Annotated in this window: 102 protein-coding genes, 1 other RNA gene and 3 riboswitches (1 of these 106 running past the window's edge); of the genes, 34 read left to right on the top strand and 69 right to left on the bottom strand. The window is 36.0% G+C overall.

Annotated features, from left to right (window positions below; translation table 11 throughout):
* Positions 1-393, bottom strand: the start of a protein-coding gene (locus NSU17_RS08970) for a GNAT family N-acetyltransferase (protein WP_340704817.1). The gene continues 486 nt to the left of window position 1, outside the view; only the first 393 of its 879 coding nucleotides appear in the window; its start codon is at positions 391-393; its stop codon lies off the left edge, out of view.
* A 389-nt stretch (positions 394-782) separates the two neighbouring features.
* On the opposite strand from NSU17_RS08970, the gene NSU17_RS08965 reads away from it, so the two are divergent.
* Genes NSU17_RS08965 through NSU17_RS08955 form a run of 3 tightly spaced genes read left to right on the top strand, consistent with a single transcriptional unit; the run spans position 783 to position 2627 of the window.
* Positions 783-1160, top strand: coding sequence for a GntR family transcriptional regulator (locus NSU17_RS08965; protein WP_340704816.1), 378 nt, complete (start codon positions 783-785; stop codon positions 1158-1160).
* Entirely contained in the window at positions 1160-2041 is an 882-nt protein-coding gene (locus NSU17_RS08960; RefSeq protein WP_168411901.1) for an ABC transporter ATP-binding protein, read from the top strand. The genes NSU17_RS08965 and NSU17_RS08960 overlap by 1 nt, the downstream gene beginning before the upstream one ends.
* Positions 2022-2627, top strand: a complete 606-nt coding sequence (locus NSU17_RS08955; RefSeq protein WP_340704815.1) for an ABC-2 transporter permease — start codon at positions 2022-2024, stop codon at positions 2625-2627. Before NSU17_RS08960 ends, NSU17_RS08955 begins: the two co-directional genes overlap by 20 nt.
* 189 nt (positions 2628-2816) lie before the next feature.
* On the opposite strand, the gene NSU17_RS08950 is transcribed toward NSU17_RS08955, so the two are convergent.
* From NSU17_RS08950 to NSU17_RS08940, 3 genes are all read right to left on the bottom strand, one after another.
* Positions 2817-4649 carry an ABC transporter ATP-binding protein gene (locus NSU17_RS08950; RefSeq protein ID WP_340704814.1) on the bottom strand — a complete coding sequence of 611 codons (1833 nt, stop codon included), beginning with the start codon at positions 4647-4649 and terminating at the stop codon, positions 2817-2819.
* Positions 4649-6373: an ABC transporter ATP-binding protein gene (locus NSU17_RS08945; protein WP_340704813.1), complete on the bottom strand. Its 1725-nt coding sequence runs from the start codon at positions 6371-6373 to the stop codon at positions 4649-4651. The genes NSU17_RS08950 and NSU17_RS08945 overlap by 1 nt, the downstream gene beginning before the upstream one ends.
* A gap of 110 nt (positions 6374-6483) precedes the next feature.
* Positions 6484-7395 carry a DMT family transporter gene (locus tag NSU17_RS08940; RefSeq protein ID WP_340704812.1) on the bottom strand — a complete coding sequence of 304 codons (912 nt, stop codon included), beginning with the start codon at positions 7393-7395 and terminating at the stop codon, positions 6484-6486.
* 184 nt (positions 7396-7579) lie between these two features.
* On the opposite strand from NSU17_RS08940, the gene NSU17_RS08935 reads away from it, so the two are divergent.
* Positions 7580-9592, top strand: a complete 2013-nt coding sequence (locus NSU17_RS08935; RefSeq protein WP_340704811.1) for an EAL domain-containing protein — start codon at positions 7580-7582, stop codon at positions 9590-9592.
* A gap of 51 nt (positions 9593-9643) precedes the next feature.
* On the opposite strand, the gene NSU17_RS08930 is transcribed toward NSU17_RS08935, so the two are convergent.
* The gene (locus NSU17_RS08930; RefSeq protein ID WP_016837675.1) at positions 9644-10123 is read right to left on the bottom strand and encodes a threonine/serine exporter family protein; all 480 of its coding nucleotides are present in this window, start codon (positions 10121-10123) and stop codon (positions 9644-9646) included.
* Positions 10124-10135: 12 nt separating this feature from the next.
* Positions 10136-10885, bottom strand: a complete 750-nt coding sequence (locus tag NSU17_RS08925; RefSeq protein ID WP_340704810.1) for a threonine/serine exporter family protein — start codon at positions 10883-10885, stop codon at positions 10136-10138.
* Between the two features lie 118 nt (positions 10886-11003).
* On the opposite strand from NSU17_RS08925, the gene NSU17_RS08920 reads away from it, so the two are divergent.
* Positions 11004-12404: a polysaccharide deacetylase family protein gene (locus tag NSU17_RS08920; protein ID WP_340704809.1), complete on the top strand. Its 1401-nt coding sequence runs from the start codon at positions 11004-11006 to the stop codon at positions 12402-12404.
* Between the two features lie 436 nt (positions 12405-12840).
* Here the strand turns inward: NSU17_RS08920 and NSU17_RS08915 are convergent, their stop codons facing one another.
* From NSU17_RS08915 to NSU17_RS08905, 3 genes are all read right to left on the bottom strand, one after another.
* Complete coding sequence (locus NSU17_RS08915; protein ID WP_340704808.1) at positions 12841-15003, bottom strand: beta-propeller domain-containing protein; 2163 nt, start codon at positions 15001-15003, stop codon at positions 12841-12843.
* 265 nt (positions 15004-15268) lie between these two features.
* Positions 15269-16438 (bottom strand): saccharopine dehydrogenase C-terminal domain-containing protein, encoded by a 1170-nt coding sequence (locus NSU17_RS08910; protein ID WP_340704807.1) that lies wholly within the window; start codon positions 16436-16438, stop codon positions 15269-15271.
* A gap of 21 nt (positions 16439-16459) precedes the next feature.
* Positions 16460-17938 carry an aldehyde dehydrogenase family protein gene (locus tag NSU17_RS08905; protein ID WP_340704806.1) on the bottom strand — a complete coding sequence of 493 codons (1479 nt, stop codon included), beginning with the start codon at positions 17936-17938 and terminating at the stop codon, positions 16460-16462.
* A 173-nt stretch (positions 17939-18111) separates the two neighbouring features.
* Here NSU17_RS08905 and NSU17_RS08900 point away from each other — a divergent pair, with 173 nt between their 5' ends.
* The gene (locus tag NSU17_RS08900) at positions 18112-18909 is read left to right on the top strand and encodes a TIGR00266 family protein (protein ID WP_016837669.1); all 798 of its coding nucleotides are present in this window, start codon (positions 18112-18114) and stop codon (positions 18907-18909) included.
* A 44-nt stretch (positions 18910-18953) separates the two neighbouring features.
* On the opposite strand, the gene NSU17_RS08895 is transcribed toward NSU17_RS08900, so the two are convergent.
* The 6 genes from NSU17_RS08895 to NSU17_RS08870 form a co-directional block, all read right to left on the bottom strand.
* Positions 18954-19751, bottom strand: a complete 798-nt coding sequence (locus NSU17_RS08895) for a hypothetical protein (protein WP_340704805.1) — start codon at positions 19749-19751, stop codon at positions 18954-18956.
* 111 nt (positions 19752-19862) lie between these two features.
* Positions 19863-20693, bottom strand: a complete 831-nt coding sequence (locus tag NSU17_RS08890) for an undecaprenyl-diphosphate phosphatase (protein WP_016837667.1) — start codon at positions 20691-20693, stop codon at positions 19863-19865.
* 215 nt (positions 20694-20908) lie between these two features.
* Positions 20909-23104 carry a sensor histidine kinase gene (locus NSU17_RS08885; protein ID WP_340704804.1) on the bottom strand — a complete coding sequence of 732 codons (2196 nt, stop codon included), beginning with the start codon at positions 23102-23104 and terminating at the stop codon, positions 20909-20911.
* A gap of 12 nt (positions 23105-23116) precedes the next feature.
* The gene (locus tag NSU17_RS08880; RefSeq protein WP_340704803.1) at positions 23117-23260 is read right to left on the bottom strand and encodes a hypothetical protein; all 144 of its coding nucleotides are present in this window, start codon (positions 23258-23260) and stop codon (positions 23117-23119) included.
* Positions 23250-23942 carry a response regulator transcription factor gene (locus NSU17_RS08875; protein WP_096549848.1) on the bottom strand — a complete coding sequence of 231 codons (693 nt, stop codon included), beginning with the start codon at positions 23940-23942 and terminating at the stop codon, positions 23250-23252. The genes NSU17_RS08880 and NSU17_RS08875 overlap by 11 nt, the downstream gene beginning before the upstream one ends.
* A 127-nt stretch (positions 23943-24069) precedes the next feature.
* Entirely contained in the window at positions 24070-24990 is a 921-nt protein-coding gene (locus tag NSU17_RS08870; RefSeq protein WP_340704802.1) for a DMT family transporter, read from the bottom strand.
* A 176-nt stretch (positions 24991-25166) separates the two neighbouring features.
* Here NSU17_RS08870 and NSU17_RS08865 point away from each other — a divergent pair, with 176 nt between their 5' ends.
* On the top strand, positions 25167-25397 hold the full coding sequence (locus NSU17_RS08865) for a DNA-binding protein (protein WP_340436618.1): 231 nt from the start codon (positions 25167-25169) through the stop codon (positions 25395-25397).
* A gap of 282 nt (positions 25398-25679) precedes the next feature.
* On the opposite strand, the gene NSU17_RS08860 is transcribed toward NSU17_RS08865, so the two are convergent.
* The 3 genes from NSU17_RS08860 to NSU17_RS08850 form a co-directional block, all read right to left on the bottom strand.
* Positions 25680-26666 (bottom strand): homoserine dehydrogenase, encoded by a 987-nt coding sequence (locus tag NSU17_RS08860; protein ID WP_340436620.1) that lies wholly within the window; start codon positions 26664-26666, stop codon positions 25680-25682.
* Between the two features lie 289 nt (positions 26667-26955).
* A complete protein-coding gene (locus tag NSU17_RS08855; RefSeq protein ID WP_096549851.1) occupies positions 26956-27345 on the bottom strand; it encodes a hypothetical protein in 390 nt (129 codons plus the stop codon).
* A gap of 623 nt (positions 27346-27968) precedes the next feature.
* Positions 27969-29270, bottom strand: coding sequence for an O-acetylhomoserine aminocarboxypropyltransferase/cysteine synthase family protein (locus tag NSU17_RS08850; protein ID WP_340436624.1), 1302 nt, complete (start codon positions 29268-29270; stop codon positions 27969-27971).
* Positions 29271-29382: 112 nt separating this feature from the next.
* A riboswitch (SAM riboswitch) is annotated at positions 29383-29490 on the bottom strand.
* Positions 29491-29634: 144 nt separating this feature from the next.
* On the opposite strand from NSU17_RS08850, the gene NSU17_RS08845 reads away from it, so the two are divergent.
* The gene (locus NSU17_RS08845) at positions 29635-30279 is read left to right on the top strand and encodes a glycerol-3-phosphate acyltransferase (protein ID WP_340704801.1); all 645 of its coding nucleotides are present in this window, start codon (positions 29635-29637) and stop codon (positions 30277-30279) included.
* Positions 30280-30333: 54 nt separating this feature from the next.
* Here the strand turns inward: NSU17_RS08845 and NSU17_RS08840 are convergent, their stop codons facing one another.
* Positions 30334-32001, bottom strand: a complete 1668-nt coding sequence (locus NSU17_RS08840; protein ID WP_340704800.1) for an amidohydrolase — start codon at positions 31999-32001, stop codon at positions 30334-30336.
* A gap of 404 nt (positions 32002-32405) precedes the next feature.
* Between NSU17_RS08840 and nfsA the strand changes: the two genes are divergently transcribed.
* Both nfsA and NSU17_RS08830 read left to right on the top strand, forming a co-directional pair.
* Complete coding sequence (gene nfsA / locus NSU17_RS08835) at positions 32406-33140, top strand: oxygen-insensitive NADPH nitroreductase (protein WP_340704799.1); 735 nt, start codon at positions 32406-32408, stop codon at positions 33138-33140.
* A gap of 78 nt (positions 33141-33218) precedes the next feature.
* Positions 33219-33671, top strand: a complete 453-nt coding sequence (locus NSU17_RS08830; protein ID WP_340704798.1) for a hypothetical protein — start codon at positions 33219-33221, stop codon at positions 33669-33671.
* A gap of 32 nt (positions 33672-33703) precedes the next feature.
* Here the strand turns inward: NSU17_RS08830 and NSU17_RS08825 are convergent, their stop codons facing one another.
* On the bottom strand, positions 33704-35398 hold the full coding sequence (locus tag NSU17_RS08825) for a hypothetical protein (RefSeq protein ID WP_096549855.1): 1695 nt from the start codon (positions 35396-35398) through the stop codon (positions 33704-33706).
* 162 nt (positions 35399-35560) lie between these two features.
* Between NSU17_RS08825 and pepT the strand changes: the two genes are divergently transcribed.
* The 4 genes from pepT (at position 35561) to NSU17_RS08805 (ending at position 39692) form a co-directional block, all read left to right on the top strand.
* Entirely contained in the window at positions 35561-36790 is a 1230-nt protein-coding gene (gene pepT / locus NSU17_RS08820) for a peptidase T (RefSeq protein WP_340704797.1), read from the top strand.
* A 78-nt stretch (positions 36791-36868) separates the two neighbouring features.
* Positions 36869-37837 carry a DMT family transporter gene (locus NSU17_RS08815; protein ID WP_340704796.1) on the top strand — a complete coding sequence of 323 codons (969 nt, stop codon included), beginning with the start codon at positions 36869-36871 and terminating at the stop codon, positions 37835-37837.
* Between the two features lie 92 nt (positions 37838-37929).
* Positions 37930-38637, top strand: a complete 708-nt coding sequence (locus NSU17_RS08810; protein WP_340704795.1) for a Fe-S oxidoreductase — start codon at positions 37930-37932, stop codon at positions 38635-38637.
* A 185-nt stretch (positions 38638-38822) separates the two neighbouring features.
* Positions 38823-39692, top strand: a complete 870-nt coding sequence (locus NSU17_RS08805) for a YitT family protein (protein ID WP_340705497.1) — start codon at positions 38823-38825, stop codon at positions 39690-39692.
* A gap of 72 nt (positions 39693-39764) precedes the next feature.
* On the opposite strand, the gene NSU17_RS08800 is transcribed toward NSU17_RS08805, so the two are convergent.
* The 9 genes from NSU17_RS08800 to NSU17_RS08760 form a co-directional block, all read right to left on the bottom strand.
* On the bottom strand, positions 39765-40505 hold the full coding sequence (locus NSU17_RS08800; protein WP_168412690.1) for an alpha/beta fold hydrolase: 741 nt from the start codon (positions 40503-40505) through the stop codon (positions 39765-39767).
* 80 nt (positions 40506-40585) lie between these two features.
* Positions 40586-41293 (bottom strand): GNAT family N-acetyltransferase, encoded by a 708-nt coding sequence (locus NSU17_RS08795; protein ID WP_184656249.1) that lies wholly within the window; start codon positions 41291-41293, stop codon positions 40586-40588.
* Between the two features lie 11 nt (positions 41294-41304).
* A complete protein-coding gene (locus NSU17_RS08790) occupies positions 41305-42420 on the bottom strand; it encodes a mandelate racemase/muconate lactonizing enzyme family protein (protein WP_340704794.1) in 1116 nt (371 codons plus the stop codon).
* Positions 42421-42446: 26 nt separating this feature from the next.
* Positions 42447-43562, bottom strand: coding sequence for an amidohydrolase (locus NSU17_RS08785; protein ID WP_096549862.1), 1116 nt, complete (start codon positions 43560-43562; stop codon positions 42447-42449).
* A 250-nt stretch (positions 43563-43812) separates the two neighbouring features.
* Positions 43813-45813 carry a TRAP transporter permease gene (locus NSU17_RS08780; RefSeq protein ID WP_340435737.1) on the bottom strand — a complete coding sequence of 667 codons (2001 nt, stop codon included), beginning with the start codon at positions 45811-45813 and terminating at the stop codon, positions 43813-43815.
* The gene (locus NSU17_RS08775; protein ID WP_016837644.1) at positions 45803-46306 is read right to left on the bottom strand and encodes a DUF1850 domain-containing protein; all 504 of its coding nucleotides are present in this window, start codon (positions 46304-46306) and stop codon (positions 45803-45805) included. Before NSU17_RS08775 ends, NSU17_RS08780 begins: the two co-directional genes overlap by 11 nt.
* A gap of 72 nt (positions 46307-46378) precedes the next feature.
* Positions 46379-47374 (bottom strand): TAXI family TRAP transporter solute-binding subunit, encoded by a 996-nt coding sequence (locus tag NSU17_RS08770; protein ID WP_339289431.1) that lies wholly within the window; start codon positions 47372-47374, stop codon positions 46379-46381.
* Between the two features lie 297 nt (positions 47375-47671).
* Positions 47672-48244, bottom strand: coding sequence for a superoxide dismutase family protein (locus NSU17_RS08765; protein WP_340704793.1), 573 nt, complete (start codon positions 48242-48244; stop codon positions 47672-47674).
* A gap of 577 nt (positions 48245-48821) precedes the next feature.
* A complete protein-coding gene (locus NSU17_RS08760; RefSeq protein ID WP_339289434.1) occupies positions 48822-49256 on the bottom strand; it encodes a hypothetical protein in 435 nt (144 codons plus the stop codon).
* Positions 49257-49466: 210 nt separating this feature from the next.
* Here NSU17_RS08760 and NSU17_RS08755 point away from each other — a divergent pair, with 210 nt between their 5' ends.
* Entirely contained in the window at positions 49467-50108 is a 642-nt protein-coding gene (locus tag NSU17_RS08755; RefSeq protein ID WP_096552362.1) for a YfbR-like 5'-deoxynucleotidase, read from the top strand.
* 136 nt (positions 50109-50244) lie between these two features.
* Positions 50245-50435: non-coding RNA, 6S RNA (ssrS, locus tag NSU17_RS08750), on the top strand.
* 139 nt (positions 50436-50574) lie between these two features.
* Here ssrS and NSU17_RS08745 read toward each other — a convergent pair.
* The 14 genes from NSU17_RS08745 to NSU17_RS08680 form a co-directional block, all read right to left on the bottom strand.
* Positions 50575-51051 (bottom strand): YrvL family regulatory protein, encoded by a 477-nt coding sequence (locus tag NSU17_RS08745; protein WP_340436695.1) that lies wholly within the window; start codon positions 51049-51051, stop codon positions 50575-50577.
* A gap of 87 nt (positions 51052-51138) precedes the next feature.
* Complete coding sequence (locus NSU17_RS08740) at positions 51139-52179, bottom strand: IS1595 family transposase (protein ID WP_340705496.1); 1041 nt, start codon at positions 52177-52179, stop codon at positions 51139-51141.
* Positions 52180-52407: 228 nt separating this feature from the next.
* On the bottom strand, positions 52408-53421 hold the full coding sequence (locus tag NSU17_RS08735) for a ThiF family adenylyltransferase (protein ID WP_340705495.1): 1014 nt from the start codon (positions 53419-53421) through the stop codon (positions 52408-52410).
* Entirely contained in the window at positions 53418-54182 is a 765-nt protein-coding gene (locus NSU17_RS08730) for a thiazole synthase (protein ID WP_016837637.1), read from the bottom strand. Before NSU17_RS08730 ends, NSU17_RS08735 begins: the two co-directional genes overlap by 4 nt.
* 2 nt (positions 54183-54184) lie before the next feature.
* Complete coding sequence (gene thiS / locus NSU17_RS08725) at positions 54185-54394, bottom strand: sulfur carrier protein ThiS (protein WP_238536181.1); 210 nt, start codon at positions 54392-54394, stop codon at positions 54185-54187.
* Positions 54391-54993 (bottom strand): thiazole tautomerase TenI, encoded by a 603-nt coding sequence (tenI, locus tag NSU17_RS08720; RefSeq protein WP_016837630.1) that lies wholly within the window; start codon positions 54991-54993, stop codon positions 54391-54393. Before tenI ends, thiS begins: the two co-directional genes overlap by 4 nt.
* Before the next feature lie 15 nt (positions 54994-55008).
* A complete protein-coding gene (tenA, locus tag NSU17_RS08715) occupies positions 55009-55695 on the bottom strand; it encodes a thiaminase II (protein ID WP_096549872.1) in 687 nt (228 codons plus the stop codon).
* Between the two features lie 99 nt (positions 55696-55794).
* Positions 55795-55900: riboswitch (TPP riboswitch) on the bottom strand.
* 275 nt (positions 55901-56175) lie between these two features.
* Positions 56176-57168, bottom strand: coding sequence for a M23 family metallopeptidase (locus NSU17_RS08710; RefSeq protein ID WP_096549874.1), 993 nt, complete (start codon positions 57166-57168; stop codon positions 56176-56178).
* 162 nt (positions 57169-57330) lie between these two features.
* Positions 57331-57525 carry a hypothetical protein gene (locus NSU17_RS08705; protein ID WP_016837626.1) on the bottom strand — a complete coding sequence of 65 codons (195 nt, stop codon included), beginning with the start codon at positions 57523-57525 and terminating at the stop codon, positions 57331-57333.
* Between the two features lie 9 nt (positions 57526-57534).
* A complete protein-coding gene (locus NSU17_RS08700) occupies positions 57535-59043 on the bottom strand; it encodes an NCS1 family transporter (protein WP_340704792.1) in 1509 nt (502 codons plus the stop codon).
* Between the two features lie 28 nt (positions 59044-59071).
* A complete protein-coding gene (gene preA / locus NSU17_RS08695) occupies positions 59072-60355 on the bottom strand; it encodes an NAD-dependent dihydropyrimidine dehydrogenase subunit PreA (RefSeq protein ID WP_016837624.1) in 1284 nt (427 codons plus the stop codon).
* Between the two features lie 17 nt (positions 60356-60372).
* Positions 60373-61734 carry an NAD(P)-dependent oxidoreductase gene (locus NSU17_RS08690; protein WP_016837623.1) on the bottom strand — a complete coding sequence of 454 codons (1362 nt, stop codon included), beginning with the start codon at positions 61732-61734 and terminating at the stop codon, positions 60373-60375.
* A 19-nt stretch (positions 61735-61753) separates the two neighbouring features.
* A complete protein-coding gene (gene hydA / locus NSU17_RS08685; protein WP_096549877.1) occupies positions 61754-63166 on the bottom strand; it encodes a dihydropyrimidinase in 1413 nt (470 codons plus the stop codon).
* 18 nt (positions 63167-63184) lie between these two features.
* The gene (locus tag NSU17_RS08680; protein ID WP_016837621.1) at positions 63185-64432 is read right to left on the bottom strand and encodes a Zn-dependent hydrolase; all 1248 of its coding nucleotides are present in this window, start codon (positions 64430-64432) and stop codon (positions 63185-63187) included.
* Positions 64433-64616: 184 nt separating this feature from the next.
* On the opposite strand from NSU17_RS08680, the gene NSU17_RS08675 reads away from it, so the two are divergent.
* From NSU17_RS08675 to NSU17_RS08660, 4 genes are all read left to right on the top strand, one after another.
* Positions 64617-65795 carry a PucR family transcriptional regulator gene (locus tag NSU17_RS08675; protein ID WP_016837620.1) on the top strand — a complete coding sequence of 393 codons (1179 nt, stop codon included), beginning with the start codon at positions 64617-64619 and terminating at the stop codon, positions 65793-65795.
* Between the two features lie 77 nt (positions 65796-65872).
* The gene (locus tag NSU17_RS08670; RefSeq protein ID WP_016837619.1) at positions 65873-66190 is read left to right on the top strand and encodes a thioredoxin family protein; all 318 of its coding nucleotides are present in this window, start codon (positions 65873-65875) and stop codon (positions 66188-66190) included.
* A gap of 458 nt (positions 66191-66648) precedes the next feature.
* Positions 66649-68244 carry a multicopper oxidase family protein gene (locus tag NSU17_RS08665; RefSeq protein WP_168412696.1) on the top strand — a complete coding sequence of 532 codons (1596 nt, stop codon included), beginning with the start codon at positions 66649-66651 and terminating at the stop codon, positions 68242-68244.
* Positions 68245-68524: 280 nt separating this feature from the next.
* On the top strand, positions 68525-69304 hold the full coding sequence (locus tag NSU17_RS08660) for a DUF4097 family beta strand repeat-containing protein (protein ID WP_168412466.1): 780 nt from the start codon (positions 68525-68527) through the stop codon (positions 69302-69304).
* A gap of 62 nt (positions 69305-69366) precedes the next feature.
* Here the strand turns inward: NSU17_RS08660 and NSU17_RS08655 are convergent, their stop codons facing one another.
* The 5 genes from NSU17_RS08655 to NSU17_RS08635 all read right to left on the bottom strand — a co-directional run bounded on the left by NSU17_RS08655 (position 69367) and on the right by NSU17_RS08635 (position 75304).
* Positions 69367-70722 carry an IS1096 element passenger TnpR family protein gene (locus tag NSU17_RS08655; RefSeq protein WP_340704791.1) on the bottom strand — a complete coding sequence of 452 codons (1356 nt, stop codon included), beginning with the start codon at positions 70720-70722 and terminating at the stop codon, positions 69367-69369.
* A 142-nt stretch (positions 70723-70864) separates the two neighbouring features.
* Entirely contained in the window at positions 70865-71614 is a 750-nt protein-coding gene (locus tag NSU17_RS08650) for a hypothetical protein (RefSeq protein ID WP_096549880.1), read from the bottom strand.
* Between the two features lie 344 nt (positions 71615-71958).
* Positions 71959-72456, bottom strand: a complete 498-nt coding sequence (locus NSU17_RS08645) for a DinB family protein (RefSeq protein WP_340704790.1) — start codon at positions 72454-72456, stop codon at positions 71959-71961.
* 190 nt (positions 72457-72646) lie between these two features.
* Entirely contained in the window at positions 72647-73342 is a 696-nt protein-coding gene (locus NSU17_RS08640; protein ID WP_340704789.1) for a hypothetical protein, read from the bottom strand.
* A gap of 369 nt (positions 73343-73711) precedes the next feature.
* Positions 73712-75304: an S-layer homology domain-containing protein gene (locus NSU17_RS08635; protein ID WP_340704788.1), complete on the bottom strand. Its 1593-nt coding sequence runs from the start codon at positions 75302-75304 to the stop codon at positions 73712-73714.
* Between the two features lie 466 nt (positions 75305-75770).
* Between NSU17_RS08635 and NSU17_RS08630 the strand changes: the two genes are divergently transcribed.
* On the top strand, positions 75771-76541 hold the full coding sequence (locus NSU17_RS08630; protein ID WP_096549882.1) for a serine/threonine protein kinase: 771 nt from the start codon (positions 75771-75773) through the stop codon (positions 76539-76541).
* A 145-nt stretch (positions 76542-76686) separates the two neighbouring features.
* Here the strand turns inward: NSU17_RS08630 and NSU17_RS08625 are convergent, their stop codons facing one another.
* The 3 genes from NSU17_RS08625 to menC form a co-directional block, all read right to left on the bottom strand.
* Positions 76687-77451, bottom strand: a complete 765-nt coding sequence (locus NSU17_RS08625) for a VCBS repeat-containing protein (protein ID WP_340704787.1) — start codon at positions 77449-77451, stop codon at positions 76687-76689.
* 96 nt (positions 77452-77547) lie between these two features.
* Positions 77548-78597: a YkvI family membrane protein gene (locus NSU17_RS08620; protein ID WP_340705494.1), complete on the bottom strand. Its 1050-nt coding sequence runs from the start codon at positions 78595-78597 to the stop codon at positions 77548-77550.
* Between the two features lie 44 nt (positions 78598-78641).
* Positions 78642-79748 (bottom strand): o-succinylbenzoate synthase, encoded by a 1107-nt coding sequence (gene menC, locus NSU17_RS08615; RefSeq protein WP_096549885.1) that lies wholly within the window; start codon positions 79746-79748, stop codon positions 78642-78644.
* Between the two features lie 998 nt (positions 79749-80746).
* Between menC and NSU17_RS08610 the strand changes: the two genes are divergently transcribed.
* The 4 genes from NSU17_RS08610 to fumC all read left to right on the top strand — a co-directional run bounded on the left by NSU17_RS08610 (position 80747) and on the right by fumC (position 85740).
* Positions 80747-81916, top strand: a complete 1170-nt coding sequence (locus tag NSU17_RS08610) for an MFS transporter (protein WP_340704786.1) — start codon at positions 80747-80749, stop codon at positions 81914-81916.
* Positions 81917-82155: 239 nt separating this feature from the next.
* Complete coding sequence (locus NSU17_RS08605) at positions 82156-83367, top strand: ornithine--oxo-acid transaminase (protein WP_340704785.1); 1212 nt, start codon at positions 82156-82158, stop codon at positions 83365-83367.
* Between the two features lie 167 nt (positions 83368-83534).
* Positions 83535-84089: a DUF1273 domain-containing protein gene (locus NSU17_RS08600; RefSeq protein ID WP_340436310.1), complete on the top strand. Its 555-nt coding sequence runs from the start codon at positions 83535-83537 to the stop codon at positions 84087-84089.
* A 262-nt stretch (positions 84090-84351) separates the two neighbouring features.
* The gene (fumC, locus tag NSU17_RS08595; RefSeq protein ID WP_340704784.1) at positions 84352-85740 is read left to right on the top strand and encodes a class II fumarate hydratase; all 1389 of its coding nucleotides are present in this window, start codon (positions 84352-84354) and stop codon (positions 85738-85740) included.
* A 90-nt stretch (positions 85741-85830) separates the two neighbouring features.
* Here the strand turns inward: fumC and NSU17_RS08590 are convergent, their stop codons facing one another.
* From NSU17_RS08590 to NSU17_RS08575, 4 genes are all read right to left on the bottom strand, one after another.
* Positions 85831-87129 carry a nucleobase:cation symporter-2 family protein gene (locus tag NSU17_RS08590; protein ID WP_096549891.1) on the bottom strand — a complete coding sequence of 433 codons (1299 nt, stop codon included), beginning with the start codon at positions 87127-87129 and terminating at the stop codon, positions 85831-85833.
* A 37-nt stretch (positions 87130-87166) separates the two neighbouring features.
* The gene (locus tag NSU17_RS08585) at positions 87167-87739 is read right to left on the bottom strand and encodes a xanthine phosphoribosyltransferase (protein ID WP_096549892.1); all 573 of its coding nucleotides are present in this window, start codon (positions 87737-87739) and stop codon (positions 87167-87169) included.
* Positions 87740-87860: 121 nt separating this feature from the next.
* Positions 87861-87962, bottom strand: a riboswitch (purine riboswitch).
* Between the two features lie 149 nt (positions 87963-88111).
* Positions 88112-88804: a hypothetical protein gene (locus NSU17_RS08580; protein ID WP_340432313.1), complete on the bottom strand. Its 693-nt coding sequence runs from the start codon at positions 88802-88804 to the stop codon at positions 88112-88114.
* 124 nt (positions 88805-88928) lie between these two features.
* Positions 88929-90374 carry an amino acid permease gene (locus tag NSU17_RS08575; protein WP_340432314.1) on the bottom strand — a complete coding sequence of 482 codons (1446 nt, stop codon included), beginning with the start codon at positions 90372-90374 and terminating at the stop codon, positions 88929-88931.
* Positions 90375-90572: 198 nt separating this feature from the next.
* Between NSU17_RS08575 and NSU17_RS08570 the strand changes: the two genes are divergently transcribed.
* Together NSU17_RS08570 and NSU17_RS08565 are read left to right on the top strand one after the other, a co-directional pair.
* Positions 90573-91772 (top strand): CynX/NimT family MFS transporter, encoded by a 1200-nt coding sequence (locus NSU17_RS08570; RefSeq protein ID WP_340704783.1) that lies wholly within the window; start codon positions 90573-90575, stop codon positions 91770-91772.
* A gap of 71 nt (positions 91773-91843) precedes the next feature.
* Positions 91844-92398: a restriction endonuclease gene (locus NSU17_RS08565; protein ID WP_340704782.1), complete on the top strand. Its 555-nt coding sequence runs from the start codon at positions 91844-91846 to the stop codon at positions 92396-92398.
* A 39-nt stretch (positions 92399-92437) separates the two neighbouring features.
* Here the strand turns inward: NSU17_RS08565 and NSU17_RS08560 are convergent, their stop codons facing one another.
* The gene (locus tag NSU17_RS08560) at positions 92438-94282 is read right to left on the bottom strand and encodes an SLC13 family permease (RefSeq protein ID WP_340704781.1); all 1845 of its coding nucleotides are present in this window, start codon (positions 94280-94282) and stop codon (positions 92438-92440) included.
* A gap of 362 nt (positions 94283-94644) precedes the next feature.
* On the opposite strand from NSU17_RS08560, the gene NSU17_RS08555 reads away from it, so the two are divergent.
* The gene (locus tag NSU17_RS08555; RefSeq protein ID WP_016837596.1) at positions 94645-96147 is read left to right on the top strand and encodes a catalase; all 1503 of its coding nucleotides are present in this window, start codon (positions 94645-94647) and stop codon (positions 96145-96147) included.
* Between the two features lie 190 nt (positions 96148-96337).
* Here the strand turns inward: NSU17_RS08555 and NSU17_RS08550 are convergent, their stop codons facing one another.
* Positions 96338-97267: an AEC family transporter gene (locus NSU17_RS08550; protein ID WP_340704780.1), complete on the bottom strand. Its 930-nt coding sequence runs from the start codon at positions 97265-97267 to the stop codon at positions 96338-96340.
* 254 nt (positions 97268-97521) lie between these two features.
* On the opposite strand from NSU17_RS08550, the gene NSU17_RS08545 reads away from it, so the two are divergent.
* Positions 97522-98973: a hypothetical protein gene (locus NSU17_RS08545; protein WP_340704779.1), complete on the top strand. Its 1452-nt coding sequence runs from the start codon at positions 97522-97524 to the stop codon at positions 98971-98973.
* Positions 98974-99012: 39 nt separating this feature from the next.
* Here the strand turns inward: NSU17_RS08545 and NSU17_RS08540 are convergent, their stop codons facing one another.
* From NSU17_RS08540 to NSU17_RS08495, 10 genes are all read right to left on the bottom strand, one after another.
* On the bottom strand, positions 99013-100197 hold the full coding sequence (locus NSU17_RS08540) for a CaiB/BaiF CoA transferase family protein (RefSeq protein WP_168412480.1): 1185 nt from the start codon (positions 100195-100197) through the stop codon (positions 99013-99015).
* Positions 100198-100602: 405 nt separating this feature from the next.
* Complete coding sequence (locus NSU17_RS08535; protein ID WP_340432323.1) at positions 100603-100896, bottom strand: DUF6509 family protein; 294 nt, start codon at positions 100894-100896, stop codon at positions 100603-100605.
* Between the two features lie 150 nt (positions 100897-101046).
* Positions 101047-101862 carry a metallophosphoesterase gene (locus NSU17_RS08530; protein ID WP_340432324.1) on the bottom strand — a complete coding sequence of 272 codons (816 nt, stop codon included), beginning with the start codon at positions 101860-101862 and terminating at the stop codon, positions 101047-101049.
* A gap of 84 nt (positions 101863-101946) precedes the next feature.
* Positions 101947-102330, bottom strand: coding sequence for a Na+/H+ antiporter subunit G (locus NSU17_RS08525; RefSeq protein WP_340704778.1), 384 nt, complete (start codon positions 102328-102330; stop codon positions 101947-101949).
* Entirely contained in the window at positions 102308-102592 is a 285-nt protein-coding gene (locus NSU17_RS08520; protein WP_096549901.1) for a Na(+)/H(+) antiporter subunit F1, read from the bottom strand. Before NSU17_RS08520 ends, NSU17_RS08525 begins: the two co-directional genes overlap by 23 nt.
* Positions 102592-103074, bottom strand: a complete 483-nt coding sequence (locus NSU17_RS08515) for a Na+/H+ antiporter subunit E (protein ID WP_340432327.1) — start codon at positions 103072-103074, stop codon at positions 102592-102594. Before NSU17_RS08515 ends, NSU17_RS08520 begins: the two co-directional genes overlap by 1 nt.
* Before the next feature lie 11 nt (positions 103075-103085).
* Positions 103086-104567, bottom strand: coding sequence for a Na+/H+ antiporter subunit D (locus NSU17_RS08510; protein ID WP_340704777.1), 1482 nt, complete (start codon positions 104565-104567; stop codon positions 103086-103088).
* Positions 104560-104898 (bottom strand): Na(+)/H(+) antiporter subunit C, encoded by a 339-nt coding sequence (locus tag NSU17_RS08505; RefSeq protein WP_016837586.1) that lies wholly within the window; start codon positions 104896-104898, stop codon positions 104560-104562. The genes NSU17_RS08510 and NSU17_RS08505 overlap by 8 nt, the downstream gene beginning before the upstream one ends.
* A 3-nt stretch (positions 104899-104901) precedes the next feature.
* On the bottom strand, positions 104902-105324 hold the full coding sequence (locus tag NSU17_RS08500; RefSeq protein ID WP_016837585.1) for a Na(+)/H(+) antiporter subunit B: 423 nt from the start codon (positions 105322-105324) through the stop codon (positions 104902-104904).
* Entirely contained in the window at positions 105314-107722 is a 2409-nt protein-coding gene (locus tag NSU17_RS08495; RefSeq protein ID WP_340704776.1) for a Na+/H+ antiporter subunit A, read from the bottom strand. The genes NSU17_RS08500 and NSU17_RS08495 overlap by 11 nt, the downstream gene beginning before the upstream one ends.
* A gap of 229 nt (positions 107723-107951) precedes the next feature.
* Here NSU17_RS08495 and NSU17_RS08490 point away from each other — a divergent pair, with 229 nt between their 5' ends.
* Together NSU17_RS08490 and NSU17_RS08485 are read left to right on the top strand one after the other, a co-directional pair.
* Positions 107952-108635: a histidine kinase gene (locus NSU17_RS08490; RefSeq protein ID WP_026019010.1), complete on the top strand. Its 684-nt coding sequence runs from the start codon at positions 107952-107954 to the stop codon at positions 108633-108635.
* Positions 108636-108741: 106 nt separating this feature from the next.
* Positions 108742-109470 (top strand): DUF421 domain-containing protein, encoded by a 729-nt coding sequence (locus tag NSU17_RS08485; RefSeq protein ID WP_016837581.1) that lies wholly within the window; start codon positions 108742-108744, stop codon positions 109468-109470.
* A 45-nt stretch (positions 109471-109515) separates the two neighbouring features.
* On the opposite strand, the gene NSU17_RS08480 is transcribed toward NSU17_RS08485, so the two are convergent.
* Positions 109516-110214, bottom strand: a complete 699-nt coding sequence (locus tag NSU17_RS08480; RefSeq protein ID WP_340704775.1) for a CBS domain-containing protein — start codon at positions 110212-110214, stop codon at positions 109516-109518.
* A gap of 240 nt (positions 110215-110454) precedes the next feature.
* On the opposite strand from NSU17_RS08480, the gene NSU17_RS08475 reads away from it, so the two are divergent.
* The 3 genes from NSU17_RS08475 (at position 110455) to NSU17_RS08465 (ending at position 113898) form a co-directional block, all read left to right on the top strand.
* Positions 110455-111375 carry an EamA family transporter gene (locus NSU17_RS08475; RefSeq protein WP_340704774.1) on the top strand — a complete coding sequence of 307 codons (921 nt, stop codon included), beginning with the start codon at positions 110455-110457 and terminating at the stop codon, positions 111373-111375.
* Positions 111376-111442: 67 nt separating this feature from the next.
* A complete protein-coding gene (gene argH / locus NSU17_RS08470; protein ID WP_026019009.1) occupies positions 111443-112966 on the top strand; it encodes an argininosuccinate lyase in 1524 nt (507 codons plus the stop codon).
* Positions 112963-113898, top strand: coding sequence for an N-acetylglucosamine kinase (locus NSU17_RS08465; RefSeq protein ID WP_340704773.1), 936 nt, complete (start codon positions 112963-112965; stop codon positions 113896-113898). The genes argH and NSU17_RS08465 overlap by 4 nt, the downstream gene beginning before the upstream one ends.
* Before the next feature lie 84 nt (positions 113899-113982).
* Here the strand turns inward: NSU17_RS08465 and NSU17_RS08460 are convergent, their stop codons facing one another.
* The gene (locus NSU17_RS08460; protein WP_340704772.1) at positions 113983-115248 is read right to left on the bottom strand and encodes a transglutaminase domain-containing protein; all 1266 of its coding nucleotides are present in this window, start codon (positions 115246-115248) and stop codon (positions 113983-113985) included.
* Positions 115249-115343 lie beyond the last annotated feature (95 nt).

The following is a 115343-nucleotide window of genomic DNA, read 5'->3' as shown; positions in this document are numbered from 1 at the left end:
TTTTTCCATGATTTTTCTTCCGTATAGGTCATTTTCTAGGACAACTACTAATTCTCCAACAGCGTGTCGATCTTTAAAAGCTTTTGATAATAAACTAAGTAATGCATCATCTATGCCTGTTTGTCTGTACATAGGATCAACTAGCATGGTCCATTCATATGTATCCAAACCAATTCGATCTACCGCCGTAATAAAACCAACTAACTCATTTGTTTCTTCATCGTAAGCAAGGATGCAAAATCCCCTGCTATATGTTTTATTTAATAAAGGTAGATTTAAAGCATAGGAATAAGGGCATTGGTCCACTTCTGTTGCAAATCGAGATAAATTTTGAATTTCTTGATATGTTTCTTCATCTATAGGTAACGATGTAGTCATAAAGGCAATGTTCATCTTTAATACTCCGATCTATTTCTTTTACTTTTAACATTTTAGACAAAGCATTCGCCCACTGCAACAAGCTGCATCACATTCCCATAAATTACGTCATTCGCTCTTTTTCACCTTTTCTCTCAAGTTTCATCGCTTCATCCATTCTTCGTTAATAAAACGTCAAATATTTCTAAAAGTAGCCGTTTGAAAAGTCATGTAGAGACGGCCGAGTGCAGTTGTATCCGTTAAAGTTTCGGGCGTTTTTCAACTCCCCTTGAGATATATAGCTTGGACGAATTTCACCCATTTTTATCATAAGGAAATACCCTAAAAAGGTATTGTTTGCCAATTCAATAATGTGTAAAATGTATATATATAATATATACATTTTTTTCGAGAGAGGTTTTTGCATGCAAGTTATAATTTCGAACCAATCTAAAGAACCGATTTATAAGCAAATTTATGATCAAATTAAGAAACAAATTTTAACGAATGAACTAAAAGCTGGCGAGATGCTACCTTCCATGCGTCAATTAGCGAAGGATTTAAATATAAGTGTCATTACAACAAAGCGAGCATATGAAGAACTTGAAAATGATGGCTTTATTTACTCAATAGTTGGAAAAGGATCGTTTGTATGTGAACAAAATAATGAAATGATTCTGGAAAGGAAAATGAAAGTCATTGAAGAACAACTTTTGTCTGCAATTCAAAATAGTAAAGAAGTAGGGATAGAATTAGAAGAATTAAAAGAACTTCTTACATTGTTATATAAGGAGGATACATGATGGAAAATGTAATTGAATTACAGCATGTATATAAGGCTTTTAAAGGATTTGAATTGAAAGACTTATCTATCTCAGTTAAGAAAGGCTTTGTTACAGGGTTTATCGGTGGTAATGGGGCAGGAAAATCCACAACCATCAAGCTGATAATGAATTTGTTAAAACCGGATAGTGGAACAATTTCTATTTTTGGTATGGATTATAAAAAAAATGAAAAAGAAATAAAACAACGAATCGGCTTTGTGTTCGATAGTAACATTTTTTATGAAAATATTACATTGGCTGAAATGAAGAAAATTATTAAACCTGCCTATCGTAAATGGGATGATACCTTATTTAATCAATATGTAGATATGTTTGAACTGCCTTTAAAGAAAAATTTAAAAACCTTTTCAAAAGGGATGAAGATGAAAGCCTCATTAACCATCGCATTATCCCACCATGCTGAGTTAATTATCATGGATGAACCGACATCGGGATTAGATCCAATCATTCGCAGTGAATTATTAAATATCCTACACAACCTTATGCAGAATGGAGAAAGAACAATCCTTTTTTCAACGCACATTACGACAGATTTAGATCGAATAGCAGATTATATAACCTTTATTCATAATGGGCAACATATCTTTACAAAAGAGTATTATAAAATCGAAGAGGAATTCGCAATAGTAAAAGGAGGAACGAATCTATTAGATCGTGATACAGAACAAGAATTTATCGGAATTCATAAAACTAATCACGGATTCCGAGCATTGACAGCGAATAAACAACGTACAAAAAATATTTTTGGTGATACGGTCATTATAGAGAAACCGACACTTGAGGATATTATGCTATATACAAAGAAAGGAGAAGAGAGAGATGCTAAATCTTATTCGTAAAGATATGATATTACAGAAGAAAACATTGCCATTCATGTTGTTATTTTTGTTTATCTATTTATTTGTAAATGTTTCTACTTCTTGGGTGGCTATCGTTTTTTGTATTGTAATCATCATGAATGCTTTTCAAACGGATGAAACATCGTCAGCCAATCTGCTTTTAAATTCTTTACCATATACACGAAAGGAAATTGTCAGTTCAAAGTATATTGGTGCGCTAATTTTTATTTTTCTTACTCTGCTGACTATTTTTATAGGAAATTGGATGATTCATAGAGAAATCATGCAATGGGAAGTATTATTGTTCATTACGAGCATTGTAATGGGTTTAATTTCATTTGCTTTCCCATTTTCTTATCTATTTAACAGTAAATATTTATTAATTGGATTTGGTGGTGTGTTTGTTGTCTATATGGTTACCCTAAGCTTTATACCTAATTTGAATGATAGGGTAAGAGAGCTAGTCCAAACGGTACTATCTTTGGATAATTCCCTGTTTTATCTTGGCATAATATTATCGGTTGGGCTTCTTTATGTTCTTTCGTGGATACTCTCGATTCGAATATATAGTAGAAAAGTTTTTTAGAGACGATTGTTAAAAGGATTTTTAAAATTTGACGTAACATCTAAAAGGTCCTGAAAATAAAATTATGGAAATGTTTGAAATCAGGTTACGAGGCTGGGACATAACGAATAAAGTGAACGAGCTGCAAAAAGCTTTTTTGTAAAAAATTGATTGGAGTGACGGGGCGAGTGTTTAGAAAGTTACACCTTTCTAAACTCCCCCTCCTTTTGATTGTTTTAACATATTTGCATAAATTCCATCTTTTTCGATTAATTCTTGCTGAGACCCCGATTCTGCAATTCTTCCGTCTTTCATCACAAACACGATATCTGCATGACGAACGGTATTTAATCGATGGGCGATGACAAAGCTAGTTCGTCCTTTCATTAACTCCTCTAATGCCTCTTGAATTTTCTTTTCCGTTACAGTATCGATGCTACTTGTCGCTTCATCCAATAACAAAATTGCAGGGTTTGCTAAAAATGCTCTTGCAATCGATAACAATTGTTTTTGACCTTGCGAAATTTCACTACCATCCGCTTTTAACACCGTGTCATAGCCTTTTGACAACTTCATAATGAAATCATGAGCATTGGCTTTTTTTGCTGCATCCACCACTTCTTCATCGGTTGCATCAAGCCTTCCATAACGGATATTTTCTCGAACAGACGCTTCGAATAAAAAGGGATCTTGCAACACAAAAGCCATTTGTCGTCGCAACGTTTGCCGCTTATAATCGCGAATATTCTTTCCATCAATGAGAATTTCACCGCTATTTGCATCGTAAAAGCGGGCAATCAATAACATCGTTGTCGTCTTCCCGGCTCCAGTAGGCCCAACAAGCGCCACCGTTTGACCTGGTTGAACACGGAAATTCAAATTGTGCAATGTATCAGATTTGTTTTTTGACTCGTATTTAAAAGACACATTTCGAAACTCTACTTCACCTCGAATTTGGTAATCATCAGGTAGGTTTCCTCGGTCTTCTTCCATCTCCTCATCCATAATCGAAAATACTCGTTCAGCCCCTGCAATTGCTGATAATACGGTATTGATTTGGTTCGCTAAATCATTTAATGGTCGGGTAAATTGCCGGGCGTATTCTGTAAAAATCACAATAGTTCCGATTGTTACCCACCCGTAATACGCAAAAATTCCTCCGATTCCGGCGATAATAGCAAAACTCATATTGTTTAGAAAATTAAAGACTTTTGGAATATAACCTGAATATACAAGCGCCCAAAATCCAACGTTCTTTAGACGTTTACTTTTCATATAAAAATCCTGTTTCACGTGGTCCTCTTGAGAAAAAGCCTTCACAATACTTTGACCAGAAATCGTTTCTTCAATCATCCCGTTTAAATCTCCAAGAGCTTCTTGCTGCGCTTTAAACAACTTGCTCGTTCTTTTCGTAATCCATCTCATTGCTATAAACATAAGCGGGATGACGATCATTGTAATGAGTGTTAAAGACGGGCTTAAATAGAGCATCACGATGATTGTGCCGGCAAGGGTTAAAAGGCTCGAAAACACTTGAATAAAAGATGTATTTAGCGTAGCACTCACCGTTTCAATATCATTTGTCAAACGGCTCATAATTTCTCCATGCTGCCTTTTATCAAAATAAGAGATTGGGAGCTTTAACAAATGTTTAAAAGCACCAGTCCTCATTCTGTATACCGTTGTTTGTGCAATGCCTACCATCCAATAGTTTTGCATAAACAATGTCACTGCATAAACAATGTACACACCAATTAGCACACCAATCATCGGAACCATACGTTGAAATTCTTTCGGAATAACAAAATGGTCAATGATATATCCCATCAAAAAAGGTCCTAATAACCCGGCAATCGAACTGATGATGACCATGATGAAAACTGCAATCAACAACCCTCTTTGTTCATCCACTAATTTCCAAATACGAAGGAGCGTTCTTTTCCAATCGCTTGCTCTAGGACCTTTGTGTTTTTTCTCCGCGTTGCGTAAATCTTCTTTCGTCAAAATCGGTTCGTACCCAAAAGGTTTTTTGAACATTTCCATCATTCATCACCTACCTGTTCCTCTTGGGTGCTGGCGATTTGTTGATAAAGCTTGCTACTTTTCATCAATTCTTCATGTGTACCGATAGCAACAATCTTTCCTTCATCTAACAATACAATGCGATCTGCCCCTTTTGCTGTATGGATTTTTTGAGTCACAACGAGCATCGTCGCCTCTGTATCTTTTAAGGCATCCCATAAAGCAGCTTCCGTCTTTACATCGAGAGCGCTTGTACTATCATCTAGTATTAAAATTTGAGGCTTTCGAATAATCGCCCTTGCAATCGATAATCTCTGTTTCTGGCCACCGGATAAATTGACGCCCTTTTGGCCAACCCTTGTTTTATACTGTTCAGGAAAATTGAGTATCGTATCGTGGATTTGTGCCTTTGTCGTAGCAGCCACAACTTCACGATGTTCTGCCATTCTTTTCCCCCACTTTACATTGTTTTCAATCGAACCTGTAAATAACAATGCCTTTTGGGGAACATAACCAATCATGTTACGTAAATCCTTCAATGACCAATCGGAAATATTTCTTCCGTTAACTACAATTTCTCCTTTACTGGGTTCATAAAAACGGGGAATTAAACTAAGTAACGTGGTTTTGCCAGAGCCAGTCGTCCCCATTATCGCCAATTTTTCTCCTTGCTTTACTTCGAAAGAAATATCTTGAAGGACTAATTTTTTTGTATTTGGATACTTAAAGGAAACGCCTTTAAAACGAACCGTTCCGAATTCCTCTTTCGGTGTTTCCGTCCCGCTTTTTTCTTCTTCCAGCCCCTCTTCCATGACTAATATTTCCGCCATTCGTTCACTGGAAGCTTTAGCTCGAGTAAACCCGTTTAAAATAAAGGCAAACATTCCGAAGTATCCTGTAATACGTAAAGCGTAGTTGACAACTGCCACTAATTCCCCCACTTGCGCCTCGTTCATGCTGACTTCACGTGCACCATACCAAATAGCAAGCAGTAAACTCACATTCAGCACAAAACTCATGATGGGCATCATTAACTCCATCATTCGGAGAGCTTTCATCGTATCCAGTTTTAAATCTTCGGCTATCCGGTTAAATTTTTCCGTTTCGTAGGCATTTCGCATATAAGCTTTCACTAAATAAATCCCTTGTAAACTTTCTTGAAGCGCACGATTCACTCGATCCATTCGACGTTGTACTTGTCCAAATAAAAGACTCCCGTTTTTTACAATTATATATAAAAAAATAGTGAGAAACGGTGTACCAATCATTAATATCATCGCCATCTTGGCATTAACGAAAAACACCATTACAAGGCTCAGTACAACCGCTAAAGGAGCACGAATCATAATGCGTAGACTCATAAATAAAATGCTTTGTACTTGTTGAACATCGTTGGTGAGCCTTGTAATCAAACTGGATGTTGGATATTTCAAAAAAGTTGTCATGGAGAATGATTGAATTTTTCTAAATAAAGCATTTCGTAAATCCAAAGCAAAACTTTGTGCCGCATGTGCAGCGAAATATGTATTTACAATTCCGCATAAAAAGGCTAAAGATGCAATTCCTATCAACATGCATCCCCATAAGAAAATCACATGAAAATCCTTTAAGACAATACCTTCATCAATAATTTTGGCGATGATGATCGGTTGTGCCAATTCAGCTACAAGTTCTAACAACATTAATCCTAAGGCAATTAGCGCAAACCATTTATATGGCTTTAAATAACTCAAAACAACTTTCACAAACCCACCCCAATCTATAAAACAACGCCAAATTCATTTTTAAATCAAAGTGCATTGCTCCCAAACATTTGGGAACATTTATCTCGCTAAATCGTACCATTTATTCAGCGCTAATTTTTATTGTATTTTTCCGCTTTTTCACTCGCTACTGAAATCCACGTTACGCATGCTAACATAAGAAGTATTCCAATTGCTTGCCATAGACCAAATCTTGTTGAAAATACAATCATCGAAATAACCATTGTAGTGAGCGGCTCCATTGTGGATAATATACTCGTTAATACCGGGCTAATATAATTCATGCTGCTTAAAAACATAACAAAAGCTGCGGTACTAAAGAAAATGATACTAAACATAGAAATCAATAATTTAAAATCGAAGAGCAACCCCCATTCATCGCTTTGCCAAATAAACGATCCCATTCCTAACACGACTCCACCAATCAACATTCCCCAACCAACTACAAGTAAAACCCCCCACTCTGCCATTAAACGTGCAGGATATAACGTATAAATAGCGAAAGTAATTCCTAGTACAAGACCCCAAAAAAGCGCTTCACGACTAACCAATAACTGATCAATTTTCGCGTTTGTTAGTAATAAAAATAACCCAAGCAGCGTACCAAGGACACCTAATATTTGGTATTTAGGGGGCCATGTTCGAACTTTAATAGATGTATAAGCAAGAATAAAAAGTGGCCCTAGAAACTGCAATAGTGTTGCAAAAACCGCATTGCTACTTTGAATGGTCATTGTGAAAGAATATTGTAGCCCAAGCATACCTGCTACGCTGTATATAACAAGTTGGCGACTCCAATATTTTGTTTTCCAAACAGCTAAAACCGAATTATTGGTAATCTGTAAAAATGATAAAATCGCTACTCCAGCAACAAGCAATCGAACAGTAAGAAAAAAATTCACCGTCATACCTGAATCTTTTAAAATCCACTCTGTTAGTGGCCCTGTTGCCCCCCACAGCATTGCTCCTATGATGATTAATATAATTCCTTTTAAATGTTGCATAGCATGAACTTCCTTTTTATAATATAGAATTATTATTGTAACAATTTACTATTTTTATAGGCCCATTTTAGTATCATTGTTTAATGTCAAAAAATTGATAGTCCTACAATAGTGACTATTGACTTCAAAATAATTTATAATAAATATGGTATAAAATTACGGTATGCAAGGAGACGGAATTAGGATGAACCTTAATATAACGCAAAGCTATGATGAAAACTTGCTACTGAAAGCTCCCTTCCCATCTTTTGCATTAAATGTAAATGCAGATACAATCACTTGGAACACCATATGTGAACAATATTTTGGTTACACAAAACAGGACTTTCAGAGTGTTGATTCATTAAAAGAACAATTATTTTCTACTTTATCTGAAAATACTTGGCAGCGCATACTGAATGCTCAAGAATACATTCGATTAAATCATATACAACTGATTCATAAAAATGAAACGCTTATCAAAGCAGACGTAATCGTTTTCCCATGCACGATTAACAACAATCGTTGCATTGTTTTTTATTGCTTGCCAGAACAACAATTTTCTCAATTAGGAGAATCGGACCAAGAACTATCTGATTTAAAGAGTGGGCTTCTCTCATCCTTTATGATGGTTACGTTAGATTATGAAGGATTTATTGTTAGCTGTAATCCTTTATTCTTAAAAACAAGTAAATGGACGCCAAAACGAGTGTTAAGAAAAACCTTTTGGCAACTATTCCCTGATACAGAAGAAAGCCATGAAATAGCAGATACTATATGGAATACTATCTCTCAAGGGAAAGTTTGGCAAGGCGATGTACAAAAAATGAAAAAAACCGGTGAAACTTATTGGGTTCATTTAACTGCCATTCCCACTTATTCTCATAGTGAACAAAAATATCGCTACACATTAATAGAGCAAGATATTACAAATGAAAAAGAATTGCAACATAAACTCGAAAAAATTGCTTACGTTGATGCAGAAACTGGTTTAATGAATGTCCATCGCTTAGAAAACGTTGTAAAAGAAATGATTGCAGAGCAACAACAATTTTACTTCGTTTATTTGAGTATCGATAAATTCTACACGTTGAAGGAACTTCATCATGTTGAGCTGGACAACAACTTTATTTTAGAGTTCACGAAACGCTTAAAAATTTACTTCCAGGATAGTTTACTCGCTCGCATAAACGAAAGTGATTTTGTTGTGATTACTCCCCTTGGCGAATGGTTTATCCAAGGATTTTTATCCTATTTAAAACAAAATCCAATTTACCTTGGCAATCGTGCAATGCCGATTACAATCAGCGGTGGAATTACTCGTTCTCCGCAATATCAATCGAACTTTACTCAATTAATGAACGCTTCTCTTGCAACGATTGCTAATGTTCGCGAAGCTGGTGGAGATAATATATTATCTCTTTCTGAAGCTGCCCATAAAAAATTAAATCGGAAATCCATCATTGAAAAACGTTTGTTAATGGCGCTCGATCAGCATAATTTAAAGGTATTGTATCAGCCGCAAGTAGATTTAAAAACAGGACAAATTTATGCGGTCGAAGCTCTTGTGAGATGGGATGACGAAGAAATTGGCGTAGTTAGTCCCGACGAATTAATCCCAATTGCTGAAGAAACTGGTTTAATTAACGATATCGGTTCTTTTGTGATTGAAGAAGCATGTCAACAAGCAGCTAAATGGAAAAAACAAGGCCTCGAATTAAAAGTAGGGATTAACTTATCTGTTCGAGAATTTAGGGATAAAAACATGGCAAAATTCATATTAGATACATTGACGAAAACAGGTTGTCCTGCTCATCTCATACAAATCGAAATTACAGAAAAGTTTGCATTAGAAGCTGAAGCGGAAACATCCATCATTCAACAAATGCGTAAATTAGAAGAGGAAGGCATTACCTTTGTATTGGACGACTTTGGAACAGGTTATGCTTCATTCCGATACATGCAACTTTTACCAATTAATACATTAAAAATCGACCAAACTTTTGTTCATTCACTTACGCAATCCGAAAAAACGCAATGCTTAATTAAGGGCATTGTTCATTTCGGAAAATCCATGAACTTAACAGTGTTAGCTGAAGGTGTAGAAACAAATGAACAAAAAGAACTGTTAGAACAATATGAATGCGATGCTATACAAGGATTTTTAATCAGTAAACCTGTTACAGCAGACAATATACCTCAGCTTTTATCTTCTTAAATAAAAAAGGCTACTCCTTAGTGTTTTGAGTAGCCTTTTTAAATAATGCATTTATTGTCGTCTTTTATTTCGACTAAAAGATTGCATAGAAGTCAGACTATTCCTCATAAATTGAACGAATAATTGAAATATAACTTCAGAAAAAACAATCCCCATAGCAATTGCCCCTGAAATTAAAAACGCACGAATTCCGGTTTCCAATCCTAAAGTATAATTTTGCTCCACAAAATAACGCAATGTATTATATGCAAGCCCACCAGGTACTAAAGGAATAATCCCTGAAACAATAAAAACAATCATCGGAGATTTTAATCTTCTTGCAAATCCTTGTGCACAGATTGCGACAACGAAAGCCCCTAAAAAAGAAGCGAATACTTCTGTTAATTGTAATTGCAAGGCACTATAAAAAATCATCCATCCAACAGCCCCGACTAATCCGCAATAAGGAATCGCTTTAATCGGAGCGTTAAAAATCACACAAAGACTCGCTGTTGCAAGGAAACTAAAAATCAACTGAATTACATATTCCATATCCATTACTCCTTAATAAAATGCCACAACCACTGCAACACCCGAACCGATAGCAAAAGCCGTTAAAAAAGCTTCTGTCCCTTTCGCAATGCCAGCGGTTAAATGACCCGCCATCATATCTCGAACAGCATTTGTAATTAATACCCCAGGAACGAGTGGCATCACACCACTAATGATAATTTTATCGATTTCATTTCCATAACCAAATTTAACAGTAGAAAATGCCACGAGCGCAATGACAAAAGAAGCGAAGAATTCAGAGAAAAATTTCACTTTCGTTAAATGTTGAATGGCCAATAATGCAAGGTAACCTGTGCCCCCTGCTATAAAAGCTGCTGGCATATCAAACCAAGTCCCTTTAAATAAAATTAAAAAGCAAGCACTTGATACGGCAGCCATTAAAATTTGCAACCAAATTGGCAAAAAATAATTTGTTTTTTGTATCATTCTTAGCTCGTCATACGCTTCATCTAATGTTATTATTTTAAGTGTAAGCTTCCTAGAAACATTATTTACTTTCGCAATTTTATGCAAGTCTGTAATACGGCTTGAAATGGAAATAATTTTTGTTTTTTGTTGTTTACCAAGGGAAAGAATAATCCCCGTAGGTGTTACATAACTTTGGGCGTCTAAATTTTGGGAGCGAGCCATTCTGAGCATCGTATCCTCTACTCGATAAGTCTCAGCACCGCTTTCCATCATAATTTGTCCCGCTAACAATAAGCAATCTAACGCCAATTCACCATTCTTTTCATTTACCATTGCTTTATTCTCCCTTTCTTCTTTGCATCATACCGAACGGAAAGGCAAATCTCAAGTACATATCTTTTTCAACTTAAATAAAACCACCTTTTGATAACTTTAGAGAGGAGAGCCATAGATGAGACAGCGGAAGTCAAAACGCCGCGCATGGATTGACTTAATATTAATCGGTTCCATCATTGCGTTAACTACGATTATTGTTATTACAATTTCCATTACGGGACAGTTTAAATTCCAAAAACCAACCGTTTCTGCTATAACAAAATATCCAGAGATTCCCTCTCTAATTGATGAAACAGATTCAAAATTTCCGGAAATCCGAATCGTTTCCGAATCGTCAATGAATAGCTTAATACCATATTCGATAGATTACCCAAAAACACCTTTTGAGCTGGTGAATGAACAGATTACTAAATACATAAAAGATTCGAAGCGAGATTATATCACTTCACTAAACGAGAAAAATCATGTAAATAAAGTAAAAACGATTGGTGACTTAGACATCTCCACAGAAATTCACCTATTTAACAATCAGTTTTACTCAATCGTATTAAAGAAACGGCTATCGCTGAACCGAGTTTCATATAAAGAAACCTATAAAACCATTGTATTTAATAAAGAAACCGGAGAGTTAATCGATTCTAGTACATTATTAAACAAAGATATCGGGCATTTAGGTTTGTTAGCTGAATTCATTCAAGCTGAACTAAAGGAATATTACGGTAAAGAAATAATCGATGAAAAACTAGTGCAAACAACAGTACCTAATTGGAATCATTTCAATCGCTTTGCCATAACGAGCGAATCGGTTATATTTTACTTTAACCAAGGAGAACTTGCTGAAGAACATGCAGGTTCTGCAACGATTAATATCCCAATCTATTATTTGAATCCTATTTTAGCATCCGCATTCCAAAGCGAAGTGAAAAGCAATGTAACTATTGTGACTCCTAAAACAGACCGCAAAAAAGTAGCTTTAACTTTTGATGACGGACCACATCCACAAGTGACGATGCAAATCTTAAACACCCTTGAAAGGTACGGTGCAAAGGCAACGTTTTTCATGCTTGGAAAACAAGTGGAAAACCATAAAGATATCGTACATGAAGTGTTAAATCGAGGTCATGAAATTGGTAACCATACATATAACCATCCAGTATTAACGAAACAAAGCACCACTCAAGTTTCTTGGCAAGTCGATTACACAAGTCAAGTGATATATGATGTGATTGGAGAATATCCTACTCTATTTAGACCTCCTTATGGTGCTACTAATTCATACGTTGAAAGTTTAATTGATGTACCTGTTATTTTATGGACAATTGATACTTACGACTGGAAATACCGCGATTCAAATAAATTATTGCCAATCATAAAAGCTAACTTGCACGATGGAGCAATCATATTAATGCACGATATTCATCAGTCAACAGCAGACGGGCTTGAAAGCGTATTAGCATATTTGCAAGAAGAAGGCTATGAATGTGTGACGGTAAGCGAAATATTAAACGTTCATTGAATATGAAAAATCCCCTTAGCAATGATGAAGCTTGGGGATTTTTTATTTAATGTAGAAACAACTTGGCTGTGTCCATGTGAGGATGTACCAACTACTTGTGCAGATAACATCCCTGCCCGTACAAATCATTCCTCTGCTTGTGTAGATATCTCATACACTTGTGCAGATGCATTCCCACTCATGTAGATAGGACTCGCACTGATACGGATGTATACTTCGCTTGTGTGGATAGGACTCGCACTGGTACAGATGTATACTTCGCTTGTGTGGATATCCCTCTACTTGTGTGGATACTTTCTCCTCTCGTGCAGATTGTCTATTCCATCTGGATATTTCCTCTGCTAGTTCTGATCACTTATCTACTCAAGTTGATTTACTTGTAATATTCCCTTCTTAATAAAAAATCTGCTCTTCAACCAGAGCAGATTTTTTGAACTTATTTGATTTTCATTTGTCCAATTGGTTCAAAAGTTTTCAAATCATAGCTTTTTATTTCTTTCGGTGATATTGTATACAAGGCATCATCAATATACACTAAACGAGATATGCTTGATTCCCAATCTTCATACAATTCATTGGCTTTCGCAGGTGTAATTAAGTTTCCTTTTAACTGAATCCCCTTCTCCGTGGTAATTTCGTACACTAACGCACCCAATCCTTTATATTTCACATCGTCATTCTTTCCTTCTTCATACAATATCACTGGGAATCCATAATAATTTAACGCTTCATTTCTAAAGAGTGCTTTGTGATTATATTGCACTTCCGAATAAGTTCCGCGTCCTCCAATCATAACCATATCTTGTTCTTTTGGATTCGCGAAATCAGATACATCAAATAAAGAAATTTTCATTCCCTTTGTTACAGTAAACGGTTCCTTCGACCATGAATCCATCCGTTGTTCTGTATCATAACCGATTCCAATTAAATGGTTTTCATCAAGCGGATGTAAATAGTTGCTGAAGCCCGGAATTTTTAATTCACCTAATACTTTTGGATTGCTCGGTTCTGCCGTATCAATTACAAAGAGCGGATCTGTCTCTTTAAATGTCACAATATACGCCTTATCGCCCATAAAACGAACGGAATAAATGCGTTCGCCTTTCGCTAAACCTGTAACTTCTCCGACTTTCTTCAAGTTCTCATCTAAAATGAATAGATGGTTTTTGGAATTCGCTTGACTGCCCCAAGCAACTCCTTCCGTTGTTGCAATGCGGAAATATCCGTTATGTTCATCCATAGAGAATTGATTTAATACATTCCCTTTTACTGTACCTGTCCCAGTAAATTCAATATTTGTTCCATCAATTGCAAATTTATAAATGTTCGTTTTTGGCTCACCTGATTGTATAGGAGCTATTGACTTTTCTGTTTCAGAATCAGAAGTCGTCACTCTTAAATCGATTGGCAAAGCCATTCCATAATCAAAAGCTGTTAAATATAATGCATTTTTAGACATGTATAGAGTAGAACTACTTCCTAAATATCCTTTAGTATTTACTTCTTTAGATGTTAAATTGTTCAAATCAATCGCTGAAATAATAGAATAAGATGGTTCTGTAGAGCTTGGAATAATCGAGATTTTCTCAATTTCCAAAGGGTTGGATTCATCATCTTCAACAATGTATGGTCTTAGCTCGACCTCTGCATCTTTCATTATCCAATAATTTGGTGTATAGTTTGAAACAATGTAAAGTACACCGTTATATTTACGAACACCATTCATGTAACCTTCTTGACCAAATTCCTTTACCAGTTTTGGCTTGGAAGCGTCACTGACATCATAAATCGCTGCTTTTGTAAACGTTTTTCCGCCATAATATTCTTTATGGCTATTTCGTGGATCTTCTACAAATTCATCCAATAAGATGATTAAATAATTTCCTTCTTTCATTAACTGATGAGGATAGCCGTTGCCTTTTAGTTGAATCGTTGCAACCTGTTTTAAGTTTTTCGGATTTTGTGCATCAACAATTTTAATTTGCTGTTCTACAGTTGCATAAATATATTTGCCATCAGTAATAACGACATCGCCCTCATCAATTCCTTCGACTTGATTATTCGTTGTCGAATGGTTTCCTCCACTTGAAGCAGTATCTGCTTCAGTTGATTGTTTCATCTCAACACGTTCTTCTTCAAAAAATTCCCATTTAACTCCGTTTTGATTATGCTTATTAAGCAATGTTTGGAAGTATTCCTCTAATTCTTTAACGGACTTTATGGATTCCAACTTTTCAATCACTTCAAATTCAATTTTTTGATTCTTTAAATTTACCGAAGATTTTCGGAAGGATTTATCTTCAATATGAAGAATGTATTTGCCTATTTTTAAATTTTCAACCGTTAATGTGCGTTGGTTTTTGCTTAATGTAACCGTTGCGTCCACTTTGTTTCCATCTTCATCCGTAACGTACACTTTGCCGCGTTGAATTGCCTGTTCATTTAATGCATGGGAAAGATGAACATCATAAGGCTGCCCATAAAAAACGACGGAAGCTGCATTTACTTCAACCTTTTTTCCGAGCAATATGAAGCTCAGAAACACCCCAAAAACGAGTAGAATGAATCCACTTGCCAAGATCTTGGTTTTATTATTCATCCCATTTCACTCCTTTTTCTTCCTTTTATCAATTAGACTGCCAAAATTCTATATAGTTACATCATTTAAAATGAATTTCCGATTTTGCCACTTTTATTTTTATGCTATTAAAGAAGAAAAAGAAAAAACGTGAAGCATTACACTTCACGTTCTAGTGGACATCCAAGTCTTGTTAAAAAAGCAAAAGAACGAATGGGAAAACTCGTTCTTTTCTCCATTCGCTCTTTATACAGAACATTCAGATAAATAATTTTAGCACACGTTTTTACCATTTTACAATCGATGAACGATGAGACGTTTCTTTAATTATAACGCCGCGTTTATTCATTTTTTCAATAAACTCTTTACCTGGTACAATCATTTCTGGTGGGAACACACCACGTTGTGAAATTGTTCCTTCACCAATCATAATCGCTACGGAAGCAATCGTACCAGCTGTTGCCTGTGCCATTGCCGTCACTTCTGAATTTTCGTCGCGTTTTAAAATCGTTTCATATTCGTATGTGACTTGCTCACCAGATTTTTCACCAATGATAATTGCTCGTAGCACTACCGCATCTTGTTTTTTACCTAAGTACAATTTTTTCTTTAGCGCTTCTCGAACAACGCTGCGTACTTTCACTTCGACACCATCTACATTGACAATATTATCTCGATCGAAGAATCCTAATTCTCTCAATAACTGGAACTTTTCAGCATGCCCTTTATAGCGAACTGTTTTATACTCAAGAGTTTTCACATTCGGGAATGTTTTGTATAATGTTGAAGTTCCTCCAGAAGTATAGAATGCCTCTAATGTTCCAAATTGATCGAAGTAAATAGGTTCTACTCCTGAGAGTGACTCCACTTTCACCAATTGTCCATCACGAATAATTTTAGCTGGCTCCGTATAGTGGTCGATGACACCTTCAAGGGAGAAGACGCGAGTATAGTTTAATGGAGGTTCAGGTTTTACCGGAATTCCCCCAACATATAGTTGAATGGACTCTACCCTATCCAATTTCGAAGCCCCGTATCCAACTAAAATATTAATCATTCCCGGTGCTAAACCTAAATCTGGAATAATCGTTACATTTTTTTCTTTTGCTTGTTCATCTAATTTCAGTACATTTTCTGTTACTTCCCCTATATGTCCCCCTAAATCAACAGAATGTACGCCAACATCAATTGCAGCATTTGCTACACGTTCATTAAACTCATAGAACAATGCGTTAACACACACGTCTCCTTTTGAAATAATATCACGCAATTGTTGTTCGTCTTCTGCATTACAATACACTGCTTCGATTTTTTGTAAATTTGCTTCATTGATAAAATCATTTACCATTTCAATATCTAAATCTGCTAAATAAACTTTTTCTACTTTGTCGCTTGCACTTAAATCTCTCGCAATTTCTCTCCCCATTAGTCCTGCACCTAACACTACTACTTTCATTCCAAACATCCCCTTTTCTTTTTATTTATCTGTATCAATTTGTGCACGCTGAAGCTTGCCACTATAGTCTACATAGATGCTTTTCCATTCTGTAAATACGTCTAAAGCGGCTTGACCGGAATCTCGATGGCCATTCCCCGTTCCTTTTGTTCCCCCAAATGGTAAATGAATTTCAGCACCTATTGTACCTGCATTCACATACACAATCCCCGTATCTAAATCTCGTTGCGCTTTAAAAATTCGATTTACATCTTGAGAGTAAATGGAACTGGATAAACCAAACTTCACACTATTATTGACTTCAATAGCCTCATCCAAGCTATTTACCTCAATAATGCTTAATACCGGTCCAAAAATTTCTTCTTGAGCAATGGTCATATCAGGTTTCACATCTGTAAATATGGTTGGTTCAAAGAAAAATCCTTGGTTATATGGTGGTGTTGTAATAATTTCTCCACCAGTTAATAATCTTGCGCCTTCATTTTTGCCGATTTGCACATAATGATAAATTTTTTCTAAAGCTGCTCGATTAATAACGGGTCCGACTTTTACATTCGGTTCAAGACCATTGCCAATCGTTAAATTACTAAGTGCTGCTACTAACCTTTCTTCCAATTCATTTTTCACATTTTTGTGAACAATGACTCGGCTGCAAGCGGTACATCTTTGCCCTGTTGTACCGAAGGCGCTCCATAGAATTCCTTCCACAGCTAAATTTAAATCTGCATCATCCATTACGATAATGGCATTTTTACCACCCATCTCAAGGGAGACTTTCTTCAAATGTCGGCCGCCTAATTCTGCTACTTTGCGTCCTGTTTCGTTTGAACCTGTAAAAGAAATCACTTTTACATCTGGATGTTCTATAAGTGCCGTACCAACCGTAGAACCTGACCCAAATACAATATTCACAACTCCTTCAGGCAGGCCAACTTCTTCAAAAATTTTTCCTAATTCATATGCCATGAGAGGGGTTTCCGTAGAAGGTTTCCAAACAACTGTATTACCAGCAACAATCGCAGGAAATGACTTCCACGTAGCAATGGCAATAGGGAAATTCCAAGGTGTTATAATGCCAACAACGCCGACGGGACTTCTTACACTCATCGCAAATTTATTTGGTAATTCGGAGGGAGTCGTCTCACCAAATAATCGTCTGCCTTCACCCGCCATATAAAAAGCCATATCAATGCCCTCTTGCACTTCGCCACGGGCTTCTTCAATCACTTTCCCCATTTCTTTTGTGAGGATTTGAGCTAGATACTCTTTCTTTTCCTTTAATTTATAACCAATTTCATATAAATATTCAGCTCGTTTAGGAGCTGGAATGAGAGCCCATTCTTTTTGAGCTTGTTTTGCTGAACGAACAGCTTCTTCCACTTCATTCTTCGTTGAAAGAGGGACTTTCGCTAATTCCTCACCTGTTGCTGGGTTAATGACTGCAACTTTTTCTAAATCTTGTTCAATCCAACGGCCATTTATATAGTTTTTTAAGTCCATAACACCCTCCTTATATTTTTAATTACTTATTGTACTATTATTCAACATTTTCTCGATAATCCCTTTTTTTTCTCAACAATTCATAAAATGTCTTGAACTAGTTGAAACTTTATCCAAAGGGAAACGTATGAAAATATCGTATATATTAAGTAAATGCTAAAGGAGGCAAGGACATGAATAATCATGAAATTGATTACAAATTATATGGCGATGATATGCAATACGTTGAAGTGGAACTAGATCCGAATGAAACAGTTATTGCTGAAGCCGGGAACTTAATGATGATGGATGATGGCATAAAAATGGAAACAATTTTCGGTGATGGATCTTCTAAAAGCGGTGGAGGATTCATGGGGAAATTAATGGGAGCTGGGAAAAGGCTCCTAACGGGGGAAAGTTTATTTATGACGACCTTCACAAACGTTGGCATGGGGAAAAAAAAGGTATATTTTGCAGCTCCTTATCCAGGTAAAATCATCCCAATGGATTTAAGTAAATTAAATGGTAAAGTAATTTGTCAAAAGGATGCTTTTTTAGCTGCGGCAAAAGGGGTTTCCGTCGGCATCGAATTTCAACGGAAAATCTCTGCTGGGTTCTTCGGTGGAGAAGGATTCATCATGCAAAAACTTGAAGGGGATGGCATGGCGTTTATTCATGCAGGCGGTGCCATTCATCAAAAAGAATTACAGCCAGGTGAAGTTCTTCGAATCGATACAGGCTGCTTTGTCGCAATGACTTCAGAAGTGGATTATAGCATTGAAGCTGTTGGTGGCATTAAAACCGCTCTGTTCGGTGGGGAAGGTATCTTCTTCGCAACTTTACGAGGCCCTGGTACTGTTTGGATTCAATCATTACCATTCTCGAGACTTGCAAGCCGCGTATTCGCAGCAGCTCCTGTTTCCCAAGGCGGAGGAGGAAAAGATAAAGGTGAAGGCGGTATAGGCGGTTTATTTAACTTATTTAATGATTAAAAGATGCAATTTCCAATATTTTTAATGTTGGTTGTGTGTATTGCTCACTCTTGTGTGGATGACTCCACTACTCGTGTGGGTACTTCCTCATCTTGTGCGAATGATATCCCTACTTGTGTGGATACTTCCTCATCTTGTGCGGATAGCACTCCTTCTCGTGTGGGTACCCCCTCATCTTGTGCGGATAGCACTCCTTCTCGTGTGGGTACCCCCTCATCTTGTGCGGATAGCACTCCTTCTCGTGTGGGTACTCCCTCATCTTGTGCGGATAATATCCCTACTTGTGTGGATATACCTTCATCTTGTGCGGATAACACTCCTTCTCGTGTGGATACACCCTCTTCTTGTGCGGATGATATCCCTACTTGTGTGGATACTTCCTCATCTTGTGTGGATACTTCCTCATCTTGTGCGGATAGCACTCCTTCTCGTGTGGGTACCCCCTCATCTTGTGCGGATAGCACTCCTTCTCGTGTGGGTACTTCCTCATCTTGTGCGGATGATATCCCTACTTGTGTGGATATACCTTCATCTTGTGCGGATAGCACTCCTTCTCGTGTGGATACACCCTCATCTTGTGCGGATAATATCCCTACTTGTGTGGATACTTCCTCATCTTGTGCGGATAGCACTCCTTCTCGTGTGGGTACCCCCTCATCTTGTGCGGATAGCACTCCTTCTCGTGTGGATACACCCTCTTCTTGTGCGGATGATATCCCTACTTGTGTGGATACACTCTCTTCTTGTGCGGATAGCACTCCTTCTCGTGTGGATACACTCTCTTCTTGTGCGGATAGCACTCCTTCTCGTGTGGATACACTCTCTTCTTGTGTGGATGCCACTCCAACTCGTGTGGATATGACATTACAACACAAAATTGTACAATCTACACTTATTTGTAGTCATAATAATTAAAAAAATCCTTTCCCACTTAATGAGAAAGGATATTTTCATTACATTACGAATAATACCGCAATCAATACTGCTGCCAACACTAAACGGTAAATAGCAAAAGGTACTAATCGAATACGAGAAATTAATTTTAAGAAAAATTTAATAGCAATTAACGCAAAGATAAATGCACTAATAAATCCGACAGCATAAAACCAAAAATGATCAGGATTAATTTGATCCCAGTTTTTTACTAAAGATAATCCACTAGCTCCTGCCATAATTGGAACAGCCATAATAAACGTAAAGTCCGATGCCGTTTTATGGTCAAGCCCCATCATCACCCCACCGGCAATCGTCGCACCAGAGCGGGAAAAGCCTGGCCATAAAGAAAGACATTGAATTAATCCAATTTTAAATGCTTTACCATAAGATAATTTGTCTAGTGATGTAACTGCTGGTCGTTTTGGTCCAAATTTATCAGCAATAATCATCCAAAAAGCACCTAAAACTAACCCGACAATGACCGTTTCGGTTGTAAATAAATGTTCGTCGATAAAATCTTCAAACAATACGCCAAACACGCCAGCTGGAATAATTCCCACAATTACGTGCATTAAATTAAAACGTTTCGAATATTCTTGTCCATCGATTTTGTATAAACCAACAAGACTTAACATACGTTTCCACATGACGACAACGACCGCCAAAATGGAACCAAGCTGAACAACAATTTTAAATGTATTTGCGGACCCCTGTCCTAAAAATTCCGTCGTCTTTAACCATAGGTCATCCACGATAATCATATGGCCTGTAGATGAGACAGGAGCAAACTCCGTCATCCCTTCTACAAACCCGAGGATGAGTGCTTTTAATAATTCAATGAATTCCATAAGACGTTATTCCCCTTACTCTCTTTTCACTCAATTTACAATACACGATACTTTATAAAATGTCCATCACTTAAAAAACGTAATAACTCCATTTTGGTTTCCATCTTCAATAACCCTTACTACATTATTTATTCTTCCGCTAAAGTATTCCAACTGAATTGACGAACGAAATAAAAAAAGAAAAAGGTTGCGAATTTCATATCGCAACCTCTCCATCATTCCGCAGTCACCGTCACAACGACTTTAAATAAATCACCATCGACGCTAATTCTCAATTTTCCATTATGCATATCCACAATCGATTGAGCGATGGCAAGTCCTAGGCCAGAACCTTCCGTATGACGCGACTCATCCGCTCGTTTAAAACGTTCTGTTAATTCCTCTACGTTATCACCTAATTCATAGTTTGCAATATTTTTCACAGCTAATTCAGCAACTGAATCTACCTTTTTCAATGTAATATATACCCTAGTACCTTTTAATGAATATTTCAATGCATTTACAATTAAATTATCAATCACTCGCCACCATTTTTGTCCGTCTACATAGGCATAAAGGGGCTCATTTGGTAACATAACGCGAAGATCTAAATTCGCTTTTTCAAAAGCTTCTTTATGTTCGCCAATCGCCTGCTGTAATAGCTGTGTTAAATCAATTCGTTCTTTTTTTAATTCCACGTTCCCGCTAGACATTTTCGACACTTCAAACAAATCTTCAATAAGCGTTTTTAAACGGTGGGATTTTTTCTCTAATATTTCGATATATCTCTTCCGCTCATTCTCTGTAATATTGGGGTTTTTTAATAAATCTGTATAAGTAATAATTGATGTGAGTGGTGTTCTCAAATCATGGCTCACATTTGTAATTAATTCCGTTTTTAATCGTTCACTTTTCGCCTGTTCGCTTAAAGATTTCCGAACCCCTTCTTGCAACTCGTTTAAATTCTGTGCATGTTGTGCAAGTGGTGATTTCCCTTTTACCTGTACTTCTCTCGTCAAACGTCCTTCTGCCATATCTTTCGTTTGCTTCATAATTCGATTCAAATACCCTGCATTTCGTAAAAAGAGAATCAAGGCTGGTAATGCAATGAAGATAAACAGTATTGCATAAACTAATAGAAAAATTGGCTCTATGAAAACAATTGCAAGCCCGAATCCTGCCAAAAATGCAACCGTTAAAATTGCCAAAGCTTGTATTCCGATTGACCGAGATAAAAATAAATCTTGGATGCCGTCAGATAAACGATAAGCTAATGATCTTTTCCACTCATATTTAATATTTTCTTCATTGTTCACGGATTCCCAAGTCCATAGTGCTCCCAAAATACTAATGCTTGTAAAAATATAAATTAATACTAAGTCGATTGCTAAATGAATGCCGATTTGAATCCATTCATGATTCATGTAATAATAATTGAATCGGATGAAATTACCTGTAATGTCAAATATTAAAGACGTAATCAGTATTGCAAATAACGTTGCTGCAATACGTAAGTCAATCGGCATTTTTAAAAAGTATTCTTTTAAGCGGTTTTCAAATAAAAAGTCTCTAAAGGACGGCTTCGCTACCGTCATCAACCCAACAATCGCCAATAAAGAAGTAGCCCAAATGCTATAAAGTATTATTTTTACAGTCATAAACACTTGATAATCTTCTTTAAATTGAGTATTCTGCATCATCGATTTTGGAATGATGATAGTACCTTCATAACGAGATACTTTTCCTTCAATCGTCATCTCTGGTTTCATAATTGTGTAGTCATATTCATTTGGGGAAATCGTTCTTGAACTGTTTACGACTAAATACGAATTTTTATCTCCAAAATTCTCTTTAAACACCGCTTCCGCATTCACATCGCCAGATTGAAAGGTTTCTCCCGTTTCAATATTTCGTAAACTGTAAGCAAAGTAATTATACTCATCTAAAAACGCCTTTTTATTTTCATTCTCTAAAACAGCGTACCGGTGAATAATTGCCTCTTTTTGCTTTCGAATTTTTTCTTCTACGTGACTATCATCCTGAAAGTTTTTCTTAATATCTTCAATTTTTTGATCCCGTTCATGTAGAAGCAATTCTTTCAATTCCGGATCGTCAGCAGCTTGTTCAATTCGTTCTTGATATTGATATTTAATATTTTCCACTTGATCGGTTAGCGACCCATAATAATTTCGGTGATATTCAATTTCCTCTTTTGTTACAGTAATTTGCTTTTTTGCCTCTTCCACATCAAACGGTTCTAATACATATCGCCCTATTTCACTTTTAAAATTTTCTAAATTTCCTTTAAAGGAATTCGAATCAAAGTAAGATTTTCCGATATATTGTGAGCCATAAGTAATTAATAAGAAAACTGAAAAAAGAGTCCAAGATATAAGAAAAAGAGAGAGGAGTATTTTACTTTTTTCTTTCATAACATTTCCTCCTCAAAAGATTTTGACAAAGAACGTGATAATGTTGTTCCATTCTTTTGTTAAAAATCGAATCGTAAAGCTAATAATCAATATGATGCCGATAATCGATGCAATGAGGCTTGCTCCCATCAAACCGACTTCTAACTTATTTTTCAATTTTGTACCCAATACCCCACACAACCTTTAAATATCTCGGATTTTTTGGATCTGCTTCAATTTTCTCCCGTATTTTTCGAATGTGTACAGCAACGACATTTTCCGCATTGTACGCCTCTTCGTTCCAAACCCGTTCATATATTTCTTGTATCGAAAAGACGCGACCAGCATTCGTGAGCAATAGCTCGGTAATTTTATATTCAATCGGGGTGAGCTTGACAATTTCTCCATTGAGTCGAACTTCTTTTGCTTCACGATCGATTGATAAACCATTTACTTCGATTTTCGAATTGGTTGCTCCATTGTACGTACCAAGTTGGGTATATCGTCTTAATTGAGATTTTACTCTAGCTATCAGCTCTAACGGATGAAAAGGTTTTGTAATGTAGTCATCCGCACCAATTGAAAGTCCATGTATTTTATCTGTGTCTTCCGCTTTCGCACTGAGCATAATAATCGGGATATTTCGTTCCTCCCGAATCCTAAACGTTGCTTGAATGCCATCTAAATTCGGCATCATGATATCAAGGATAATCAGATGCACTTCATTTTTGGAAAGAATTTCGAGAGCCTCTTTTCCGTCTTTTGCCTTCAACACATTGTATCCTTCGTTTTTTAAATAAATTTCGATGCCGTCACGAATGTCCTGATCATCGTCTGTTACAAGTACAGTAAGTTGCATTCGCATCTCCTCATCTCTTTTTCTTATAGTTTTATCATAAAGTATGTTTCTTACAAAATTGCTAGGGAAAATCTTAAGAATTTCTGAAGAACAACAAAAAGAAAAGAAAAACTACTCAAGGTCCCCCTTAAGTAGTCTCTTTAGATACAACATCATTTTGCTGTTGTAAATTTACTTCTTTCATCTGTTTAATCGATTTTCTACTACCAAGAGTCAGCACCAATATACCCCCAAGCAGTAACATTACGCCAATCCAACTAGTAGGGCTTAAATATTCTCCAACTAAAAACACACCGAGTAACGCTGCCGTTAAAGGCTCCGCTAACGATAACGTCACCGCAGAAGAAGAACTGATTTTCTCAAGACCTGCTAAATACAATATGTAAGCTAAACTCGTGGCAAAGAGCCCCATAAAGAGCATAGGCCAAAGATTTTGCGTATTTAACACCCACGAAACACCATTTTGAGAAAAAGGCAGTAAAAATATAGCGGATAACGTAAAGGTTAACGCAACACTCGGTAACGTCTCTTCCCTTTCAGTTAATTGCTTGCTGCTATTCGTATAAAGTGCAAACATCGACCCAGCACATAGGGCAAGTAAGATTCCTAGAGGATGAATCGTCGTTTCTCCACGATTAACAAATAACAGGATGCAACCGATAATCGCCAGCAACGTGGCAATTCCCCAAACTCGACTTGGTCGACGTTTAAAAATCAACCATTCAATAATTCCTGCAAACACCGGCGAACTTCCAATCGTAACGACCGTCCCAACAGCAACTCCTGTGTAACGAACAGACGTAAAAAATAAACTTTGGAATAAAGCAATTGTCAATGCAGCTAAAATCGTCCATTTCCAAGACCATTTTTTTAAGTTGATTTTTCGCATCCCGAGGACTGCAATGAGTAATACCCCTCCTCCAATCGCTGATCGTACTCCAGCAACAGCAATCGGTGAAATGCCTTCCTGTAAAAAAGTTTGGGTTGTCCCAACGGTTCCCCAAAACATCGCTGCAAGCAATACAAAGATATATGGCAATATGTTCATTGCATATCCTCCCACTCAAAATACAATTTATTGTAATGCTATCATAATTTTTAATTGGCAACATCGGAATTTTGATTTAAAAACTCTTCGATTCCCATAATAATATTGTAAAATAAACTTACCATTAGTCAGAAATTTTCTTTAAGGGAAATCATAAATGAAAGGCGGGTCATGTTGTGTACAAAACAGTGAGCGAGACGGCAAAAGATATTTCAATGACTGAAGAAATGGTCCTGCGTTACATTTATGAAGGGCGTATTAAAGCAGTTCATGATGGAGAACAATTTCTCATCAATAGCGCTCAATTTGAAACATACCACGAACAATTAAAGCAAATAAAGGAAGAAATTGAATTTTGGCGGAACACGCCTATACCAGAAGATATTGACGTCAAAGATGAAGATTAACAAGGGTTGCCAATGCAACATATTAAAAAATGATCATCCAACCCCACATGGATGATCATTTTTTTCTCCAATTATATTTCCTTTCAATGGCTTCATCCCCTACCATAAAATTAAGACATCATTTCAGATAGCACAATTCTCAATGCTTAAAATAAAATATAAATGTTGATTCTTTCGATGAAGTTCATCATATGAATGTTTGAATATAATCTTTTAGATTTATAGAAATAAAATGCCTCTTAAACCGAAAGTTTTTCAGAAGCATTTCCAGAAACAACTAATTTATATTGTTACCACAAAACCAGCACGTTTTCCGATAATTTCAGCGTAATCTTCTACCATCACACTTGCAGTTGGATACATTCCAGCACCTGGGCCAACAAGAGTCAGCGTTCCGATATAGTTTGTTTCCATCGTAACCGCATTAAATACATCATCAATTGGATAAAGTGGGTGTTCTTTATCAACTAGCATTGGTCCAACTTGGGCAAAAATTGTACCGTCTGCTAACTTTTCCACTTCTGCGACGTGACGATACCTTAGTCCTTTTTCAGTTGCCTCTTTCACTTGTTCCGGCGTAATGTCATCGATTCCTATTACTTTTACATCATTCCAGTTCGGCTGCTCACCAAAAGCCAGGGCAGATAAAACCATGAGCTTTTTAAAAGCATCTTGACCTGAAATATCCATAAATGGATCCGCCTCTGCATATCCAAGTGCTTGTGCTTCTTTCAACGCTTCTTCGAAAGACCATCCTTCCGCACGCATTTTTGTTAAAATATAATTGGAAGTACCGTTTAAAATACCCTGTATTTTTGAAACATCATTCACAAGCAAAATATTTTTCATAGTTTTAATTACAGGTACTCCGCCTGCTACTGTTGCTTCAAATCCAACAAAGACGCCATTTTGTTTCGCAAGTTCCTGCAATTCAAGTCCATATTTTGCAAACATGACTTTATTCGCTGTTATAACATGGCATTTATTCATAACCGCTTTTTTCAAATATGTGTATGCGGGTTCTTCTCCTACAATGGCTTCAAAAACAACTTGCAACCCCTTAACAGATAAGCAATCATCAATACTATCCGTCAATAGATGTCGCGTTCCTGGAACTCGCTCCTTTGTAGTGTCACGCACTAAAATTTTTGCCACTTCTAGATCGACACCTAATTTATTACGTAAATCTTCTCGCTTTTCATTCAATATATGATAAATGCCTTGACCTACTGTGCCAAATCCTAAGATGGCCGCCTTGATTGTTGCCATTTCCTTTTCGCCTCCATCTTTCTTTCCATGAAATTACATTGTTGAATAGTGAGTGCAGCGAATTTGTACTACACAAACACTTTCTTCAGCGGATGAAAATAATAAAAAATTCAATATTTTTTGAAACATACAGAAATTTTAACGTATATTTCAAAGGAACTCAAGGGAATTCTACCCAAGATGGACAATTGTTTTCTTCAGAAGGGCATATAAATGCATAACTGATTCATTTTTCGTTAAAATAAAAAAGCCAGTACTATATTATTGTACTGACCAGTCATTCATCTTATCACGATGCATGCACTAATAATGCAGTTTGATAGTTACGTAAAATCTTTCTCATCAATCGTTCTTCTTCCGCTGAAAAGGCAGGAACAGCAAAAGGTCTTCTTATCAATTGGAAATCCCCATATGTTAAAAACCATTCTTTTGCAGGTTCTAAAATTGGTTGTTCACCCAATTCTTTATATGCATCGTATACTTCTTTTACTATATACCCGTGTGCTAAAAGCGTATAGGTTTGCTCTTTATACGGGCTGTATCCAAAAACACTTTCCCACTGTTTTTTTACTATTTCAAGCAAATGTTGCAATGATTTTGCATTTACAAAAGTATTCATGTCATTTAATTCGTATATGATATAAGCCGCAAAATTTTGGGCACTATAAATCTTTTTCATAGGATTCAACTCCTTTTAAAGGGGAAAGCCATTAAAGGCTTTCCTTAAACATTTAGGGGGAATTATTGAAAATACCAAATACAATAGCATTCAATCAACTCTTATATACACTATAAATGATTAAACGAAAAAATTCAAGTAACCTAATTAATTTACTAGGAATTAATTTTATATATCGAAAATGGGGTGTCTAGAATTGAGAACGATTGGTTCTACCAAAATGACAGATCAGCCTATTTATTAATGTGAATTGTATTCGAATGGGAATACAACTCACATCGTATTAAATTATTTTTGCTACAAATGAGTAGCCTTTCGATTAAACGCCTTTGAGAAAAATTTGAATTATCTACTGCAAATGAGCAGCCTTACTCAAACAATTATTTTAAGAAACTTTGAATAATTGGATCGGCTGCGAATGAGCAGCACTTTCCTATTAAATTTTTCTCTGCAAATGAGCATTTTTTCTCTTGAATCACAGAGGATTTTAATGTTGCAAATGAGCAACTTCTTCTCATAAACGACTATTATGGGAGCGTTTAATGCTTTATTTTTTAACAGCCGCAAATGAGCAGCTATTATTAGCGATTCAATAGCGGTTCTTAGAGAGCTTGAACGAATGATTAAGCCTTATTTACACTAAATTCTGCCTCAGCTTTTGCTAAAGCTTGATCTAAATCTGCAATAATGTCATCTACATTTTCTAAGCCGATGGATAAGCGAATGAGTTCTTCCCCTACTCCAGCAATTTTTAATTCCTCAGCAGATAATTGTTGGTGAGTTGTTGATGCAGGATGAATAATGAGCGATCTTGCATCTCCAACATTCGCTACGTGAGAGAATAATTTCACGTTGTCAATTACCACTCGACCTGCTTCACGACCACCTTTAATTCCGAATGTTACCATTGATCCGTAACCGTTTTTTAAATATTTCTTCGCAAGGTGGTGAGATGGGAAGTTTTCATCCCCTGGATAATTCACATATTCTACGTATGGATGGTTTTTCAAGAATTCCACAATTCTTTCTGCGTTTTCACCGTGTCTCACGTAGCGAAGGTGAAGAGTTTCCAATCCTTGCAGGAAGCTAAATGCTGCATCTGGACCTAAAGTTGGACCTAAGTCGCGTAATAATTGAACACGTAATTTTGTTGCAAAAGCAGCTCCTGCTGTATCGATGCCGTAACGAATTCCGTGATATGTGAGATCGGGCTCAGTGAATCCTGGGAATCGACCTTGTGTCCAGTCAAATTTACCCCCATCTACAACAATTCCTCCGATTGTTGTACCGTGTCCCCCAATCCATTTTGTTGCCGAGTGTATTACGACGTCTGCTCCAAATTCAATTGGGGTGCATCCATATGGAGATGGGAACGTATTGTCAATAATTAATGGTATGCCATTATCGTGAGCGATCTTTGCCACCGCTTCAATATCTAAAATATTTAAACTAGGGTTTCCCACCGTTTCAGCATAAATCGCTTTTGTCTTGTCCGTAATCGCTTTGCGGAAGTTTTCTGGATCTCTTTCATCTACAAATTTTGTAGTAATTCCCCAGCGCGGCAATGTGTTTGCAAATAAGTTGTATGTTCCACCATATAAGGAACCAGCTGAAACAATTTCATCTCCTGCATTCGCGATGTTTAAAATGGAGAATGCAATCGCCGCCTGACCGGAAGATAAAGCAACAGCTGCAGTACCACCTTCTAGTAAAGCAACACGCTTTTCAAATACATCTACAGTTGGATTCATAATGCGAGAATAAATATTACCCACTTCTTCAAGAGCGAATAATTTGCGCGCATGTTCTGTGTCTTTGAATGCATATGCTGTTGTGCGATAAATAGGAACAGCAATAGCACCTGTAGTAGGGTCAGGTTGTTGGCCACCGTGAAGTAATAACGTTTCTGGCTTGAATTCGGACATCGTTTTCTCCTCCTAAATAAATAATTGATGGATTTCTTGAGGAGGCATTGAAGTAAAACAAAAACCCTCTTCTTATATAAGAAGAGGGTGTTGTATGCACGTACATTTCCTCCTCTTATCTTTCAGATCCATACGATCTGTAGGATTTAGCACCTTTGCAATTTTCTTGCCGGTTGCCGGGCATCATAGGGCCTAGTCCCTCCGCCTCTCTTGATAAGAGTATTAATTTGATTTCCATCGTTAGATTAACTATAAAACATAGTATGCCACTCTGTCAACTAATTTTTTAAAAATTTGAAACTATTTTTTATTTTATTGAGTATAATATATTAAAATGCACTTTTCTATAAAGGAGTCCAATAGAATGATAACTGCAGTGATTACATTTCTTATTGTCGGCTATTTTATTGGATGTATTCATGGGTCAAATGCAGCACAATTACTTTCCGGTGTGAATTTAAAAGAAGCTGGACTCGGCAATGCAGGAGCTTCCAACGCTACCCTTACGCTGGGCTGGAAATACGGCATACTTGTTGGATTCATTGATATCGGAAAAGGAGTTTTTGCGATTATCTTAACAAGATATTTTTTAGATCACTATACACTATTTGAAACTGAGCAAATCTCAATTTTGCTCTATTTGACAGGTGCCGCAGTAATTCTAGGTCATAATTTTCCCATTCATATGCGCTTCAGAGGCGGTAAAGGAACCGCTTCCCTCATCGGAATATTCCTTGCAATCAATTGGAAGTTTGGTCTTCTTTCTGTGATTGCTCTTGTCATTGTCTCTTTATTATCCAACTATTTAATTATCGGTGTATTCTTTTTGTATATCGTTTTTGCTATAAACTCTTTGCTATTTGAACCAACTATTTGGCCATTCATCATCGTAATATTGCTGTTATTGGTTGCAACGATTTTACATTTGGAAAATATTAAACGCATTAAACTCGGTACAGAACCAACCATCAATGCTGCTTTTAAAAGAGAGAAAGATGAAACCGCATAAAAAAATCTCCCGTAAAGGTAATACACCTAACAACTACGGGAGGTTCTTTTTATTTCATTCTTCGATTTGAGAATCATCACGATATATTTCTTTCCCCTTAAAATAAGTTAACACGACTTTCGCTTCACTGATCTCACTAGGAGGTATTTTAAAGATATTTTTATCTAATATGATAAAGTCTGCTTGTTTCCCCACACGAATCTTCCCAATCCTTTCTTCTTTTCCTATTTGTCTTGCCGGATAGATGGTGTAACTACGAAGCATTTGTTTCAACGTAGCACTTTCTTTTGGCCATAACGGTTTAAGATTTTTTTCTTCTTTCGCATGAAGTCTAGTCATTCCCGTTTCAATTCCGTATAGTGGATTCAACTCGCCAAAAGGATAATCACTCGAAGATGAAACTGGTAATCCCCGCTCAAAATAGCTTTTCATTCGATGCAAATCTTTTAATTCTTCCACCTCTTCTTTAACTCCCATTGTGTAATAAAAGAGGGATGGCTGAACAGATGGAATCAGGCGAAACTTTCGAAATTGGGTTAAATTTTCCCTCGTCATAAAAGGGATCTTGGAAATAGTGTGCTTGAAGTTCTGTTTTCCATTAAGCTCTCGAACATATTCAAAACCCTTAACAATTTCCTCCAATTCCCCATCTGCTTGCACATGTATTCGAAATCCTTCCCGATCTAACAATTCCAACAGTTGATAAAACTTGTCCTTCTCCCATGCAAAACCATCTTTTGATAAAACTTCTGCACCATACAATTTCACCGTTTGGTAACTATAATTCTCTCCCTGATACTTTTCTCTCCATTCCTTTAACGAATCAATTTGTTCTAATCCTTTAAAAGGATCTACGTATAACCCTAACTCATAGAAAAGCGTCAGCTTACCTTGTTGATCAAGTTCATCAATAGCTTTTAATAAATTTTCCGAATGGTATCGGAACGGAATAAATACTGACGTAATTCCATATGTTGCCGCTTCTTTTTGAAATTCCAACAATGCTATCTTATATTGTTCTACTGTAAAATCCGATTGAGGCAAAGATTGGATAACTACTTTAATGAACTGTCCTTGAACTACCCCCAACTCGCCTTTTTCTAAAAGGTCAATTTGTCCTTGTTCCTGTTTTTCTGTTTCTACATCTAATCCTGAAATTTCGATTGCTTTTGAGTTAACCCAAAGCTCGTCTCGATGATTTGAAAAAGCTACAAACGGGATATCTGAAACAAGTTGATCAATTAATTCTCTTGGAGTTTGTCCACTCTTTTGACTAGCTTCTTCCGTCACATTTTGATTCCATCCAACAGCACGAAGCTGCCTTAATTGCGGATTTTGTGCACGATACGTCAAAATCGCTCTTTTATATTGTTCAAAATTTGAGTATGGGGTTAAGTCCAATAAATACAGTTTTTCGGCTTTTAAATATGCATAATTATGACCGTCAATAAATCCTGGCAATAACAGCTGATTATCTAAACGCATTACTTTCGTCTTTGGACCTTTATAGGCTTGTACGCCCTCCCGATCTCCTACATAAACAAACTTTCCATTTTTCACCGCAATGGCTTCTGCTTTCTCATTTACTTTGTCGACAGTAAATACTTCAACATTTTCAATTACTAAATCCGCTTGAACAATTTCTTCTTCTGCAACAATTGGTTTGAAATGGAAAGCTTCCAACAATAACACGAGAAGTACGATGAAAACGAGTCTTTTCATGTATATGACCTCGCTTTTATAGGAGCGTTATTTCAATATAGGATATTCATTTTTCAATAATGAATACATTTTATGTTTTGATACAAGTTCAATAATTGTTCAATTACTGAAAAATTTTAACCATATACTAACTGGTAAAATAAAGGAATGAATAATCAATCTATTTCATAGTATCATTAAGTGCCCTACAAAACACGTCGGCTTACACAGGTGCTTTTTCTTTAAAATTGCAAATAACCTTAATGAATGGAGCTTATCTTCTAGTGCTCTTTTTAAACAACGTACTGTAAATCGATTGGGGCTTCTATAATTCAAATTTTTGTCATCTAGAAGAAAGTGTACTAATATAGCCTTAAAGGGTGAAATTCACACTATTATTGATGAATACATAAGGGGTGTAAAACATGAGTGTAAAAGATTTATTACGCAGCCATACTTCTGTACGTAAATATACAGGAGAAGAAATTCCAAGAGAAACGGTTATTGACTTAATTCAAACTGCTCAAATGGCTGCTTCTTCTCATTTTGTACAGGCTTACAGCGTAATTTGGGTAACAGATGAAGAAAAGAAGCAAAAACTTGCGAAACTATCAAACAATGAATTTCAATTCCAAACAGCGGGTGCCGCTTTTCTATTTTGCGTAGATTTTAAACGTTTAGAAGCGGCTGGAAAAAAACATGGTGTTGATATCACTGTGGATACAGCGGAAAATGTATTAGTTGGTGTGGCAGATGTATCAATTTTTGCTCAAAACTTCGTCATTGCCGCAGAAGCAGAAGGTTATGGAATTTGTTATATCGGAGGAGCACGAAACAATCCGAAAGAAATCAGCGAATTATTTAACTTGCCTGATTACGTCTTCCCACTCTTTGCGATGACGATTGGTAAACCAACGAAAGTTAATGAGACGAAACCGAGATTACCAGTAGAAGCAGTGTTACATGAAAATGAATATAACGTTGAAAAATATGATGAACTGTTGGATGAATACGATGCAATCATGGAAAAATATTATGCTTCTAGAAGTTCGAATCAAAAATTGGCTAACTGGACGAAACAAATGGCGGATTTCTTAATCGAACAGCGACGCCCTCATATTAAAGAATTTTTAGCTTCTAAAGGATTTACTTGGAAATAACCCATTGAATCATTTCAATCCAAATTTAAAAAAACTCTTTCCATAAAGGATTAAGGTAATTTCAAAGGAAAGATGCTCATGAAACACGATAAACAAGTCACTTTATCCCTTGAACAACAGCATATCAAACATGTAAAAAGTTACTATCGTACATTAGCAGAAATTAACTTATGCTTAGGGAATATTCATCGTAATATCGAACGAAGAATCCAAAAACAAAAATATCGCTATGCAACGGAATATGTAAATCAATATATTTCCTACACAAGCGTCTGGAATATCAAATTCGTATATAATTTAGAAAATCCAGAAGTGGCGCTTCTGCAATTTTTTCATTTAGACTACATTTTTGAGCATGAACCAAAAAATCGTTTTAAATCAGAACGCCTTCAGCTCGAAGAACAAAGAAAGCTCTTTTCAACAGTGAACCCATTTAAAGAAGAACAAATACAATTAAGAAAACAACAAATGCTCAAATTTATAAAGGAGCGTTCAAAAAAATCAACTAAAAACGAAAAACTTGAACAATAAAATTTCCCGAAGCAAATGCCTCGGGATTTTTATTATTGGCCAATATTGACTACACCTTCAATTTTCAACTCTTTCACCGGTAAAAACATTTCTCCAGTTTCAAAATACCGAATGACCACTTCGTCCCCTTCTTTTAAGTAAATGGAAAGCGGTTCATTTTGAGAACTGACAACAAAGTTTTGACCATTATGCAGTAAGAAGGACACAATTGTGTAATCCCCTACTCGCTCTTTATAGACGCGAAGGACATTCCCTTTAATCGTTTTTTGTTCTGCATTACTCGATCCTTCCACCGAACTTGCTCCTCTTGTTAAAGCCGTTTTATATTGTCTTAGCGCTTCATTTGGTGTGGATCCATAAACGGAAATTTCCGGATTCGCTGCAGATACAATAAAGTAATTTTGCAAGAAGCCGTTTGAATCAAGCACAGGAGCAAGCCAACTTGCTTCACCGTAGAAGTTATAAAGAATAGGCATTACTCCTTGCCACTCTTTTTCAATAAACTTCTTCTCTATAATGGCTAATGCCCCTTGGGAATCCATGTATGATTCTTCTAAATTCCCAGTATAATACACCGCTTCACCTGTTCGCGCGTGAGTCAATGAATAACCGAGCATCGAATCAACGCCTTCTTTCGGACTTGTAAAATCAGTAAAATAATACATTTCTCCATCTTGATTAAAGACTGGACTCACATTCGCTTCTGTTCCTTCATCAGAAGGCAATTTCACATCTTTTTTTCCAAAGAGACTATTCCAAAATCCATGCACATATTTTCCGAAATAACTATTTTGAAGGCTCACTGCTTCAGGCGATACAGCACCATCAATAAATTTCGGCACTTCTTCTAAAGGAATTTTTTTCGTCTCTCCTGAATAAGCATCAACCATGACGATCCCTTTTACATCAAATCCATTTCGGGCAGAAATGAATTCACCATAGGAACGGATATAATAAGGTGTACCATCATCATCCACCTCAAGCTGAGGCTCACCGTAGAAAATAAGTGTTGGATATTGTAAACGTATATGGCGCTCTAAATTTTTATTGAAAAAGGCAGACGGTACATAGACCATTTCTTTCGCAACAAATACTGGATTATCATTGGAATCCGTTGCACTCATTTTAAAATAGCCGGGCGTTGTATCCCCATTTAACCATTTGAAAAATCCTGAAAACTCAACGGGAGCAATATAAACAAATTCACCGTTTACTTTTTGAATTTGCAAGTTCCCAAGCTCATAGTAACTTGTATTAGGCACCTGTCCGAATGCTTTTTTCATTTTATTTTCCGCAAAATGCGGCGGTACGCTGGCAGGTGTTTTTGTTTCATCAAAAGGTTCAATTTCGACTTTTTGCTCCATTTTTGCAGACTCATACTTTTCATCCGCATTAAAAATGGGTGCTGTAAGCATATATATTAATCCAATTAAACTAGCTAAAAACAGAATCCCTTTGATATTTCGTTCTGCTCCACCAGATGCCAATATACCCATTAACAATATAACAGGTAATGCATAAATGAAAATTGTCCAATGCACATCAATTTTCGTCAAATATACGAATAGAAAATAAATAATCCAACTACCGATGAATACAAATAATAATGATTGCAAGAATTGTTTAAATGATAATGTAGCTTCTTTCGGCAATCTTCTAGTAATTGGAACGATAAGAATCGTTGTAATAATAGAAAATATTAGAGTCGTGATGAGTAATTGTGTCATCCTATTCACCATCCTTCTTCTATTCTACGGTGGGTAGCTATAAATAGTTTCAATAATTTCAATAGTAATTTTTGACACAAGTAATTTTTGACACAGCATTTTTCTCATCATAAAAAAGGAAAAATGATACAATAGTGGCAGTATTAATAAGGAGGCAGCGTCATGAAAGAAAAGGTTATTGAACGATTGATTCGATACGCTAAAATCGACACACAATCTGATCCGGAAAGCTCTACAACCCCTTCTACGAAAAAACAATGGGACTTATTAAATGTACTAAAAGATGAACTAGCCGAAATTGGACTTACAGACATCACATTGGACGAGAATGGCTACTTATTTGCCACATTACCATCCAATACAGACAAGCCTGTACCAACTATTGGTTTTTTAGCTCATGTTGATACATCACCAGATTTTTCTGGAACAAATGTCCAACCGAAACGAATTGACAATTATGACGGCGGAGATATTCAATTAAACGATGAATGCACTCTATCCCCTAACCAATTCCCAAATTTAAAGAATTATGTTGGACAAACATTGATTACAACAGATGGCACGACGTTACTCGGAGCAGATGATAAAGCTGGAATAGCAGAGATTATGACGGCAATGGAATATTTAGTAAATCACCCTGAAATTAAACACGGAAAAATTCGAGTTGCCTTTACTCCTGATGAAGAAATCGGTCGTGGGCCACATAAATTTGATGTCAAAGCTTTCGGTGCGGATTTTGCTTACACGATGGATGGCGGTCCACTAGGAGAATTACAGTACGAAAGCTTTAATGCGGCGGCTGCAAAAGTAACAACTCGCGGAATCAGCGTACATCCTGGTACTGCAAAAGGAAAAATGGTGAATGCTATCACGATGGCGATAAAATTCCATAATTTCATGCCTCAAGAAGCAGTTCCTGAAAAAACAGAAGGCTATGAAGGATTTATTCACTTGATGAATTTTAATGGAACTATTGAGGAAGCAACTCTTTCTTATATTATTCGCGACCACGACCGCAACAAATTTGAAGCGAAAAAAGAATACTTCCGAATGGTTGAACAGCGAATAAAAGAAGAATACGGTGACAATGCCATCACTGTCGAATTAGAAGACCAGTATTACAACATGAAAGAAAAAATCGAGCCTGTAAAAGAAATCGTAGACATTGCAAAACGAGCAATGGAAAATTTAAATATTCAACCAATCGTCGAACCGATCCGTGGAGGAACTGACGGCTCTCAGTTGTCCTATATGGGTCTGCCTACTCCAAATATTTTTGCTGGCGGAGAATACATGCACGGTAAATACGAATTTGTATCTGCCGAAACGATGGAACTCGCTGCAAGAGTTATCATCGAAATCGTCAAACTCTTTGAGGCAGAAACGAAATAAATCATGTTTGAATATTCTGTTAATATATTTGTAGTATAGAATTTTTCGATGTTTTCTCTCAGAAAGTAGGTATTAATAATGAAAGAAATCACTCTTGGCATATTTGCAGCCTTATTTTTTGCGGTTACTTTTATTTTAAATCGGTCCATGGAGTTAAGTGGAGGAAGTTGGCTGTGGAGTTCTTCACTAAGATTTTTCTTTATGCTTCCCTTCCTTATTGCCATTGTTTCTTACCGAACTGGTTTTGAAAATTTACGTAGAGAAATGAGAGAAAATACTTCAAAATGGTTGCTCTGGAGTTTCGTGGGCTTTGTTCTTTTTTACGCACCACTCACCTTTGCAGCAGCTTATGGACCTGGTTGGCTTGTGTCGGGAACGTGGCAGTTTACGATTGTTGCCGGTGTAATTCTTGCACCGTTATTTGTAACCGTCGTAGATAACAAAATCATACGTCAAAAAATACCGCTCACTTCCTTATTCATTTCATGCATTATTCTAGTCGGTATTATGCTTATTCAAATACCACAAGGAAAAGAGGTAACTTTCAATCACTTACTGCTTGGAATGATTCCGGTAGTCATCGCTGCCTTTAGTTATCCGCTTGGTAATCGAAAAATGATGGAGTTATGCGGCAGTCGAATCGATGCGTTTGAACGAGTGCTTGGTATGACCATTGCATCGCTGCCAGCTTGGTTTATTTTAGCTGTTATTGCGATTTGTACAGTGGGGCTCCCTTCCATGAACCAAGTCATACAATCCTTAATTGTCGCTGTTAGTTCCGGTGTAATCGCGACGACGTTGTTCTTTATTGCCACAGACCGTGTGCGAAATCATCAAGGAAAACTTGCTGCAGTTGAAGCCACTCAATCGATGGAAGTCGTATTTGTCATTATCGGAGAAATGATAATACTTGGAGTTCCTCTACCAGATCCAATTGCACTTTTCGGTCTTGCGATTATTATCGTAGGCATGCTACTTCATAGCTATCACACAGCGATTATCGGAAAAAAATCAGACCTATCAGAAAAAGCCAAACTTCTACAATGATGTTTGGCTTTCCCTTCTAATATCATCACCCAAAACAAAATCAGCAAAAACATGTTATGTTAAACACAGTGAAATAACATAGAGGTGATACGATGCCCGTTTTAACATATGAACAACTTACTTTCCTAAATTCCTATAGTATTGTTACAGAAGAGCCGAAAAACCCTTTATTTACATTGGAAAATATACATAAAGAATTTTTTCTAAAGGATTTTCTGAAGCTCATGATGGAAATTACTCAAGCAAGTACAGAGGCTGCAGCTATATCCCATTTCAGCTGTCGCTATGGATTATTCGTTGCTACCCAATTTTATTTTCTCACTGCTTATGATGAAATTTGGGACGGAAAATTAGAAGATGTTCGTTACTTCCATGTACATGAATATGGTATGGATACGCTCGGAACATACATTACTCCTACAGACTTCCGCTATGTAGAAGAAAATGAAAGGGAATATGTCATTTCAAAAATCCTGTATCAAGCCCATCAAATTATTGTACAACTTCGCCAAACAACAACCATCTCTCCTCTTACTCTTTGGGGGAACATCTTCGGGTATATGTTGTGGAATTATAATGTATTGCTACAAAATCCTCTGCTGGCAGACCGAGCTTTTGAAGATATCGAAATACTTGAGGATACAAAAGTATGGCAACGTTTTTCAAATAAATCTTGGTTTTATGAATATACAAAAGGAAAAAATCCGATGGAACTCGTCAATTCGCCAGTGCGAAAAAGTTGCTGCTTTACAAAGGATATTCCTGGATTAAACGCTTGCACTTATTGTCCAATAAAATAATGTTAAGAGATTTCCTGCTTATCAAAGGTAGTTACTTTGATAGAGTAAATAGGAAATCTTTTTCTTTTTTATAACATTTTCTTCTCAATTAATCAAAAATTTATTAGAGCTAGTAGATGCAAGACTTTCAAAATTTTGATAAAATTAAAAAGCACTCTTAGGAGAAAGGATTGGAACCTATACATATGCATGAAGAAAGTCATGAACCTACCTTATTGAATAGAATTGTAAGTATTACCTTTATTATCATCGGTGCATTTATTGCTGCCTATGGTCTTGAAGCTGTATTAATTCCAAACAGCGTATCTGATGGTGGAATTACCGGAATATCCATTATTCTCTCGACGCTTACCCCACTTCCGTTAGGTCTTTTCTTAGCAATTTTAAACATCCCATTTATTTATTTAGGTTATAAATTAATCGGAAAAACATTTGCGATTAATTCCGTTATTGGTATCGGTACATTATCATTTGCTACTTCGATTATGCATCATATCCCAACTATTATTAATCAGGATTCTTTATTAGTCACAATCTCAGGTGGTATATTACTCGGGATTGGTATGGGTCTAGCATTACGTAACGGCGGCGCCTTAGACGGTACGGATATGCTTGCTGTATTAATTAGTAGAAAAGTACCTTTTTCAACTGGTGAAATCATTTTAGTTATCAATATCTTTATTTTCATTTTCGTCGGTTTTGTATTTGGCGTTGAAGGAGCCCTTTCTTCAGCAATCGCCTATTATATCGCTTCAAAAGTTATTAGCATCATTGAAAACGGGATTGAAGATGCGAAGTCCGTTACTATTATAAGCAAAAATTCCCGAGAAATCGGAGAAGCGATTATCAACCGATTAGGTCGTAGTGTTACATATTTAAATGGGATTGGTGGATATGCCAACGAGCCAGTTGAAATTATTTATTGCGTCATCAACCGAATGGAAGAAAGTAAATTAAGAACCATTGTCAGACAGAAAGACCCAAATGCATTTATTACTTTCAATGATATTGCAGAAGTTCGTGGCGGCAATTTCAAGAAAAAAAATATCCATTAATTACAAAAAATTAATTCCAAAGAAAAAACAACAAGTTTCAACACTTTGTTGTTTTTTCTTTTTTACAAATACTCACCCATATATTGTTCTCATCTCTTTCACCGCTTCAGTTGAATACTTTGTAATAAATTCCCCATGACCTAAATCCTTCAAAACCTTTTCTTTTATGTTAGGTATAACTTGTTTTAAGTATTTAATGGATTTTGCAGGGATGATTTCATTACTGCCGTACCAATAATACATTTCTGTTGAGTTCCGAAGGGATTGTTGTAATGAAAATTTGAATAACTCTAGAAAGCAATTTTCAATACTTTTGAGAGAAATTTGAGGATATAAAGCCTTCTTTAAGCTTTCAACATCCACATCGTAATAACTTAATAACGAGCGCATTTTAGGATGTAATTGATTATTTCGTAAGTCTAAAAGGATTTTTGATAAAATCATCGCTGCCGTTTTCGAATAAATCCCTAAAGGAAGATAGTAGGCTGCATCTAAAATTACTTTTGATATTTGTATTTTTTGATTCGCTAACAACTTTAATAAAATGGTTCCACCCATCGAAAAACCGTATGCCCCATGTACATAATCCGTATATCGACTTAATATATAATTTTCAATTTGTTCTGTTTCTTGATCAATACATTCAAAATGAGATGACGAATCTCCATTATGTCCATCCAGAGAAGGAATAATTAAATAATAATGCTTTGATAATTCATCAATGAGTGGATGAAAACTTTCCCAAGTAACGGCCATTCCGTGGATTAATAGTAACTTCGGGTTTCGGAGATTCCCAAACTCGTGAAATTCCATATCCATCTTCCTTTTTTCACTTAGTTTGGATATCCTTTTCACCCTTATACTAGAAATGATGAAAATTAAAAAGGCTTGGTCTATTCCAAGCCCTCGTTTGAAACTTTCTTATATTCAATAAACCAATCATCGTCTTGTTTTTTGTATGCAACTCCAACATATCCATTATGTAATAGGTTCTGTTGACCTTCAATATCTCCCATTGAAATAAACACCGATTCATCTCTCAATTGCAAGTGTTTGTGCAAATATTTCACGAAAATGTATCGCAATTTCCGGCCGTACTTTTCCTTCAATGCAGCAATATGCATTCCTTGATGAAATTTATCTTTTATGCTTGGGATATTATAAGGCATGACTGTCGCTAGCACATAATCGAATTTCGATGTATCAATTTGGTTCATGATAATCGTTGCCATCTTTTTTTGTAATCCATATCCACGGAAATCAGGATGCACATTTGAAATTTCTTGATATAATATTCTTTTCAAATCTGCTTCATCCGTCAATCCAATATCTCTTCCCAGACTCTGATCATCTACAATTGGGATTAAGAGCGCACGAAAAGCAATGAGACGATCATGATTAAAAATTCCAATCATCAATCCATTGCCCTTTAGAATAAATAAAAATTCCTCCGCAGAAAGAGGCTCTAACGTTTCTTGATTTGGCAGTGCTTTAACAACTTCTTGTTGGAGATCTAAAATCCGTTGTAAATCCTCTACCGTTAATCTTCTGACATAATAGGGAATATCCCCTAAAACACCTTGTTCTAACACTTCAGACATGTCTTCCACCTTTATTCAATAATGCAAGAATCTGTTGTTAATTGAGATAAAACCTCTTCATCAATTTTTACACCTAAACCTGCTTTTTCATTCAACTCAATAAATGGAATTTTATAACTTTCCTTTAAATCCCCAATATCCGTTTTAAATTTAAGTGGCCCCGTTAATTCCACACTCGTAATAATTTTTTTCGAAAAGGCTACATGAAAACCAGCAGCCGATCCAATGGATGACTCCACCATCGAACCAATTTGACATTCAATTCCGGCCATTTCCGCCATTGTCGCTAGTTTCACCGCAGGATAAATTCCTCCGCATTTCATTAGCTTAATGTTCACTTTATCTGCAGCTTTTTTTGCAATAATTTCCCTCATATCACGAACATTGCAAAGGCCTTCATCAATCATAAGAGGTATGTTGGATTTTGATTTAATTTCAACCATTGCCTCAATATCATCTGCAACCACTGGCTGTTCAATCCAATCGATGCCCATGGATTCCAAATATCGCAATGCTTTTAAAGTATTTGCGCTATTCACCCATCCTTGGTTTACATCAATGCGAATGGCAATTTGTTCTCCAACCCGTTGTCTTACAGCTTTAATTCTTTCTACATCACTTTCTACATCTCTGCCAACTTTCATCTTAAAAGATCGATAGCCTTCTTTTACTTTCTCTTCTGCCTCATCTGCCATTTTATTAGGCTCATCAATACTTAATACGTGAGTAATTGGAAATTTTTTATGAAATCTTCCTCCAATGAGTTGATAGATAGGTACTCCAAGTTTTCTTCCCACAACGTCAAAACATGCAATATCGATTGCCGCCTTTGCACTCGGTGCGCCTTTTAATATGCGATTCATTTTGTCATGAATTTTTTCAAAATGAAAAGGCGTTTCATTAATCATCGCAGGTGCTAACGAATGTTTTAACACATGAAACGTGGATTCAAACGTCTCACCTGTTACGTGTTCATCCGGTACACTTTCTCCCCATCCAACGAATCCCTCATCCGTTGTAAGTTTTACGATAATCGATGGCATCGTTGGATACGTACCGTAACTAACAATAAAGGGTTTTATCAGTGGGAATTCCACTGCAAAAATTTCTATGCTCTTAATATTCATCAAAGTCAACTTCCTTCTAACAACATTTATTTATATTGTGTTGCATTAAACAAAGTTTTAGCCAACACTTTTGCTCCGATAATTAACGCATCTTTATTGAAAGTCATGTGCGGATGATGAAGGCCTGGCTGTAAATCTGCACCGATACCAATCATTGTCGCTTTCAACTCCGGTTTCGACACAGTGTAAAAATGAAAATCGTCACTACCTGGCGTGTGCACCGGCTCTGCTAAGAAGCCCTCTCCAACAGTATCCATAATCGCTTTTTCCGCAATTTTCTTCGCTTCTTCGGATACTTCAGCACCAGGCGTTTTATCATACCAATCCCAAACAATTTCTGTATCAAACATTTTGCTAATATTTCGAAGTCCGTTTTCTACATGTAATTGCAATGCATCTAACACTCTATTTTTTTGAGCTCGAATATCGATAGAGAAGGTAGCGTTCCCTGGAATGATATTAACGCTTCCACCATCAGCCACCACTTTCGTTAACTTCACACTATGCACTTCAAAAGGGTTTAAATAAATATTTTTCAACATTTGTTGAATCGCTACAATGATATCGATAGCATTTTTCCCTTGATATGGCCTTGCTCCGTGTGCATCCACACCTCTAATCTCACCTTGTAAAAATAGTGCGGCACCATGGTGAATCGCAGGAGATACTTTACCAAAAGGCAGCTCATCGATTGGTCTTAAATGGATACCAAATAGATAGGATACATCATCGATTATTCCACGCTTTACCATTTCAATCGCTCCACCGCCTACTTCTTCAGCTGGTTGGAAAATAAACCGCACCCGCTTCTTTAAAGGAAGGTCTTTAATTCTTAGCAATGCACCTAATACCATTGATATATTCGCATCATGTCCACAAGAATGATTGGCTTTCATGACACCATCTACTTCTTGCCAAAGGGCGTCGATATCAGCTCTCACTGCGATTACTTCATCCCCTTGACCAATTTCAGCAACAAGTCCAGTCATATCGTTAAACCGTTTATATGGTACCTTTAATTCATCCAAAATTGATGCGATTTTATTAGTAGTTTGATACTCTTTCCAACTGACTTCTGGACAGTTATGAAAAAGCTCAAACCAACTAAAGACGACTTCTTCATATGTTTTCACTTGACCCATATTTTCGCACCTCTATTTTATTGCTTACTCTATTATACATAATGTAGTAATATTTATTAATTGCTTTTGCCTACACAAAAACAATTACTTCCATCATAAAATAATCATTAGAGTTTTTGTGCGAAAATTATTCCATGTATTCCATATATCCTACGAATTCAGTTCAATCTATCATTATCTATTAATAGAGTAGCTAGAAATACATTTTTGCAAAAAAATATCCGCCTCCAATCGAGACGGATTAAAATCATTAGTTGATTGATGCATCTAATTTAGTGTTATTTCCTTTATTCTTTGTGAATAGTTGAATCGCAAACATGATACCGAATACAACTAATCCAATAATATCTGACATTGATTCTGGATAGATCATGGCAAGACCTGCAAAAATCACAATGATTCGTTCAAGCCAATTAATTTTTCTATACCAGAATCCAATTACACCTGCACCAATTGCAATCATACCTAAAAATGCTGTTATTACAACCCAAACAACTTGTAATAGCGTTACATCAATCATTAATAACGCTGGAGAGAAAACAATCATATACGGAATAATAAACGCTGCAATTGCTAGTTTTGCAGAATTCACACCCGTTCTAATTGGATCTCCACCCGATATACCCGATGCCGCAAATGCTGCGAGTGCAACAGGCGGCGTAATATCCGCAATAATACCAAAGTAGAATACGAAGAAGTGTGCAGATAACATCACAACAAGTGGAACTGCTGCCTGAGGAACATCTGGTGCGAGTAGTGCTACTATCGCTGGTGCCGCAATTGTTGAAGTAATAACATAGTTCGCTGTTGTAGGTGCACCCATACCTAAAATTAATGAAGCAATCATAACAAAGAACAATGTTAATAAAATGCTACCGCCAGCTAGTTTCACTAAGCTGTTTGCTAAGCCTAAGCCAAGACCCGTTTTTACAACGACTCCTACAATAATACCCGCACAAGCAGTTGCTGCAACTACGGCTAATGCCGTTCTCGCTCCATCAACAAGCGCTTCAATAATATCTTTCACACCAAATTTCACTTCTTTGTTGATAAAACCAATAATAATACAAGATAGAATACCGTATAACGCTGCATGAATTACTGGAACACCAGACATCATTAATACGATAATAAGTACTATCGGAAGTAATAAATACAATTTTTTGAATATCTCTTTTCGATTAGGAATTTCTTCTTCCGACAGACCACGAAGCCCTAATTTTTTTGCTTCAAAGTGAGTCATAATCCAAATTCCTGAGAAGTATAATATGGCTGGAATAATGGCTGCCTTCGCAATATCCCAATACGTAACACCGCGTCCAATAAATTCAACCATTAAGAATGCTGCTGCCCCCATAATCGGCGGCATTAATTGTCCACCCGTTGAGGCAGCTGCCTCTACTGCACCCGCAAATTCTTTTTTATATCCTAGCTTTTTCATCATTGGTATTGTATATGAACCTGATGTCACTACGTTGGCAACGGAACTACCTGAAATTGTTCCTTGTAATGCAGAGGAGAAAATTGCTACCTTTGCAGGTCCTCCAACTAATTTCCCTGCAATGGCAATCGCTAAATCGTTAAAATAAGTTCCAACTCCTGTTTTTACTAAAAAAGATCCAAATAATAGAAAGGCAAATATATAAGTGGCAGATACACTAATAGGAGTACCTAAAATTCCGTCTGTTGAGAAATACATTAAGTTGACGATTTGTTCAAGAGATTGGCCACGATGGGCTAAAAAGTCTGGCATGTAAGGACCAAAAAACGCATATACCAAGAATAGTGAGGCTATAATTGTAATCGGTAAACCAACCGCTCTTCTCGCAGCCTCTAGCACTAATAGAATAACTATCGTACCAACGATAAAATCCATTTGGTCAATTTTTCCTAAGCTTGTTACAAGTCTTTGATAGTTAAGCGTCCAATAAATACCTGTAATAGCCGCAATAATCGCCAACAGATAGTCATAAAAAGGAACTTTTGTTTTGGCTCCCTTTTTGCGTGAAGGGAATAAAAGGAATATAATGGTTAAACCGAATCCTAAGTGAATACTACGTTGTATGTAGGCTGTAAATTGACCAAATATAGCCGTATATAATTGGAATAATGAAAAGGCAAGAAGTAGACCAAACACAATCCATTTCATTATTCCACCTAAGCGCCGAACGTTGGATTCGGTGTCATACTTTTCCAATAACTCTTGCTGCTGTTCTTCTGTTAGAACTTCTAGTTGTTTGTCAGTTGCCATGCGCTATTCGCACTCCTTTCATCTTGTCATAAAGAGAGATTTTTTTCACCTCAACGATATAGGAACCTCCCCGTTGAAGGGCTTTTTTTAAATCATATTCTTTATCCTCGTAATAAAACCATAAATCCCTATTGACATCACCGACATAAAGAACAAAGTTTTCTAAAATAGTATTTGAATAAAGCTTATACTTCCCATCTTCATATATTAATGTTTGCCCTTCTTCTGCATAAGCTGGCATACCAATTGCTACATCTTCATATTCCATTGATATCATTTTGATTTTATTGTCTATTATTTCATATGTTTCTAGTACATCCGTAAGGTGAATGGAATGGGTAAAACGAATTTGAAATAATGTATCACTACCTACATCTATATAATACATTTGCGGTTCATTCGTTTTTGTTTCCGTGAAGGCTATAACAGAAAAAAAAGGAAGGAAGGAAAGTACTGCTAAAATGGCGATTAGAAGAATTGCAAATTTTTTCATGTTATCGCTCCATATATAAAGGGCCTGAAGAAGCATTAGCCTTCAAGCCCTTCACTTTGCAAAAATCAGTGATTATTCGTCAAAGTATTTTTGAGCACCTGGGTGCACTTCAATTCCAATACCATTTAAAGCAGTTTCTTTCTTAATGAATGCACCTTTAGCATGTCCAATTTTATCAGTATTGCCATAGATTGCTTTTGCGATTCCGTACGCTACATCTTCTGGTAAATCTTTCTTCACAGCAAGCATTGCAAGTACAGATACAGTAGGAACATCTTCAGCTAAACCATATGTTCCTGCTGGAATTACATCTTCTGTATAGTATGGATATTTTTCAATTAATGCTTTTGCTTTTTCAGGATCAACTGGAACAATTACTACTTCAGCTTGCGCACCTAACGCTTCCACTGCAGCTGTTGGATATCCAGCAGTAATGAATGCCGCATCAATTTGTCCTGATTGTAAGCCATCTGTTGATTCACCAAAGTCTAAGTTTTGTGCTTGGATGTCACTCATTGTTAAACCATGAACTTCTAATAATTGTTCTGCGTTTGCGTAAGTACCAGAACCTGGAGCACCGACAGAAACTTTTTTACCTTTTAAATCTTCAAAAGATTTAATACCTGATTTAGCAGTTGTTACTAGGTGAACTGTTTCAGGATAAAGAGCACCGATTGCCACTAAATCTTCCATTGGCTCGCCTTCAAACATTAATTCACCATTTTTTGCGTAATATGCAATGTCTGTTTGTACGAAAGCGATTTCAGCATCGCCTGCTTTTAAAGCATTTACGTTCGCAGCAGATGCTTGTGAAACTTCAGCAGTTGTTTTGATTCCAGTTTCACTTGTGATTAATTCAGCAAATGTACCACCTAAAGCATAGTAAGTACCTTGTGTACCACCAGTTACCATGCTTAAGAATTTAATATCAGATGTTGTTTCTTTGTTATCCCCTTCAGATGAACCTTCATTTGTGTTAGAAGTGTCTTCTTTGCCACCACATGCAGCTAGCAACATGAGTAACATGATGCTAATTACTGTTAGAAATAGAAACTTTTTGTTTTTCAAATCAATTCCCTCCTCTTTGTAGTGCATAATAGGTGTTTTAACACAGTATAATTGTAACTATTGCAAATTACTTATGTCAAATATTTTTATAGAATAATAGCGCATTAAGTAGATAATAATTTTATTATAATAGAATTTTTTATATCAAAAAATAGGGTTTTACATTACAAAAGTGTTATATTACAAAGCTTTTTTCAAATTTTCTAATATCTGATTTATTATATTTAACAAAATAAATATAATAATAAAAAAATTTAGGATGTCGCTTAAAAATGAGCAAACATCCTGATTTTTTGGTTAATTTGACTCTACTACACCACAAGCAATTCGCGAACCAGAATTTCCGGATGGATCCGTTTTATAATCGTCAGGAGCTTCATGTAAAATAACAGAGCTTCCGTCTTCATCAAATAAGGAATTTTCCTTTCCTTTTTCTAAGGTAATATTTTTTGCAATAAATTCTATATCAACAGAGCCATTTTCATCTGGTGATATGTTCGGTAAATCTCCTGCATGGAAGCCCTTCGGATTGTCAAAACCATGTTCTTTTCCTTTAGGATTGAAATGCGCTCCTGCAGATTCAAAAGTCGGTTTTTCACACTTTCCTACTTCATGAATGTGGAAACCATGCTCTCCTTCCGGTACATTTTCCAATTTTACATGGATTCTCACACCTTCTGATGATTCGGTCAATTCAACAACCCCCATTTCATTACCCTCTGTATCAATCATGGTTGCTGTTGCAGCTAAAGCTTTTCTTGCATTCGTGGGGATTGTTTCGTTATTCTCTTCATTCGCAGCTCCAAAAAAACTGCATCCGCCTAAAAGTAATATGCTAAGTGGTAAACTGTTTAATAAGATGTTTTTCATGCTCATCCCTCCCTCGAAAAAAGTTTCGACAAAGGAGTGGATAAATATTCAAAAAAGATGGGAATGGCGAAAAACTTTCCGATATTAATGGAAAGGAGGGATTTCCGTGGATATCAATTCAATTATGTCTAGTCAGCTAGCCTCACTCCAACATACTCTACAATTAAGCATTCTAGACAAATCCTTAAATTTAGGATCATCCGGTGTCATTGAGATGTTGGAAAAATCAAATCAAGCACAGCATCAAATAAACCATCCGTATAAAGGAAATGTTATTGACGTGTCAATATAATGGAAAAGTTGGCGCCTGATAAGTCATTTAAGGCGCCAATTTTCTATTAACGATGACCCTTTCATCTCAAATAAATTGCGGCGAAGAGGCGTGTTTGATGTGACCACTTTAGGAGCAAATAAATTATTTATCATAAGTATTTAAGCATGACCAAAAAGTTTGCACTTTGGACAGGCCCTTCGTATTTTATTTACAAACTCCTTGGAATCTTTAAAAAAACAAAAAGTAGCATTTCGAACCATTTATCATATGAATAATATTACAACCTTTCTAACAACATAAGATTCACCATAGCATTGGTTTATCAACCATCAACCACAACATAATCAGCAATAATATGATATATTTCCATGTTGCTTTTCGTAATTTCTTGATAAATTCTTCTTTCTTATAACGACTCGTCCCAAAGGTTTTTAATGTGGGCTTGAAAGCACTTGCTAGGAAAACAATGGATATTAACATAATGGCAACCGTTAAAACAATCCACGAATCAGTCCATTTCCATCCGCTAACAATAATAAGGATCGCACCAGAAAGTACAAGAACATGACCGGCATGCTTGACAACGGTAATAGCTAGTCGAAAAGACTGTACAAATCCTATCATTTCTATCTCATCCGCAGCTTCCATTTTCTTTGTTAAAGGAATCAATGTAACTAACGGACCTATTGAAACGACTGCACTTAAAATATGAATGAATAAAAAAATAGTATGCATCATTTCTTTCACATCCGATCTATAATACCTACTTCTACTATAACATGTATTTCAAATACTTAATTTATAAATTCAATGACAAATCATTTTAGCATTTTATTAAACTATTTTACTTTTATGTTAAATGTTTAATAATCGCCTCTCATTGGATAAACTTTGATGTATGATTAACACACAGGATTTTCATAATCATGGTTGTTAGGAGTGTTTACAATCGGTATCCATAAATTTTTTACTAGTTTAAATGATCTAGAACGTATTTTTCGAGCTCCAGGGCGCTTTAAATTTGAAGAACATAATGTTGCTGCCCATTCTTGGAAAGTAGCTCAATACGCATTGTTTTTCGGAACGCTTGAAGAAATGAACGGGGCAAAAGTCAATTGGAAATCCCTTTACGAAAAAACAATCAATCATGACTTTGCAGAAGTGTTTATTGGTGACATTAAAACACCGGTAAAACATGCAAGCGAAGAGTTAAAACAAATGCTTGCTCACGTGGAAGAAAAAATGATGGAAAAATTCATTAAAGAAGAGATTCCACCTGAATTCCAAGAAGTTTTCTTCGAGCGAATGAAAGAGGGAAAAGATGGTACGTTAGAAGGCCGCCTTCTTGAATTTGCGGATAAGCTTGATCAATTTTATGAATCATTCGCTGAACTGAAGCGAGGTAATACGGATAAAGAATTTATTATTATGTATCAACAAGCATTAACAAATCTTCTTCAAATGCCTTTAAAAGTAAGTGTCAATTATTTCCGAAATGAAATTTTAAAGGATGTCATGAAAGAAGATACGCAAATTAATATCGCCGATTTAACAAATGAAATATTGAACAAAATAAAGCCTCAAGAGTAAGGATTCTGCTATAGTGAGGCTTTTATTTTGCATCTAATTCTATCTCTAATATCCGTTACTTTTTTATATTAAATATTTGACTTTTTTATTAAAAGATACTTACTTGCACGAGGCTACATATTCAATTACTATTACATTAAAGCTGCGTTGTACGTTGAATATTAAGTTTTAACCTTTGAACTGAAAAAGGGAGTTTTAGATCGAAGGTGGAATGGCGAGCGTCACACTACGGTGAATGACGATATACAGGAAATCTTCTGCGAACACCCACTTGGTGGAGTCGTGGTTTTAAAACTTTCTATAATATTACGGCAAGGCAGCTTGTACTACAAACATTACCTTAACAATGTTTGTAAAAGAGCTCTTCGATCAGGAGGGCTTTTTAATTTATTGAAAAGGCTCTGTTAGATTTTAATGTTGATAAATAGGAAAATAAAGAGGGAACACCATTCTTTAGTGTTTCCTCCTATTTTTTGAAATCAAATCTTTTTTCTATTTCTTTGAATTCTTCACTATCAATCGTTGGTGGTTCTTCATCCGTCTCTCTTAATTTCCAACTAATTAATCCAGTAATTATTGAAAATATAACAGCACCTTGCCATTCTATCTTAATGTTCGCCATAAAGGTATCAAGTAAATTAATTAAGGCAAATGTCAATCCTGTATCCAATAAAAATGATAACAACCCTTTACTTGATTGAATTATACCAACAGATTTTAGTGCTTTCGGTATCGCATTTGATATTAATGAGAGAGGTATTTCAAGTAATAAATATAAAACAAAGAAGAACACTAAAGAACCAATTGAATTATATTGTAATCCAAGTAATCTCAAAACAATAAATTCAAAAAAGATAATACCGAGTAAAATAATTAGTACAATGGATAAACAAATAACTATTGTTTTTACTTTGTTGATATTAAACACTTCCTTTCGATTCAAATATTTTGAACACTAAATTTGATAAGCATAACTTCTCTTTTCATTTGAGAACTACTTTATCTCGGCAGTGTTTGTATATACAAAGGTTCATAATAATTGATACGTTCTTAATGGCTTATATGTTTCATTGATTGGTAATAAACAGCTATCTATAATCATTTTGCTTATTGATACATCGTCACAACGATGCTTCACTATATCTAAGAATTGAAACCAACTCAAATAATGGTCGAGGTATTTTGTAGCCACACCATTAAATCTTTGTATCCATCCTTTTAATCGGCTGTGATAGTTATTTACGTTTTGAATATGATATAGACCTTTTACTCGTTCTTTCCCGTCTGACTTGAAGCGATAGTGTTCTAATCCCTTCGTTTTGGCATACGCAGAGAATGTTCTCCAAGCATCTGTACATAGGGTGTTATTCGATGATAATTTTGAACCAATTGCTTTATCTAATTGGCTTTTGACAATACGACCTCTGCCAAGAACTCCTGAATAGGTAGATTTTTGACGGTCTCTTGCAATTAGAACACAAACTTGTTCGTGACTAATCCCTCGAAATTTCGAAGAACCTCCACGTTTTCGAGGTTTACGCCCTTCAATGTTTCTTTTACCTTTTTCAGAGTATAGAAAATAAGTTTCATCCATCTCTACAATCCCCGAAAAAGATTCAAATTCCATTTGTTTTAATGCAGATAACACCTTATGTCTCCAATAAAACAAGGTAACGTAATGAATATCACCAATAAGTTCTGCCGATTTACGGAGTGAATAACCTTCTAACATACATTTAATAAAATCTAACCATTTTTCAGGTTTATGCGTTCTATGCAATGGTGTTGCAGTTACATCGGTGAATGTTTTTCCACAATCTTTACAACGGTATCGCTGACGTTCAACTTCTTTCTGCCCAAATTTTACAGTATATTTACCAAAACGAGCCACTCGTTTTGAACTACAATGTACGCAAGTATAACCATCTTTATTTTTCCGTTCAGTTACTTCTTGAAAAACAGGTTCACTTGCAGAAAATGACATAAGGGATTTGATAAAGAATTCTTTCAAGCGATGTTGTTCTGTCGAATTCAATTTTTTAATCTCAACTATCAATTCTCTTAATGTCATTGTCATTGTAAGACCCCCAAACAAAAGTTCCTACTTATATTATAGAACGTTTGTTTGTTTTTATCAAATATCAACAGATTAATCTAACAAAGCCATTGAAAAAAATAAGCGGAGAACCTTCCCCGCTTTCCTCTATAATAATATATTTTGATACCACTTCTACTTCTACTTCGCTCATAGTTAACAGGTGTCCGTGTTTTTCCCAATGGCAAGCAACTTTCAGCACTTTTATGCTCCCACATAGCGATGATAAATTCTTTTAGCCTTTTCTTCTTCTTTCGTTCCATGAATTAATGCCCGGCCATCTTGAAAGAGAACGATTTGAACATCTTCTGCTTGGAACGAAATTAAGTAAGGATTCGCTTTTAAATTTTGAACAAGCGGTTGGAGTCTTTTTGAGATATGATCCAATGAAATTTGTTGTTTTTGGTGCGGTCTGATTTGCACCGTATTTCTGCCACACAACACTGCTGTTTTCAAACCTGTTTCTAATGTTAAGTAAGGATGTGTGGGATTATTCCCACATGAAGGACAATCCTCTCTTTTTAAAGAAGAAACGTCAATAATTGAATGCTCCCTTTTCCAAACATCAAAGGAAACCAGTTGTTTAGACACCTCTCCACTCACTAAGTATTTCAGGCTTTCCGCTGTTTGATAAGATGCAACGATTTGCACCGCTGGACTAATGACTCCAACGGTATCACAAGTCATACCATCGGATGGAATCACTTGAAGCAAACAATTATAACACGGTGTTTGTTTTGGCACGATCGAAACGCTCATACCATAACTTCTTACAACCGCACCGTGAATCCATGGTATGCCGTGTTTCATGGCAACATCATTGATGAAAAATCTCGTTTCAAAATTATCTGTTCCATCAATGATGAGGTCCACATCTTTTACCATCTCTTCTAATTCAATTGAAAAATCCCCAACAATCCCTTCAATTTGAATGGTTGAATTGATTGTTTGTAGATGTTTTTGTGCAGCAACAGCTTTCGGAATTTTATTTTTTGCATCTTCTTCCGTATAAAGTTGTTGACGACCGAGATTCGTCAAGTCGACGTAATCCCGGTCAATGATAGTGATTTTACCGATGCCAGCTCGAGCTAACATCTCAGCATTCGCGCAACCTAGTGCCCCTGCACCAACAATGAGTACATGGCCTTTCAGTAATTTTTTCTGTCCCTCCTCACCAATCGGAGAAAACAAAATTTGTCGCGAATATCGCTCCATTATGAAAGAATCCCTTCTGTTGGACTGGAGGCAACAGCATAGCGCTTTTTCGGAATTCTTCCTGCTTCATATCCAAGTCTTCCAGCTTCAATAGCGAGTTTCATTGCTTTTGCCATTTTAACTGGATCTTTTGCACCTGACACCGCTGAATTTAATAAAATGCCATCTGCACCTAACTCCATTGCAATCGCACAATCTGCTGGGGAACCAATTCCTGCATCGACAATGACAGGAATATTTGCCTGTTCAATGATTAATGAAAGATTTAATGGATTGATAATACCCTGTCCAGAACCAATAGGAGAAGCTCCTGGCATGATAGCATGAACTCCCAATTCCTCCAGCTTCTTCGCTAACACTACATCATCAGAAGTGTAAGGAAGGACAATAAATCCTTCTTCTAATAACATTTCTGATGCTCTTAATGTTTCAATAGGATCAGGGAGAAGAGTTTTATCATCCCCAATGACTTCGACTTTCACCATGTCACATAACCCTGAAGCTTTTGCGAGTTTCGCAATTCTCACTGCTTCTTCCGCTGTTTTGGCTCCTGCCGTATTCGGTAAAAGCGTGTATTTGGAAAGATCCAACATTTCTAAAAAGTTCGGTTGGGATGGTTCATAAATATTCATTCTTCTGACCGCAAAAGTTAAAATCTCTGCTCCAGATGCTTCTACCGCTTCCTTTTGAATCTCAAAATTCGGAAATTTCCCTGTACCTAACAACAATCTTGATTGAAAAACTTTATCTGCAATTTTTAACATGTTTATCCCCCTCCAACAAAATGAACAATTTCAATTTTGTCGCCATCATTTACTAGCTGCTTGCTGTACTGTTCTTTCAATACAATTTCGCCATTCTGTTCAACCACGACTATGCGATCTTGTAATTTATAAAACTTCAACAAATCTTCAACACTTTGAATACTACTTTGCACTTCTGTTTTACGGCCATTAATGTAAAGATGCAACTTCATCCCCCTTTTTGAACAATATTTTTTAAATGGATTGCTGCTTCCTTTGGTTGACTCGATGAGAAAATGGTAGACATCACCGCAATGCCATGCACTTTTTTCTCCAGCACTTGTTCAGCATTGTCTGGCGTAATTCCACCAATCGCTACCACGGGAATCCGCACCTGTTCAACGATTTTACCTAGGGCATTCGTTCCTCTACCTGCCAATCCTTTTTTGCTGTCCGTTTTAAATACATGACCGAAAAGACAATAATCTACCCCCGCTTCTTCGGCAATTTTTGCTTCCTCAACGGAATGCACGCTGACCCCGACTCTCATATATGGGTACGCCGTTTTTACTTTTACTGCCGGAAGACCATTTCCAGGAAGATGTACGTTCCGTATACCCGTAAGTAGGGCTATATCAAGCCTGTCATTAATGACAAGCCTTTCTTTCCCCACCCCTGCATAAATAAGTTCTTCTACTAGCGCAACGATTTCTGCGGGCACTTTACTTTTCTCGCGTATATGAATGTAATCAACAACATCGGCAATGGATGTAATAATCTCTTTCAGCTCTTTAATTGATTTTTTTCCATCAGTTATGGCATGCAGTTCCAATACATTGACTTCCTTTCATGCATTGACTTTTTCATCAGTCGGCCACATTTGCCTGTTGTATGCCATGTCCCAAAACATGTATTCAAATCGTGTTGTATTTAAGAAGATTTCTTCTAGTCGTAAAAGTTCAGATTCCGGTTTTCCTTCTGCCAATTGATTAAGCAAATCGAGATTCCATTGCGCTGATTGGCCAAACTCTTCGGAACTGTACATTTTTACCCAGTCTCCATATAATCCGTGTTCTTTAGCACCCTCGATTTCAGCAAGTTCACATCCAATTTCCCAGTAGCTCCATGCACAAGCTAAATGAGCAGCTGCAAGTTCAGCGATAGAACCATTTTGTGCAACAGCTAACATATAGTGCGTATATGCAAGCGTTACCGGAGACGGTTTTGCCTCTTCCAGCTCTTTTTCCGTTATGCCAAAACGACTCGCATATTTTCTGTGCAACGCCATTTCTCCATTCATTGTGTAATAAAGCAGGTTGGCAAACACCGTCATCACTTCAAGATTTGGCGCTTTCACCGCACCTAAAGCAAACAATTTGGAATAATCGATTAAGTATAAATAGTCTTGAATCATATAAAAACGGAATTTGTCAGGGTCCAATGTGCCTGCACCTAACTCTTTCACAAACGGATGTTCATGGTTTTTTCTCCAAGTTGACCAATACTTTTCAAAGAGTCGGTCAGTAAATTTCATCATTTCTCCCTCCCATTCAATTCACCATTAAAAAAAGCCACTTCAAAAATGAAGTGGCTTAAAACCCGAAATGCAAAAAGATATAAAAATAGACAATACGAGTCCCAACAACCACTTCCCTTCGCTAGCATTACCTAGTGCAGGTTCAAAGGGTTGAGGCAATGCCTCTCTCAGCTAAAATGAATTAGCACCCCTAGTGATTTATAATGCTTTATTAAATTACAATCATTATTGCATGAACTCATAAAATTTTCAATAAGTTAAAATGAATATAAATTTTGGTATTTTATTCTAACTATTTATAACTTTCTACTTCCCAGTGTCTCATTGAAAAGCATAATCTTTTTTAGCACACTGGATATTCTTCAAATACTTGTAGCTAAAAATGTTTGCGGCTTCTACCATAAAATAAATAGAGGCTGGGACAAAAGATCTTTTTGCAGCTCGTTCACTTTATTAGTTATGTCCCAGCCTCTCTTGTTATTTTTGTCCCTTCTTTGTTTGTTTTTCCCATTGCAAAAGATGTGGATATGGGTCAAATGCCCATTCTGTACGGCCATTAAATTTATACATTCCGTAATGTAAATGTGGTGGGAATTTTCCGCTCGTTCCTTCTTTACCATATCCAGAACTTCCTACGGCGCCAAGAATTGTTCCCGGTTCTACAATATCTCCAACTTTCAAATCTTTATTGAAATATGCTAAATGTGCGTAATAATGATACGTATTATGATTATCCCGAATGCCAACTCGCCAACCGCCAAATTGATTCCATCCCATCACTTCTACAACACCATAAGAAGTTGACAGAACAGGCGTGCCATAGCCTGCAAAAATATCCGTTCCTTCATGTATACGTCTTCCGCCCCATCCCCTGCTAGCACCCCAAGTTCCTTTATAGCTGTAATTATAGCCTCGAACTGGGAGGGGAAAAATATGCTTGTCTAACTCAATAGAATTGAAATGTTTATAAAGTATTTGAATGGTTATAATTTGATTGATAATTTTTTCATCTTTGTAATACTCCCATAAGGCAGTTTTAAAATCCTCTTCTGACGGGCCAAATTCGCTTAAATACGTTGCCATTGTATAAAGAATATCTTGGTCATGATTTCGATCTGCCTTGCCATCTCCGTTTCCATCAAGACCTTTCCCCCCAAAATATCCAATTGAAAAAGGTGAAGTATCTTCCTCATTTGGATTCAATTCTCCAACCCAAAATTCAGGAGAAAACTGAATCGCGATGATACTCTCACGCTTCGGAATATCCTTCCGTACTTCTTGGATATTTCTTTCATATTGATCGACCGCCGCCAAACGATACCATGGGACAAATGGCGTTTCGTAGCTTTTGTACAAATTCATTCTTTCCTGATAAACATTTTCCTTCGTTTCTTTTGCATTTACGTAAGTCGGAAATATATAAAAGCATACAATCGCCAAACATAAGGGGAGAAATATTTTTCGAACCAAAACGAATCCTCCTTTCTTCATTAGAATATCCCGAATTTTTTAAACCATGAGTGATTTTCCTATGACAATAAAGTCCATTATTTTACATACCAATTTCCTTTATGTAGGAGAGTTTTATGCAAATAAAAAAGTGCTTAACAACACATGTTAAGCACGAAAGAATCAAGCATGTATCAACTTTGTAACTATTAATTTTCTAGCATTTGGAGTTGTAAGTATTATTTCTTCATCACTATTTGAAAATTTTACAACTGTACCATCTAAGTTTTCGTAAATTTTTTCTATTTTTAATCCCTTTTCTAAATACTTTTCAATAATTTCTTTTTCTTTAAGAAACTCCTTATATTCTTCAGACATCAAATCACCTCATTCTATGTTTTTCGATGGGATGACTTGCTCGGTTGCCTCCTCCTCTAGCTCACCAAAGATCACTTCTACATCCGGCTCTTTACCATCAATCATCCAGTCCCTACCAGCTGTAATTCCTAAATATTTGGAATCATCTGGATCTACTATTTCAGCTTGAGGATATTTTTTAAACCACCAATATTTTGCAAGAATATAATAAATAACCGCACCTGCTACCAACCCTACAATTGAAGAATAGGTCGGTAATAAATTGGCAATGATTCCCCCAATAATCCATGCAAGCATACCTGCCCAGTTAATTCCGTTAGCATAACGATATTGACCATCTACTTCATATAAATCCTTAACATTCACTCTTCTTTTACGAAGGATATAGTAATCTGCAAACAATACACCAACAATGGAAGTTAAAATACCGCCAACGATGAGCAATACATGAGTAAGAATATCAAACAGATTCCATGGTTGGACTAATATACCGATGATGCCGGCAATAATTACCCCAACCCAGAAAGGCACTTTTGGTCCACCAATATTTGAAAATATCGTTGCTGCTGGAATAACATTTGCTGACGTATTCGTTGACCATTGGGCGAGAATAATCATCAGTAGCAAGATGACTAAGATGAATCCACTTGCTGCTTCTTGTAACGCCACAATTGGATCGCCAGTACCAACCGATGCATAACAAACTGCACCAATCATAATCATCAACGTATTAAAAATCGGCATCACAATGATTGAACCTACTAATTGCGTTTTATTACGCTTAAACCAATTTCGCTCATTTTTTGGCGCTTTAAAGAATCTGGATAATGAGGGCATATCTGCTGCGAGCGTTGCCCAGAATCCCATATTGGCCATTACAATAACCATGAAGGCAGTAAAAGCAGCAACACCTGTTGCAGGTGATTCAACCCACGTCCAAATATCTTTTCCTTGCACGCTTGCTTTATCGGCTAAGGAAATATACATCCAAATGGAAATGAGTATGATGATTGGTGCTGCAAAATCCGCAAAGCGTTCAATGGATTTAATTCCTAACGACACATTGATTAATTGGAATGTTGCAAATAGGATAAAGCAAATAAACCATTGATCAAATCCAAATAATATGTTTAAAATCCCGTTTATTGCCGAAGCACCAAAGTATGTGTTAATTCCAAACCAACATGAAGCGGTAATCCCACGAACTGCTGAAGGGATATGAGTACCAATTGTTCCAAAAGGAGCCCGCATATAAACGGGGAAAGAAAGCCCATGTTCAACGCCAATATCCCCAATAATCGTCATTAAAATTCCGATCGCAACAGAACCAATAATCGTTGCGAGAATGACCATTGGAAGCGGCAAATTTACAATCCCTGCCGCTCCAATGGCAAATGCCGCAAGTACAATGGCCATACCTACCCAAATAACAGCGAATCCGAACGGACTAATGTTTCTCTTTGCATGCGTTATCGGAAGCAAATCAGGAGACTTTAAGTAATTACTCTTTTTATGCAAAATGTCCTCTCCCTGTTTTCAGCATGAATTATTCACTAGATACATTGGCCATAGAGTATTTTGCAATTGCCGCTTGACGCTCGTTCCAAGTCATCTTCGGTAATCGGTCTTTCACTTCAACCATTTCAATTGCGCCATCCACCGGACAAACAATCGAACATAAATTACATCCTACACAATCTTCTTCTCGTACTTTTAAAATCGGATTACCATTCTCATCATTCAATCTTTCAATACATTGATGAGAAGTGTCTTCACAAGCGATGTAACACTTGTTACAGTTAATGCACACATCGTTGTTGATTTTTGCAACTACTTTATAGTTAAGATCTAAATCTCCCCAATTGGAATATTTCGGAACTGCTTTTCCGACAATATCCATCACAGAGGAAATGCCTTTTTCATCGAGATAGTTATTAAGACCATCAATCATATCTTCTACGATACTAAATCCATGATGCATCGCCGCTGTACATACTTGAACACCTGTAGCTCCCATCAGCATAAACTCCACTGCATCACGCCAATTGGAAATGCCTCCAATACCAGAAATCGGAACATTGATATAAGGGCTTCTTGCACATTCTGCCACCATATTGAGAGCTATTGGTTTGACAGCTGGACCACAATATCCTCCATGCGTTCCTTTTCCTGCAACATGAGGTATCGTGTTCCATGTATCTAAATCAACACCCATTAAACTATTAATTGTGTTGATCATACTAATTGCATCTGCACCGCCTCTAGTCGCAGCTTCTGCTGTTGCTGTAATATCTGTAATGTTTGGCGTCAGCTTCACAATAACAGGTGTTTTTGCAACTTCTTTAACCCAATAAGTTTGTTTTTCAACAAGCTCTGGAACTTGCCCAGAGGCGCTTCCCATTCCTCTCTCTGCCATACCGTGTGGACATCCGAAATTCAATTCTAGCCCGTCTACGCCCACATCTTCAACCCGTTTCACAATCTCATGCCATTTCTCTCGTTTTGGTTCCATCATTAAGGATGCAATAACAGCATGATTAGGAAACTTCTTTTTCGTTTCATAGATTTCTTTCAAATTCACTTCGATAGGCCGATCTGTAATGAGCTCAATATTATTAAATCCTGCCACTCTTTGACCGTTATATGATAATGCAGAGAATCGTGAAGAGACATTTAAAATAGGCTCACCAAGGGTTTTCCATACCGCTCCACCCCAACCTGCTTCAAAAGCTCTTTGAACTTGATAGCCAGAGTTTGTCGGTGGTGCTGAAGCAAGCCAAAATGGATTGGGTGATTTAATTCCCGCTAAATTTATGCTTAAATCCGCCATGTTTCAATCCCCCCTATTTAGGCTTTTTCCTTTTGTAATTCAAACGATTCGTGTATAGCTTTTGCTACTTCTTTCCCTTGTTGTGTAGCCGTTACAACCATTGCCTCTCCTTGACCTTTCCCAAAGATAACATCTCCACATGCATAGACATTCTTCTCAGACGTTTCTAAACACTCATTGACTTGAACAACTCCGCCTGAATGTTTCACACCAAAGGCTTCTAATAGATCGATGTGACGCGTTTGCCCAATGGCTTTAATTACTGCATCTACATTTAATACAAAATTAGAACCTTCTACTGGTACCGGCTTTTGTCTACCGTCTTCACCCGGTTCGCCAAGTTCCATTTTGATGCACTCAATGCCTACGACTTTATTGTCTTTTCCAATAATCTTCACAGGCGTTGTTAACCATCTAAATTCAACGCCGTCCATTTTTGCAAAATCATATTCAAACTCATAAGCTGTCATTTCATTTTTAGTTCTTCTATATAAAATTTGAACGTTTTCTGCACCTAAACGAATTGCGCATGTTGCAGCATCAATCGCTGTATTCCCTGCCCCAATGACAACAACTTTTTTCCCTCTGAAAGATTCTGTAATAGATCCTAATTTTGTATTTTTTACAAATTGAATTGCATCATAAACGCCTTCTAATTCTTCCCCTTCAATTCCTAAATTCGGAACATCACCCATTCCGATTGCCAACACAACTCGATCATAATTGTTTTTTATTTCATCAACGGAAACATCTACACCAACACGAGTATTCGTTTTTATTTCAACACCTAATTGCTCAACTTGTTGTACTTCCCATTCCACAACATCTTTCGGTAAGCGGAAAGGAACAATTCCGAAATAATTTAACCCCCCTGCTTCCTTTTCCGCTTCGAAAATCGTTACTTCGTAGCCTAAACGAGCTAAATCTCTTGCTGCAGATAATCCTGCCGGACCGCTTCCGATAATGGCTACCGTTTTGCCGTTAGATGGTTTTGCTTCAAATAAAGGTTTTTCTTGTTCTCTTGCCCAATCTGTTGCATATCGTTGCAAGTTGCCTATTTGTATCGGTTTTGAAACAGAACCTAAAACACAAGCGCCTTCACATAACTCCTCAGTTGGACAAACTCTTGCACAGCTGGCTCCAATAGGATTTGCCTCAAGTATCAATTTTGCTGACCCTTTTAAATTACCGGATGCAATTTTCTTAATAAAATTAGGAATTGGAATCGCCGTTGGACAAGCTTTAATACAAGGTGCATCATAACAATACAAACAACGATTCGCTTCTTCGATAGCTTCGCTTGGTGTCATTCCTTTATAAATTTCTTCAAAATTTTCAGTCAAATTAGATGAAATGCGACCCCCCAAAAGGCTTGTCATACATCCCCCTCCTAAACTATCAATTGATGATTTGAGTTTCTTTTTTTGGTTCCTTAGCTAAGCTGCGATGAATATATTTACCGCCTCCGATTTTACCTACGAATTCTTTGTCTTTAATAATGAACTCTCCGCGCAACAACACACTTACCGGTTCACCAGTCACTTCCATTCCTTCGAACGGATTATAATCGACATTCATGTGATGTGTTTCAGCGGAAATAGTCCGTTTTACAGTCGGGTCAAAGATGACAATATCTGCATCGCTGCCAACCGCAATTGTTCCTTTTTGCGGATATAAATTAAAGATTTTTGCCGCGCTCGTTGCAATCATGTCAACAAAGTCTGTAATGGAAATGCGCCCTTTTGCAACACCTTCTGAGAATAATACACTGAAGCGGTCTTCAATAAATGGTCCGCCATTTGGAATTTTAGAGAAATCATTTAACCCTAAACGCTTCTTACCGTTGTAGTTAAATGAGCACATGTCCGAACCAATCGTTTGTAATTGTTTTGCCTTTAATGCGTTCCACAATGGCTCCTGATGAGATTTCGGTCTTAAAGGAGGCGACCAGACATATTTTGCTCCTTCGAATCCTGGTTTCTCTAGGGCTGTTTGGTCTAGCACCAAATATGGTGGACAAGTCTCTCCGTAAACTTCGTATCCTTTTTCTCGGGCTCTAATAATTTCTTCAACTGCTTCTTTACATGTCACGTGAACAACATAAAGCTTTGCTCCCGCAATATGAGCGAGTTCAATTGCTCGCTTCGTCGCTTCTCCTTCCACTTCTGGCGGTCTCGTCAAAGCGTGATAAATTGGTGCTGTATGGCCTTTTCTTCGTGCTTCTTCCACCAGTTCATCGATTACGGAACCGTTTTCACAGTGAACCATCACAACAGCACCAGTTTCTTTTCCTATCTTGAAAGCTTTAAACAATGTTCGATCAGATGCTTGGAATTCTTTCGCATAAGCCATAAATACCTTAATGGATGAAATTCCTTCTTTTTCTAATAAAATAGGCAATTCTTTTTCCGTTTCTTCATTTAAGTCATGAATCATTAAGTGGAACCCATAATCAACAACTGCTTTTCCTTCCGCCTTTTTGTGCCATTTCTCCACAGCATTTGCTAGCTTCGATTCCCCCGCAGTTAATGCAAAGTCGATTATTGTTGTTGTTCCACCAAAGGCTGCAGCAATTGTCCCTGTTTCCCAATCATCATCAGTCACAGTATTATTGAAAGGCATATCTAGATGCGTATGCGGATCGATTCCCCCTGGAAACACGTACTTTCCACTTGCGTCGATGATTTCAGCATCCGGATCAACAATGTTTCCACCGATTTGAACAATTTTCTCTCCTTCAATTAAAATGTCACCTTGGAAAAAATCTGAGGCAGTTGCAATCCAGCCGCCTTTAATGATTTTTTTTGACATATAAGCACCTTTCCTCCTTTAATTAGTTTGCTTTTCTTGCACTTTTAGTGAAAATTTTGTTTGAAGATTCAGCACTGTTTCCAGCAATACATCTGCACCTTTTGCACAATCTTCGTAAGGGGTTTCTTCTTCTTCGCAATGACTTTTTCCATTGATGCTTGGCACAAATATCATCGCTGTAGGAATGTAGCTTGCAATAAATTGTGCATCGTGGCCTGCACCGCTATATAGCCTTTTTGATGAATAACCAAAGCTTTTACAAGCCTCTTCGATTTGATTGCAAATTGTTTCGTCAAAAACGACTGTATCACGATTCCAAAGCCTTTCAATTTCCACTTTGCATCCTGCTTCTTCTTCTGGTAAGGAATGGATTACTTCTTCTACTTGTTTAATTTTTGCTGGATCTTTATGACGTGACTCTAACGTGAAGACAACTTTGTTAGGAATGACTGTGTGAATATTTGGAGAGACATTCATTCGACCGATTGTATAAACTAATTCTTCATCGATTTGACCTAGTTTTTCTATGAGGAGTGATATATATTTGTTAGCTAAAAATAAAGGATCTTTACGCATTTTCATCGGTGTTGTGCCGGCATGGTTTGATTCACCTGTAATGCGAATTTCATAGCAAACCATTCCCACTACACCTTCAACAATACCTATTTCAACATTTTCCGCTTCTAGTACAGGACCTTGTTCAATGTGCAATTCAATAAAAGCACTGGCTTCTTTTAGCCGATTTTCTTCGCTTCCTTGATAATTGCTTTCTTTCAATGCTTGTTCAAACGTGATGCCACTTACGTCTGTTGATTTTAACACGCGTTCTTTATCGAATTTTCCAGAAAGTACCCCGGAACTCATCATTGACGGTTCAAAACGAGCACCTTCTTCATTGGTAAAATTCACAATCGTTAACGGAATCTCTAATTCTAGTCCATTTTCTTTGATTGTTCTTACCGCCTCTAGCGCAGTTAATACGCCAAGCACTCCATCAAACCGACCGCCTCGCACGACGGAATCAAGATGCGACCCCATCACGATTGGTGGTAAATTCCTTTTTCCCGGCAAAGTCGCATAAATATTGGCCATATCATCTGTTTTTATTTCCATCCCTAGTTGTTCACAACATTGAACGAAATAGTCCCTTGCTTGAAGATCTTCTTTTGATAAGGCGAGCCTTGTAACACCGCCGTTACTTGTAGCACCGAATTGACTAAACTGAATGATGGATTCTTTCAGCCTCGCCTCATTGCACTTATACATTAACTCCCCCCCTTTATACCAACTAAACTGTGACTTATTACGATAATTTTATTAGAAACTTAATCCTCAATTAATGGTCATTCTGACGAAAATTATTGTGCAGTTGCACAGTTCTATTTGATAATTTTTTTTCATATAAGCCAATAGGGGATTTACGCGTATCAATTTATTTTGGGGGGATTCTATGGTAAAAATTTCGGAGCTATTATCTGATCCAAATTTCCAACATCTGCAGTTAATTGGTGGACAGGCTGGAATCCATAAAAGTTTTTCTGGAATTAATGTAATCGAATCGGCTGACTTAGTTCCATTTTGTCGACCAAATGAATTAATTGTAACGACTGGTATTCAAATGAATAATGATGAAAGGCAACTGGAAAGATTAATTAAGTCCTCACATGCAAAAAAAATAGCAGGTTTTATTATCAATATCGGACCCTACATTCCTCGTGTCCCCAATGCAATCATTCAATTTGCGAATGAAAAGCAATTACCTCTTTTCCAGTTTGAATGGAAATATCGAATCGCGGATTTATTAAAAATGACTTTTGAGTTTATTTCGAAAAAACAAAATATGCACTATCAACAAAACAATGAAAAAAGAATTTTGCAGCAATTACTGTTTGATATCGATTCCCCTCTCGAAGAATTAAAAGAATTATTGAAGCAACGTGGTATTTCAAAAGAAGAATCTTTTTGCGTGATTACTTGTTTATTGGATCAACCAAATAATAAATATTTTCAATACCGAAAATTGATTGATTATGAGTTTCAACAATATTTCAAACACTTCTTTTGTTTGGAACATAATAATCAATTGATATATGTCATCTTTTCCTATGATGAACACGCTAAGAAAATTCCAATAGAATCCATCTTTCAAAACATTTATAAAAAGGAATACGAAGAACTGGGGACAAGACAATTAACCATTGGTATGGGAAATAAATATCACTCAATCCAACAAGTGAAAAAAAGTTATAACGAATCGCTCACTGTGATCCATTTAACCCAATTGCAACAAAAATCTTCTTTTTTTAAATATAAAGATATCGGTGCATATCGTATTCTTTTGGCATTATACGACGATCCTGTCATCAAATCCTTTCATCAAGAAATGCTAGGCCCCCTATATGTATACGACCAAATGAATGGATCGGACTATGTGCAATTTTTGAAAATTTTTTTAGAAGAAAACGGAAGTGTAAATCGGATTAGCAAAAAACTTTTCCTTCATCGAAATACCGTCAATTATAAAATTCGAAAACTCGAATCTTTGTTAGATGTTGATTTAAACGATAATTTTACAAAAACCAATTTAAGCATCGCTCTGATGATAGAAGATGTATTAAATAAAACATAGTGGTTTAGTTTGTTTTGGTTTAAATAATATGGTATGATACCTTTTAACTTACAATACATTCACTTGGAGGAGAAACAATGCAATCACTACAATCCATTGAACAGTTTCATGAACTAAAAAACGACGAACGTGTAATCTTTGTGTTTTCAGCAGATTGGTGCAAAGACTGCATATTCATTAAACCATTCCTTCCGGCAATCGAAGAAAAATATGCTCAATATACGTTTGTATTAGTAGATCGTGACGACTTTCTAGATTTGTGCGGCGAACTTGATGTTTTTGGAATTCCAAGTTTTATCGCTTACAACAATGGAAAAGAGATTGGACGTTTCGTTAGCCGCGACCGCAAAACACAAGAAGAAATTGAAAACTTTATTGATAGCTTAAACATTTAACATAATATTAAATAGATTGGATAATCTTCTCATTGTGCCCTTTAAGGTAATATAAAAACTTTTTTAACATAAAGGACTCCGCATTAGATAGGGGTCTTTTATTCTATTTTCCAACTTGTGAACTAAGGAATAAATTAAACATATGCTTCTATTCGAGTTAATTACTGTTGCGAATAAGGTATCGAAAGAATCAAATGCGACTCCAATAGCCTAATATTCACTAACAGAGGCAAAACTCTCATAAATTTTTCCACCAACAATCTTCCAATTAGGCAAACCCACTAATTTACATTTCTCCATGTGTTTTTACATCATAGTTAGACATCGTTACCATCAATCAGCTTCAAATTTGACTTTAATGGTCTATCATCATACGTTCTATCTGTCCCACTATTAGAAACATAAGATGATGCTGATGAATAGGATAGATATGAAAGTATGACAAAGGAAGTGAAAAATTGCCTAAAACGAAAGTAAACCCGAAAGATCCTGCTTCAATACCAAAGTTTGTAACTCCTTTACAAAAACCCCCTGTAGTGAAACCGAAACCCAACCCTAACTATCCAACCAATTCATATTTTGAAATTACGATGAAAGAAGCGTTTCATCGATTTCACCGAGACTTTCCATTAACAAAAGTGTGGGGATATGATGGAATTTATCCGGGGCCAACAATTGAGGCAAGAAAAGACAAAAAAATTTATGTGAAATATTTAAACAAACTTCCAAAAAAGCATTTCTTACCTATCGATCGCACATTGCACGGTGTAGGTGACTCACCAGAAGTTCGTTCAGTTGTTCATGTACACGGTGCTAATGTATTTTGGGAAAGCGATGGTCATCCAGAAGCTTGGTATACACAAAACTATGAATATACGGGACCAAAATTTAAACGAAAGGTTCATGAATACACAAATCATCAGCCAGCAGCGACCCTTTGGTATCATGATCACACAATGGCGATGACAAGATTAAATGTTTATGCAGGTCTGACAGGTTTTTATATCATCCGAGATGCATTAGAAGATCGATTAAATTTGCCAAAAGGAGATTATGAATATCCTCTTCTCCTCCAAGATAAGTCATTTAACGAAGATGGATCATTATTTTATCCAGATCGTCCACCGGAAGATGCACCATTCCCAATTCCAGCACCTTTTATTCCTACCATTGTTCCATTTTTCAACGGAGATGTGATGGTTGTTAACGGAAAAGCTTGGCCGTATTTAGAGGTAGAACCAAGAAAATATCGATTCCGCATTTTAAATGGTGCGAACAGCTCTACTTACAATATCCAACTTGAAAATGGGGAACCATTTTATCTCATTGGTACGGATGGCGGTTTTTTAACTGCACCTGTTAAAGTTACTTCTATACAGCTTATGCCAGCGGAACGAGTAGATGTAATCGTTGACTTCTCCTCGTTCAAAGGGCAAAAAATCAAATTAATTAATACTTTATTTGATGAAGATGAGCCCAAAAGGGACATTATGGAGTTTCGTGTAACTCGCCCGTTAAAAGGAAAAGATACAAGTGAGATTCCAACTAAACTTGCTGAATCAATGGATTTACATGAACACCACGCTCATGTCATTCGTAAGCTACCTTTATCTGTCGGAGAAGATCAATACGGTAGAATTATGATGATGCTAGATAATAAAATGTATCACGATCCATGCTCAGAAAAACCTTCTTTAGATAGTGTTGAAATTTGGGAATTTATCAATGCCACACCAATTGCCCATCCTATGCATATTCATTTAGTACAATTCAAAATTCTTGATCGAAGACCGTTTGATCTTGAATTATACCAAAATTCCAACGGGGAAATTCTTGAGTTTATAGGTGATCCAGAACCGCCTCTCGACTACGAAAGAGGTTGGAAAGATACGGTGAGCGCTCCTAGCGGAATGGTCACAAGAGTCATCATGCATTGGAAAGAACATACGGGGAACTATATTTGGCATTGTCACTTGCTCGAACATGAAGATCACGATATGATGCGCCCTATCAGAGTCATTGATGACGCCCATCCTGTCGTACAACATGATTAAAGATAATTATTTTACAAATATCGCCAATTTCCTATCACATGAAATAGTTCAATAAATTTCACTATTATCCCGCCTTTTAACAGGCGTTTTTTTTTGCATTATGTATATATCCTTTTTTTATCCATTCGACTTTTTACATTTTTCCCCTTTAATACTTACTCAATGCTTCTATTTCTTCTACACCTCGAGACCTATAAAGAAATAAACCCCCGGTTTGTTGTTGGCCATCCCCTTTTTATCTAATATGTTGATATAAACAAAAATATTTAGGAGGTTTTCTGTGAAGAAAATACTTTTAGCCATCGTCGTTATGTTATTGCTTTTTAGTTTAATTAGTATTGGTCACTTTTCATTCTTTTCAAAAGATTATAGAGCGGAAGTTACAAATGAAATTGATACAATCGAGTTAGATCTTGCAGGAGCAAATGCAACAATACTTACTAAAAATCAAGATTATGTTGAAGCGAAATTAAAAGGTAAAGGCAAAGTATCCCTTTCTAAAAAAGACGATACGATTGAAATAGAATATGATCGCAGATGGTATGAATTTTTCAATTTCGGGGATCGAACAGAGCTTATTATTACAATCCCTGAAAACTATAATCGTGATTTAGAATTTGATGTTCGTTCTGGAAACATTAACTTTGAATTATCAAAAGACATGGAACTCCATGAATTCAAAATGGATGTAAGATCAGGAAACATTCGCATCGATTCGTTACAAGCAAATAAAGCTGAATTGGATGTTAATTCTGGGAATGTGAATATTAAACATGTGACAGGCCAATTGGAGATTGATGTTTCATCCGGAAATATTTCCATTCAAGTAGATGATTTAATAGGTGATATAGATGCAGAAGTAAGTTCTGGCCATATTGCACTCGATTTACCAGATGATAGTGACTTTACATTATCTGGCGAAATTTCAAGCGGAAACATTCATAATCGTTTTCCTTTAAATAATGAAGTGAGAGAAAAAAATCGTTTACGAGGCACTCATGGAACTGGACAATACAATATCGATTTAGAAGTATCTAGCGGTAGCATTGAAATTAAATAAAATAAAAACCAAGGTGAAATAAATCTCTAAGAGATCTTGGCTGATCACCTTGGTTTTTTTAATTACCTACCACAACATTTTTTATATTTTTTCCCGCTTCCGCAATGGCATGGATCGTTGCGGCCAATTTTATCACCAACTACTACTTTCGTTTGTTTTGGTTTTGAAAGATCTGTTAATTCCTTTGGAGTATACCCACGATTGTCCCAAAGTCTTGTAGTATTTGCAATGGAAAAAATCACCCTTGTTATTTCGTTAACCTGATTGACATTTTCAAACACAAATTGATTTAAAAATTCCCTCATGATGATATTAAATTTATAATTCATCACCTTGATTTTCCATACAAAATCATCCACTAACTCTTGAATCAATCTACTTTCTAGCCCTTCAACTCTTTCTAGTATTTTAATAAGTTCTCGATGATACTTCGTTTCTTCATAATAGAACTCATCTTTATAACGCAGTAATTCTTCTTTTTCAGGAATGTAAAATGGCTTCCCAACCACAAGTTGTTCCAATTTTTCCGTAATATTGTTCTCTTCAAGAGTTTTATGAATAAAACGATCTAATTTTACAACGACATTAGCTTCTTCAAGTAGTTTTTTATATTTTGAATCCGTTGTAATTGCTTGTAATTCTTTACTCGTAATTTTTGGCTTGTTTTGCAAATTGTAAATGTGTATTACTTTATAATTTGGAACAATTCCATATAAGTTCGTACAACTTACAATATAGTCATATATTAATTCTTTATTCGCTACTTTTTCTGGATCGATAACTTCAGAACCCCTATATTTGTCAGATATAATTAAATAATTTTCATGATGAATATGTTCCCATTCTGTCTTTTTGAATTTTACATGTTTTAAAAGAGAATTAATATGGTCTATATTTAACGGTTTATATCCGACCGATTCAGCCCATTCTCGAGTTGAAGTATATTGTGGATGAGTTGGGTCATGAATAATTTCTAAAAAATTCATATATCCAACTGGTCCCCCAACATCTTCTGGCGGTGCCATACCTCCGCCGTCTAGCAAAGTCGGATAGCCAAAATAATAATCATCTACGGTATCTTCTAACGTTATGGTGATTTCCCAATTATCCCCGAAATCATATTGATAAAGAATTTTACCGTTCTTCTCGATATATTGATCAATTTTAATGCGGCTAGGTTGCTTTACCTTTTTTCCGTTCAATTCTTTCTGTTCAATTAATTCTTCATTATTTGTGATCATAACATCTTCCAAAGGGAAGCAAAAATGATGATAGGGTTCCATATAGCTTTTAAAATTTGTTACGTACTGTATCGTTTCGTGCAGTCGATTAAAGGTTGCTCCAACCGGTATAATCACCTTTCGCCAAACTTCTGGTTTAATTCCTTCGAATGTCAATTTTAAAATATAAGCTCTCATTGTTTCACCTTACTTTCTAAATAAATTAGTGATGACTCGCTTAAACCCTTTATAATTATATATAAATAACTTCACAAAAATAGAAGTTATCATTTTTTATATGAAACTAAAAGTAAAATATGAATAAAAAAAGTAGCTAATACTAGCTACTATAATTTAACCATCGCTTTTCTACAATTATGAAAGCTTCTTCCAAATAATTTTTTAATTCATGGAATCGATCGATCTCTGGTGACTCATGGAAATCTTGCTTTATAATGCTTAAAAACTTTAACAACTTATGCTCTTCTGTTTTTGAATTATTATAGTTATGAATTAAATCTTCTAATAAATGCAGTGGAATTTTATTTAAAAAGTGATGACTCCAAAGCCATTTATACGAAAGTATTTTTAACGATTCATCATTGCCTAAAATGGAAGTCAAAACGAAAGCAATTCCATAAATTTTTTGGCATTTTAATATGTTATTTAATAATTGCTCGTCTTTGAATTCGCTTTTTTCAATCGAATTATAAGCGTGATCTAAATAATGATAGAACACCTCATAAGTCGCTAGATTTTTTGCCTCTCCTCGACCTTCAAAATACGCTGCCGAATTAAAGTAACGATAAAGCGCATTCATTAACTTCGCATTTCCATAACTAATCTTTTCCTGTATTTTACCTACGACTTCATCTGAACTAATTTCAATCATCGGTACACCTGTTTCTTTGCGATGATCAGTTTTTAACTCGATAAATAATAACACTTCATTTAAATATGGCAGGACGAAATGTTGAGCAATTTCTTTATATTCTCTTGATTTTTCTCTACGTTTTGTTTGCATATATATAAAAGCTTGTGAAAGGATGAACAAAATAAGTATGGAAAATCCCATTTCCACCATAGGCAACTCAAGCCCTCCCCCCTTTTATATGTTGTTATAAAAATTTCCTTTTTCGTAATAAAATGGACACAACTTTATAGTATATATATTCATTTAGAAAAAAATTATTCTATGTTTGGGATATTTACTCTAGAATTGAGAATCACATTAATAAGATGTTACTAGTTTATTGTTGTGGTAATCGTGCAAATTTAAACGAGGATAAAACGAGAAATAGTGGAAGAAACAGAAGCAGTAGAGGAGAAACAGTTTTTTCAAGTTAACATTTCAGTTTCGACAACAAGCATATTACTTCTTCCTAAAATCTAAAAACACCTTCGATTATACCTACGATAATCGAAGGTGTTTCATTAATTAACCTTCTTTAATAACGTCCCTTTTATTTCTTCAATCTGTTGCAAATGACGCTCTTCATGATAGCCAATTAATGATACCCACTGTCGTATTGATAATAGCCCGTACCTTCTATGAATAAAAGATTTTTGCTCTAAATCTTCTTCACTAACACCTTCAATACTTTGCAACAATGCTTCTCTAGATTTTTCTAATTTTTGTATAAGCTCTTCTAATGTTTGAAATTTCTCTGAAGGTGTTAAATCATCTGGCGCTATTCGTTTTACCGTACGATCTAATATATGGCAAAGGGGTTTTTCTTCAGTTGGATTGTATTCATCTTTTGATAGCGTTTCCAATATTCCATCTACCGTATTCATTTCCATTAAATATAAATGCTCTAACACTTGAGCGATTGACCATTTCCCTTCTTCAGGTACTGCATTTAATTGTTCATTAGACAAGGAACGAACACTTTGCAAAAGCTTTTCACGGGTTTTCTGTATTTTTTCCAATCTTGCTACCCTCCTTCATTCTTTCTAATTATTATTCTTTTAAAATAAAAAAAAGAACTACTTATTCTTTTTATAATGAACGGAATAGAACTATTTTTTAGAGTTAACGGCCTATGTTAAAGTGACGCGAAAAACCGCTCACTTCAAACATAGGCATATCCATTGAAATTCAATATTGTATATCATTAAATTAATAACATTGGAAGAATGCAATACGTTGACGATTTAATACATCGTAAACCCAACCTCGATTTCCTCTCCAACGGAAACCAATAATTGAGTTACCGAAAGCAAACATCGGATAGAACCAGAAGCTATTACCATTCGTTAACCAAATAAAAGTATTGCGGAACAAACATCTCCCAATTCCTCGTCCTCCACTGCGACGACCAAATTTAGCTGTTCCTTGGAATGAGCTAAGTTGAGGTGTGAAACTTGGAGGCGGAGCTGCAGGTGGAGTCATTTGTCCTCCAGATGGTCTTCCTGGTGTACCTGGGAATCCCCCTGGTGCACCCGGGAATCCTCCTGGTGTACCTGGGAATCCTCCCGGTGCACCTGGGAATCCTCCCGGTGTACCTGGGAACCCTCCTGGTGTACCTGGAAATCCTCCCGGTGCGCCTGGGAATCCTCCTGGTGTGCCTGGAAATCCTCCTGGTGTACCTGGAAATCCTCCTGGTGTACCTGGAAATCCTCCTGGTGTACCTGGAAATCCTCCTGGTGTACCTGGGAATCCTCCCGGTGCGCCTGGGCCTCCCCCTGGTGCACCTGGGAATCCTCCTGGCATACCTGGGAACCTTGATGGCTGGCCTTGAAACCCTCTACGCGTTACATCATCATCAAAATCAAATTGATTATTATTATCATTGTCGTTAAAAAAAGGATACACGCTTTTTCCCCCTTTTCTTCAAGCTAATTTCAATGTATGTAGCTATTTCAACGCTACATAGGCATATATTCATCTTCATTGAAAGAGGAGAAAAAGATGTGTTTGTATCCTAAAAACACCTTTTGTTGAATATTAACAACCAAAGTATACCAAGTTGTTTTATATGTTTTATTGGTATAATAACAAAAAAATCATTTTTATTAAAGTATTACTTAGCTACTTTTCACATTTATTTTATTTTTCTGTTTCGAATTAACTTAAATGTTTCTATTTCATCACTTCTCATTCTGAATAAAAACCGCACAGGACACTTAACATGCACTGTGCGGCAAAATGGACACTAAAAGACTCGTACTAAATTATTAGAAATTAATCTTCAATGACCCCTTCGAAGTTAATTAAATCTTCAAACTTAATAATCTTTGTCGCATTTGGTATACCAATCACAAAGTTTGGTTTTTCATTTACATTCGATTTACCCATTTTATAGTTTATTTTTAATCCGAATGTTTCGCCTTCCATTGTAAAGTCTATATCAAAATTTAACACATCATAGCCAATATATTTTTCTGGATGTACAGCAATATATTCTTTCAATTCATTTAATGTCACATAATTATTAATTTCACCAACAAAATCTTTAATATCTAATTCTGCAGCTTCCAGCGATTGTTTTAACATCTCGATATCTTCGGAAGTAACACCAAGTGCTTTGGCGTATTCTGGGTTTTCCAATAATGCAACGAATTCAGGTAAAATTTTATTAAATAGTTTTTGAATGAAAGGCGTTAATTCATCATTCGTCATTTCAAATTTAATTACTTTGTCTACTTCAATACCTTCTGGTACTTGAATTGCATCTTTAGATACTTCTTCATAATACTCCCCACCGAAGTGATCAAAGAAGAGATCGAACAATTCTTCATTAAATTTTTGCTGTAATTCTATATCCAATACAGGAGCAGGTTGTCCAGTTACTTCTGAAAGCTCAGCAAAATCCATTTCAATAAATTTACCTTTAAACTCTTCTGGAGTTGGGGCAAATGGCAGTTCAGGAATTTGAATCCACATTTTATCAACAGTCATCACAACTGGCAGTTTAATATCACCAATTGGGAACGGTCCGTTTAGTTTAAATGTCATATCCATTTCAAGTTGTAATGGGTCTTTTTGATAAACCCCTTTGAAATCGACATGAATATCTTTAAACATATCAAAGATTGCAGTTGCTTCTTCAGTTGCTCCCTCAATTGTAGGGAATTCAAAACCGTAATTCATTGTTCCTTCAAATTCATAAGAATTCAATTCAAATTCTTTTTGATAAATTTCTTTTAGTTCTTGTACAATTGGATCATTTGCATATTGTTTATCCAATACTCTTGATAAGAATACTGCAAAGTGAGCACGTGTCGTAGGTTGATTTGGATTGAAGGCATTTTGTTCATTACCCGTTGTAATTTCATTTGCATACAGAGCATCAATTGCTTCATATGCATAGAAATCTTTCGCTACATCTTTAAAAGATGTTGTTCCATTACCTTTTAATTTGAAGGCATTTGTTAAAATAATCGCCATCTGTGCACGAGTAACATCATCATTCGGTCTGAATTCACCATTAGACCCTTTCATAATATCAGCGTTTGTTACAGCAGCAATAGCGTCATATGCATAATAATCTTTTGAAACATCCTTATATACAATCTTTGAATCTTTGCTTGTATCAAGTTTTAATACTCTTGATAATATAACTGCAGCTTGAGCACGTGTTATAGTTTGATTTGGCTTGAACGAATTGTCTTCATACCCTTTAATAACCCCTTTGCTTACTAAGCGGTTGATTTCGTATGAAGCCCAATGTTTACCACTTACATCTGTAAAGCCCGCTGCACCTGCACTCCCAAACGGGACCGCTAACAATAAAACAATTGCTAGTAAAATAGAAAAGAATCTTGTTTTCTTCATTTTTCTCCTCCTCCGACACATAATAGTTAGCCACATTTACAATAATTGTAACATATCCCTTTACTGGAAACCCCTATACTTTGTTACCAATTTATGTGACCTGTTTATAGATACGAAGATTCTATCAAAATGGTTTCGAAATTTTTTAAGTTTTTCTTTAATTCTACCTAATGGGTGATAAATAATATGTTGACTCCTGTCGTCGAATCGTTTTTTATGAAACTTCTTTATTGATAATTCGTACATATTCAAAAAAGGCTTTTTGAAAAGGAGGAAGTTTAGCATGATCGATAAATTTTTCAAGTCCATCATAGGGGGAAAACGTCATTCTTCTTCCAACTATAGAAGATTCACAAAAAGGCATAACTTTTACGGACATCATTATTACAAACGTGGACATAAAAGCAGTGGTATTTTTCGTTCCGGTAGCTTCTTCAGTTCAAGAAGTTTCTTCAGTAGTTAAACGATGATTCGATATTTTCTTGAAAACAAGTACCATCGAATATTTAAAAGGTATATAGATGAAAAGACAAATTATTGTTTTTCTGAGGTACTTGGTACTGGTACTTATGGTATAGCATATTTAATCATAGAAAAGCGGACCGGAAAAAAATATGTCCTGAAACGTCTAATAACGAAATATCGACATTCTAAGAAATTACGTCAAAGATTTCAAAAGGAAATCCAAATTCTTAAAGAATTGAATTTTCCCTTTGTCCCTTCCGTCATTGTTGAAAATGAAGTTGAAAATATCCCTTTTTTCGTAATGGATTATATGGAAGGCCGCACTTTTGAACAAACAATCTTTGAAGAAGGTAATGTTTATTCTTTACCTGAATCCCTTCATATTTTAAAAATACTTCTAGAAATGGTCGTCCAAATTCATCATAAAGGTATTGTGCACCGCGACTTAAGAATCCCTAACGTATTAGTCCATCAAGGAAAGCTCTCTATTATTGATTTTGGATTAGCTACTTATTTAAACCCGAAGCAAAAGATCGAGGAAGTTAAAAATCCAAAAAAGGCTGCAAATCATTGTAGTGATCTTTATTTTCTCGGTCATTTTCTACTCTTTTTACTTTACTCATCCTATACTCCTACAGAAAGTAAAGAGAGAAGTTGGCAAGAAGAATTACAATTACCTGAAGAAGTAAAAAACTATATTGAACGTTTACTATTAATCCGGCCACCTTTCTCAAGCGCAGAGGAAGCATTACATTGCATCCCTAAAGTCTAATAATAGCCAATTTTTACAAGTATTTATTTCAACAGTAGGCTATTATTTTTTTAAAAGAAATCGAATTAAGTCGCTTCATTGAAGAAGCGACTTATTAATCGTTGACTATATTCAAAACCATTTTAACTTATTTGCAGAAAATATATTAGAAACTTGCTCCATTAATTGCAACATGTTGACTCACCGCTTCAAATTCCCGTCCATTCCAATTTAAAACGTTCTCAACGTATCCTAAACCATCTGCATGATATCTCCCGGCGATTTTTTCCATTGTTAATAATGAATACTTCCCATCCCCCGTTAGATCAATTGGATATATCCCACTAGCAGGATCTACCCAACCTTGAATAGGTTCCTTTAGCTTTCCATTGGAATCATATATTTCATGTAAATACTCTTTTCCTTTATAACGAATATTTAATAGATAACGTATGTTAGGATTCCTGCTCGTTACCATTACTTCTGCATTGTCTTTATAGTTTACTTCATACTGCCGTTCTTCATTAAACTTAATAGAATCAAAAATTTTCCCTAACTTGCCATGTAAAAACGAAAATACATAAGCAAAGACTATCGCTCCGCTTCCACCGGATTGAACAGTTACTAGAATATCATTTACCTGATCACCAGTTAAATCTCCCGTCCAAATCGTTGGATTATATCCTGCTACATCTCTTAAATGATATACGGATATTTCATGGGTGAAACCATTTTGAACAACTAGACTCATATTGCTTAAATAAGGACTATCGTCGAGTTTTGAGGCTATCAGAAAAATTCCATCAAGCACTCCATCACCGGTAACGTCACTCAATTGATAAGCTACTACAGAGGGGCCTTTTGATTGGTCAAAGGGGGGCATTAAGCTAGGCAAGATGTCAAACTGATGTGGTTGCCAATATGGATACATGTTGTTCCTCCTAACGAGTAAAATACCGTTACCCCATTATATATGTGAATAATGAGTGATTGGTTCTTTCATAAATAAAAAAACCTGAGAATTGCCTCAGGTTAAGCTCCCTTTTCTTTTTAGCCATATCCAACAAGTGATAATGATTACGATAAACCCAAAATATCCCATAATGGAATACACAGTTTTCACAATGGTAGTAAACCCGATAAAGCTTGCAAAAAATGCAATGAAGGCAGAAACAATGAGAAAATATTTATACGTTTTGGACTTTGGTGATACAAATCGAATGACAAAAGAATAAAGTACACCGACTGCTGTACTATAAATCATTATAATTAAAGTAATAGCCATCAGCACACCAATAATTGGATGTATATTTAAGGCAATCACTAATGTAGGCATCGGCTTCCCAAAAATCACATCCATTTTTGCCATTAGCGCCACATAAACTAATAGAATCAACATGCCCATTAATAATCCACCAATAATTCCACCCATTCCTGCCTCTCTTCTACTGTTCACAGTACTCCCCATTACCGCAAGCATTGGCAACCCTACCGCTAAATTATACGAAACATATAAAAGTGCTGCTAATAGCCAATGCCCTGTTGATAATTGATTTGCCATTTCCACATGTTCATTGAAACTACCATCCATCGTTAAAATTGAAGCAATCACTAGTATGAAAATCACGATGATTAAATAGGGGATTGCTAGGGCAAGTATACTTATAATTTTTTCTACATTGAGCATCAGTGTGAAAATTGTGAATATCATCATAAAGAAACTACCAATAAAACCATTTATTCCAAATAGCACTTCAAAAGCACTCGCTGCCCCTGCAAACATAGCAACCGTAATACAAAAAGAAAACACCGTTATGAGACAATCGATGATCGAGCCGAATGTTGAACCTGCAATAAAAAGCACGACTTCTTTATGGGATGTTGTTTTCAAAGAATATCCTAATGTTGCTATATTCATTCCTAAAAAAGAAAATAGTACACTAGCAACGAAAACCCCAAACAGTCCATACCAACCGTAGGAGATAAAAAATTGGAATATCTCTTGTCCAGATGCGAAGCCTCCCCCAATCATTAAACCGACAAATGCTCCCCCGATTTTTAAACTATTTCTCACCATTTCCCCCATTTCTCTAACTCAATAATCGTTTGGAATGCTCGTATTCAATTGTAAACATTCGAGGAAACTGTATATTTATCAATAATCTTTCGATTAGGCTCGTACCCAATTCCAACAGTTTGCGGCACTTGGATAGTTCCATCTTTCACAACAACTTCGGGATTTATGATATCTTCCTCAAAATAATGGCTTGACCCTGCAGTATCTCCAGGTAAAACAAAATTTGATAATGATGTTAAAGCGATATTATATGCTCGGCCAATTCCTGCCTCGAGCATTCCACCACACCAAACCGGTATGCCCTTTGATTGGCAATAATCATGAATTTTGATTGCTTCAGACAAACCTCCAACTCGTCCAATTTTGATATTTATAACACCACAACTCCCCAATTCAATTGCCTTTCGTGCATCTTCAAGGGATATAATACTTTCATCTAAACATATAGGTGTCTTCAAATGCTTTTGAAGTGTCGCATGATCCACAATATCGTCATAAGCTAACGGCTGTTCAATCATCATCAAATTATACTCATCCAACTGTTTTAATAAGTCGATATCGCTTAAAGTATATGCTGAATTCGCATCTGCCATCATCGGAACATTTGGGAATGCTTCCCGCAGCTTTTTGATGACTTCCACATCCCATCCAGGCTTTATTTTGACTTTAATTCTTTTATATCCTTCTGCAATGTACTTCCCGACCACTTCAATCTGCTTTTCGATTGTCGATTGAATACCGAGACTCACTCCTACATCTATTTTTTCTTTATTTCCTCCAAGGACTTTTGCTAAAGATTGATTAGACTGTTGTGCGTAAATATCCCAAATTGCCCCTTCAATCGATGCAATGGCCATTTTGTTTTTCCGTATGCCTGCAAACATTTTACTTACATCATTTGGATGATGGATGTTCTTTTGTAAAATCATTGGAATCAGAAAATCTTTTAGCATATGCCAACAAGTTTTTACGGTTTCTTCACTATACCACGGCGCTTCGAAAGCAACGCATTCACCAAATCCAACAATTCCTTCATCTGTGTGAACTTCCAACAATAAAAAAGATTTATCATGTAACGTGCCAAAGCTTGTTGTAAATGGATTTTTCATTGGCATTTTTACATAACGAACAATGACTTTATGAATTCTCATCATTAATTCTCCCTTATTAATACATATGTATTTCGTTTATACAAATTCATTAAAAAGTATTTTCTCATCACATTATCTCTGAATAATAATTTAAATAGGGACTATTAAATCCATAAAAATTCTTTACTACTTGAGAAACCGAAAATAGTTGTAGTTTTTCTTAAGAGTGAAGTAAAGAAAAAAGTTTAGTTCAATAATAGACTTTTATCTCTAATTTTTCTCGCTATAATTGTTTATTATTATCAAAAGATTGGCTAATTGTCCCTTCATATAAACTATTAAATGAATATGATGAAAACAAAAGGAGGTGAGAAATTTAATTATTGTAATGGGAAGTAAATTACCCTATGAATATAAATGTACGGCAACAATTATCCTTTTCAATTTGATGTAACAAACTTTGAATTGGATAAATCAAGGATACCCATTTCCTATATTGTGAAAATGAACAAATACAGCCCTCTGCAGTAAATCAATTTGAACTCCCTATATAACGATGTAAAAATAAGAGCCTGAATTTGTTTCATTGAAAAGGATCTGTAAAGTTAAGTCGATGGTGAATAGATCCCTTCACAACAGGAATGGTTTGGACGCATATTGTATCCTAACTTCTTAGGTTGGCATGAGGGTGGAGTTTATAGTTTGATCATTGTTACCTCCATTTATTTAGTTGGGAACGTCTCTCCGAATTTGCATTCCCAGTAACCATTGTACACCCCTTATACGACGGCGAGTGGTGAGTGAGCACACATTTCTTCCACAAATCCCATTATCATTCATGGATGGCAAGTAGCCATCCTTTTTTTGTCATGTCTTTTTCCCTTTTACTATTTTATGTAAGTATTCTGAAACATTTGTGTTTCCTTGACTCAGTCTTTCGTAAAGGTTTAAATAGGAATAGACCTTTTTGCACTTTCAATTTCTGTAAATGTACCGTTACAATATCACTACTGCTATTTAAAAACAATTTTATAGATAAAAATTCAAAGGGGATATTTATGCAATCAAAATCTCAAAAAGTTGCCTTAGCTCTATTACTTGGAAATATTTTTATTACCTTTGTTGGTATTAGCCTAGTTATCCCTGTCTTGCCTTCATTAATGAATGAATTATCCTTAAGCGGCACCGTAGTAGGAAACATAGTAGCTGCTTTTGCATTAGCTCAACTAATCGCTTCTCCCATTACAGGAAAATGGACGGATCAATACGGCCGGAAAATAATGATTATCATCGGTCTTTTTTTATTTAGTTTTTCAGAGTTGTTATTTGGTATTGCTAAAAGCCTTGAGATTCTTTTCCTATCAAGAATTTTAGGTGGAATTAGTGGCGCATGCATCATGCCTGCGATTTCTGCATATATTGCGGATATCACATCTGAAAGCGAACGTCCGAAAGCCCTTGGATTTATGTCTGCCGCGATTAATACTGGATTTATTGTAGGGCCAGGTATAGGCGGATTTTTAGCGGAATTTGGAATTCGTGTACCATTCTTTGCTGCCAGTGTTTTGGGAGCATTAGTAGCCATTGCCTCCATTTTTATTTTGAAGGAGCCTGAACGTAGAGAGCATCCGAAAGTGTTCAAAGATGAAAAAGTTGGTTGGAAACGAATTTTTATTCCAATGTATCTTATTTCATTTATTATTATTTTCCTATCGACATTCAGTTTAGCTTCCTTCGAGTCATTATTTAGCCTATTTATTGATCATAAATTTGGATTTACACCAAAAGATATCGCCATAATCGTTACAGGCGGTGGTATTGTTGGAGCAGTTGTGCAAATTTTATTATTTGATGCATTAACAAAGCGGTTCGGAGAAATTAACGTTGTTCGAATTAGTTTAATTATGTCAGGCCTATTAGTGTTCGTTATGACAATTGTAAATTCTTACTGGACAATCATGTTAACTTGTTGGTTTGTCTTTGTAGGCTTTGATTTAATTCGTCCAGGAATTACATCCTATCTTTCAAAAATTGCAGGAAATGAACAAGGTTTTGTAGGCGGCATGAATTCCATGTTTACAAGCATCGGAAATATCTTTGGCCCTATCATTGGTGGTATCTTATTTGATATGAATTATAATTATCCATACTACTTTGCAACAATCATATTAATTTTAAGTATCATCATTGCAATGTTTTGGAGAAACCAACTGAACTCTTATCATTAATCAAAAAAGGGGCGTCTGAAAAGTGGACAGTCCCTTTATTTTTATCCTTCATAAGTCTTTTGAAAAAAGTTTCAATCGAACCCTAATGCCTAATAAAAAGATCAAATTATTATAATAGTATTGATAATTTAAATTCTTTCGATTAAAAAATCACATCTATCATATATAATGAATTTATAAGCAATTTTGCTAAAAAACACAATTTTTTTATGCTTCATTACATTAAGGGGGATTTTTCAATGGTTAAAACAACAAAAGAAATTATAGAAATTACAGAAAAGCTAGGTGCTCATAACTACCACCCACTACCAATTGTGATTAGTGAAGCAGAAGGAGTATGGGTAAAAGATCCAGAAGGTAAAGAATATATGGATATGCTATCTGCTTATTCGGCTCTAAACCAAGGTCACCGTCATCCAAAAATTATTCAAGCATTAAAGGATCAAGCAGATCGAGTTACTTTAACTTCTCGTGCATTCCATAACGACCAACTTGGTCCATGGTATGAAAAAGTATGTAATATCACCGGAAAAAACATGGTTTTACCAATGAATACTGGTGCAGAAGCTGTGGAATCAGCGATTAAAGTTGCTCGCCGTTGGGCTTATGATGTGAAAGGCGTTGAAGAAAATAAAGCTGAAATCATCGGTTGCAACGGAAACTTCCATGGCCGCACTATGATTCCTGTCTCTCTTTCATCTGAGAAAGAATATCAACGCGGTTTTGGACCGTTAATTCCAGGAATTAAATTAATTCCATATGGAGATATCGAAGCTCTAAAAAATGCTATCACTCCAAACACGGCAGCTTTTATTTTTGAACCGATTCAAGGAGAAGCAGGGATCATTGTACCTCCTGAAGGATTCTTAAAAGAAGCAGCAAAACTTTGTAAAGAACATAATGTATTGTTTATTGCGGACGAAATACAAACTGGACTTGGCCGTACAGGAAAAATGTTCGCTTGCGAGTGGGAGAATATTGAGCCGGATGTTTATATTCTTGGAAAAGCACTCGGCGGGGGCGTAATGCCAATTTCTGCTGTGGTGGCAAACGATGATATTTTAGGGGTATTAAATCCTGGTTCTCATGGTTCTACTTTTGGTGGTAACCCACTAGCTTGTGCTGTTTCAATCGCTTCTCTTGAAGTCATCGAAGAAGAAAAATTAGTGGAACGTTCACTTGAGCTAGGACAATACTTTAAAGAAGAACTTTTAAAAATTTCATCACCTATTATTAAGGAAGTGCGAGGAAGAGGTTTATTCATAGGGGTTGAACTTTATGAACCTGCTCGCAAATATTGCGAACAATTAAAGGAAAAAGGTCTATTATGTAAAGAAACTCATGAATATGTAATTCGCTTTGCCCCACCATTAATCATTACGAAAGAACAAATTGATTGGGCACTTGAACGAATTAAAGAAGTTCTTGAGAATGCAGAAAGTGCAAATTAAGAGAATATATAATATTCACTAACATGCACTAAATGCAATTCATTTATGGGCTGTTTAGAAAGTTAAAATTTCTAAACAGCCTTATTTATTGATTTTTTTATTCTCATTACATTATGATTCAATTAATATATAGCAAAACTATTCCTTATATTAAGAGAGGGATTAGAATGATTCAATCGCTTTATGTGTCAGGATACAGACCCCATGAATTATGTATATTTAAAGAAAAACATCCTGGCATTCAAATCATAAAAAAAGCCATTGAGAATGAATTGAGAAGTATGATTGAGGATGGATTAGAATGGGTCGTCGTCAGTGGACAACTCGGTATTGAAATATGGACTGCAGAAGTTGTCATTGAACTAAAAAATGAATTTCCTCAATTGAAATATTCCGTTATTACACCTTTTTTAGATATCGAGAAAAATTGGAATGAACAAAGACAACAACAATACGCTTACATTATTAGTCAAGCAGATTTTGTGACAAGTATAACAAAAAAACCATATGAAGCACCTTGGCAATTTGTTGAAAAAGATAAATTTATTATTCAAAATACCGATGCCCTATTACTTGTCTATGATGAAGAACATGAAGGATCTCCAAAATATTTAAAGCGACTGGTTGAGAAATACATGGAACGCAATCCATATGAGCTATTTGTGATTACGTCTTACGATTTGCAAATCATTGCAGAAGAATTAGAAAGAGCTGAATGGTGATTTTTTCAAATTTTTTTGAATTTCCTGTTGACAATTTAATTGATAATGATTATCATTATCGTAAATAGAAAATTTCCGAGCTGACCCCCCCAAAATATATCTCGGGAACAATATTTTCCATTTTATTTTCTCCAAATTATGTCTATATCCCCCTATATATAGACATTTCTAGGCTGCAACTATTATGTTGCAGCCAAAATTCTATAATCAATACTATTTTTTTATTTGAAATACATATACTAATACAAAGGAGTTGTACAAAATGGAATATCGTATAGAAAAAGATACGTTAGGTGAAGTCCGTGTACCTGCAAATAAGATTTGGGGCGCCCAAACACAACGTAGTAAAGAAAACTTCCAAATTGGCGATGAAAAAATGCCAATAGAAGTCATTCGAGCATTTGCAATACTAAAAAAATCTGCAGCGATCGCCAATAAAAAATTAAATAAATTGCCACCAGCAAAAGCAGATGCCATAATTTCTGCAGCAGATGAAATTCTAGAAGGTAAATGGGATGACCAATTTCCACTAGTTGTTTGGCAAACAGGTAGCGGTACTCAATCTAACATGAACGTGAATGAAGTTATTGCTTACCGTGCAAATCAATTATTAATTGAACAAGGATCATCGGAGAAAGTTCATCCAAATGATGATGTCAACATGAGTCAAAGTTCGAACGATACATTCCCAACAGCATTACATATCGCTGCTGTTGAAATGGTAGAAGACTATTTGTTACCTCGATTACAACTTTTGAAAAATACATTAAAAGAAAAATCAGAAGCTTTCAAAGATATTATTAAAATTGGTCGTACCCACTTACAAGACGCAACACCTTTAACACTTGGACAAGAAATTAGCGGTTGGCACTATATGCTAGAACGCTCAGAACAAATGATTAAACATAATACCGAGTATTTAAAGAGCTTAGCCATCGGTGGTACTGCAGTTGGTACTGGTATCAATGCTCATCCAAAATTCGGAGACATGGTGGCAGACGAAATTAGTAAAATAACAGGTAAACAATTTGTTTCCTCTGAAAATAAATTCCATGCATTAACAAGCCACGATGAAATTGTTGCTGCACATGGTGCTTTAAAAGCCTTAGCTGTAGACTTAATGAAAATTGCGAACGATGTTAGATGGCTTGCTAGCGGCCCTCGTAGTGGTATTGGTGAAATTATTATTCCTGCAAATGAGCCAGGAAGTTCGATTATGCCTGGTAAAGTAAATCCTACTCAATCTGAAGCTTTGACGATGGTTGTTACTCAGGTAATCGGTAACGATGCAACGATTGCTTTTGCTGCTAGTCAAGGAAACTTTGAATTGAACGTATTTAAACCTGTCATTATTTATAACTTCCTTCAATCAGCCCGACTTTTAGCTGATGCAATGAAATCCTTCAACGACAAATGTGCTATAGGCATTGAACCGAACCATGAAGTACTTGAGCGCAACTTAGAAAATTCTTTAATGCTTGTTACTGCATTAAATCCTTACATCGGTTATGAAAATGCAGCAAAAATAGCGAAAAAAGCACATGCGGAAGGCACTACTTTAAAAGAAGCTGCACTTTCTCTTGGCTTACTAACAGAAGAACAATTCGATGAATATGTAGATCCGAAAAAGATGATTTATCCAAATGCTTAAATTTCTAAATTTGTGTTTTCATCCCTTAACATACCCCTTAAAAAGAAATAACCGACGAGCAATTGGCTCGTCGGTTATTTCTTTTCTATATTACTCTTCTGCTGTTGTTGCATACATGGAATCTACTTTTTTTGGACCAATCATATTAAATATGATGTTTAACACAATCGCTGATAACGAACCGCAAACAATTCCATTAGACGTTAAAATGGATAGACTACCTGGCAATACTTCAAAAATATTTGGTACAAATGCAACACCTGCACCTAAAGCTACAGAAATTGCGACAATCATCGTGTTTTCTGGTGATTTCAAAATTTCAGGTGCAAGCATTGTAATACCTTGCGTCAATACCATTCCAAACATTGCAAGCATAGCACCACCTAGTACAGCTGTTGGAATAATTGTTGTTAGTGCTGCGATTTTTGGTAAAAAGCCTAAAGCAACGAGCATTACCCCAGTAATAATGATGACTTTTCGATCTTTTACCCCTGTCATTTTAATTAATCCAACATTTTGTGAAAACGTTGTATATGGAAATGCATTAAAGATTCCACCAATGATTGAAGCCAATCCTTCTGATCGATAGCCGCGTGCCAAATCACTTGCTGAAATTGACTTTTTCTCAATATCGCCTAATGCAAAATAAACACCACTCGATTCTACTAACGAAACCATCGCAACAAGCGTCATTGTAAGGATTGAAGCCAAGTCGAAGGTTGGCGTTCCAAAATAAAATGGTTGTACCATATGGAACCATCCTGCTTCTAATACAGGCGAAAAATCAACTTTCCCCATAAAAATACCTATAATTGTTCCGAACACTAAGCCTAATAATATGGAGATGGAACGAATAAAGCCTGTTGTAAATCTATAAATCAATAAGATCATTATGAGAGTAACTAACGCTAATGTAAGGTTGGAAGCCGAAGCAAAATCTGGTGCTCCCTGTCCTCCGCCCATGTTATTCATGGCAACTGGAACTAATGAAATTGCGATAATTGTAACAACAGAACCTGTCACAACAGGAGGGAAAAATTTTACTAACTTTCCGAATACTCCTGATATGAGAATAATAAGAAATCCAGAAGCAATAATAGCTCCATAAATCGCACCGATACCTTTACTCTGGCCAATTGAAATAATCGGAAATACCGCAGTAAATGTACATCCTAATACGACAGGCAAACCAATTCCGAAAGCTTTCCCCCTCATTACCTGTAACAAGGTAGCGACGCCACACATCATAATATCAATTGCCACTAAATACGTTAGCTGCTGCTCATCAAACCCTAATGAACTCCCAATGATTAACGGTACTAAAATAGCTCCAGCATACATCGCTAATAAATGCTGTATACCTAGGGTAATTGCTTTTCCATTCGTCATGAAATCATGTTCCTCCTCGAAATAATTAAACAATCAATTATTCAGCAAACTCGATTGTGTTATTTTTTAAAGATTTGATAATGGCTAAAGACTCTACACGAATACCTTGTTCTCGCAACGCTTTCCCACCATTTTGGAATCCTTTTTCAATCACAATGCCAACTCCAACGATTTTACACCCTGCTTGTTTAGCTATATCCAATAATCCTTTTACCGCCTCACCATTTGCTAAAAAATCATCGATGATTAACACATTATCGTCTGGGGATAAAAAGTCTTTTGAAACGGATATTTCGTTTGTTTCTTGTTTTGTAAATGAGTAAACTTGCGAAGTATATAAATTTTCAGATAAAGTTAAAGATTTTTTCTTGCGTGCAAATACTACCTCTGCACCAATAGTCAAACCTAACATCGTCGCAGGTGCGATACCGGAAGATTCAATTGTTAAAATTTTTGTAATCACTACATCCTTAAATCGATTCGCAAATTCTTCGCCAATTTCTCTCATTAAAAGCGGATCAATTTGATGATTTAAAAAAGAATCCACTTTTAGCACAGTGTCCGAAAGCACTTTCCCTTCTTGAGCTATTTTTTCTTTTAACAAATCCATTAAAAATTCGCCCTTTCATCATTTCTTTAATAAAAAAACTCGAAAGACCTTTCCTATGAGGAATAAGCCTTTCGAGTATATCGAAAGCACATAGACTTGTGCATATGTACTAACATCCGACAAATCTAGACAATCCCCTCATAGTCGACTTATTTACGGTAAGTCGGTAGAAACTTGCGAGCCATATTCCCGCGATTATATGAGTGTGGTATTTATTTATTTTTGAATGTTTATTATTATAAACACGTCATATGTCGAATGCAAGATATTTCTTAAAATAAACACATGTATTATTCGGAAATCGGTGAAATTTCAACTAACAAGCAGATAAATTGTTCGTATTTTCTGTTTTTTCTAAACTATCACAAAAAACTATTTCAACAGGCGGCTAATTACTTCTTTTACAGTTCCAAACGCTGCTCCTTCTTTGCCAAAGTAAGACATATTACGGCATGCAATAACTTTGACATCCTCACCGTTTTCGAGGGGATATTCTGCAATTACTCCTAATTTTTCAAGTTCTTGTACAGTACCTGTCTCAAACGTTTCTACTTTATGAATCAAACGTTCTTGATAAATTTCTCGAAATTCATCAAACGCTTTAGAACCTTGAATGATGATAATTTCTGGTGAAAATTCATTCAGCACTTTTTCAAACAACTGTTTTCCCGAGAGATATAGTAAATGATTTTCTTTTTTCATTTGCTTAAACTGTTTATAATCCTTTGCAAGAAGACAATTTACATTCGTCAAAACAACGTTTTCATTAAATTCTTTTTTCATCCATTGTGCAAAATTCAAGCTACCTTTATATTCCCGAGAAGCTGCAATGATTTCAAGTCCGTTTAATTGTTCAAACAATTCTCCATCAACGAGTGAATCAGCATACATTTTTATATCATTTAAATCAAAATAAGCTAGTGATTCCGGATATAAACCGACTAAAAATACTCTCGATTTATAAGGGTTCCCATCCACTTGAAATGGCCGATATTGAATATCGTCAGAACGCCCATCCACAACCCATTCGTATATTTTTCTGAAAAAACCCACGGAGACCGTCATTTTACTCATCCTTTACCAGTCTTTTGATCTTTTTCACTTGATTAGACAGAAAAACCCTTAAAACTTTCCATTTTTCCCATTATAACAACAGATTTAGCCTCTTATATATCCTTTTGTTGTTGGCTTATTTTTTCTCTACATCTAAATTACATTCCTCAAGCGGAATCAATTTTGTTTTGTGTTTCATCTTATACCCTAACCAAAAGATGATAAACAAAGGAATTCCGATGTACGAAACCGCAATTCCATACCAATCGATTGTTCCGATAAAAGCCGTATAATTTTGCCCAATGATGACGATTAAACATAAAGTTAATGCAAACAGTGACCCAAATGGATATAAAGGTGATTTGTAAGGTAAATCATTTAAGTCTCTTCCTTGTTTAATATATGCTTTTCGGAATCGATAATGGCTAACGGCAATACCAACCCAAGCAATAAAACCTGATAACCCAGATGCATTTAATAGCCACATATAAACTATTCCATCCCCAAAGAAGGAAGATAGAAAAGCTAAACAACCTACTGCAAGAGTTGCAAGTAAGGCATAAATTGGTACACCTCGACGATTTAGTTTGGCAAAAATCTTCGGAGCTTTTCCGTCTACAGCCAATTGCCATAACATACGTGAAGAAGCATATAAACCTGAATTCCCAGCTGAAAGCATAGCAGTTAAAATGATGGCATTCATCACAGAAGCAGCAAAGGCAATCCCTAATTTATCGAATACTAAAGTAAATGGTGATACCGCTACATCTTCTGATAATAGTCGTGGGTCTGTATAAGGAATTAATAATCCAATTGCAAGAATGGCTAATATATAGAATAGTAATATACGCCAAAATACCGAACGTACAGCTTTCGGTATATTTTTCCCAGGATCTTCAGTCTCTCCAGCTGTAATTCCTAACAATTCTGTTCCTTGGAAAGAAAATCCCGCAGCTAAAAAGATTCCGAATATCGCTAGAAAACCACCATTAAACGGAGCCTCATCTATAAAGAAATTTGTTAAACCGACTGGCTCTCCACCAATAATGCCAAAAATCATTAAGAAGGAAGTAATAATAAAGATGATCACTGTGGCTACTTTAATCATGGCAAACCAATATTCACTTTCGCCATACATATTGACTGATAATATGTTAAAAGTTAATACGACTACAATGAAAAGGATTGTCCACAAAGCTGATGAACTATTAGGGAACCAGAATTTCATAATTAAATTTACAGCTGAAATTTCTGCAGCAATTGTAATTGCCCAGTTGTACCAGTAGTTCCACCCCATTGCAAATCCAAAGGCAGGATCCACAAATTTTGTTGCATATGTACTAAATGAACCTGAAGAAGGCATGTAGGCAGCCATTTCCCCTAAACTTGTCATTAAAAAATAAACCATGAACCCGATTAAGGCATACGCTACTAAAGCTCCCCCTGGCCCTGCTTGGGCAACGGATGCTCCACTGGCTAGAAACAACCCTGTTCCAATGGTTCCTCCTAAACTAATCATTGTAATATGCCTACTTTTCAATCCTCGTCTCAGTTGTCTATCATTTTCAATCTCTTTTCCCATGATATATCTCCTTTTAACTCCATTTCCTCTATTCTTACATTATTTCCTTTTGAAAAAAATTTTTTAGTTATTATTGAAAAAGCATTCTCCTACCAAAATTTACAATTGAAAGGTATTATTATTCTTGTATCCGTTCAAGAAGGCACTTTATTAATATAACACTATTTTGGTTATTTTGAATTATTGGAGGTCTTTTTTATGAAGATAGAACAAGAAAGTTCTGTTAATAAACTCCCTTTTACTTTTGCAACCTTTATTTTTTTCATAGCCATCATCTTTTTTGCTACGACCGTAAGAACTCCGATAACGGGAGTTGGGTCTATCATCTCCTATATTCGAGAGGATTTACGCATTTCCAATACTTTAGCAGGATTTTTAACGACGATTCCGCTTCTTGCTTTTGCTATTGTTTCTCCCTTCGCACCAAAGATTTCACGTAAATTAAGCATGGAATATACCTTGTTCTACTCATTGATTCTTTTAACAATCGGAATTATTTTGAGATCAGCCGGAAATATCCCCTTACTTATTATCGGTACGATATTAATAGGTGTTGCTATTTCTTTTGGAAATGTATTGTTCCCGAGTTTTTTTAAAGCAAAATATCCATATCATGTCGGATTGTTAATGGGAATATATACTGTATCAATGAACATCTCCGCCGCAGCATCTCTCGCTTTTAGCCAACCTATTGCGGAACATGCTGGGTGGCAAGGTGCTCTTGGATGTACTGTTATTTTCGGTTTGCTTACAATGATTGCTTGGATTCCTATTCTGCGCAGTGAGCACGTAGAACAAGGCAAAACAGAAAAAGAGGCCAAATTGGGGTACAGAATTTGGAAATCCCCTCTCGCATGGGCAATTGCAATTGCGATGGGAATGCAGTCTTTATTGTTTTACTGCTCCACTGCTTGGATACCAGAAATCTTAGTATCACAAGGTTTCAGTTTAGAAAAAGCTGGTTTAATGGCATCTGTTTTTCAGCTCTCACAAATGCCCATGACATTTTTTGTTCCAATACTAGCTGAAAAATTATCATCTCAGCAGCCAATTGTCTATTTCTTTACTCTATGCTATCTCATCGGTTTTAGTGGTCTATTATTCCAATGGACAGATGGCATACTCATCTGGATGATGCTTTTAGGACTTGCGGCTGGTGCTTCCTTTGGACTTGTTTTAATGCTTTTTACGTTGCGTACCAGAAACGCTTATGAAGCATCTGAAATTTCTGGATTTGCTCAGTCTTTTGGTTATTTAATTGCTGCAGTTGGCCCCGTTTTGTTCGGATTCATTCAAGAAATAACAGGTAGCTGGACAGTGCCGAATATTCTGTTTATTGCAACTTCTATTATTTTATTTGTATTTTCCTTCATCAGTTCAAAAAAACGATATATTTAACAAACACAAACATACGTACCCTTTTTTATGATACTATATAGGTTGAGAATTGCAGTAAGGGGTTAAGACTGTTGGCAAAGAGAATTAAAAAGAAAAATCGATTTACTCGTGCATTGTTTAAGCTTCTGCTTATAATCGTAGGTTGCATCGGATGGTACTTTACAAGAACTTGGAAAGGTACACTGATTTCATTAGGAATTTTTTTATTCACTGCTTTCCTTATAAAATTATGGTGGAAAACAAGAGGCTTTTTTCGCCTTCGAAAAGCCGGTATTAAGCAAATAGATGAAATGACAGGCGAAGAATTTGAAGAGTTTTTAGGGATGCTTTTTAAAAAACGTGGCTTTAAGGTAACGTATACAAAGACCTCTGGTGATTATGGCGCTGACCTCATTTTACAGGACCGAGAAAATACGATTGCCGTTCAGGCAAAAAGATATGCCGGAAGTGTAGGTGTAAAAGCAGTCCAAGAAGTAATCGGTGCTTTAAAAATGTACGATGCAACAGAAGCTTGGGTTATTACAAACAGCTATTTTACAAAACAAGCACAAAAATTAGCAGAATCAAACGATGTATATTTAATCGATCGCGATGAATTGATTGAAATCATTTTAGATTCAAAATAAAGGGAGTGCATCATCTTCTTGATGATGGAACTCCTTTTCTTATAACGGAAATATAAAAGGAATAACAAACATCATCACAATAAGCATAATCAATTGTAACGGTATTCCGATTTTTAAAAAATCCGTAAATGTATATCCTCCCGCAGTTAATACTAATGAATTCGTTGGTGAGGCGATTGGTGTCGCAAAAGCCATCCCACTTGCAGCGGCAACTGCAATCATAAATGTATATGGATTCGCATCCATCGTCAAAGCGGCGTTCATTGCAATTGGAGCAAACAAAACAGCAGTAGCAGTATTACTAATAAATTGTCCGAATACAATGGTCAGTAGATAAACCCCTACTAATACACCATAAGAGCCAAAACCACCTAATACATGTATAATGCCATCTGCTAACAGCGTCATTCCACCGGTTTTTTCTAACGCTGTCGCCATCGGTAACATTGCCGCTACTAATACGATACTCTCAAAATTCATTTGATCATAAGCATCATCTACATTCCGTAAACAACCAGTAATAATCATTAACACCGCACCAATTAATACACAAATTACCGCATCGAACACTTCAAATACCATTAATGCAACCATAAATAGGAGGATGGCTGCCGCAATTTTGGCTTTTCCTGTCGCAGCAATGTGTCCAGCCATTTCTTTCGGTTGTCCAACTACTACTACATCTTGCGTTTCCTTGGATAAAAATTCAATCGCATCCCACGTTCCTTGAACTAAAATTGCATCACCAAAACGAAGCCTTTGAGAAGCAATGTTCTCTGTGAAATATTCTCCTTTTCGATTAATTCCAATTATATTTACATCGTATTTTTCCCTAAATCCAATTTCACCAACTTTTTTTCCAATCAGTCTTGAATGAGGAGTTAATAATACTTCCGCTACACCAATATCTTTTGAAACTAATTCATTCGATTCCTCTCGATCAAATTCACGAACTACCAAACCACAATCTTTTACAAAGTGATATACATCTTCTTGCTCCCCTTGAACATATAATACATCTCGAGCATGGATAATAGATCTAGGCCCTGCTACCATTTGATGAGGATAAGAAAATACTTTTGATCCTTCTGTATGTTTCAGTATTTTCATCACATATACATTGAATGTCGAAGGCAATTTCAATTCAGCAAGGCTCTTCCCTACAATTTTTGAATTCATTGGAGCGTAAACTTTAAATAATTTATCGTTTAGATGATACTCTTCTACAATCTTCTCTGGAGACAACTGATAAGCGTTATTTGAACTAATTCCTTTGTTTTTATTTGGTAGCAGCTTATTTCGCACGAATACTAAATAAAGAATCACCACTACCGCTGCAATCATCCCAATTGGTGTAATGGCGAAAAAACCCAACTTGTCAAATCCATAATCCACAAGAGTCTGGCTAACAATCAAGTTTGGAGGTGATGCAATGAGCGTCATTAGGCCGGACATGCTGGCCATATAAGATAGTGGCAATAAATACTTAGATGGACTTACTTGAATACTTATTGCAATACTTACTACAATCGGCATCATTAATGCCACCGTACCTGTATTACTCATAAAAGCACCGACAACCGCAACAATGAGAAGAAGTAATACAAACAATTTTAATTCACTATTTCCAGACCACTTCAATAACAATCTTCCTGCCATACCACTTAATCCAGTTCGCATTAATCCTGTTCCGATTATAAATAACCCCGCAATCATGATGACAACTGAATTAGAAAACCCTTCCAACGCCTCTTGTGGTGTAAGGATTCCCAAAGTGACAAACGCAAGTAGCGCCATGATAGCAATTAAATCTCCCCGAAAACGATTTAAACTAAACAGGAATATTGTTACTACTAAAAGGGTAAAGGTAATTATCAATTGCATAAGAATACTCCTTAATCACATACCGTACATTTTTATATTGAATCAACCACACAATAGTTCATTGTACTGCAATAAATATCTTTTTTCACTGGAATACAATAATTTTTCATTTAGATTTATTCATTATCAATTATTTTGTCATGTATAGAATCAATACAACCATTTTTAGCTTCATTTTTTCTCTTTCACTTTTTTACTATGTTTTATTACATTCAAGTAATTGAAGGAATTCAATTCAGATTAGAATATTTACCTCTTTATAAATTATTTCTAAAAATAATTATTCTAATTTAGTAGAAATTTTTATTTAGATTTGTTATAGTTAATACATAAGCGAAGAACAATTTAGGAGGTACAATGATATGACTAATATTAACGATAAACGCCAACTCTTTACAAAAGCAAATGGTGCACCCGTTGTGAACAACCACGATTCTATGACAGCAGGCAAACGTGGACCTGTCTTATTACAAGATGTTTGGTTAATTGAAAAACTTGCGAACTTCAACCGTGAAGTAATTCCAGAACGCCGTATGCACGCAAAAGGTTCAGGGGCACATGGTACATTTACAGTAACGCATGACATTACAAAATACACGAAAGCAAAAATGTTCTCACAAGTTGGGAAAAAAACCCCATTATTCATTCGCTTCTCTACAGTTGCTGGTGAACGTGGTGCAGCTGATGCAGAGCGCGATATCCGCGGTTTCGCAATCAAATTCTATACTGAAGAAGGAAACTGGGACTTAGTTGGTAATAACACACCTGTATTCTTTTTCCGCGATCCATTGCACTTCATCGATTTAAACCACGTAGTAAAACGCGATCCTCGTACAAATATGCACAATGCTAATAGCAATTGGGATTTCTGGACACTGCTTCCTGAATCATTACACCAAGTGACAATTACAATGTCCGACCGCGGAATCCCTGCAAGCTACCGCAACATGCATGGATTCGGTTCTCATACTTACAGCTTTATTAATGAAGATAACGAACGAGTTTGGGTTAAATTCCATTTCATAACACAACAAGGGATTAAAAACTTAACAGATCAAGAAGCAGCTGAATTAATCGGTAAAGACCGTGAATCTCATCAACGCGACCTTTACAATGCAATTGAAAATGGTGACTATCCAAAATGGAAAATGTACATCCAAGTAATGACTGAAGAACAAGCAAAAGAAATGCCTTACAATCCATTCGACTTAACAAAAGTATGGTACAAAAAAGATTTCCCTCTCATTCCAGTTGGTGAAATCGAATTAAATCGAAATCCAGATAACTACTTTGCAGATGTAGAACAAGCTGCATTCTCACCATCAAACATCGTACCTGGTATCGGTTATTCACCAGACCGCATGTTACAAGCTCGTATTTTTGCATACGCGGATGCACAACGTTACCGTTTAGGAGTAAACCATTATTTACTTCCTATTAACGCTCCAAAATGTCCATTCCGCACATTCCACCGCGATGGTGCAATGCGCTTTGATGGCAACTTAGGAAGCACGCTGAGCTACGAACCAAACAGCTACGGCGAATGGCAACATCATCCTGAATTGAAAGAGCCACCTTTAGCTCTTGAGGGAGATGCGGATATTTATGATTTCCGCGAAGATGACAATAACTATTTCGAACAACCTGGAAAACTGTTCCGCATCATGACTGCAGAAGAACAACAACGACTCTTTGAAAATACGGCTCGCGCTATGGAAGGAGTAGAAGAACATATTAAACGCCGCCATATTTTACACTGCTACTTAGCAGACCCTGCTTATGGTGAAGGCGTTGCAAAAGCACTTGGTTTATCATTAGATGGAATGGATTTAACAAATCCATATAAAGATTCTGTCAAAAAATAATTAATTATACTGTTCAAATAACCTATTTCAAATCGCTTACAAATGAATCTATCAATCCACTAATCATTGATAAAAAATCCTACCTTACCATCATCGGCAAGGTAGGATTTATTTTTGTCATCACTATCCTGAAATCCTGAAATTGATTTAACACTTTGGGGTAGTTAAGACCTTTTATTAAGCTTTCTTTTTATCCAAAAAAAATGTTGGATAGATATATCACGATTGTTACCGTAAAGCAACTTACAATCGTAGAGAATAAAACCGTTTGTGCGGCAGTATTGGATTCCACATCATATTCTAAAGCTAGACTTGAGCTGTTGCGGGATGTAGGAAATGCGCTTGCAATAAATAGAGATTTTGCAACGACCCCATCGATTCCAAGTAGATAAATGATTAGTAGTGCAATTGCTGGGCCTAGTATTAGTCGCGTAAAGCAGCTTGTAATAATCGTTTTGTTAATAATTGTGCGTATTTCAATCTGGGATAATTGAGCCCCTAACGTAATTAAAGCAACTGCAATAAATCCTTCCGCAACATGATCCAATGGAATGCGAAAAGTTTGGGGAATTTCAAAATCTGCGATATTTAAAATAATCCCAATGATTAATGCATGAACAATCGGCATTTTCAAAAAGCCCTTTAAAATTTCCAACCCTGATTTTGTCGCAGAAATTAAATTGTACAAGCCGTAAGTATACGTGGTCATATTTTGGAAAATAACGAGAATTACTTGAATGGCAACCCCAATCGGTTGAGTAGCAAAAACCATTTGTGCAACAGGTATACCATAGTTCCCAGAGTTGATGAGCACAACACTATTTTTGAAGACAGCCGATTCTAAACGATTAAGACCTAATAGTTTGGCTATGTAATGGCTAATCAGCATTTGACTTCCAATAAACAAAACAATAAATATTGCTACTTGTGCAAGTACCGACATGTCAATTGTCGTTTCGTATATATTGACAAGGACTGCAGCTGGCATAAAACAGTATGTAACGAGCTGAGACAATGCTTTTAAGTTAAATTGAAATTTCTTCTGTAACAATGCACCTACTACAAGCAATACAAGAATCGGTGCAACAATTTGGAAAAAAATCATTGATAAGTAGTACATTTTGCGACCTCGCTTAGTTTAGATGGGTGGCTTCATTCAATATTACATTATACTAAATATATCGTATTCTTCGAGTTGCTAGTCTTACTAAGAGATTGATTCTTCACCAATTGGTTTTCAGTGATACATGCAATATGATGGCTATTTCAACATGAATAGCAAACAAAACTAGCTAAAAGGTAAATCTTTTTTGCATTTTTATTATTTCTAATCTTTGGTATATTCATCTTAAGTGATTTAGGAGGAGAGGCAGCATGCTCAAATTTGACGAACTGCTCTTTCAAAAGACGAAAGGTCAGATAGGTATACCTTTTGAAGAAGCGATTGAACAGCTTAGTAGTTATGAAATTGACGAAAAAATATTTGGCAACGTGATCCCTCTTAAACAGATTCTTTTCAATAAAACAGAAGCAACAAACGTTATTTATAGTACCGTTAAAAACAGCTGGGGAAAAATGGACTTATTTACACAAGAAATGTTTCGTTTATCGAATATAGAACTGCAAAACGTTGGAAAGAAACTCGACGCATTTTTCTCATCTCCAACTAGCAAAAAATTAATATTCGAGCATGCACTCATGAAAAATGTTTTTAACTTTTCACATTTTATTGAATTAGTTTTTGGGAAAAAGTCGAATTATTCAAAATCAATTACTAAATTGAATGAAATTCATTTATATAAAATAGGGAGAAAATATTTCATACATATACTATATAATCAGAAACCTGACTTTTGGCGTTATTTGTATGCCAAAAAAATTTATTCAATTTTCTTACAAACACCATTACATACGATTCAAAATCCCCTTGATTTAATGAATCAATTTAAGCAATTAATTCAATCTTTTCAAACGAAAAATCAAGTGGTCACAACAATGAATAAATTCATTCAAAAGATTGATTATAAAAATCCACGTTCCTATTTGTTAAAAGAGTTTCATTTATTAAATATCTCCCTTCATTTTATGGGAGGAAAACGGCACTATAAAAAAATCAATAAATTGATATCGGATGTAATTAGAACGTGGAAATCTGGAGAATGGGCACTGACCGAGAAAGAACAAACTTTACTATCGTATATTTTAGCAATTGATGGAGCAAAGCATTTTGATACGGAAAAAACCATTGCTCATGGAAAGTATTTAATCATGAATGATCGTTTAATTAATCATTCCATCGAATTATTAATAGAATATGGAGAAATATTACCTAACTTAAAACCTGAGCCACAATCGTTAGTAAAACGATACGATAAAAATTACCTAGAACAAGTATTTTTTATTGTCATTGATGCTCTTGTAAAAAACGAACAATATTTCGATGTGCTGCAATTGATGAAAGAGTATGAAATCGCTTCATGTACAAGCATCTATGATTTTTTAAATGCAAAAGCCTTCGATAAAGATTTATTGCTTAAAATTGAAGCAACTGTGCAACGGGATATTGCTTACATCGTTGATCATTCGCCTCAGCACGTATTACAATCTATCGAAAAATGGCTAAAACAATATAAAGAGATTGAAAGTCCTTTCTATCCTATTGCTAAAATGACATCCCAACATGTTTGCAATTTGTTGAAAGCTCTTTTCGCCACAGAACAATTTGAACTGTTTGAACAATTAATCAACATCTATATAAAATACTTAATACTACAAGAAGATTTTGAGGATTTGCGTAATTTCGTTTCCGGTTTTGTACAAAAATAAACGTCCCAAAAGTAATAGCCATTACCTTTGGGACGATTTTTATTGCAGCACGCCCTTTTGATGGAATGTTTCAATCTCCTCATCCGAATAACCAAGCGATTTTAAAATTTCTACTGTATGTTCACCGACTTTTGCACCAACAAATTTATAGGTTGGTTCGACACCGTCAAATTTTATTGCAGTTCCAATCTGCTTTTGTGTTGTACCGTCTTCTTTTGGAACATCGACAATCATATTTCGAGCTTGAATTTGCGGGTGATTGCAAGCCTCTTCAAAGGTTAGAACCGGTTCAACACAACCGTGAAAATCTTCATTGAACACTTCCAACCACTCATCAAAAGTTTTCGTTAAGAAAGCATCTTTTACTGCCTCTTTAAATCTCTTTTGTGTATAAGTAGAGTCATTAAACGTGCTTTGAATTAATTCAGGAATATCTAATGCTTCACACAATAACTTGCGGAAGTGCGGCTCCAAACTACCTACTGAAAAATAACGGCCATCCTTTGTTTCATAATAATCATAAAACGTTCCACCGTTTAATATTTCTTCTTCAGCCTTTGGCAACTCACCGCTTCCTAAAAAGGCTGTTCCATATAATGCATTCATTGTGAAGACGGCATCTGTCATGGATATATCAATGTATTTTCCTTCTCCCGTTTTTTCACGATGTAGTGCACATGCAAGCACACCTATCGCTGCATGTAATGTTCCCCCAGCTATATCTGCAATTTGTATCCCCATCGAAACAGGTTTTTTCCCTTTGTGTCGTGAATAATCAAGTATACCTGCAATCGATAAATAATTATTATCATGACCTGGGCGATTGCGATATGGTCCTGTTTGGCCATAACCCGTGACAGAACAATAAATCAGCTTTGGATTTACTTGTTTTAATGATTCATAATCTAAGCCTAAACGTTCCATTACACCAGGCCGAAATCCTTCAATGACAATGTCATATTCTTGGATTAGTTTTTTTACGATTTCCACTGCTTCTTGTGTTTTTAAATTTAGTTTGAGTGATTTTTTGGAGCGATTTAAATGCTGATGAATGTACGACTCTTTATTATCATCATATGGCGGCATAATGCGCATTAAATCCACTCTACGTGTGGACTCAACGTGAATGACGTCTGCTCCAAAATCCGCAAACATCATCGTCGTAAAAACCCCAGGAAGCATTGATGAAAAATCGAGAATTTTTAAATCTTTTAATATAGTCACTTTTCCCATCCCCTCTATGAACAAGCCAACTATTCATATAATTTTTGAAGAAACAAACTGCTATCATTACGAGCTTTATAACAGTTATATCTCAATAATTATAGTAATATTTTAAAATAATCTGAAAATTTTGTGAACCTCTTATTCAATATATGATAATTCATTCATAGATATTATTAAATCTATGATAACGGAATGGAAATAGTAAAATCCATTAATAGTAATTATTAGATCCCTCTTGAATGATAGGGATTTGATTCTATAAAAAATGTATTTTTATGAAATATTTTCCTAGTATACTAGTTTGTTCGTCAACATAACCATCTATATTAAGCGAACTCCTATTTATGCATAAAAGACCCCGTCATCTCTATGAATGATAGGATCTTTTTCTCTTATGATATACTATTCACCTTGTTGTGCTAATCGCTCTTTACAGAAATCGAATAGGTACTGCTCTTCGTCTTCCTCTAATGCTAATTCAATATATTTTTCATCTTGCTTATCCATAATAAAATAATTGATAATAAATGGCCCTTCCCCATTATCGCCTACAAGAAGGCGGATTTGTGTTCCTGCATCAGAATATAATTCATCTTCTTCATCAACTTCTATGTCCAACAAAAATTCGTAGCGTCTTCCCTCAATTATACCAGTCGGATCAATTAATTCTTCCATTGTAAAATCAATGATATTCATATACATTTTCTCCTTTAAATTAGTCCTAAAAATTCTAATTACAATCATAATCAAAAATGAATAATGGTCAAATATCTTCTCATATTCATAAAACAATTTACAACAAAAAACCGCCTCAATTTGAGACGGTTATATTTTGAGCAAAACAGCTTATTTGGCCTTTAACTCTACAACGACAATCTCAGGCAAATTAAAAATTCGATAAGGTACTCCACTATTGCCTAATCCTCTATTCACATTCATCGTTGTCCCATTCTCTTCATAAAATCCTGCCGTGTATACAGGGAAAAATCCTTGTCCAGGTGCTACTAAGCCTCCAACAAAAGGAATTCTAATTTGACCGCCATGGGCATGTCCTGTAAATATCAAGTCTAATTCATTTTTTACATAAATATCAAACTTTTCCGGACGATGGGCAAGTAGCATTGTAAACATATCTTTCGGAACAGTTGATAATGCAGTATTTAACATAGTTTGCGTATCAGTTCCATTGAGAGGATCTTCAATGCCCGCTATAACAATTCTTTCTCCTCCCCGTTCAACCCATGTCGCAGCGTTCGGTAAAATATGTACTCCTATTTCCTCAAGGGCATGATAAATTTCGGTTACTTGATTAATTGCTACTTCATGATTACCAATTACATAGTACACATCCGCGATTTTTACAAATTCACGGACAGCTAATAAACTCTGTTGTAAATTGTAACGATTGCTGTCAATAAGATCTCCCGTAATAAAAATGACATCTGGATTTGTTTCCCGTACTTTTTCAACTAATTTTTCTTGATTTTCACCAAATAAAGCATCATGCAAGTCAGATACTTGAGTAATTCGAAAACCGTTAAATGAATCAGGAATTTCATCAGATTCATATATTTGTTCCGTTATGACAATCCAATGATTATTTACGTACAAAAACAAATATAAACCGACAATTAACAATATCAGTGTTAGTAACTTTTTCAAAACCATTCGCTCAATTCTATTCTTAGTTTTCCAAATGTCCATTCATTATAATATTGCTATACAATTAGACAATCAAGTATGAACTTACTCTGATTGTTTAGTTGGTAAAGGTTCTTTCTCTCCAAATAATACTGGCTTTAATTCGTCTTCACCTGAACCCTCAGCTAGTGGCACCCCAGAGCGATAGGCTGCTCGTATCACAAGATGAGTGGATACGGGGGAAGTGATAAATACAAATAGAATTCCTAACAACAATCGAACACTTATATACCCATCTTGAACCCAAATGTAAATGAATGAACCCACTAAACACGATAGAACAGCTAGTGTAGCGCTTTTTGCTACAGCGTGAGCACGAGTATATACATCAGGAAAACGAAGCATTCCAAATGCGCTAATCACACTAATGATTGAGCCAATGAAAATAATGATGACACTGAACCACTCAATGATCTGACTTACGCTCAATAATGACACCTCTCTCTATATATTTAGAAAAAGCAATTGTCCCAATAAACGCTAAAATCCCTAATATTAAAATCGCTTCTAAAAAGGCAGTCGTTTTTAATAAGATTGAAAGTATAGCCATTGATGAAATCAAATTAACACCAATTGTATCAAGAGCAATTGCTCGGTCGGGCATTGTTGGACCTTTAATTATTCGAATTAAATGTAGCGCAATAGCAACCATGAACAAGACTAGAGAAATTAGCAATATCGTATCGATCATTAACGAGATACCTCCAATATCACGGTCTCAAATCTTCCTAATGAGCGAATTAAGTCTTCCTTCTGTTCAATATCCATCGCATGAATATACAATTCATCCCCAGATTCTGATATCTCCATCACTACAGAACCAGGAGTTAATGTTAACAACAACGAAAGAGCGGTTACTTCCCAATCATTTTTCAATATTGTCTTGTACTTAAAAATACCCGGTGTAATTTTTAAATTGGGAGTTAAAATTTGCTTCATTACAACAAAACCTGAAACGGTAAGTTCTTTAAAGAATATCAGCACAAGTTTCATAATTTTCATAGCTCGAACTAAATAAAATTGTGTGCCAAAAAATCGATGCATTACGTAAAGAATTCCTATCCCAACGATAAAACCGGTATTAAAAGTCGAAAGTGTCGGTGTAGACTCGTCTTTGAACAATAGCCAAAGAAGCGCTATAAACAAATTTAAAATAAATTGGGCAAAAAACACCTTCCCACCCCCTAACTTTCACTTAAAATAGCATCAATATAGATAGATGGATTGACAAGGGTATTTGTCGCATCTTGTACATAAACTAATAGCTGTTCTGCACCTAGACCAATTGCAATCATGCAAAGGGCTAAAGCAACAAAGGAAGCCATTGAAGCAATCGGAAGCGGTTTTTTATCTTCATTTGTTATAATCGTTTCTCCAAAGAACGAACTTAAGAAGATTTTTAATAATGAAAATAACACGACAAGACTTGATGCAAATCCAAGAAATAATAATACATAGGATCCAGCTTCAATCGACCCTTTACCAATCAACACTTTCCCTACAAACCCGCTGAGCGGTGGGATTCCTACTAAAGCTAACATCGTTAAAAAATAAATCCAGCCAAATAATGGATAATTTCGAATGAGTCCACTCATATGATCTATTAACTTTTCACCCGTTAAGTAAACCATCATCCCTACCAATAAAAACAATAACGCTTTTGCTACCATGTCATGTATTAAGTAATACACAGAACCTGCAATTGCTGATTCCGTGCCAACTGCTAAACCAATTAAAATGAAACCTACAGCAATTACAATATTGTAGGCTGCAATTGTTAATACATTTCGTGAAGCAAGCGCACCCATACATCCTAAAATAATCGTTGCTCCTGCAAAAATTCCGATAATTGTATGAGTCACTTCTGGTTGATGCGGAAACATTAATGTAAAAGTTCGAATCAATGCATACACGCCAACTTTTGTTAGCAGCGCTGCAAATAATGCTTGTACAGCAGTAGGCGGCACAACATAAGAACCTGGCAACCAGAAAAATAGCACTAAACCAGCCTTTAAACTGAAAACAATAAACAATACAAGCGCCACAGTTGTTAGCATTGGATCTTGGCCGGCTTCAGCAACTCGCTCGGCTATATGCGCCATATTCAGCGTTTTCACTGTACTGTATAAATAAGCGAGAGCAATTAGGAAAATAGAAGATCCAATAACGTTTATTAATACATATTTTAATGACTCTCGAAGTTGTACCTTTTCCCCTCCCAATGCCACCAGCACGTACGACGCCATTAACATGACTTCAAAACAAACGAATAGATTAAAGATATCCCCTGTTAAGAAGGATCCATTTACTCCGCCAACTAACAATAAAACAAACGAATAGATGAACATATTTTCATGCCGTTCGCCTATCGTTGAAAAAGCGTAAAGTAAACAGAACACCGTGACAATGCTTGAGGTTAATACCATTAACACTGAAAAAGTATCGGCGACAAACAAAATTCCAAAAGGTGGTTTCCAGCCACTAAAGTCCAATTTTATAATTCCTTCTCTTTGTACAAGCTCTAACAAAAAGAATGATATGATACTAACTGCAATCATCGTGGTAATCGTAATCATTCTTTGTACTACTATATAATTTCTCAAAAATACCAAAATAACTGCAGTAAATATTGGAATAATCAGTGGCAATACTATGATGTTATTCATCTGACATTCCTCTCAATTCGTTAAAATCATCTGAGCCATTCGTTTTATATGTTCGATAAGCTAAAACAAGTAAAAATGCAGTCGTAGCAAAGCTAATAACAATGGCAGTTAAAATCAACGCTTGAGGCAATGCATCAGTAAATGGACCATCTCCATGTCCAAGCAGGGGCACGTTGCCTGTTTTTAATCCCCCTGACGTCATAATGAGCAAATTAACTGCATGGGATAGCACCGCAGTGCCGATAATGATACGAATCATATTTCGAGAGAGGATTAAATAGGTTGCCACAGAAACGAGAATTCCAATAAGTATAATCATTACTTGCTCCATTCACTACTCATCCTCACTTATACTTAAAATCATCGTAACTAGCGTACCAATTACGGTTAATGCAACCCCCGCCTCAAACAACGTTACGGTTGTTAAGTGTTTATCACCTATAAACGGAAATTGAAAATGCCCGTCTGTTTGAGATAAAAAAGGCACGTCTAAATAAATTGCTCCAAGACCTGTTCCCGTTGCAATCAACACACCAAGAGCAGCTACTTTCTTAAAATCAAAGGGCATTTTTTTTTGGATAGTGTCGATATCATACGTTACGTAGAGTAAAATGATCCCGGAAGCGAGAACAAGCCCCCCTATAAACCCTCCTCCCGGTGCATTATGACCCGAGAAAAAAAGATATACACCAAGAGTGAGGATGATGAAAATTACTACTTTTACAACCGTCCGCAATATCACATCATTAATTCTCATTCGTTCCCCCTCCTTTTGCTTTTAGCTTGATGAGGGTGTATACGCCTAAACCTGCGATAAATAATACAACCACTTCGAGCATCGTATCGAATGCACGGAAGTCTCCTAAAATTGTGTTTACAATATTTTTCCCACCAGCTAACTCATACGAATCGTTAAAGAAATAAGAAATAGTGATAAATTTTTCATAATTGAGAGCAGCAAAACCTACTAAAGTTACCGTTGCCCCTACAGCTAACGATATGAAAATATTTCTCATTTTTATCCATTTCGGTTGAATCTCTTTTCTTATTTCTGGCAAATGTCTAAAACAAATTAAAAAGAGTACCGTTGAAACGGATTCAACGACAAGCTGTGTTAAGGCTAAATCAGGAGCTCGGAAAACAATAAAGAAAAAGGCAACTGAATATCCTAATACACTACTAAGAAATACGGTTGTTATACGAGATTTCGCAAACAATATACAAACGGACGAAGCAATCATAATCAACACTAAAATGATTTCAAATACTTCTAATGACTCCCTATCGACAGGGCTCCAAGAAAATATACCAGCTTGGAGGAAATATCCACCGACAATCATTAAAAACGCTAGAAAAATGTAGACAAAATAATCTGTCAAATTACCTGTCATGTATCGACCGGTAACGCGATTCGAAAAAGATTCACTAAATGAAATGCCATTATTAAATAGTGAATTTAATGATAAATTTTGAGGAAGTGCTCGATAAATTGGCTTCCAACGTTTCAATAATCTGTAAAGTAAAATTCCGACAACGATTACAAAAATCGTCATCCATAGTTCAGGACTAAATATTCCATGCCAAGCATGTATATGCGGAGTTAATTCTTGTGTTGTTGGAAAAGTAGGATAAATACTTGCCATCGCAGGTCTTAAAATATAATGGCCTAGTAGATTTGGGAAAAAGAAAATTCCAACCACAAAAACGATGAGCGTATAAGGAGATATTAACATTCCAATCGGTGCTTCATGAGGATGTTTTGCTAATAGATGCAGCTGAACTTTACCAAAGAATGTTTTACCCACAATAATTAGACAGTAAACAAAAGTAAAGACGCTCGCAATCCATGCAACAATTGGAATTAGAAAACCTATACTATCTAAAGAAAAAATATTTAAATCTTGTATATGAAGGGTTGCAGCAAAGAACATTTCCTTGCTTAAAAATCCGTTAAATGGAGGAAGCCCTGCCATTGAAAAACTACCGATAAGTGCGATTGTGAAGGTTAACGGCATAAACGACATAAGTCCACCGAGCCTACGAATGTCGCGCGTCCCTAATTCGTGGTCGATAATTCCGACCATCATAAACAGTGCACCTTTAAAAGTGGAATGGTTTATTAAATGGAAGATGGCTGCAAATGCCGCTTGTGTATAAATAATCGTTTCCGAAGAATAACCTAAGTAGATTGCCACAGAACCCATACCTAATAAACTCATGATGAGCCCAAGCTGACTGACTGTCGAAAAGGCGAGCAACGCTTTTAAGTCCACCTGCTTTACAGCATTGAAAGAACCCCAAAACAACGTAAACAACCCAACGCCTGTTACTAACCAGAACCATAACGGCTCTCCACCAAAAACAGGTGTGAGTCTTGCCACTAAATAAATTCCTGCTTTTACCATTGTCGCAGAATGCAAATACGCACTTACTGGTGTCGGAGCTTCCATCGCATCCGGCAACCAAATATAAAATGGAAATTGTGCAGACTTTGTAAATGCACCTAATAAAATCAATACAAGTGCTGGTACAAACAATGCGTGTTCTTGTATCGCTTCCACATTTCCAATAATCTCACGGATGCTTAATGTTTTTGACATCTCATAGAGCATCAAAAAACCTGCTAGCATAGAAATACCGCCGGCAACCGTAATGATCATTGATTTTCTTGCCCCAGCTCGTGAAGCTTTTCGGTGATGCCAATATGCAATTAGTAAAAACGATGAAACACTTGTTAGCTCCCAAAATCCATATAAAACCATTAAATTATCAGAAAGAACAACCCCTAACATTGCCCCCATAAACAGTAACAGGTAACAATAAAAATGGTATAGCTGTTCGCTTCTGGATAAATAAAAAATCGAGTACAAAATAACTAAACTTCCTACTCCGGTAATGAGTAAACTAAAAATTAAGCTGAGTCCATCTAAATAAGTTGTGAAATGAATACCTAACGAGGGGATCCACTCATGAGTGAAAGCAACAACTTCACCGTCAGATATACGAGGGATGTATGTAGTTAAAAAAAGAAATAATATAAAGGAGACACTCAATACGAGCCAGCCTATATATTTTTTGTTAATAAACCTGTATAATACAGGAGTCAATGCAGCAAAAATAAACGGAGTAAGGATGATGGCAACATCAACTGTCACAAGTTCTCTCCTCCCATTACTATATTTACTTGACGAAAACAAATCTACGTAGCATAATAATGTGTCAATAACAATATATACTATTGAATTAAAATGCTAATAACTTAGAAAAATTTAATCCTAGCTACAATTTTAAGTATATAATAAAGCAATTTGTATTTCATTGATTTTGACTGAAAAATATAGAAGTTTGTTATGATATTAATTTAAGAGGTGCTAATATAAAATGATGAATGGTGTCAAAAAGCAAGCGGATGAAAGTATTTTAGTTTGCGTTTATTATGGATTAAACGGTGAGCGACTCATTCGTAGAGGTCATAAGCTTGCTAGTTTGCTTAATTGTCCATTATATATATTAACGGTTGATTCAAAACCTCTAGACAATTTTGATGCTGAAAAATCCGGTTATATTGAACGTTGGACCGAGTTAGCAAATGAACTAGGGGTTGAAGAATTTATCATTCGGGACAACGAAAAAAGACCGATTCAAAAAGTAATAGCTGAAGTAGCTAGAGAATATAATATTTCCCAAATTATTGTTGGTCAAAGCGCTCAAAGTCGATGGGAAGAGATCACTAAAGGTTCCTTCCTCAATGTATTATTAAAAGAAATTCCTTTTGCAGACTTCCATATCGTTGCAGTAAGCCGACCTACTGAAGATGAGGGCATTGACATGTATGAAAAAGGTGTCCGCGCTTTCATCGTGTCGGAGGGTGAACAATATAAAATTGTATTTACTTGCCCAAAATCCCGCTTTATAGAAGGAATCTTCTTTAAAGAAATTGGCACAGACTTTGATAATGGGATTTTCCGTTTTTCTTACAACAATAAAATGCATGAGTTAAAAATTGAAGAAGACTTCGTATTAAATCCTGAAAAAATTCCAGATGAATATAAACATTACTTAGTGTAAATTTCTCCATTAAAACAGAAGCGTAATAGCGCTTCTGTTATTTTTTTTGCATAATCTTACTTATTCCGCTCATTCTAAATTGAGAGGTGAAAGGAGTGGATTCACAATGGAAAATTTTTGGGAAGTTAATTTTTGGCAAATTGTTATCCGAAGTATTGTTGCCTTTAATGTCATCTTAGTGTTAGCAAGAATTATTGGAAAAAAACAATTAAGTCAACTAACTTTCTTCCATTACATCACTGGTATTACTATCGGATCAATTGCTGGTGAAATTACAACGCAAATTGACACTCCTTTTTTTGACGGTATCGTTGCCCTATTATGCTGGACTGCTCTTACTCTCATTATGAGTTTTATTGCAATGAAATCAACTAAAATTCGTGTTCTTGTTGATGATCGTCCTACAATTTTAATTCAAAATGGCGTCATCAATCAAAATGGTTTAAAAAGAGCAAGACTTCACACCGATGAATTAGCAATGTTATTACGTGAAGAAGGCGTTTTTTCATTTGATGAGGTCCATTATGCAGTGTTTGAAACCAATGGTGAATTGAGTGTATTAAAAAAACCTGCTAGAAGTCCCGCTACGAAACAAGACGTCAAAGCGGATTGTTCAATTCCCCCTTACTTCCCAACCGAAGTCATTTCCGATGGGAAGATTGTGAAGAAAAATCTCTCAGAATTAAACTTAACTGAAGAATGGCTGCTAAATAAGCTAAAAAAGAAGAACATCAAAAATATAAAAGATGTTTTTTTCGCACAAGTTTTAGAAAACGGTTCTTTATATGTTTCACTTTATAATGATAAGAAAGGTTTGTCCAAAAAAGCCAATTAAGGACAAACCTTTTATTCATATTGTCTAGATTGGAGATATGTATAATTATGGCACTTTCATCAAATCAAGGGGGGTAATGATACCTATTAACTTCTGATGTGGTTTACCATGTTCCGTAATGAGCAAAGCATCATAACGTTTCCCCCTCTCAACCCCTTCTTTAAAAAACTCTTTAGCATGATACACAGTCAAATACCGACTAATAAACTTATAGTTTACCCGCTTTTTTTCGTAATGCAATATATCTTTCATAGTTGGCATTTCGTAAACTAAGATTTTATGATTTGCTACATCCGCTAACCAGTTGGTAATACCTACTGTTGTAACGAGACCTTGGAATTCCTTCCCTTCATATATCGGGAATTGAGTATATTTCCGTTGTTGAACGATGTCGAGTGCATCTTTTAATGAATCTGTCGTCTGAAAAGTAACTACTTTTTTTCGAAAAACTTGTCCTACTAAACTTGGTCGATCTAATAGTTGATCTATGTACTCGATGCGTTCAACAACTTGTATATGAGGCTCAGCAATGACAAACTCCTCAGATACTCGATGATGCACAATTACATTTCGCAAATCTGCAAAAGTACGTAAATCATCTTCATATTTTTTTACTAACGGACTTTTCTTTTTTGCCAATTCAATTAGGCGATAAAAGGTCAAGTGCTCTCTTGCCTTTACGATTTTTCGCAAAGTGAATGTAATTCGATTAAACGCTAACAGGAAACGATCGGAATTTTTCAATTTTGATACACCACTTCCCTAATAGATTACTAGTTTCTATTATATTCTAAAATTTTAATCAATTAGAAATCTGTTATTATACTAGCAACCTTATTTTCCGAAAATATCAAAATTTGCTATACTTTTAATTATGATAAAGCAAGCTTTCAACAATCATTAAAGAATGCTTCATAAATGAAATTTGTATCGATTATGAAGGAATTCTAGACGACAAAAAATTGTTAAGTAGGTTAAGACATCATGAAAATGAATTTTATTTACCCTTTACTTATCATTATTGGAGCTAGTAGTTACGGAATACTTTCAACCATTATTAAAGTAGCGATGGGTTATGGATTTACACCCGATGAAGCTGTCACAAGCCAATATCTGATTGGATTTTGTTTAGCGTTGTTATTATTTGTCTTTACTAAAAGAAAAGTTCCTAAGCTTAAAAAAGAGGAATTCATTACCTTAATATTTGCTGGAATTTTTACAGGTACAACCGGCATTGTTTACGGTAAGTCTTTAAATTACTTACCGGCATCTCTCGCCGTTGTATTGCTCTTCCAATTCACATGGATTGGCATGTTGATAGACTGTATTTTGCGAAAAAGATGGCCGAACCGCCCGGAAATCATTTCCCTAGTCATTCTTTTTATCGGAACGCTGCTTGCCGCTGGAGTGTTTGATGCCGATTTATCAAACATTCACTGGCTAGGTTGGTTTTTTGGTTTTTGTTCAGCTATTAGCTTTGCGATTTTCTTACAAATCAATTCAAAAACAATACAAGGTATTACAACAACCGAAAGAACACTATTTACATCCTTTTTCGCCCTTATCTTGATTAGCATCTTCTTGTCACCAGAAATAGTATGGAACGGTATATTAATAAGAGAGGGGCTTTGGAAATTTGGCTTAATACTAGGTTTCTTTGGAACGATTTTGCCGATTTTCCTACTTGCAACTGCTGTGCCAAAAGTCGGCGGAGGTCTTGCTTCCATCTTAAGCGCCATGGAATTACCAGTTGCTGTCATCGCTTCTGTCATTGTATTGCATGAACCTATTACTCAGTTACAAATTATCGGCATTATTCTTATTTTAACGGGAATCGCGCTGCCAACCGTCATCTCTCAAAGGCAGTCAATGAAATATATTGAAGAGAAGTCAGAAGCCAGTTAATTATTTAGAAGCCAATACCTCTCTTCAAATTACCTTTTTAGCAATAATACTGGGGGCGATTATTGTGATGTTCCATGAGTATAAAAGCCGCATCCATGAATACGAAGGCACTCAATTTCCTTCAAATAGTTATCGAAAAATCGTGCTTCAACCTGCCTATGAAGAAGCAAAAAAACATTTCCTAAAATCAATGGTGCAAATACATATTGCCCATTTAAAAATGCTGGAAGAACAACAACTTGTATCAAAAGATGATGTAAAAAAAATCGGTTTTGCCATTAGTCAACTCGACTTGGAATATTATGAAAAGCAAGATTACAAACCTCAATTTGAAGATTTGTTTTTCCGAATTGAAAATAAACTGATGGAGATTGCTGGAGATGTAGCGGGAAATTTGCATATTGGAAGAAGTCGAAACGATATGGGGATTGCCATTTATCGTATGACAATACGAGAAAAACTTCTTGCCCTTATGGAAGAATTAGTAACTTTGCGAACTTCACTCATCGCCTTTGCATTAGAACACGTAGATACCATCATGATCGGCTATACTCATACACAACAAGCCCAACCAACAACTTTCGCTCACTACTTAAAGGCTGTTATTGACCAACTTACAAGAGATTTTAAACGCATGCAACATGCTTATGCAACGGTAAATCGAAGCAGCATGGGAGCCGCCGCATTAACGACAACAGGTTTCAACATTAATCGCCAACGAATGCAAGAACTGCTCGCTTTTGATGATTTAGTGGAAAATGCATGGGATGCTGTGGCCGGAGCTGATTATATTGCTGAAACAGCTAGTGTTGTGCAACTTGCCGCATTAAATCTTGGACGTACCGCACAAGACTTCTTACAATGGGCAACACAAGAATTTAATGCAATCAGTCTTGCCAGTCCATATGTTCAAGTCAGCTCCATTATGCCACAAAAGCGAAATCCCGTTTCAATAGAACACACCCGTTCACTACTCTCATCGGTTGTAGGGGATGCTTCCACAGTCTTACAAATGATTCATAACACTCCATTCGGGGATATTGTTGATACGGAAGATGATATGCAGCCTTACATTTGGCGTGCAATGGAGAAGCTGCGTGGAATCTATAAACTATTTGGCAGTTTAGTAGTGACAATGGATGTCAACAAAGAAAAATTATTAGAGCGAGCTGAAAGAAGTTTTGCCAACGTTACCCAACTAGCTGATACCCTCGTCATTACTGAAAACATTTCCTTCCGACAATCACATGCAATCGTTTCAAACTGTGTTCGTGCTTTGCTAAAAAATAATAAAGATTCCATTGAAGATTTAACATGGGAGCTAGTCAACGAAAAATGCATTGAACTGACTGATAAGCCATTAAACATTTCTAAAGAAGAATTCTATCAATCTTTAAAACCTACACATTTCGTCAATATTCGAAAATTACCAGGTGGCCCTGCTCCCATGACAATGAGAAAATCGCTCTTAAAAGCAAAAAGGGAAACCCCTTTACTGAATAGATGGATTCAGATTAAAAAGGATGCAATTTTACAAAGTGAAAAACGTTTACAACAATATTTAGATGAATGGAGCAAACAGGAAACATGAATCAGTATATTTTAGCCATTGATGGTGGAGCGACAAAAACCACTTTGTCATTGAGAGATGCTAGTGGAAAGGTATATTTCGAAAAAACATCAACAAGTACAAATTACCAAGCCATTGGCACAGAAAAGGTAGAAAAAGTATTAACTAATCTATTAAATGAGGCTTATAAAGCTACAGGCATACTGGACATTGCAGTTGCTACCTTTGCCATTGCAGGTGTTGATACACAAAACGGGCTTGCAATAGTTCAACAAATTATCCATCGAAGTTGTGGAAACTCACCCTTCTCTATTCGTCGTACAATTGTTGAAAATGATGTACAGTCCACATTAATAGGATTAACTGGCGGAAAAGCAGGTGCCCTCCTCATTTCAGGTACTGGTTCTGCTGCTTGTGCTACAGATGGTCAAGGAAGGATTGAACGCTCTGGTGGATGGGGACATCGGGTTGGAGATGAAGGAAGCGGTTATTGGATTGGAAAAGAGATTTTAAATACGATTTTTCGCTCTGAAGATGGCCGTCTTGAGAAACCTACCGTCCTCACTGACCTAGTTTACGACATGTTACAAATAGACAATATTGAACAACTTAATGATTGGATCTATCAACCAGATTATACAAATGCTCAAGTCGCTAACATTTCGAAAATCCTAACGAAAGCTATTTCCCTTGGAGACGAGCAAGCCATTCAAATCGCTTGCAACGCGGCGAAAGAATTATCGATCATGACAAACGCGGTATTACGGAAAATTGAACCGATTGGTGAAGATTTTATCGTTTACTTAAACGGTGGCATATTGAAACATAATCCGATCATCTTAAATGTCTTTAAAGATTATGTGAAAAAAATATATCCATATATTTCTTTCCATTTATGCACTCAAAATCCGATAGACTATATTGCCAACAGGGCACTTAGTTCATTAAAATAATAGTGGTTTTTCAATTTCGATCAAGTCGGTCGGTACGTTATGACTGGGGCTAACTGGAAGCCCCTTTTTTGTTTCGGTAAATCATCAAAAATTTCGTATCTCCATTTTTTTCAACCCTTCGTCCGTTGCGAATATTAAATAACCATCTTCAACCAATAAGTCACTAACCTTTTCCCGATAGATAATGGATTCATCTGAACCATCAGTGCGTATTCTTGCAAGGTATGCACCCTTTGAATAGTTGCTGAAAAAAATCCATTCACCTAACCCCACGATATATTGTGCTCTACTCTTTGTTAATCGTTTATTTTCCCCGGTCGATAAATTTAATCGATATAAACGATGATCATCCGCAATATTGCTGTAGTAAATATAACCATCCTTTTCATAAGCATGGTCAATTTTCGACATCACAGTGTATTTTTTACTTATCGCCTTAGGATAATCCGCTTCATTCCAACGATGATCAAGTTTCATTGTCGCATCATCAAGGAGAAAATATTGATATCTCACCGCATTACCACGATCAGGTACTGGATCATTCCATGTAGTATCGAGATGATACCATTCCCCATCTACTTTCACTAAGTTCCATGCATGAGGACCTGTATGCACTTCTCCAACTACATATAACGTTTCAATCCCTAAATCTCTTAGCATTTTTAATGCAAGAAGCGCGTATCCTTGGCAAACCCCTTTATTTTCTTTTAACACTGCACATGCACTATGAGGACTTAACGATGTGTCCGTACTATAAACTGTATTTTTTACTATATAATCATTAACAAATTTGACCTTTTCAAAGTCCGTCATGGAGTTTACATCGACGCTTGCTAAAATGGCTGCAATTCGTTCATCCACATATTGCTCCTGCACAGCATTTGTTAAATATTGTTGCTGCACTTTAATTTTCGCTTTATATTTTCCATATTCATATTCAATTTTTCGATCACTCAAATGCCCTAAAATATAATGATCTCGATTAGAAGCTTCTTCTACTGCTTGTTGAATGATATGTTCAATATCGCTTGTGCTTCCAACATAATGTATTTCAAAGTTTGTTTCCCAATGACTAAAATGATAAAAAAATGCATCTGCTAACTCTTCAACAGATTGCACTTTTTCCGGTAAGTGAACGGTATCTTGTAAAGCGGATATGGTTGAAGCTGTTTCGTAAATTGTTTCCTTCGCCGTTTTTCCTATCTCTGAAATATTTATGTTCTCCATGGTTGTTATAGCAGAATTGATATCAAGCCAGTTAACTATTTCATCCCAAATTTGTTTGGACAAATCATATGCTGGTTTAATCATGACAAGGAGAATAACAAGAATTATCAATCGCTTTAACAATTACCTTCACCACCTAACACAATAAATTTCTAAGTTCCTTCTCTTTCCTACAAGTATTGCCATTTATAAAAAAAGAAGTACCACCAAAAATGAAA

Origin of the sequence: Ureibacillus sp. FSL K6-2830 (genome assembly GCF_038004145.1) — a bacterium.
Classification (GTDB): domain Bacteria; phylum Bacillota; class Bacilli; order Bacillales_A; family Planococcaceae; genus Ureibacillus; species Ureibacillus thermosphaericus.
Note: the sequence above shows the minus strand (reverse complement) of the source record. Positions and strands in the feature narration are given on the sequence as shown.

Bases quoted from the DNA above. Each gene is read 5' to 3' on its own strand.
- tenA (WP_096549872.1), bottom strand. From the start codon at position 55,695: ATGAAATTTACTGACCGACTCTTTGAAAAGTATTGGTCAACTTGGAGA.
- NSU17_RS08925 (WP_340704810.1), bottom strand. From the start codon at position 10,885: ATGGTAAATGAAAAGAATGGTGAATTGGCGTTAGATTGCTTATTGTTA.
- NSU17_RS08825 (WP_096549855.1), bottom strand. From the start codon at position 35,398: ATGACACAATTACTCATCACGACTCTAATATTTTCTATTATTACAACG.
- NSU17_RS08815 (WP_340704796.1), top strand. From the start codon at position 36,869: ATGAAAGAAATCACTCTTGGCATATTTGCAGCCTTATTTTTTGCGGTT.
- NSU17_RS08940 (WP_340704812.1), bottom strand. From the start codon at position 7,395: ATGCAACATTTAAAAGGAATTATATTAATCATCATAGGAGCAATGCTG.
- NSU17_RS08500 (WP_016837585.1), bottom strand. From the start codon at position 105,324: ATGAGAATTAATGATGTGATATTGCGGACGGTTGTAAAAGTAGTAATT.
- NSU17_RS08870 (WP_340704802.1), bottom strand. From the start codon at position 24,990: ATGAACATATTGCCATATATCTTTGTATTGCTTGCAGCGATGTTTTGG.
- NSU17_RS08475 (WP_340704774.1), top strand. From the start codon at position 110,455: ATGAAAATGAATTTTATTTACCCTTTACTTATCATTATTGGAGCTAGT.
- NSU17_RS08585 (WP_096549892.1), bottom strand. From the start codon at position 87,739: ATGGATTTGTTAAAAGAAAAAATAGCTCAAGAAGGGAAAGTGCTTTCG.
- argH (WP_026019009.1), top strand. From the start codon at position 111,443: ATGTTCCATGAGTATAAAAGCCGCATCCATGAATACGAAGGCACTCAA.
- NSU17_RS08950 (WP_340704814.1), bottom strand. From the start codon at position 4,649: ATGGAAATGTTCAAAAAACCTTTTGGGTACGAACCGATTTTGACGAAA.
- NSU17_RS08795 (WP_184656249.1), bottom strand. From the start codon at position 41,293: ATGTCTGAAGTGTTAGAACAAGGTGTTTTAGGGGATATTCCCTATTAT.
- NSU17_RS08740 (WP_340705496.1), bottom strand. From the start codon at position 52,179: ATGACATTAAGAGAATTGATAGTTGAGATTAAAAAATTGAATTCGACA.
- NSU17_RS08560 (WP_340704781.1), bottom strand. From the start codon at position 94,282: ATGCAATTGATAATTACCTTTACCCTTTTAGTAGTAACAATATTCCTG.
- NSU17_RS08675 (WP_016837620.1), top strand. From the start codon at position 64,617: ATGGTAAAAATTTCGGAGCTATTATCTGATCCAAATTTCCAACATCTG.
- NSU17_RS08760 (WP_339289434.1), bottom strand. From the start codon at position 49,256: ATGATGCATACTATTTTTTTATTCATTCATATTTTAAGTGCAGTCGTT.
- NSU17_RS08705 (WP_016837626.1), bottom strand. From the start codon at position 57,525: ATGTCTGAAGAATATAAGGAGTTTCTTAAAGAAAAAGAAATTATTGAA.
- NSU17_RS08485 (WP_016837581.1), top strand. From the start codon at position 108,742: ATGGAAAATTTTTGGGAAGTTAATTTTTGGCAAATTGTTATCCGAAGT.
- NSU17_RS08930 (WP_016837675.1), bottom strand. From the start codon at position 10,123: ATGGAATATGTAATTCAGTTGATTTTTAGTTTCCTTGCAACAGCGAGT.
- NSU17_RS08900 (WP_016837669.1), top strand. From the start codon at position 18,112: ATGAATAATCATGAAATTGATTACAAATTATATGGCGATGATATGCAA.
- NSU17_RS08800 (WP_168412690.1), bottom strand. From the start codon at position 40,505: ATGGAATTTCACGAGTTTGGGAATCTCCGAAACCCGAAGTTACTATTA.
- NSU17_RS08805 (WP_340705497.1), top strand. From the start codon at position 38,823: ATGCATGAAGAAAGTCATGAACCTACCTTATTGAATAGAATTGTAAGT.
- NSU17_RS08550 (WP_340704780.1), bottom strand. From the start codon at position 97,267: ATGTACTACTTATCAATGATTTTTTTCCAAATTGTTGCACCGATTCTT.
- NSU17_RS08535 (WP_340432323.1), bottom strand. From the start codon at position 100,896: ATGAATATCATTGATTTTACAATGGAAGAATTAATTGATCCGACTGGT.
- NSU17_RS08680 (WP_016837621.1), bottom strand. From the start codon at position 64,432: ATGTATAAGTGCAATGAGGCGAGGCTGAAAGAATCCATCATTCAGTTT.
- NSU17_RS08765 (WP_340704793.1), bottom strand. From the start codon at position 48,244: ATGAAAAACATCTTATTAAACAGTTTACCACTTAGCATATTACTTTTA.
- NSU17_RS08730 (WP_016837637.1), bottom strand. From the start codon at position 54,182: ATGTTAAAAATTGCAGATAAAGTTTTTCAATCAAGATTGTTGTTAGGT.
- NSU17_RS08790 (WP_340704794.1), bottom strand. From the start codon at position 42,420: ATGAATATTAAGAGCATAGAAATTTTTGCAGTGGAATTCCCACTGATA.
- NSU17_RS08885 (WP_340704804.1), bottom strand. From the start codon at position 23,104: ATGAAAGAAAAAAGTAAAATACTCCTCTCTCTTTTTCTTATATCTTGG.
- NSU17_RS08810 (WP_340704795.1), top strand. From the start codon at position 37,930: ATGCCCGTTTTAACATATGAACAACTTACTTTCCTAAATTCCTATAGT.
- NSU17_RS08670 (WP_016837619.1), top strand. From the start codon at position 65,873: ATGCAATCACTACAATCCATTGAACAGTTTCATGAACTAAAAAACGAC.
- NSU17_RS08580 (WP_340432313.1), bottom strand. From the start codon at position 88,804: ATGACGGTCTCCGTGGGTTTTTTCAGAAAAATATACGAATGGGTTGTG.
- NSU17_RS08905 (WP_340704806.1), bottom strand. From the start codon at position 17,938: ATGGACTTAAAAAACTATATAAATGGCCGTTGGATTGAACAAGATTTA.
- pepT (WP_340704797.1), top strand. From the start codon at position 35,561: ATGAAAGAAAAGGTTATTGAACGATTGATTCGATACGCTAAAATCGAC.
- NSU17_RS08590 (WP_096549891.1), bottom strand. From the start codon at position 87,129: ATGACGAATGGAAAAGCAATTACCCTAGGTATACAGCATTTATTAGCG.
- NSU17_RS08605 (WP_340704785.1), top strand. From the start codon at position 82,156: ATGGTTAAAACAACAAAAGAAATTATAGAAATTACAGAAAAGCTAGGT.
- NSU17_RS08490 (WP_026019010.1), top strand. From the start codon at position 107,952: ATGAATGGTGTCAAAAAGCAAGCGGATGAAAGTATTTTAGTTTGCGTT.
- NSU17_RS08840 (WP_340704800.1), bottom strand. From the start codon at position 32,001: ATGAAAAGACTCGTTTTCATCGTACTTCTCGTGTTATTGTTGGAAGCT.
- NSU17_RS08545 (WP_340704779.1), top strand. From the start codon at position 97,522: ATGCTCAAATTTGACGAACTGCTCTTTCAAAAGACGAAAGGTCAGATA.
- NSU17_RS08630 (WP_096549882.1), top strand. From the start codon at position 75,771: ATGATTCGATATTTTCTTGAAAACAAGTACCATCGAATATTTAAAAGG.
- NSU17_RS08510 (WP_340704777.1), bottom strand. From the start codon at position 104,567: ATGAATAACATCATAGTATTGCCACTGATTATTCCAATATTTACTGCA.
- NSU17_RS08915 (WP_340704808.1), bottom strand. From the start codon at position 15,003: ATGAATAATAAAACCAAGATCTTGGCAAGTGGATTCATTCTACTCGTT.
- fumC (WP_340704784.1), top strand. From the start codon at position 84,352: ATGGAATATCGTATAGAAAAAGATACGTTAGGTGAAGTCCGTGTACCT.
- NSU17_RS08690 (WP_016837623.1), bottom strand. From the start codon at position 61,734: ATGACAAGCCTTTTGGGGGGTCGCATTTCATCTAATTTGACTGAAAAT.
- NSU17_RS08775 (WP_016837644.1), bottom strand. From the start codon at position 46,306: ATGAAAAAATTTGCAATTCTTCTAATCGCCATTTTAGCAGTACTTTCC.
- NSU17_RS08610 (WP_340704786.1), top strand. From the start codon at position 80,747: ATGCAATCAAAATCTCAAAAAGTTGCCTTAGCTCTATTACTTGGAAAT.
- NSU17_RS08780 (WP_340435737.1), bottom strand. From the start codon at position 45,813: ATGGCAACTGACAAACAACTAGAAGTTCTAACAGAAGAACAGCAGCAA.
- preA (WP_016837624.1), bottom strand. From the start codon at position 60,355: ATGGCGGATTTAAGCATAAATTTAGCGGGAATTAAATCACCCAATCCA.
- NSU17_RS08875 (WP_096549848.1), bottom strand. From the start codon at position 23,942: ATGCAACTTACTGTACTTGTAACAGACGATGATCAGGACATTCGTGAC.
- NSU17_RS08955 (WP_340704815.1), top strand. From the start codon at position 2,022: ATGCTAAATCTTATTCGTAAAGATATGATATTACAGAAGAAAACATTG.
- NSU17_RS08920 (WP_340704809.1), top strand. From the start codon at position 11,004: ATGAGACAGCGGAAGTCAAAACGCCGCGCATGGATTGACTTAATATTA.
- NSU17_RS08860 (WP_340436620.1), bottom strand. From the start codon at position 26,666: ATGGCAACAATCAAGGCGGCCATCTTAGGATTTGGCACAGTAGGTCAA.
- nfsA (WP_340704799.1), top strand. From the start codon at position 32,406: ATGAGTGTAAAAGATTTATTACGCAGCCATACTTCTGTACGTAAATAT.
- NSU17_RS08600 (WP_340436310.1), top strand. From the start codon at position 83,535: ATGATTCAATCGCTTTATGTGTCAGGATACAGACCCCATGAATTATGT.
- NSU17_RS08785 (WP_096549862.1), bottom strand. From the start codon at position 43,562: ATGGGTCAAGTGAAAACATATGAAGAAGTCGTCTTTAGTTGGTTTGAG.
- NSU17_RS08960 (WP_168411901.1), top strand. From the start codon at position 1,160: ATGGAAAATGTAATTGAATTACAGCATGTATATAAGGCTTTTAAAGGA.
- NSU17_RS08635 (WP_340704788.1), bottom strand. From the start codon at position 75,304: ATGAAGAAAACAAGATTCTTTTCTATTTTACTAGCAATTGTTTTATTG.
- menC (WP_096549885.1), bottom strand. From the start codon at position 79,748: ATGAGAATTCATAAAGTCATTGTTCGTTATGTAAAAATGCCAATGAAA.
- NSU17_RS08850 (WP_340436624.1), bottom strand. From the start codon at position 29,270: ATGTCCGAATTCAAGCCAGAAACGTTATTACTTCACGGTGGCCAACAA.
- NSU17_RS08520 (WP_096549901.1), bottom strand. From the start codon at position 102,592: ATGATCGATACGATATTGCTAATTTCTCTAGTCTTGTTCATGGTTGCT.
- NSU17_RS08965 (WP_340704816.1), top strand. From the start codon at position 783: ATGCAAGTTATAATTTCGAACCAATCTAAAGAACCGATTTATAAGCAA.
- NSU17_RS08505 (WP_016837586.1), bottom strand. From the start codon at position 104,898: ATGGAGCAAGTAATGATTATACTTATTGGAATTCTCGTTTCTGTGGCA.
- NSU17_RS08620 (WP_340705494.1), bottom strand. From the start codon at position 78,597: ATGGTGAGAAATAGTTTAAAAATCGGGGGAGCATTTGTCGGTTTAATG.
- NSU17_RS08570 (WP_340704783.1), top strand. From the start codon at position 90,573: ATGAAGATAGAACAAGAAAGTTCTGTTAATAAACTCCCTTTTACTTTT.
- NSU17_RS08855 (WP_096549851.1), bottom strand. From the start codon at position 27,345: ATGAAAAAGATTTATAGTGCCCAAAATTTTGCGGCTTATATCATATAC.
- thiS (WP_238536181.1), bottom strand. From the start codon at position 54,394: ATGAAGTTGCATCTTTACATTAATGGCCGTAAAACAGAAGTGCAAAGT.
- NSU17_RS08555 (WP_016837596.1), top strand. From the start codon at position 94,645: ATGACTAATATTAACGATAAACGCCAACTCTTTACAAAAGCAAATGGT.
- NSU17_RS08845 (WP_340704801.1), top strand. From the start codon at position 29,635: ATGATAACTGCAGTGATTACATTTCTTATTGTCGGCTATTTTATTGGA.
- NSU17_RS08655 (WP_340704791.1), bottom strand. From the start codon at position 70,722: ATGAGAGCTTATATTTTAAAATTGACATTCGAAGGAATTAAACCAGAA.
- NSU17_RS08830 (WP_340704798.1), top strand. From the start codon at position 33,219: ATGAAACACGATAAACAAGTCACTTTATCCCTTGAACAACAGCATATC.
- NSU17_RS08465 (WP_340704773.1), top strand. From the start codon at position 112,963: ATGAATCAGTATATTTTAGCCATTGATGGTGGAGCGACAAAAACCACT.
- NSU17_RS08935 (WP_340704811.1), top strand. From the start codon at position 7,580: ATGAACCTTAATATAACGCAAAGCTATGATGAAAACTTGCTACTGAAA.
- NSU17_RS08890 (WP_016837667.1), bottom strand. From the start codon at position 20,693: ATGGAATTCATTGAATTATTAAAAGCACTCATCCTCGGGTTTGTAGAA.
- NSU17_RS08575 (WP_340432314.1), bottom strand. From the start codon at position 90,374: ATGGGAAAAGAGATTGAAAATGATAGACAACTGAGACGAGGATTGAAA.
- hydA (WP_096549877.1), bottom strand. From the start codon at position 63,166: ATGTCAAAAAAAATCATTAAAGGCGGCTGGATTGCAACTGCCTCAGAT.
- NSU17_RS08625 (WP_340704787.1), bottom strand. From the start codon at position 77,451: ATGTATCCATATTGGCAACCACATCAGTTTGACATCTTGCCTAGCTTA.
- NSU17_RS08910 (WP_340704807.1), bottom strand. From the start codon at position 16,438: ATGAAAGTAGTAGTGTTAGGTGCAGGACTAATGGGGAGAGAAATTGCG.